Here is a 106748-nt window from a genome sequence, read left to right on the forward strand (position 1 = left end):
CGCGGTGGCGTCCGGGGCGCTCGTGGTGCTCAGCACGGGACGTGGTTGGCACGCCGTGCGGGACGTGTTCGACGCGCTCGGACTGCCGCCCGGGCCGGCGGTGGTCTCCAACGGCGCGGTCGTCGTCCGGTACCCGCCGCTTCGCCTCGATCGGGTGGTCACGTTCGACCCGCGCCCGGCGCTGGAGCACATCGCGGCCGAGTACCCCGAGTACCTCCTCGGCGTGGAGGTCATCGGAAAGGGCTACCTGGTCAACCGGCCGTTCCCGGACGGGGAGCTCTTGGGCGACATCGTGGTCGCCGATCTGGAGCGGCTCGCCGCCGAGCCGGCGACGCGGGTCATCGTCCGCGACCCGAACTCGACGGTGGACGATTTCGTCGAGCTCGCCGAGAAGCTCGGCCTCGGCGGGGTGACCTACGCGGTCGGCTACACGGCGTGGCTGGACATCGCGCCCGACGGCGTCGACAAGGCCAGCGGGCTCGCGCAGGTGTGCGCGGACGCCGGCATCTCCGCGGCGGACGTCCTGGCCATCGGGGACGGACGCAACGACATCGAGATGTTGCGGTTCGCGGGCCGAGGCGTCGCGGTGGGGGACGCGCCCGCCGTCGTGCAGGAGGCCGCCGACCACGTCACCGGGACGTTCGCCGACGGCGGGACGACCGCCGAACTGCGCCGCTGGTTCCCGGCGCGCTGAGCGAGCGTCCTCGGGGCCGGACGGTCCCGTCGGGGCTCAGGCGACGTGGAGGTCGCGCTCGGAAGGCCGGCGTCCGGTGACGGCCAGGGCCGTCAGCCACACCTGCTCGACGGAGACGGACGGCCGCGCCGCCTGCTGGTTCTCGGGTGCCGGGCTGCTGTTGCGCACCTTGCGCAGGTGACGCTTGACGGTCGAGGTGGAGCACCCCAGCCGCATCGCGATCTGCTCGAGCGTCTCATCCGGGTTCGCGCGGCGCAGCCGGACGACCTCGTCGCGGTCGACCGGGTGGTTGGCCTGGGCGGTGCCGGCGATGCTGTCGAGGTTCTCCTGCTTGACGCGGATGCTGAGCCGGGCGCGGATCTGGCGGCGCTGGTGAGCGGTCGTGCCCGCCACAAATCCGGCGACATCGTGGTGCAGCACAGCGTCGTACAGGCAGCGCGCGGCCAGCGGGCACTGCCCGCACACCGCCGCGGCCCGCGCGAGGAGGGTCGATTCGTAGCCGCCTGTGGGCGACACCCCGTCCTCCACCACGGGATGCTGAAACAGGTCGGCGTGCGTCACACAGCCAGTGGGAGACTGGCTGAGAGCGGTCGTCATCGGGACTCTTCCCCTTCCTAGTTCGCAAGCGCTTCATCGCTGGTCCGCCGTGGCGAGGATGACGGTGGGGTGAGCCCGGGCCCGCTAGCCTGTGGTCAGCAGGCCCTCCAGGAGTCCGGATGATGCAGCCGTTCGACCACACCCCCCACTACGTCACCAATCTCGCCGATGGCACGGTGAAGCAGATCAACCCTTTCAGTGGTACGGAAGTCTGGACAGTCCCCGGGCGGGGGAATCGACCCCTCGGAATTGAGACGGCGGACCCCCGTCGATTGGACGAAAGTGCCAAAGGTGCCTATTGTGCGTTCTGCGAAAAGCGCTACGTCGAGACCCCGCCCGAAAAGTCGCGCGTTGTGCGCCGGGGTGACGGCAGTTTCGAGACGCTGTATCGCCTCCCAGCCGAGCGCCTCTTCGACACCGTCGCAGAATTCCGGCGCATTCCGAATCTGTTCGAGATTCTGTCTTACGACTACTGGCACAAGAACTACGGCTACGAACTGCCGGCCAGGGTCGCCGAACGGCGCCAGGACTATCTGGCCTCGCAGGCGGGGTTGGCCCACGTCCTTTCGGTGATCGACATGAAGCTCCGCGCCTCCGGGCGCAGCCAGGAGCAGATCGACGCGCTGAGCGTCGAGGAGAAGGTCGCGGCGGCGTCCGGCTTCTTCGGGGGCAGCCACGATGTGGTCGTCGCCCGGCGGCACTTCCTCGACGGCGCGACCCACGAGGATCAGGTGGCCAGCTCCGGCACCCTCACCCCCGACGAGCACGCCGAGTTCATCCGCTACACCGTCGAATGCACCCGCGCGCTGTACGACCTGAACCGGTACGCCCGCTACGTGGCGGTGTTCCAGAACTGGCTCAAGCCCGCCGGGGCGTCCTTCGATCATCTGCATAAGCAACTGGTGGCCATCGACGAGCGCGGCGTCCAGCATGAGACGACGCTGGAGCGGCTGCGCCGCAACCCCAACATCTTCAACGAGGGCGCCGCCAACTACGCCTCTTACAAGAACCTGGTGATCGCCGAGAACGACCACGCGCTGATGTTCGCCGGCTTCGGGCACCGCTACCCGACCATCGAGGTCTACTCCAAGAGCGAGCATTCCGACCCGTGGGACCAGTCGCCCGACGAGATCCGGGCGATGTCCGACCTGCTGCACGCTGCGCACGCGGCCACCGGGAGCTCCGTCCCGTGCAACGAGGAGTGGCACTACCGTCCCATCGATGTCGACCTGGCGATGCCGTGGCGCGTCATGGTGAAGTGGCGGGTGTCCACGTTGGCCGGCTTTGAGGGCGCGACGAGGGTCTACGTCAACACCATCGGCCCCGAGGGCGTCCGCGATCGCGTCGTCGACAAACTGTTCCGGCTGCGGGACGAGGGGCTGATCTCGGCGAACATGCGCATCGCGTTCGAGGCCGAGTGCCGCCCGAATCCGCTGCGTTACAACCGCGTCGCGCGCTGATTCTCCGGACGCCGCTTAGCCGCGGCCGGGGCCCCAGGCAGCGGGCTCGGCGCCGAGGCGAATGGGGCCCGTCGTGAAAGCGGACGCCGCGGGGTCGGGTTGCGGCAATCGCGACATTCCACGGCTCTGCCAGAGCGGAGTTCGTGTTTCCCTTTCACTCGGCGGCTATTTCACTTTGCCTGAATGAACGTTCTGGGATCGCTCAGAATGGCGCCGTTTCCTCACAAAGTACCGGTCCCGCGAGCCGGGGACGCGCGCTCGCCGGCGCGAGCGGGGAGGGCGACCCTGGTCGGCCACCCAAGCCCTGGCTACCCTTTAGGGCGCCACGAAGGAGGCCGACCATGAGCGACCAGCCGTTACCCGCGCAGCGCCCCGCCGGCGGCGACCTATGGTCGCGCTTCACCGCCGACCCGCGCACTGCCACCACCGTGCGGGCCAGCTACGCCGACCGTGACGTCGCGAGCGAGGTGATCAACCAGGCCTACGCCGACGGACGCCTCGACCAGACAGAGCACGGGGAGCGGCTCGAACGAGCGCTCGCCGTCCGCCAGCTCGGTGAGTTCCCGCCGCTGCTGGAGGACATTCTCCCGGCCCGCACCTCGTCCGCCGTCGTCCCGACTCCCGAGGCGGAGCCCGAGCCGGCGCGCCGCTGGTCGTTGCGGGACGGCGCCGTGCGCAGCTGGATCGCGTTGGCGATCCTGTTCAACCTGATCTGGCTCGCGAGCTGGGCTTTCAGCGGGCACGCCCCCTACTACTACTGGCCGATCTGGCCGATGATCGGCACGGCGATCCCCGTGGTGCTGGCGTGGGCGTCCGGGGTCAGCTCCGAGCAGCGGGACGCCGACCGGCGCGAGAGGCGAGAGTTGCGCCGGGGCCGCTAGGTCAGAAGCCGGGGCGCGCCCCATCGTGCCTGTTTTTTCCGACCCCCCTCAGCCGCTAGGGTCCTGCGCGTGCCAGTGATCGAAGCGCGCGACCTCACCAAGGCCTACGGCGACTTCCTCGCGGTCGACCACATCTCGTTCGAGGTCGCGCCGGGGGAGTCGTTCGGCCTGCTCGGACCCAACGGCGCCGGCAAGTCCACGACGATGCGGATGATCAGCGGGTCGACCCTCCGGAGCTCCGGCGAGTTGAGCGTCCTCGCGATGGATCCCGAGCGACGCGGGCCCGAGGTGCGCGCGCACCTGGGCATCATTCCGCAGGCGGACAACCTCGACGAGGAGCTGCGCACCCGCGACAACCTGATCGTCTACGGGCGCTACTTCGGGCTGCCGCTGTCGTACCTGCGTCCCAAGGCGGACGAGCTCCTTGAGTTCGCCCAGCTCACCGACAAGGCGGGCGAGAAGGTGCAGGCGCTCTCGGGCGGCATGAAGCGCCGCCTCACGATCGCGCGCGGCCTCGTCAACGAGCCGAAGATGCTGCTGCTCGACGAGCCGACGACCGGCCTCGACCCGCAGGCCCGGCACATCCTGTGGGACCGGCTGTTCAGGCTCAAGGAGCAGGGCGTCACCCTGGTCGTCACGACGCACTTCATGGACGAGGCCGAGCAGCTGTGCGACCGGCTCATCGTCATCGACCACGGCCAGATCGTGGCCGAAGGGTCGCCGTCCGCGCTGATCCGGCAGTACTCCACCCGCGAGGTCGTCGAGGTGCGCTTCGGCTCGGAGCGCAACGCCGCGATGGAACCCGAGCTGCGCCGGCTGTGCGACCGGCTCGAGGTGCTGCCCGATCGCATCCTGCTCTACGCGGACGACGGGGAGGCGCTGCTGGAGGCGATCAACAACCGCAATCTCGCGCCGGTGACCCAGCTGGTGCGCCGGTCCTCGCTCGAGGACGTCTTCCTGCGCCTGACGGGACGGTCCCTCATTGACTGAGCCCATCGTCTCCGATCACGGCCTCGACCACTTCGCGCTGGCCGCCCGCACCCGCCGCTTCGGCGCGGTGCAGTTCCTCGACTATCGCCTCAGGGCCGAGCGGCCGTTCCTCATCACGTTCCTGACGACCGCGCTCGGCAACCCGCTGCTCTACCTCGCCGCCATGGGGCTCGGGCTGGGCGCGGTCGTGCAGCGGCCGGTGGGCGGCGTCCCTTATCTGCTGTTCGTCGCGCCCGGACTGCTGATCTCGACCGTGGTGACCACCGCCGCGAACTGGGGGACGTGGCCGATCTTCAGCGGCTTCAAGTGGGAGAAGACCTATTTCTCGGCCGGGGCCAGCCCGCTCGGGGCTCGGCAGCTGGTGCTGGGCGAGACCCTGGGCATGGTGGTGCGCCTGCTTCTGCAGGGCCTGATCTTCTGGCTGATCGGGCTGGCCTTCGGCGCGTGGGGCTCGCCCGCGTCCGTGCTGGCTGTGCCGATCGGGATCGTCGCCGGCCTGGCCATGTTCACCCCGCTGATGGCCTACTCCGCGACCTTGGAGTCGGAGGGGCTGCAGTTCAACTTCATCACCCGGCTGATCGTGATGCCCATGTTCTTGTTCGCGGGGACGTTCTTCCCACTCGAGGCGATGCCGGTGTATCTGCGCTGGATCGGCTGGGTCTCCCCGATGTGGCACGGCACCCAGCTGAGCCGGGTGGCCAGCTTCGGGCTGGACGTCCCGGGCTGGCTCATCGGCGTCCACGTGGCGTTCCTGGTCGGCTGCGCGGCCGCGGGCCTGTGGTGCGCCGACCGGACGTTCGCCCGGAGGTTGGTGAAGTGAGCGGCGACGTCCGGGTGCCCGGCCACGACGAGGCGATCGCCCCCACGCTGCGCCGCCTGCGGTCGCGGCCGAGGTGGCTGGCCGGGCTCTACGCCGGTAACGCGCGGGCCGTCATCGGGCGCGGCTTCCGGGTGATCCGCGCGCAGAACTGGGGCGTGATCGCGACCGGGTTCTTCGAGCCGGTGTTCTACCTGCTCGCCATGGGGTTGGGGATGGGGCAACTCGTCGGTGAGCTTCCCGGGCCGGACGGACGTCCCATCCCGTACGCCATGTTCATCGCCCCGGCGTTGCTCGCCACGTCCGCGATGAACGGCGCGATCTACGACTCCGTCAACAACGTCTTCTTCAAGTTGCGCTACGCGAAGCTCTACGAGGGAATGCTCGCGACGTCGCTCGGTCCCATGGACGTCGCCCTCGGCGAGATCTTCATGGCGCTGTTCCGGGGGCTGCTGTACTCGATCGGGTTCCTCGGCGTCATCACGGTGATGGGCCTGGTGACGTCGTGGTGGGCGCTGGCGATGATTCCCGTGGCGCTGCTGATCGCGCTGGGGTTCGCCTCGATCGGGATGGCGGTGACGAGCTTCATCACCGGTTTCCAGCAGCTCGACCTGGTGCCGGTGGTGCTGCTGCCGATGTTCCTGTGCTCCGCGACGCTGTACCCGATCACGGTCTATCCCGAGGCGGTGCAGTGGTTCGTGAAGGCGCTCCCCCTGTGGCACGGGGTGGAGTTGATGCGGCAGCTGTCCGTGGGGGTGTTCACGTCGATGACCGGCGTGCACGTGGCGTACTTCCTCGTGATGAGCGTCATCGGCATCGCCGTGGCGAGCCTGCGGCTGCGGCGGCTGTTCCTGCGCTGAGTCCTCCGAGCCGGGATCAGTCGGCGCCGGGGCTGGTTTCGCCGCCGGGCACCTTGGTGTAACCGCGGTCGTGATCGAGGTGCTCCGCGACGTCGGCGGCCAGCCGGTTGAGCAACTCCGCGTCCCCGGACGGGTCGTAGAGCACGAAGCCGTTGTCGTCCGTGCCGTGGAAGGTGAGCCGGCCCGGACCCTGGGTGACGCGCGTGATGCCGGCCCAGGTTCCCTCGCGCTGACCCGACCGGTCGCGGATCGAGTAGCCGCGCTCGTCGAGGGCCAGGCTCACCTGCATGCGCTTGCCGGCGACGTAGCCGAGACCGACGAGGGCGACGCCCAGCACCAGCAGGACGACGCCGATGACCGTGACGGCCACGGACCAGGCGTTCAGGTTCGCGAGGACGATCAACAGGGCGCCGACGATCGCGAGGACGGCGGCGAGCGCGTAGGCGCGAACGGCGGGACGCGCCTTGATGCGGTACGTGGTGGTCACGCGGCAAGGGTGGGATTCGAACCCACGGAGCGTTTCCGCTCGGCCGCTTTCAAGGCGGCTGCACTAGTCCACTATGCGACCTTGCCCAGTCCGCTCAGCTTACCGTCACGCCACGCCTTCCTCGCGCGACAACGCCCCGGGCACCGGACAGGTGCTGCGCCCCTGGCCCGGAGGGTGCGTGCACATCGGGACAGGAGGGTGCGTGCGCACCCGGGCACCGGACAGGTGTGCGCACCGGCACTGGAGGGTGCAGGCGCATCGGGACAGGAGGGTGCGTGCGCACCGGACAGCGGACCGGCGTGCGCCCGCGACGGGAGGGTGCCTGCGCCCGTGGATCGCCCTCCGGCGCGAGCGTGCCCGGCGGGTCTCGGGGCGCCGATGGAAGGCATAACGGGATTATCCTGCCAGTCCCTGGCGCAGCATCTTCTTTATATGGCGGTGGTAAGGGGTTTTGTCGCACAAGGGCGGGTGACGCGAAATCTAGCGGCAGGATAATCCCGTTATGAACCGGCGCCCGGGGCGGCGGGGCTCACCGGCGACGGTCTTCATCCTCCGTTGCACGGCCTTCGCCGGCTCAGCGATGCAGGTTCGGTGCGGAAGTCGCCTCCGGCGCAGGTCGCGGACGTCTGGCAGGCTGGGGCCATGCGAGCGATCACGACCGCCGACGCCGGCGGGCCAGAGGTACTGACCGTGTCCGATGTTCCGTCCCCCCAGGTGAACCGAGGGGAGCTGCTGATCGAGGTGACGGCCGCCGGGGTGAACCGCGCGGACGTCCTGCAGCGGCAGGGCCACTACCCGCCGCCGCCCGGCATCAGTGAGGTGATCGGGCTGGAGGTGTCCGGCACCGTGGCCGAGGTCGGCGAGGGCGTCGACGGCTGGAGCGTCGGCGACCCGTGCGTGGCGCTGCTCGCCGGTGGCGGCTACGCCGAATACGTCGTGGCGCCCGCGGGGCAGGTCATCCCGCCGCCCGAGGGCGTCGATCTCGTCACCGCGGCGGGGATCGTCGAGGTGGCGGCCACCGTCGTATCGAACATGGCCCACGTCAACCTGGCGGACGGCGAGACGTTCCTGGTGCACGGGGGCACGGGCGGCATCGGCAGCTTCGCCATCCAGTACGCGAAGGCCCGCGGCTGCCGCGTCGCCACCACCGCGGGCTCGCCCGACAAGGTCGAGCTCTGCCGCGAGCTCGGCGCCGACATCGCCCTCGATTACCACGACGACTGGGTCTCTGCGCTCAAGCAGGCCACGGACGGCTACGGCGCCGACGTCATCTTGGACGTCATGGGCGCGAAGTACCTGTCCGCCAACGTGAAGGCGCTGGCCCGTCTCGGACGCCTCGTCGTCATCGGCATGCAGGGCGGTGTGAAGGGCGAGCTGAACCTCAACGCCCTGCTGACCAAGTGCGCCACGGTCACCGCGACGTCGCTCCGGTTCCGTCCCCTGGACGAGAAGGCGGCCATCTGCGCTCGCGTCCGCGACGAGGTGTGGCCGCTGATCGAGCAGGGCAAGATCCGCCTCGCCGGAGAGACCCACTTCCCGATCGAGGACGTCCGCCGGGCCCACGAGCAACTCGAAGGCGGCGACAACCGGGGCAAGATCATCCTCACCCTCTGAGGAAAGAAGCGGGCCCGGGCATCAGAGGCGTCCGGGCACGCTGCCCGCGCGGTGCCGGGGCGTCGGGATGCGCGTGAACAGCCTCGCGGAACTGCTAAGGGGTGCTGCGGGCGTCCGCTACTGGGTCGGATGGTAGGCGCAGACGTCCTGGACGTCCGTGGCGGCGCTCGTCGTCGGGGACGCAGAGCCGCTCGGCGAGGCGCTCTTCGGCGCGCTGCTGGACGCCGCGGCGGACGACGGCGAGGGGGCTGCTGGCCGCGCGGGGTTCAGGGTGTCCTGGACGCGCTGGCGCACGACGTCCCAGTTCGGGTTGGTCGTCGAGAAGCCCTGCTGGTTGTTGATGAACGCGACCGACCGCATCTGCTGCCCTCGCACCTTCATCGCGAGCGGCACCAGCGACGACAGCTGTGCGCTCGGGATGTCGGTCTTGATGATCTGGCGCCCGGCCTGGGTGATCCGCTCGTAGTTCGCGATCACCGTGCCGGGATTCGCCTGTTGCACCACGGCGTTGATCACGCAGCGCTGGCGGATGCCCCGCTCGTAGTCGGTGACGCCGTAGCGTCCGCGGGCGTACCAGAGGGCGTCCATGCCGTTGAGGTGCTGGTTGGGGCCAGGGGCGAGCCAGCGGTCGGGCGGGTGGTTGATGCCCTTCTGCTTGTTGATCTCGCCGCCCATCGGCACGGGCTGGTTGACGTTCACGGTGACGCCGCCGAGGGCGTCGATGAACTGGACGAAACCGTCCATGTTGATCATCGCGTAGTAGTCGACGTCCAGGCCGAGCGCCTCCCCGACGGAGATCTTCAGTGCCTCGGCGCCCAGGTCGTCGACGCGGTGCCCGAGGATGTCGGGGCCGGTGATCTTGGGCAGGTTGTCGTACATCGAGTTGAGGAAGTAGTCGGCGTTCAGCGGGTGGCCGTCGGTGAATCCGTTCGGGAACTTCTGGTGCAGCGCGGTGCCCTCGGGGAACGGCATGCGCGCCGTCTGCCGCGGGATCTGGTACAGCACCGTGTCGCCGGTCCGCGTATTGACGGAGGCCAGGATCACCGTGTCGGTGCGGGCCCCAAGATCGATGGAACGCCCCTTACCCGAGTCGCCGCCGAGGATCAGGATGTTCAGGCGCGGCTTGTTCGCCCAGGGGTCGCGCAGCCCATCGAACGGCCCGGAGCCCGGGTTGCCCGAGGCCGGCGACGAGAAGACGTCCGAGACGAAGGACGCCTGGTCGTAGGCGCGGCGCGCGACGAAGAGCATGGGGGCCGCGATGAGAAACGACAGCAGCGCGATGACCAGGGCGCCGACGATGCGCTGCCACGCCTTGGCCGGGCGCGGACGCAGCGCCAAGTGCGTGACGATCAGCGACAGGATCCACACCACGGTCAGCACGATCAGCGCGATCCAGGCGAACGTCAGCGAGGACGGCGTCACAGCCTGGGCGATGAGCCAGTCGCGTCCGGACGTCGCCACCCACACGGCGCCCGCGATCAGCAGGATCACCCCGCCGACCATCAGGGCGCCCCACCAGCGGTAGCGGGTGCGCAGCAGCCCGGCCCCGGGAATGAGGGCACCGAGAAGGGGGTAGCCGAGGGACGCGGTGAAGTTCCGGCCCGGATCGGCGGCGTGCTGGGGCGCTTGGGCCGCCAGGTAGCTGCCGGTCGAACCCGAGCGATAAGGGAGAGAGTCCCCGTCGTCCGGCGTGCGCGCACGGCGCGGCCGCTGGGCGCGATACCCGGGACGCTCGGGGTTCATCTAGGCTTCCTCACCTGTTCGTTGATTCCGTGAGCATAGTGGCCATGAAGACACCTGTTCGTCGCCCGAGGCTACTTCGACACGCCGAGTTTTCAACTGGCGAAAGGCAGCTCCACCCGTGGCGTGCTTTTGCCGTCTCCCGACCGCACCGGTAGGGTGTCACCTTGGTAAGGAGGCGTCGCCTAGTCCGGTCTATGGCGCCCGCCTGCTAAGCGGGTTTGGGACTTAAATCCCATCGCGGGTTCAAATCCCGCCGCCTCCGCCACCGATGTCCATGGACGTCACGAACGGCCCGGCCCCCTTGGGGGAGCCGGGCCGTTCGTCGCATCGGTGTCCGGGCGTCCGGCCGGGTTCCGGCCGGACGGCGACGGGTCAGGCGTTCGCCGAGGTCGCCTGCTTCGTGGAGGCCTGATCGTTCTCCGCCGCAAGGATGCGGTCGCGCAGGGCCGCCAACTCGACCGTCATCTGCTCGGGCAGGGTCTCGCCGAAGCGCTCGAAGAAGTCCTCGGTGAGGTCAGCTTCGACGCCCCAGGCGTGCGGGTCGAGGTGGAAGATCTTCTCCATCGTCTCGTCGGACAGGTCCAGGCCGGACAGGTCGAGGTCGCCCTTCTTCGGCAGCCGGCCCGACAGGGCGTCCTCGGCGTCCAGCTCGCCCGCGACGCGCTGCAGCGCCCACTTGATCGGACGCGAGTTGTCGCCGAAGCCCGGCCACATGAACTTGCCGTTCTCGTCCTTGCGGAACCAGTTGACCTGGAAGATCTTCGGCGCCTTGTCGCCGAGGTCCTTGCCGACCTCCAGCCAGTGCGCCCAGTACTCGGCCATGTTGTAACCGCAGAACGGCAGCATGGCGAAGGGATCACGCCGCAGGGCGCCCACGGCGCCCTCGGCCGCCGCGGTCTGCTCGGAGGAGACGGTCGCGCCGACGAAGACGCCCTGCTCCCAGTTGTACGACTCGGAGATCAGCGGGACGTTGGTGGCGCGGCGTCCGCCGAACAGGATGACGTCGACGGGGACGCCGTGCGGGTCGTCCCAGTCGTCCGAGATGGACTCGGCCTGGTCGGCCGCGACCGTGAAGCGGCTGTTCGGGTGCGCCGCCGGGGTCTCGGACTCAGGCGTCCAGTCGTTGCCCTGCCAGTCGATCAGGTGCGCCGGCTTCTCGTCCGTGAGGCCCTCCCACCACACGTCGCCGTCGTCGGTGAGTGCCACGTTGGTGAAGATGACGTTCTTGTCGAGCGCGTGGAGCGCCGTCGGGTTGGTCGCCTCCGAGGTGCCGGGGGCGACGCCGAAGAATCCGGCCTCGGGGTTGATGGCGTAGAGGCGGCCGTCCTTGCCCTTGCGCATCCAGGCGATGTCGTCGCCGATGGTCTCGACCTTCATGCCCTCGATCGTCGGGCGCAGCATGGCCAGGTTGGTCTTGCCGCAGGCGGACGGGAAGGCCGCGGTCAGGTGGAAGACGCGGTCCTTGTCGTCGGTGATCTTGAGGATGAGCATGTGTTCGGCCAGCCAGCCCTCGTCGTGGGCCAGGGCGGACGCGATGCGCAGCGCGTAGCACTTCTTGCCCAGCAGCGCGTTGCCGCCGTAGCCGGAGCCGTAGGACCAAATCTCGCGGGTCTCCGGGAAGTGCGTGATGTACTTCTCGTCGTTGCACGGCCACGCGACGTCCTCGCGCGTGTTGCCGTCGGCGTCCACGAGCGGGTAGCCGACGCTGTGGACGCCCGGCACCCAGAACTCGCCCGTGGCGATCTGCTTGAGCGCGGGATCGCCCATGCGGGTCATGATGCGCATGCTGATGACGACGTAGGGGGAGTCGGTGATCTCGACGCCCAGGCGGGAGATGTCGCCACCCACCGGGCCCATCGAGAACGGGATGACGTACATCGTGCGTCCCCGCATGCAGCCGTCGAAGAGGCCCTTGAGGGTCTCCTTCATCTCCTTGGGGTCGGCCCAGTTGTTGGTGGGGCCGGCGTCCTCAGCCTTCTCGGTGCAGATGTAGGTGCGCGACTCGACGCGAGCCACGTCGGACGCGGAGGAGCGGGCCAGGTAGGAGTTGGGACGCTTCTCCTCGTTGAGCTTGATGAGGGTGCCCTGAGCGACCATCTCTTCGCAGATTCGGTCGTACTCCTCCTGCGAGCCGTCGGCCCAGTAGACGTCGGCTGGCTTCGTCAGTTGTGCGATCTCGCTGACCCAGGCGATCAGATCCTCGGGGGCGTCGGCCGGGGCACCGGCCTTGATCTGGTTGGCATCGACGGGCATGCTTCTCCTCTTTTCGCCCGCCACTGCGCTGCGGTGAGAAGCGGCGAGCATCGTTGACCCTTTAACAGAACCGCTGTACCCATCTTGCCCCATGAGACGACGGAGTGCACATCGTCCCGGGCTGAACCGCGGGCCCAGCAAATTATCTCTCGATATCAAGGTATCGCGGATCCTCCTGGCTGGCTAGGGTCGGTCCGTCCGGTGGGGCGCCCGACGCGCTCTGTCGGAGCGCTGCGGTTTTGCGCTGGGAGACCGAAGGGGTAAAGTGTCCTAACGGTTGCTGATCAGCCAAGCGCTCGTGGCTCAACGGATAGAGCATCTGACTACGGATCAGAAGGTTGGGGGTTCGAATCCCTCCGAGCGCGCCACACGCCCCGCATCGATCATTCGGTGCGGGGCATCGTGTTTCTTCTTGGGCGCTCCGCGTCGGTGGGGATCCCACGCCCGCGACCGCGGAAAAAGCTGCTGACAAGGTCAAACCGAACTCGGGGCGGCGCAGCCGAGCCCACTGGCCGGGTGCTGAGCAAACGCTTTACGCGGCATCCCTCCGGCGGTAGCGTGCACACGCTGCGCACCACCTGGGTGCTCACGGTCGCCGCCGAACCTCGGCATCGGGCTGCCGACGCTGATCCCGAACTTCCTCCCCGACGGGGTGCACGTGATCATGCACTCGGAGAACGGCATCCTCGGTACCGGGCGTTACCCGTACGAGGAGGAGGTGGACCCCGACCTGGTGAACGCCGGCAAGGAGACCGTCACGATGAACCCGGGCGGGTCGTACTTCGACTCGGCGCTGAGCTTCGCGATGATCCGCGGGGCGCACCTGGACGTCGCGGTACTCGGCGGCATGGAGGTGGCCTGCAACGGCGACCTCGCCAACTGGATGGTGCCCGGCAAGCTCGTGAAGGGCATGGGCGGCGCCATAGACCTGGTCCACGGCGCCCAGAAAGTCATCGTGCTGATGGATCACCAGAACAAGCGCGGCGAGTCGAAGGTGCTCGCGTCCTGCACGCTCCCGTTGACCGGCGAGGCCGTGGTGAAGCGGGTGATCACCAACCTGGGCGTCCTGGACTGCGCGGGCACCCACTATGTCCTGCGCGAGCTCGCTCCCGGGGTCAGCGTGGACGACATCGTGGCCGCGACGGACGCCCGGGTGGAGACCTCCCACCTGGTCGGCTCGGCCGAGGGAGAGTAGGAACTCGCGCGGCTGGGCGCTTCCGGACCCGGCGCCGGCGCCATCAAGCCCACCCGACGCCCACGCTTCCCGTGCCGCGGGAGGGTAGGGTGGCGCTGTTTGCGACTAGTGTCCCAGATGAACGGCAACGGCGCCTGGGAGGTCGCGGGATGAAGAGGCAGACGGTCCGGTGGGCAGTGCTGGGGGCAGGCCTGACGATGATGCTGGCCGGCTGCGCCGGGACCACGGCATCACCACGCGAGCAGCCCACGGTCACGGTGACCGTCGAGTCGTCGCCTAGTCCGACGATGACCGCCGGGAGGACGTCCGAGCCGGCGGCGTCGGGCTCGGCCACGAAGAGGGCCAGCAGGGCGGAGGCGGGGACGACGGTCCCCATAGGGACGGAAGAAGAGGCCGACTTCGTGAGCCCGTCGGGCCGCATCTGGTGTGGGATCACCAGGAACCGTGGGTGGTGCATGTTCCCCGACGGGATGGACCGCACCGGCATGCCGTCCGGCAAGCAGGAGTGTCGGGAAAGCTTCGGCGACTACCAGATCGTGGAGGTCTCGCCCGAGGGAGTGACCTTCCAGTGCGGCGGGGACCCGGGGTATTGGGCGGAACCGGGAGGCGTGGGCACGAGGTGGGCCGAGGGTCGTGACGTGCCCATCGTGGACAGCATGGTGAGCCTGCCCTACGGCTGGACGCTGGCCAGTCCGCGGGTCCTCTGCACGAGCGCCCGCAACGGCGTGACTGCCCGCTGGGGAAGCTGTCCGGCTTGGTCTCGCTGAGCAGCGCGTGCACGGCGAGGTACGGCGGGCGCGGACGCTGGAAGATCAGCTTCGCGGCGCCGACCGAGAGCCAGCCGATGATCGTGGCCCCCACCAGCGCGGCGGCGCAGGCGCGGTTGCGCGTCCAGACGACGAGGCCGGCCACCGCCAGCAGCACCGGCCCGACGATCGGGCCCAGGACGAACTGGATGGCCAGCGACAAGGAGACGAGCGCAGCGACACGGGAGGAGGAGATCTGCTCGTCCAGGGCCAGTTCGCCGGTGCACGGTGAGCCGAGGCGCAGCAGGACGAATCCGAGGACCAATCCGGCCGCGATCCCCAAGGTCCCCGTGACCCACCAGGGCCACGGGGACCGCCCGGCGTGCCGGACGTCCTCTCTCGTCTTCGGACGTTCGGCCAACGACGCGGACATGGGACCCCTCTCCACCTCGGGGCGGGTTCTCGCGGGTCTCGCCCGGCGACCACCCACCGTCCGCAGACACCAGGGTGGCCGCCCGCCATAAGAGGACGCTGAGTCCTGATCCGTCACCCGGGTGGCCGTCCTCAGCCTCCTCTTCGGGTGCCGCGGCACCATCGTGCGGAGAGCGGTTCTCGACGGCGCCGCGGCCCAGCGCCTCCGGATCTGGAGGGGGTGACGGTTCTGCCGGGGCCGAGAACGGAGGGGAGCATCGTGCTGGATTCCTGGCTGAGCGCCCTTCCCGCCGCGGCCGTCTACCTCGTCGTGGGACTCATGGTGGGGGCCGAAAGCCTCGGCGTGCCTCTGCCGGGCGAGACGGCGATCGTGGTCGCGGCGCTGATCACCGCCCAGCCGAACTCGTCCGTCTCGGTGACGTGGGTCGCCGTTGCCGCCATGGCCGGGGCGATCTGCGGCAACTCCGTGGGCTACGCCGTCGGGCGGCGCTTCGGGCCGCGCCTGCTGACGTTCCTGGGACGCCGGTTCCCCGCCCACTGGTCGCCCGACCACGTGGCCTACGCCGAGCACCTCTTCGGCCACTACGGCATGCGCACGGTGTTCGCGGCGCGGTTCACCGCCCTGTTGCGGATGACCGCCGGGCCCCTGGCCGGGACGCTGAAGATGCCGTACTGGCGGTTCCTGCTGGCCAACGCCTCCAGGGCGATCTGTTGGGCCGGCGGCATCACCTACCTGGTGCACCTGCTGGGAACCGCCGCGCACCGATGGATCTCCGGCGCCAGCTGGGTGCTGTTGGCCGTCATCGTTCTCGCCGTCCTCGGGTTCGGGAGGCTGGCCGCGCGCGCGTTCCAGCACGGGCTGAAGCGCTTCCTGGCCGAGCGCGCCGAGGCGTAAGGCGAGCCGCCGCGGCGATGCTCGACCGTCGGCCGGTTCAGTCGGCGGTGACCTCGACGGTCTCGCCGGCGAAGAAGTGCTCCACGGCGATGAGCGGACGGCCGCCGGCGCGGTCGGCGTCCACACCCCGAACGCGCAGTGCGGGGTCCCCGGGGTTGACCGGCAAGACGTCGGCGACCCGGGCGTCCGCGCAGACGGCCGCGAAACTGCGGGGTCCCTGCAGCGTCTCCAGTCCGTAGCGTTCGCGCAGCACGCTCTCCAGCCGACCCGAGGACGGCCACCAGTCGGCGATGTCGCCCAGGACATCCGAACGGAACCAAGCGAACGTGAGCCCCCAGGGTGCCCCGTCGACGAGCAGGACGGTGGTGAGCAGGACGGCGGCGTCCTCGGTGCCGAAACCGGCGTGCGGGGGAGCGATCTCCTGGCGCACGTCCAGAAGCCTCAGGGTGACGGGGACTCCGCCGTCCCGCAGCTGGGCGTCGAGGCCGACGCTGTGGTCGAGACGTACCAGGCGCCGCGGTGGCTGCTCGCGCAGGAACGTCCCCTTGCCCTGGTGGGCGTAGATCAAGCCGCGGCGGGTCAGGGAGCCCAGCGCCTCGCGGACCGTCAGCCGGTTCACCCCGAACCGCTCGGCGAGGGACGCCGTGCTGGGCAGTCGGCCGCCGGGTTCGAGGTGGGTCAGGATCGTCGCCTCGATCGCCGCCGCGATCTGGAGGTAGCGGGGCTCGGAGGCGGTCATGCGGGTTCCTTGCGGGGAGGGGCTGTCCCGGTGGGCTGGTTCCCTGTGTAGGCACCGGAGGTGTGGTCGATGCGACGCCTGGGCGAGGGGCCGGTGAACGCTGGGTGACGGGTCGGGGCCCGGGCTAGGTTGGCGGGGTGATCATCGTGCTGCCGCCGTCGGAGGGCAAGGCCCGCAGATCTCGGGGACGCCCCATGGCGCCGGATGCCCTGTCCTTCCCCGAGCTCGCGGACGCCCGCGCGCGCGTCGCCGACGCCCTCTCCGAGGCAAGCGCGGCCCCGGACGCCGCCCGGCGGCTGAAGGTCGGGCCCGCGGTCGAGCACGAGCTCGTCGACAACCTCAACCAGCGCACCCTGCCCGCGCTGCCCGGGTCGCGGCTGTTCACCGGCGTCCTGTTCGACGCGCTCGATTTCGCCTCGCTCACGCCCGGGCAGAAGCGGCGGGCGCACGCGTCCGTGCTGGTCGTGACCGCGTTGCATGGGGCGCTCCGGCTGGGCGACGCGGTGGCGCCGTTCCGGGTGTCGATGGGCGTCGATCTGCCCGGCATCGGTGGGCTGGCGGCGTTCTGGCGTCCGCTGCTGGCCGAGGCGCTGGCCCCGGTCGTCGCCGGGCAGCTCGTCGTCGACTGCCGCTCCACGGACTACCGAGCCGCCTGGCGTGCCACCGCCGATCAGGCGGAGCACTGGGTGCAGGTCGACGTGCCGGGGGCGTCCCATGGGGCCAAGCACACCCGGGGGCTGGTGGCGCGGCGGCTGTTGCAGGCGGGCCCGGTGCGCCGTCCCGAGGCCCTCCCGGACGCCCTCGGCGCCGGCTTCCGCGTGGACCTGGCGGCGCCGGGGCGTCCGGCCCAACCGTGGCGGGCGCTCGTCACTCGCGTCGCGGATCCGGACGCTGTGGGCGCTTGAGCGGCAGCCCAGGCCGGGTCACGGACTGCTCGTCCTCGTCGGCGTTGATCATGAAGTGCGCGGCCCGGGTGAGGTAGTCACGCAGCTCGAACTCGTCCTCGGGGTCGAGGCCGAGCGAGTCCACCGCCGCGTTCATGTGCGTCAGCCAGCGGTCGCGCTGGGCCGGGGTGACCTTGAACGGCATGTGCCGCATGCGCAGCCGGGGATGCCCGCGCCGCTCGGAGTAGGTCTTGGGGCCGCCCCAGTACTGCTCGAGGAACATCCGCAGCCGCTCCTCGGCCGGCCCCAAGTCGTCCTCGGGGTACAGCGCGCGCAGCGGCGGATCCTGCGCGACCCCCTCGTAGAAGCGCTTGGTCAGCCGAGCGAACGTCTCGGCGCCGCCGACCCGGTCGTAGAAACTCTCCTGCGTCACCGTGCCAGTCTTCCAGACCGGCGTGAGCCGGTCCGGCCGGTGCGGGACGGCGTCCCAGTGGCCGCCGCGTGCGGCGTCCTGAGACGATGTCCCTATGGAGGACATTCCCGAGGAGATGCGGTTCCACACGCGCAAGTGGGTGCGGCCGGAGGATCTGAACGCCAACGGCACGCTGTTCGGCGGCTCGCTGCTGAGGTGGATCGACGAGGAAGCGACGATCTACACGATCGTCCAGCTCGGCAACAACCGGGTCGTCACGAAGCTGATGAGCGAGATCAACTTCGTCTCGTCGGCTTGGGAGGGCGACCTCATCGAGATGGGCCTCTACCCGACGGACTTCGGCCGCAGTTCGCTGACCCTTCGCTGTGTGGTGCGCAACATGTTCACCAAGCAGGTCATCCTTGACGTGGCGCGCATCGTGTTCGTGTCGCTGGACGAGGACGGCCGCCCCGCGCCGCACGGCTACACCACGATCACCTACGACCGCGATCGCATCCCGCAGCGGATGCGTCCGATCCCGAAGCCGCACCCCTGAGGGCCCCGTCCCCGGCTGGAGGGGGGCCAGCCTTGTATACAAGCCTGTCACCCATGCGGGTCCTGTAATCGTCGGCCCCCGCCGTGAAAGAGTGAGGAGCGACCAAGAAGGACCATTCGGGGGGCAGTAAAAAATGACTACGCTGGGCGTGTTCGGCGCGGGCGCAATGGGAGCGAACCACGTTCGGGCGGCGCGTGCGCTGCGTGAATGGGATGACGTGATCGTCGTCGACGTGGACGAGGACAAGAGCCGGGCCGTCGCGGAACGCAACGGTTTCCGGGCCGGAGAAGACATGGACGACGTGCTGACGTCGATCGACGCCGCGATCGTCGCGGTGCCCAGCGACGTGCACGAACAGGTCGTCGTGCCGCTGCTGCGGCAGAACATCGACGTGCTGCTGGAGAAGCCGGTGGCCGCCGAGCTGGACGCGGCCGAGCGCATCGCCGAGGTGGCCGCCACGAGCCGCTCGAAGGTGCTCGTCGGGCACGTCGAGCGCTTCAACTCCGCGGTGTCGGAGTTGCTGAGCTGGGCGCCGGGAGCCCAGCACGTCGAGTTCCGCCGGGTGTCGCCGGCTGGGGGCCGCGCGCTGGGCGACGTCGTGAGCGACCTGATGGTGCACGACCTCGACCTGCTGCTGGCGATCGCGCGGAGCCGTGACGGGCACGACGGCATCAAGAACCTGTGCGCTCAGTGGAGCGCCAATTCCGAGGAGATGTGCTCGACGCTGATCGAGACCGACGGCGGGCTGACGTCCACGGTCGTGGCGAGCCGCATGCACCAGATGAAGGACCGCAAGATCATCCTGACGTGCTCGGACGCCGTGATCGTCGCCGACATGGTGCGCCAGCAGGTGTCGGTGCACCGCATGGACCGGGTGGAGTTCACCGACGAGGGGGGCTTCGTCCGCTACCGGCAGACGGGCTCGACCGAGATCCCGTTCCTCGACAACGGCGAGCCGTTGCAGCGCGAGCAGCGCCACTTCTACCAGGTCGTGTCGGGCGAGGCCGAGCCGATCGTGTCGCTGGCGGACGGCCTGGCCGCCATGCGCCTCGTGGAGCAGGTGCGCTGCGCGGCGTCCCACTGCGCGAAGGCGCCGGCGCTGGCGTCCTGACCCGACGACGGACAGCGAAGCGGGGCACCCTCAGTGGGTGCCCCGCTCGTCGTTGTCGGGGACCGAGTCGACCGCCCGGGCGGCCTCACTCGCGGAGGTCGTCGACGTTCTCGCGGTACCAGGCGACGGTGTCGGTGATGCCCTGCTCGAGGGAGATCTTGGGCGACCAGCCGGCGTCGCGCAGCGTGCTGACGTCCAGCAACTTGCGCGGGGTGCCGTCGGGCTTCGAGGTGTCCCACTCCAGCTCGCCCTCGTAGCCGACGATGCGCGCGACCAGCTCGGAGAGCTTCTTGATGGTGATGTCCTCGCCGGTCCCGACGTTGACCTGCTGTGGGCCGTCGTAGTGGTCCATCAGGTAGAGGCAGGCGTCCGCCATGTCGTCGACGTGCAGGAACTCGCGGCGCGGCGAGCCGGTGCCCCAGTTCGTCACGCTGGACGCCCCGTCCCGAGCCGCCTCGTCGAAGCGGCGGATCAGCGCCGGCAGCACGTGCGAGCCGGTGCGCGAGAAGTTGTCGCCGGGGCCGTACAGATTGGTCGGCATCGCCGAGATCCACGGCAGTCCGTACTGCTTACGCACCGACTGCACCTGCATGATGCCGGCGATCTTCGCGACCGCGTAGGCGTCGTTGGTGGGCTCGAGGTGGCCGGTCATCAGGCTGTCCTCGCGGATGGGCTGCTCGGCGAACTTCGGGTAGATGCAGGACGAGCCGAGGAACAGCACGCGCTCGACGCCCTGCTCGAGGGCGGCGTCCATGACGTTGACCTGGATGCGCAGGTTCTCGCTGAGGAAATCGACGGGGTAGGTGTCGTTCGCCATGATGCCGCCGACCTTCGCCGCGGCCAGGAACACGCTGCGCGGCTTGGTCTCGGCGAAGAACCGGCGGACGGCGTCGCGGTCGCGCAGGTCGAGCTCGGACGAGGTCCGCGTGACGAGGTCGGTGAAACCGTCGGCTTCGAGCCGCCGCAGGATCGCCGATCCGACGAGGCCGCGGTGGCCGGCGACGTAGGTGCGGGCCGTCCGGTCGAGGGGCTCGTTGGTGTAGGTGACGTCCACGATCAACGCTCCACGGCGTGGGTGGAGGTCGCCGCGATGTCGTCGGCGGGGACGTCGACGTAGTGCTGACCGTTCATCGTCTGCTGCTTCAGGTCGGCGTTCACCATGATGCGGGCGAGCTGCGGGGCGAGCACCTTGGCCTGCCAGCCGAGTTTCTCATGCGCCTTCGTCGGGTCGCCCATGAGGGCGTCCACCTCCGTGGGGCGCAGGTAGCGCTCGTCGAACTCGACGTACTTCTCCCACTCGAGGCCGGCAGCCTCGAACGAGAACTGCAGGAAGTCGCGGACGCTGTAGCCGACGCCGGTGGCCAAAACGAAGTCTTCGGGCTCGTCGGCCTGCAACATGCGCCACATGCCTTCGGCGTACTCGGGCGCGTAGCCCCAGTCGCGGATGGCGTCGATGTTGCCCATGTAGAGCTTGTCCTGCTGACCCGCCTTGATGGCCGCGACCGCGCGGGTGATCTTGCGCGTCACGAAGGTCTCGCCGCGGCGCGGGGACTCGTGGTTGAACAGGATGCCGTTGACCGCGAACATGTCGTACGCCTCGCGGTAGTTCTTGGTGATCCAGTAGGCGTACATCTTGGCCGCGCCGTAGGGGGAGCGGGGGTACATCGGGGTGTCCTCGCCCTGCGGCGGCGGGGTTGCGCCGAAGAGTTCGGACGTGGACGCCTGGTAGAACCGCGGCATGACGCCGGCCTGGCGGACGGCCTCGAGCAGGCGGATGGTGCCGACGCCGGTGGTGTTGGCCGTGTGGACGGGCTCGTCGAACGAGACGCGCACGTGCGACTGCGCGGCCAGGTTGTAGATCTCGTCGGGGTTGATCTCCGAGAGCAGCGTCACCAACCGGGCGCCGTCGGACAGATCGCCGTAGTGCAGGGTGAGGCGCGCGCCCTTCTCGTGCGGGTCCTCGTAGAGATGGTCGATGCGCTTGGTGTTGAACGTTGACGCGCGACGGATCAGCCCGTGCACCTCGTAGCCCTTGTCGAGGAGCAACTCCGCCAGGTACGAACCATCCTGGCCGGTGATACCCGTAATAAATGCTGTCTTACTCACGTTTCCCCCACTGCGGAATGTTGAGTCCCGCCTGCATATGTTGGTGTCCCCGGTCCTGGGCCACTTCGTTTCCCCGAGGTGACTCCTACATATGCTAGTGCGTTAAATCGACTGAGTAGGAGTTACCCGGGCAGGAGACCCCTGTGCGAAAGGGTACCTGACAGCGAGGCGATGGGTGGCCAAGGACGACACCCGCGCACTACCTGAGCAATGGCTCAGGGCTTACCGTAATCCATGGGAAGTGCCTGCAAGCGCTCCCACGGGAAGCCCACCATCCAGAGGTGTTCGGGCGTATCAAAGATCTGGGCGTAGGGGTCGGTGCCGGTCGCCCTGACGAATGGGTCTTTGTCCTCCGCATAGACGACCACGCGACCGAGCGTGTTGTCGCGGACGACGAACCCGTAGCGCTGCGCTGCCTTGGCGATGATCCGCGCCGCCGGACTCATGTCCATCGAGTCGACGTCCAGAGTGGGGTCGAGTCTAAAACGCTGACCCTCTGGAATCGCGTCTGTGCTGTCCCAGGTGCCGTCGGTGCGGTTGGCCGGCCATGAATAGACTCCCTTACGCGGCCTGTTGATGCCAATCTCGATTGCGTGGTTGATCACTCCGGAGCGGAACTCGTCGATACGGACTGTGCCGCCGAGGAGTGAGAGCCCGCTGGCGGCGACGCCGAACGGGGAGGTATGGACGCCGCCGTGACTGCTGGCGGAGGAGATTTTTCCTCCCCAGCAAGCGGCGTAGCCGGTCGATGTTTGCTGGAACTGCCACATCTCCCACACCTCATCCGTCGAGGGCGACCAGATAACGATCTCGTGGTCGCTCCCGGACGCCGGTTTCGCCCCAGCTGGGATCGGGACAAGGGAGAACTGCGCGCTCCAATTGCGTGCCAGCCACGCTGGATCTGAGCTGGCCCCCGTGCAGGCTGTGTTCCTCACCGAAACGCGTGGGGTAGAGGGGGTCGCCCGGTAGATGGGCGGGGAATAGGCCGACGTGTTCACCGACGCGACTCCATCGGTCGCTTTGATGTCGGCGAGCAGATTGCGCACGTAGACCGCCGTCTTCGGGTTGATCGGGGCGTCGCGCGGGATCGGCTTATACCAGAAGGACTGGGGGGAGAAGGGGCGCGAAGTCTCGGGAACTGATGTGGGAATGCGCTGCCTGGCCGCTTCGCGGCCGGTCCAGATCAGGCGCAACGCTCCGCTCCACGGCATGGTCGCTTGCCCAGGGAGAATGTCCTTACCGTCGGTTGCTTCCTGCCACGACCAGCCCCGATCGTACATTGCTCCCGGGGAGGCGGCCTTCATCGTGGTGCCGCCATTGGTGACGCTCATGATGTAGAGGTTGCGGTCGCCCCCCGCCGCGTCGCCGTCATTGGTGAAGCGCAGATCGACCCTGTCGCCCTTCTTCAGGACGCTACTGAGATTCAAAGAATGGGGGGTTTCGTGGAAGCTGCTGACGGTGAGCGTACCCACCTGTACGCCGTTCACTCGAATCTCGACGATGGCGCCTTTTCCGTTCGCAACGTCTGCTTTGGCGCGAACGATGAGCTGCCCACCGCCGGCTGCTGCTGCCGGAGCCGGGAACAGGCCGGCTGCCAGGAGACTGATGATCAGCCCAAGTGATGCGAAGAGCGACCGGCCGTATCGACGCTTGGATGACCTTGCCACGTGATGAACCCCTCACTGGTGTGTGCTTCAGGGACGAGGTCGCTGGGCGAACCCGGTTGCGAAGCTAGCCAGGTGAGGGGTTGATGATGAGGTTATTTAAGGGCCAAGTGTCGCTAACTCTTCAGTTGGGCCTCTCTTGTTGGAGCGGGACCGTCGCTCCAACAAGAGAGGCCAGTGATCAGGGCTTGCCGTAGTCCATGGGGAGCGCCTGCAACCGATCCCAGGGGAACCCGTTCATCCACAGGTGTTGCTGGCTTCCGAACATTTCCGTGTAGGGGTTCCCCTTGCCGGCTCTCACGTAGGGATCCGCGTCCTCCGCGTAGACCACGACGGGACCAGTGGTGTTGTCACGAACGACAAACCCGTACTCCTGGGCGGCCCGCGCGATGATCATGCCGATCGGGCTCAGGTTGAGGGATTGCACGTCGACGGACGGATCTAGGCGGAACCTCTGTCCCTCGGGGATGGCATCGACGCTGTCCCATGTTCCATCGTCCCGGTTGGCGGGCCAGGAGTGGACTCCCTTGCGCGGACGGTTCACGCCGATTGCTACTGCGTGATTGATGCGCCCTGCGCGGAGTTCAGCGACCCGGACGGTTCCGCCCAGGAGCGAGAGTCCCGAAGCGGTGACGCCGAAGGGGTAAGGGTGAACTCCGTTGCTGGTGTTCGTGGCGGAGAACTTTCCTCCCCAGCAGGCCTGGTAGGCCCCGGAGTTGCTCTCAAAGCGCCACATCTCCCAGACCTCGTTGGTGGACGGCGACCAGATGACAATCTCTTGATCCGCGCCGCTGGCCGCCTTGGCCTCCGCCGGGATCGGCACGCTGTCGAACTGTGGGGCCCACATGCGTTCGAGCCACGCAGGGTCGCCGTTCGGGCCGGTGCATTGGTTGTTGCGAACCTTTACGCGTGGAGTGCTGGCATTCACGCGGTAGACGGGGGGCGCATAGCCCGAAGTATTGATCGTCGCTGTCCTGTCATGGCTGGCGATGTCCTCTGCCAGAACACGTCGGTAGGTGGCTCCTCGCTCACTCAGGGCGACGTTCGTGGGAATCCGCTGGTACCAGAAGGAACTGGACGCGAAGGGTTGTTGCGCTGACGTGTCGACGGGATCCTCGACGCTCACGGCCTTCGCTGTGGAGGATCGCCACGTGAACCGAAGCGCGCCATCCCAGGGCATGAGCTTTTGGCCCGGAACGACTGATGCGCCGTCAGTGGCGGCGGCCCACCCAGCCCCGCGGTCATACGTGACATCGGCATCCGTGGGGGAGAGACGCTGCGTGCCGACGGCAACGGAGTCGACCCACAGATTGCGGTCGCCGCCCGTGGGGTCGCCGTCATTGGCGAACCGGATGTCGATCCGATCCCCATCCTTGGGGCCTGAGGAGGGGAGGAGGGTGTAGTCAGTCCAAACGGTGGAGTTGACGGTGAACCGGCCAACATCGGCGCCGTTGAGGCGGACCTCGACCTCGGCGCCCTTGTTGTTGGCTAGGTCGGCCTTGGCGCGGATGACGAGAGGATCAGCTGCCTGAGCGGGAGTGACCCCCGCGAGTGAACTCGCAGCCAGGAGGGGCGCGACGGTGAATACGGCCAAACGGCCACGACGGTAGGGCATAGGTACCTCGGGGTAGTGGGAGGGATCGGCGACGCCGCCTCCCAGAGGTTAGACCGGTACCTGTGGATTTAGCGAGATAACCTCAGGATCTGTTCAGTCAACGTTGGTTCGCTTGTGCGGTTCGAGTCGCTGGCTTGAGGCGCTGCTTCCTTCGCCAGTTGCTCTCCACCAACACGGCCAGGACCATACCGAGGAAGAACCCGATCGCCGCACCAAGCGCGAGGTCAAGCGGGAGGCTGGGTGCGGAGGGGCTCGCCGGCTCGACCGCTGGAGAGATGACTTGCGGAACAACCTTGACGGTATTGGATGTGCCCGCCGAGGGGCCGGCGACTTGGCGCGAGAGGTTATCGCCGATTCCTCGGGCGATGCCGGCGGCCTCCGCGGCACTCCCCGCCTTGGTCGTGATCGTGACGATGACCGTCTCGGGCTCCTGCGTCACGGTGACCCGCTTGGCCAGCTGCTCCGGGGTCGTGTCGAGGTTGAGCGACTTGATGACCGGATCAAGAACGAGGGGGGCCGTCGCCAGCCCCACATAGGTCGGAACCTGTGCCTTGAGGTAGGCCGATGCATCGTTCATGTCCCCGACGGATCGCGCGCCCTGCACTGAGAAGAGAACTTGGGTCGACGCGCGATACTCCCGGGGCAGGACGGACGTCAGCAGTCCTGCAATCAGCATGCCGATGAGCACGGGCGCTAGGACGTACTGCCAACGCCTTCTCAAGACCACCAGATACTCGTTGATTTCCATTTCGTCCCTCGAATCAGTCAGTCTTGCCTGCTCGGACGCATCGTGCCCGAACGAGTCTAGTCTCGCGGAAGGGTGATACAGCCAATTGTTTTTGCTGAGCGCTTGTTCCCGCCCGGTACGGGATAGGGCGAGGCCGATCGCCATTCCCGCCGGAAGCATTACGAATGGGTAGATGATCACATTATCAGTGATCGAGGCCAGGCTGATCCCGATGGTTGCGATCAGGCCCGTCCAGTCGACAGAGCGATCAAATTTCGTTGCTCGTGCCGTAAGAATACGAAGTAGTGCCACGATCCCGACGACCCACAGCAATTCGCCGAGGATTCCGAAATCGTGGAACAGTCGTAAGTACTCATTGTGAGGATGCCCGATGTTCGCGAAATGGGCGTCGATCAGGTCGCTGGCAGTGCCTGGTCCGTGTCCGAGCAGGGGTGACTCCATCGCGGAGTTCCACGTCACGTCCCAAAGTTGCGTTCGTCCAGAAGTATTGAGAGTGGTGCCACCCAAAGAAACGGCGTTGTCGCCGCTAAAGAATCGGTCGCGAAATGGGGGGTACCAGAGAAAGAGTCCGACGGCCGCCATCGCCATCAGGATCAGCATGAAGAGGATTCGTCCCACTCGCTTGCTCTTGGGGCCGCGGACGACAATGAAGACGTATGCCAGCAGGCAGATCAGCGTCGCGGTGCGAGACAGGCTCAGGACGGTAGCGATCAGGACGAGATAGGGAAGGTACCTGACCCAGGTAGGCCAACGTCGTGGGACTGAGATCGCCATGAAGATGATGGCGCTCAGCGCGTAGGAACGATCCCCGATAATGTCAAGCCCGGCGGCGCGCTGGACCAGAAACACCACGGTCGCGATTCCTGAGCAGGCTGCGAGGATGAGCGACCAGCGTTCTCGGTCACGCTGTTCAGCGCTCACGGCGGTGATCGCAATGGTGAGGACGAACGCCGCATACACGCAGACGTTCTGCAGGCCGGCCGGGTTCGGCGCCGAGATGAGGCGGATCACAGCGTAGACCAGGAAGCCCAGCAGGCTCATAGGGAGCAGCGCGGGGGCCCCTGTGTAGCGCCAGGAAGGACGAGCAAGGTAAGCCCGCACGCTGGGTACGACCGAGGGAAATAGCGCCACCAGTATCAGTGCGCTCCCAAGCGTGGCGAGGCCGGAAAGGCTCTGGGAGCCGAAGTTGAACTTCGTGAGCCCGTCGACGCAGAGAGTCCAGAGGGCCGCGAGAACGCCCACAACATCAATACGACGGAGTGAAGGGAGTTGTCGCCATCGCGCCGCGCGAGATGAGCCGGTGGAAACCTGCGATGAGAAGGTCAACGATCCTGACCTAACGCCGCCACCTCTTCGTAGAGCCGGACGATCCGCTCGAGCCAAATATCCGGAGAGTAGTCAAGCCGGTATCGGCTCTCCGCGCCTCGCTGGTACTCGGCCGATGAAGCAGCGATAGCCCGGACCGCGACGGCGAGCGACCTTCCCTCGTACGGGTCGTAGACCCGACCGGCGCCCCCGCTCGTGAGTTGCTCCGCGGACAGACACTTGTTCGAGATGATGAGTGGTGCACTTGCGGAGAGCGCTTCGAGCGCAACGGTCGGAATGCCCTCAGCCCACAGGCTTGGAATGATGACGCCCGACGAACTCGCCATCTCGACGGCGACCTCTTCGGGACTGAGTCGGCCGACGAACGTCACGTTGGCGGAGTTCTCGGCTCGATCGCGAACGCGGGCGGCCAGTGGGCCCTCCCCGGCAATCGTGAGGTGGTGCTCCGCCGGGAATGATTCAATGAGTTCTAGGACACCCTTCTCGGGGGTCAGACGGCCCACATACAGCCAGCCCTCTCGGGAGTCGGCGGGCGCGGACCGGGGCTGGACGAAGTTTGGGATGGTCAGTACGTGGCCTCGAGCCAAACCATCGTAGGTGGCCCGTGCGTGATCGTTCAGGGTGATGAGCCTGCGCGCGAACCGCAGCACCGGCTGGTGTCTTCCTCGACCCCTGCTTGCGAAGGCCAACGGTGCGGTGGCTATCACGCTGTCGCGATAGCAGCGGTGCTTCAAGGCGGAGTGCGACCCAGCATCGAGGCATTCCGTGCAGTCGTCGCCGTCGCGCCACAAGGTCGCGGCGCTACACAAGGGACGAAAATTATGGACGGTCGCCACGAGCCGGCCCTGCCACTTCTTCAACCACTGCGTTCCCCAATTGGGGAAGAGGTTGTGAACGTGAACGATGTCCGGTTGAAACTCCGACAGGGTCGCGTCCGGGCTTGGGCCTGGACCGTTGGCCGCATTGACTGCGCTCGTCAGCTTGTAGAACGGGCGGGTCGACTCCTCGTCAGTGTGGCGGGCCACCAACCGAACGTCATGGCCGGCCTCAGCCAGCGCCTGCACTTGGTCGCGCACCACGGCGTTCTCCCCGGAAGGAGAAGCGCTTGAGTAGAAGCTGTGCACGACTGCAATCTTCATCGCTTGTGCCTACTGCGTGATGAGACAATCTCCCGCGCGACCACGGCCAAGAAGCGCGAGTTCCCCCACAGGTATCGCCGCCAGAGGCGACGCGGTTCCGTCGATAGGCGGTGCAGCCACTCGAGGCCCATTTTTCGAACGAGGGGGTGGGCCTCCGGCTGCGTCCCGGCCGCGAAGTCAAACGCGGCGCCTACGCCCACGCACGGGACTCCGATTTCGTCAGCCAAGCGGCGCGCCACGAAGTCCTGCTTGGGCGTTCCGAGGCCGACCCAGACAATGTCGGGGTCGGCGCCCGTGATCGATTCGATGACGTCCGCCTGCAGAATCTGATCGACCGAGCCGAATGGCGCCTCGCTTGTGCCGGCGATGACGAGGCCGGGGTAGGCCTTTTCCAATCGGCTCCGCATGAGCGCCAGCGTCTCGTTCGTCGTCCCGAAGAAATAGTGGCGGACGTTGCTGGCGAGGCCTTCCTCGAGGGTCCGAAGGAAGAAGCTCGGTCCTCGCACCTGCTTGGAGTCATGAGCAGTGCGTCGCATGGTCCAGGCGACGGGTGCCCCATCGGGGTAGTTGATCCCGGGCCCTTCGACGAGTTGCAGGTAGGACGGGTCCTTAGACGCGAGCGCAACGCAGTACGCATTCATCAGGCGGATCGGAAGCGCTGCCTGGTCGGGATGTTCTCCTGCCGCCGTCGCAATGGTCCAGCGGGCAGCCGAATCCAAGTCGGTCGACACGAACGGGACGCCCGCTACGCGTACCCGTTGACGCGTGTCTGTTGTCATCGAGCAATAACCCCCGAGGTATGTCTGAACCGGTCACACTTTAGCTGACCCTTGCACACTCCCCGGCATCGCAGCCGCCGGGACGCAGGGAAACAGGGTGAAGGGGGAGCCGTACGGCTACGCTGTGATCGTGTCGGCCAGTGCACTGAGTTTCGTGATGCCTGCGTACAACGCGGAAAAGACCATCACCTCCAGCATCCTGAGCGCTCAGCGGGTGGCTCCCGGTGAGGTCATCGTCGTCGACGACGGGTCGCAAGACGAGACAGCCCGCGTCGCCCGATCCTTGGGAGCGCGCGTCGTGAGCCAGGCCAACGCCGGGCCTGCCGAGGCGCGAAAACGTGGCGTCGAGTTGGCCAGCGGTGAGTTCATCGTCCTGTTGGACGCAGACGACGAGGTGGTTGCAGCGGGAATCAGCCGTAGCTTGGAGATGCTGGAGCGGGCACCCGAGGCCGCCGCGGTCGTGGCACAGACGATGACGACCCCGAAACACGGCGCCCCCTACCGAATGCCGGTGTGGCCAGAGGGAATCACCGCGGATTCGTTGGTCCGACGCGGACACGCGCCCGCGCCGCCCGCGGCCATCGTGTTTCGAGGGGCGAACTTGAAGCGGGCATTGAGCGACAACCCTCGCGGAGTCTGGCCTCGCCTGGCCGAGGACTACGAACTCCTGTTGCGGGTCGCCCTGACCGGTCCCGTGCTGTACAACCCTGACGTCGCAGCTACGTATGTCTGGGGTGCGGGCCGTTCGAGTGCGGGCATCGCCCAAGAGATCCGCGATGCCCAGTCGATCCGGCGCCACTACGCGGCGATGGCCGGTGTGCCGGAATCGGAGCTTCCGAAACAGTCTCGCCGCGGAGACACTGCGTCCATCGCACTGCGCCGAGCTGGGGAGGCGTCCGGGCGTTGGTACGACCCCCGGCGACTTGGTTGGACCGCGGTTGCGGCGATGCTCCACCCCGAGCGATTCGTTGAGGCCCTCGTTCGGAGGATTCGCAAAAAAGATGGTTCAACCCACGCAGGGTAGTGTGACCGGCGGGGCTGCGGACCGACGGCGCCTGTTGGTCGTGCGAAAAGGGGGCTTGGGCAAGTGGGGGATAGGAAGGCGCTGATCCTGGGAGCCGCGCCGCCTCTCGTCTCGCAATTGGCCTTCAGCGTCGTGTCGTTCTTTTCGGTGGCCGGTCTGTCCAGGAATTCGTCGGCAGTCGAGTTGGCGTCGGTCATCGCGGCCTACTCTCTTGAGTCCATCGCAGTTTCCTTCGCCAACGCGCGTTGGGCGAGCCTCCTCGTCTTTCGGGAAGCGGAGGAACCTAAGCAGGGCGACATCACGCACATGACGCGAGCCTTCCTCGTGACGGCCGCCGTGGGGTTGCCGGTCTTCTTCTTGGGTGCATTCCTTGTCGAACGCTCGTGGTGGATGGGGCTGTGGGCGGCGGTCTGGTCGACCAGCATGCTGTTCGGCGACATGCTCCGCTATGCCGGATCGCGTTTCCTCGGTGCGCGGGTCATCAGCGCCATCGGCTTGGCGCATGTGCTGGCAGCCGTCGGCTTCACCTTCATCATTCCTCCCAATGTGGCGACGTACCTGGCAGTTCTCTCATTGATCAGCCTCCTCGCGGGTGTGGCGTACCTCGTTGCGCTTCGAAGGCATCGGCGGCCTGGCCGGTCTCAGGCATGGGCGCGCCATGCGGGATTCGGCCGTTCAATGGCGAGTGAGGCCGTGATGACTTCCGCGGCGACCGGGCTCGGCGGTGCCGCCGTCACGTGGTTGAATCCCTTTCTCGCGGTCGGCCTCCAGTTGGGCAACCAAGTGTTGGGCATGCCCGCCACGGTGTTGGCGCAGTCGTTCGCGCTCCCGCTATCACGCCGACTGCGGGAGCGGATGGACAGCGGACGGTACCCGACGAAGCTGCTGACTTACTGGGCGGTCTTCGCCTTGGCGGTGCCCGTGCTAGGGGTGATCGCTCTGCTGGTCCTGAGACCGCTGATCTACCTGCTTCTGGGTGAGCGCGCTGACCTCGCCTACTACTTCCTCCCGGTGGTTTTCCTTCAAGCGGCGATGACGCTGGCGTGGCAGCCGTTCACCTCCGCTCGTCGGTGGACGCATGGGCCTGACAACCCTCGGCGTCACGTCGTCGTCACGGTTGCCGTCTACTACGTGCTTCTGGTTGGAGTCGCCGCCTTGGTGCATGACCAGGGACAGATCCTGCTGCTCCTCGTGGTCGGTGGAAGCGTGATCACGCTGTCGACCTTCGTGCGGGCTGTCGTTTGGGGACGCGATGGGCGAAACTGGTCAGGAGTCGACGCTTCGGTCAAGCCAATGAGCAAAAGGACTCCTGGGGCACCGCGCGGCCAGGCTCTACCTGACAACTCAGTGGAGAGGATGGCTGATGACGAATATTGAGCGGACCCAGTGCCCGTACGGCCCAATAGCACTCAAGGATGTCATCCGGGCCGATCTAGCCGCTAACAAGCGGGATCCTGGATCTCAGATCCTCTTAGTCGGTCTTCGGATCGCTCAGGCGTCCATCGGCCGGTTCGGGCCGAGGCACCCTGTGTCGCTGGTCACGATCGTCGCCTCGCGACTGGTGAGCGAGCTCCTCTTCAATGTGGAATTGCGGCCGAAGACCCGCGTTGGTCCGGGGCTTGCGATCTATCACCGAACTGGATTGGTTGTGAACGACCATGCGGTGATCGGCCAAGATGTGAAGCTCCGACACGGCGTGACTATCGGTCACAAGACGGCCGGCGGCGCCTCGCCTCTGATCGGTGATCGCGTCGAGATCGGTGCGGGAGCCATCATCCTCGGCGACATCACCGTCGGTGATGATGCCCAGATCGCGGCAGGGTCGGTCGTTGTCAAGGACGTGGAACCGGGAGCCGTGGTTGCAGGGAATCCCGCGGTACGGATCCGCTAAGGGGGAATTGATGGGGCAGCCTCGAGAGCGGCCCGACCGCCGACGACTCTCAAGGCGCACCTTTGTGGCGGGCGCGGCTCTGTCGGGGCTGGCGGCATTCGTTGGTTGCGACGTCGTTCAGCGGCGCAGGGTCGTGCTCGTGGACCCTGCCCGCGGATCCGATGGTGGCGACGGCTCGACCGCGCGTCCGCTCGCAACCTTGCCGGCCGCTCTGACCTTCGTGCGCCAGCTCAGCGATGACCATGTCGAGGTTCAACTCGCCCCCGGCCCCCACCGCCTCACGACGACCCTGCGGATCGATGACTTGAGCAAGGATGTCGTGTGGCGAGCCGCTGGCGAGCGCGCCATGATCACCGGCGCGACACCCATCGACGGGTGGGCTGAGGTGACCACAGCTGGCAGGCGGGAATGGCGGACCCGATTTCCGGGTCGGACGGCGCTTCGAAGCCTCTTGGTCGGCGGGCGGCCGCGGCCAAGGCCGACCTTTCCCGCTGGAGTCGGCGCTCAGGTCCAAGGCAAGGACTCGCTGGGTGATGACAGTTTTCTGAAGATGTCCGGCCCGACGACTTCACCGATGACGCGGACCTTCACACTGCCCGCTGAGGCCCCGAGCGGTGGTTGGGTCAACGTGACGGACATCGAACTCGTCGCGATCACCCAGTGGCGTTTCGAGCGGGTACCCCTGGCCGGCGTCAATGGACGGAAGGCGACAGCAGCCTTCCGGGGGGACGCCTCCGTTTCATGGGGCCCCGAGACGCGCTTCTACCTGGACAATGTCGGCACGGAGTTGAGGAACCCGGGTGAGTGGTACCAAGACCGCTCGCGCGGGTTGATCACCTATTTGCCCTTGGACGGCGAAACCTTGGACTCGGTCCGGTTGGAGGCACCGCTAAGCGAGTCTTTGGTGACCATCGACAACGTCGAGCACCAACAGTTCGAGAACGTGACATTCACCGGTTCGAGCTGGTCCCCCATCGACATCAAGGACCACGACGGCCAGATCCCCCAAGGAGGGGCACTCGTGCCTGCCGCAGTGTCCCTCCGGCGGTCGCGCGATATCGGCTTCGCTGGATGCTCCTGGACCGGAACTGGCGGCTCCGCGCTCTTCATCGGCGAGGGAACCGTGGACGTGCGGGTGCAGAAGTGTCAGTTTGAATCGGTGGGCGGCGTGGGAATCACGGCGTCCAGTGAGTCGGGGCTCGCAAGAGAGGGCTCCCGGACGGGGATCTCCACCAGCCGGATCTCGGTGGCCGACAGCACCTTCGACGGTGGCGGTCGAATCTTTCACGACTCGTGCGCGATTCTGGCGATGGATGTTCGTGACTGTGAGTTCGTTCGGAACGAGATTATCGGCTCTTTTTACACGGGGATCTCGCTCGGTTGGTCCTGGGTGTTATCGGAGACCGGTTTCGGAGGCTTCGTCGTGGAAAAAAACCACATCCACGACATCGGGCGGGGCGTCATGGCGGATCTGGGTGGGGTCTACACTCTTGGCCACATGCCGCAGTCGCGCATTATCAATAATCACGTGCACCACGTGTTGGGGAGCGACTCTCCAAGCGTTGGAATCTATTTCGACCAGGGCAGCTCGGAGATCGAGTGTGTCGACAATCTGGTGCATGATTGCGTGGAAGGTATCTGGGCGCCCAGCGCGACCTCGGGGATCTCGGTGATGAACAACATCGCATCCCAGAACGTCCGCTTCCAGGTGGGGGTTGGCGGGGGGCCTGGGGATGCCAGCCAGGGATCGAGCCCGGTCGTCGAGCGGAACATCATCCTCTCTTCCGGTGCGCGCCTCTTTCGCCTTCCCAGTTCTCCGATTGGGAGTAACCGAAATCTGCTGTGGGATTATCGTGGCCCCATCGAGTCCGCTGGGGACCGGCAGATTCGTGTCAGCCTCCGCTCGGCCGACGATGGTCGTGAAATCGCATCGGTGACCGGGAACTTCTTGGGTGAGGAAGGATTCAAGTTCGCGCGTCTTCTGAAGCCTTTGGCCCTGAACGCTCAACGGTCCTACCTTCTGACCATGTCGATCGAGGCGGGCAGCCCTTCGTGGGTCGGCGAGGCGCCGCTTCGTCCACTCGGGCCCGTCCGGCTCGAAGGGGACGTTTTCCGCGGCGTCGAAGGCCGGTTCCAGCGTTCGGCCGCGCCGGGTGCCGGTCTCGGGCCCGTGAATCTCCTGTATCGCGAAGGGGACATGGAACGGAGCCTCATTGGTCTCGCCGGCTCGAACAACTTGCCACGACGGACCGATCATTCGGGTGACGTGGGGTTCCGCTTCCACACGGCGCGGCCGTTGGAGGTCGTGGCCCTGGGTGTCTGGGCCCTCCGTCCGGTCTGGTGGGCCGAGTGGCGGGGGGCGGGACGTGATCGCGATTCCGTGATCACTGACCCAGGTTTCGTGGACGCCCCCGGGGGACGCTATCAACTGCCCAGGGGCCTCCCTTCGTCTGCGAGCGCACTTGGAATCCGCGAAGTGGGAACGAATTTCGGGCCGGAATGAGCCGATCCCGCCCTGTGAGAGAGTGAGGTCATGGCCTCCACAGTCTCGACCGGACACCCTCGGGGTCGCCAGTTCCAGCAGTGCCTCCGCCCGGCAGCCGCTGTGGTGTGGGCGCTCGGGCTCGCCTTCGCGGGATTCCAGATCAGCCGCTGGGTGCCGCGGCACTATCCCTGGGGGATGGATTGGCGGGTCCAGGGAAACCTCCTCCTTGATTACCGCGACCTCGTCGTGGTCCCCGGTCGCTACCTGTGGAGCGGCGGCAATCCCTATGATCCTCTTCCCTATCTCGCCGCCCATCCCTGGGCGCAGGAATTTGACCCCTATACGCCGTCGTGGTTGCTCATTTCCTTGGCGCTGGGTCCGCTCCCGATTGAGGTGGGCGCGACCATCTACCTTGTCGTGTGCACCGCACTGCTTGCCCTCCTGTCGGTTTGGCTTGTCCAATGGGCGTGGAGGCGCAGCTACCTTATTTCCGGGTTGCTCTTCCTCTGGCTTCTCGTCTGGAGCCCGACGCGGTGGTTGACGTCGTCGTTCATCGTGTTCTTCGGGTTCGCTCTGGCGGTTCGTGAGATGCGTAAACCGGGCGGCGGAAATCCATGGATGGCGGCTGTGGGGCTGTCGATCGCGATGTTCAAACCACAGTTTGGTGTGCCGATCGTTGTCGTCGTGCTCATGATGCGTCGGTGGGACGCGGTGTGGCGAACGGTCGTCATGACGGTCGTCGCCTCGGCTGCGCCTCTCGGCATGTGTATCAAGGCGGCTGGAGGGGTGGTCGGGTTCATCGATTCCATCGTCCGAGTGATCCAGCATGCGACCTCGCCGGCGGCCCCCACGGGTCTCTTGAGCCCGTACATGTTTAGAACCGACGCGGCGGGCCTGTTCACGCGCGTCACCGGCACGGAACCACCGACCGCCCTGACGCTTGGGGCAGCGGCAATCTTCCTGGGTGTCTGCGTCTTCATATGGAGAGGAAGACCATCCTGGGATCTGGTGTGCGGCCTGATGGTTCCGCCGATCCTCTTGCTGCCAGTGCACTTGGATTACGACATGGTCTTTTTGCTGGCTCCTGCGGCGGGGGCGTTGGCGTGGTGGAGAGGCCATCGGAGTCCCGCCACCCTGGCCTTCGCGACCGCGTCCCTACTTCCGATTCTGCACCTGCACAAGGTTTCGATGGATCTGCTGGGCGTCTCTCGCTTGGCCGCGGACTTGATCGATATGGCCCTAGCGGTGGTGGTTCTCCTGCTGGCGATTACCGTCACGCTGATGGCACCCAAGAGACAAATTCAGATTGGGAATGGTGTGCGGGGTCTTGCGGGTGGAGCTTCTGGCTAGCCGAGGTCAGCAGACGGCTCACACCTCGTCGCACATCTCACGAACGTCGGTTTCATCGGGAGCGCCTTACACAATGTTCATCGCTCCATTGGCGCGGCCGGGGTTGCCTGGCCGCGCCCTGTCCTCCGCGACGCAGGCATCACACACGCAGTCGCGGGGGTTGTCGGACGAGACAGCGGGACGCATGCGCATGCGATGCTGTTTCCGCGTTGCATCGCTGGCTCAATATAGTCAGGGGAGGCAGAGACTGACTCTGATCGCGGCCAGACGGGAGACGAAGACGTGGCAGACGCGGGGCGTGAGCTCGTTGTGGTCGGCGCAGGTGTCAGCGGTCTCAGAGTGGCGCTGAACGCGCTCGACAGGGGCCAGAAGGTCACCCTCGTCGAGGGTCGAAGTGAGGTCGGCGGTCTTACCAGCACGCAGACGCTCGAGTCGCCCGAGGGCCCGGTCGAGGTCGACCGGTTCTACCACGTGATCATGGAGTCGGACGCCACCGTCCGCGCGCTCCTGGACGACCTCGGGCTCGGGGGCCGCGTCATCTTTACGTCCGCTCCCGCGGAACTCGTCAGCGACGGCCAGCAGTACCCGGCGTCCAGCATCGTCCAGATGGCCATGCTGCCCGCACTGAAGCTGGCCGATCGGCTGCGCATCGGCTTTTCGGGGGCGGCGTCCCTGGCCCTGCCCCTCAGGCTCGCCGACACGATGACCTCGGCGTCCCTGTTGCGTCGGCTGGCGGGCAAGAGCGCGTACAAGAACTTCTGGGGCCCCATCCTGCGGGCCAAGCTCGGTACCCAGGCCGACCAGGTCTCGGCGACGCTCATCGTCTCCACGTTCCGCCGGCTCATCCAGGCCCGGCTGAAGGGCGCGGGGGACCGCTTCGGCGTCCTCCCGCGGGGCTACGCGCCGATCGTCTCCGCGATGCGCGCCCGTGTCGAGGCCCGTGGAGGGGAGTTCCGCACGGGCACGGCCGTCACGAACGTGCGCTCCGAGGGGACGGGCGAGGCCACCACCGTCACGGTGACGCTCGAGGACGGCTCCGAGCTCACGGCCGACCAGGTCGTCCTCACCACCCCGGGCCCGGTCACCACCAAGCTCGTCCCGCAGCTGACCCCGCGCGAGAGGGCGCAGCTGACGTCCTCGCCGTACCTCGGGGTCGTGTGCGGGGTCTACCTGCTCGACACCCCGCCGAACGACTCCTACATCACCTACCTGACCGACGACGTCGGGCTGACCGGCGTCATCGGCATGCACGCCCTGCTGGGGCCGCGATACACCGGCGGCGGCTACCTGGTCTACCTGCCGCACTACTGCGCGTCCGACGACCCGTGGTTCGACGAGGACGACGACGTCCTGGCCGACCGGCTGTTCGCCGCGATGCAGGAGTGCTTCCCGCACTACACCGGACGCGTGCTCGCCCGGGCCGTCAACAAGGCCCGCTACGTCGTCCCGCTGCCGCTGCCCAAGGCCGACCCGCCGCTGCCGTTCGTCACGAGCGTGCCCGGCGTCGTCGTCGTGAGCACGGCGCAGAACCGGACGGGAACACTCAACGTCGAGGGTTCCCTCAGCATGGCCGACGAGGCGAGCGCCGCCATGGCCGGCGCCCACGATCCGAGCAACACCAACAAATGAGAACACACCCTGGGGGGCAGTGGTGAAGAACCGTCAAGCGGTCGCGAGCGTTTCGCTCGACGCCGACAACCTGTGGTCGTACAAGCGCACGCACGGAGACGCCGACTGGGTGGACCGTCCGTCCTACCTGATGGCGCTGGCCGGGCGCATGCAGGAGTTCTTCTCCGCCCACCAGATCAAGCCCAGCGTCATGGTCGTCGGTTCGGACGCCGCCGCGGCGGACGGCCCCGACTTCGTCTCCGCGCTGCTCGAGATGGGCTGCGAGGTCGGCAACCACTCCTTCGAACACGAGCCCTGGCTGCACCTGTACAGCCCGCAGCAGCTGCGCGACGAGCTCAAGCGCACCGAGGACGCCATCGTCGCGGCCGGCGCGCCCAAGCCCCGCGGCTTCCGGGCGCCGGGATTCTCGATGTCGCCCGACCTGATGCGCGCGCTCGTCGAGCTCGACTACGACTACGACGCGTCGGTGCTGGCCACCTGGATCGGCCCGCTGGCCCGCCAGTACTACCTGCGCACCAACAAGGACCTCACCGCCGAGGAGCGTGAGCAGCGCAAGGGCCTGTTCGGCGCGCTGTCCGACGTCGCGCTGCCGAACAAGGGCTTCGCCTGGAAGGCGGCCGGCAACGACGGGCGTCCGATCATGCTGACCGAGATCCCCGTCACGGTGTTCCCGATGGCGCGCGTCCCGATGCACGCCAGCTACGTCATCTACCTGTCCGGGTACTCGATGCCTGTGGCGAAGGCCTACGTGAAGGCCTCGCTGACCGCCTGCCGCCTGACCGGGACCGAGCCGAGCCTGCTGCTGCACCCGCTCGACCTGCTGGACGCCGGCGACGCGCCGGGCCTGCAGTTCTTCCCGGGCATGAACCTGTCGCTGGCGCGCAAGCGCGAGGTGCTCGACCTGATCCTCACCGAGATGAAGGCGCACTACACCGTGCTGAACCTCGCCGAGCACGCCCGGGCGACCGCGCTGCGGGCCACCGCCGAGCGGCACATCGACGTCCTCAACCGCGGCCGTGAGTGAGCCCAGGGACGCCGAGCAGATCGCGCTGATCGTCGGCACCAGGCCCGAGGCGATCAAGCTCGCGGGTCTCATCCGCGAACTCGGCGACGCGGGCCGCGTGATCCACACCGGTCAGCACTACGACAAGGAGATGTGGCACAACGTGCTGGCCGACCTGGCCGGGGTCGACGTCGACGCGCACATCAGCGTCGGCGGACGCAGCCGCGGCGAGCAGATCGGGGTGGCCACCACCGAGATCACCCGCTACCTCACCGAGCACCCGGCGCGTGCCGTGGTCGTGCAGGGCGACACCAACTCGACGCTGGCGGGCGCCCTCGCCGCGACCTCGCTGAACACCCCGCTGGTGCACGTCGAGGCTGGACTGCGCAGCCACGACCGCCGCATGCCCGAGGAGATCAACCGCATCCTCACCGACGCCGTCGCCGACCTGTGCTGCGCGCCGCTGGAGGCCAACGCTTCCCAGCTCGCGAGCGAGGGCGTGGCGCCCGGCCGCGTCCTGGTCACGGGCAACACCCTCGCCGACGCGATGGCGACGCTCGCGGCCACCCCACAGGAGGCGGCCGCGACCCTGGCCGAGCACGACGTCGAGAAGGGCCGCTACGTCTTGGCGACGCTGCACCGTGCCGGCACCGTGGACGACGAGGCCGCGCTGACGCGCATCGTCGTCGCCCTCGGCGCTCTGGCGGGGCGGACGACCGTCCTGCTGCCGCTGCACCCGCACACCGCCAAGAATGTCGAGCGCTGGGGTCTCGGGGAGCGGCTCGGGGACGTCCGCGTCATCGCGCCCCTGCCGCCCAAGGCGTTCATCGCGCTCGAGGCGTCCGCGGGGCTGATCGTGTCCGACTCCGGCGGCGTCCAGGAGGAAGCCTGCCTGTTCCGGCGTCCGCTGATGGTGGTGCGCGACAGCACCGAACGTCCCGAACTGCTGGACGGGTGGTGCCGCCTGCTCGGGGACGCCGACCCGACCGCCGCGTTCCTGCAGGCCTGGGACGACGCCGACGCCTGGGCCGCCGACCTGGCGAGCCGCCCGTTGCCCTACGGTGACGGGAGCGCGAGCGCCGCGATCGCCGCCGAGATCAACCGCCGCTGGCCGCCGGCGACGGCGTCGTGATCTGGTTCAGCGCCGCGCTGTTGGTCGCGGGCGTCCTCGCCTACGGCATCGCCGGCGGCAAGCTGCACAGCGGCTCCAGCGACGAGGGCGGCGCGCTGCGTTCCCGCGACTGGTGGACCGGGACCGTCCTGCAGGCCGCCGGCTTCCTGTTCACGCTCTTCGCCCGGCGCTCCCTGCCGCTGCTCATCGTGCAGGCGGTCTCGGCGGCCAGCCTTGTCGTCACCGTCGTCTACCAGCACGTCACCGGCGCCCGGAAGATGACCGCCCGCATGGTCGGCCAGATCGCGCTCGTCGTGGTGTGCCTCGGTCTCATCGCCTCCGCGACCCTGCCCGGTCCGTCGGTGGCCTTGGCGCCAGCGCACCTGTGGTTGCTCGGCATCGGGGTCGTGGTGTCCGGCGCGCTGTGGGCCGTGCGGATGCCTGCGATCGTCTCCGGGGCGGTGGCCGGCTGGGGGTACTCGATCGGCGCTATCGGCGCCCGCCTGGTGATGGGCGACGCCGCGCACCCGCCGTGGATCTTCTGGGAACTGCCGTGGCAGTCGTGGCTCGCCGGCGTCCTCACCGTCGGGTCGATCGTGCTGGGACAGGCCCACGTCACCCGCGCGCTCGGGCACGCGGAGGCGGCGCCGGTGCTGGCGGCCATGTACCTCGTGGAGATCTGCGTCCCGGCTGCGGTCGGCATCGCGCTGCTCGGCGAGTCCCCGCGTCCGGGCTTCGGTTGGGCGATGGTCGTCGGCGGCGCCGGTGCGCTGATCGGCACCTTCGGGCTGGCCTTCTCCATGCACGACCCCGCGACGAAGGACGCCGACGCTGAGGCGCCGCCCGCGGTGCGGGTGGATCACGGGTAGCGCCGGCTGCCCCGGGCTCGGCGATACTGAGCCGGTGAACGAAGCGAGGGACCCCGTCCGATGACCTTCACCCTGAGCGTGGTGTTGCTGGCCATCGGCATCCTGTCCTACGGCATGGCCGGCGTCCGGCTGTCGGTCGGATCGGCGTCCGAGGAGGGCGCGCTGCGCTCGTCCGCGTGGTGGTGGGGGACCGCGCTGCAGGGCTGCGGCTTCATCCTGACCTTCTTCGCGCGGCAGGAGTTGCCGCTGCTCTTCGTGCAGTCGTGCGTCATCGCCGCGCTCGCCGTGACCGCCGTGCTCGGCCAGATCCTGGGCGTGCACCGGCTGACCGTGCTGGACGCCGTCGCCATCGGCGCGATGATCGCGGGGCTCATCCTGCTGTCGTTGGCGACCGAGCCGGGGCCGACGGCGTTCGTGCATCCCGCGACGGTGCCGTTGCTGGTGGTGCTCCTCGTGCTCGGCGGGGCCGCGGCGTTGGCGACGTGGTCGGCGGCCGTCTCGGGGCTGTTCTCCGGGTTGGGCTTCGGGGTGGGCGCGGTCGCCGCCCGGCTGCTCGCGGCGCGTCCGGACGGGGCGTTCTGGCAGTTCTGGACCTGGTCGGGCGCGGACTGGCTGCACGCCGCGTTGATCCCGCTGGGGCTGGCGGTGGGGCAGGTGCACCTCACGAAGGGTCTGGCCACCGGGCACAACGTCACCGCGCTCGGGGCGATGTACCTGATGAGCACGGTGGCGCCCACGATCATCGGCCTGGCCCTGCTCGGCGAGACGCCCAAGCCCGGTACCGGCCCGCTGGTGGTGGCCGGCATCTGCCTGACGCTGCTCGGGGCCTGGCGGCTCGTCCGGCTGGAGGCTGCCGCACACGACGCGGCGTGACGCGGGGCGTCCGTTGCGAGCAACCGTCCGCGCCGAACCACCCGGGTACCTCCGCCGGCGTCACCCACGGGAGGACGGTGCCCCCTCCCCCCGGTGACCTCGCGCGCACTACCCTTTCGGGCAATGGGAGGGGGACCCATGACCATCGACGTTGCCTGTACGGCCTGCCACCGCGCGGGCTACACCGTGCTCACGCCCGCCGGCGAGGACGGCTACCGCTACCTGATGTGCAGCCAGTGCGGCAACGGCCGCATCGATCCTGCGCCGATCGCCGCCGAGCCCTACGACCGGGGTTACTTCGTCGACGGAGGCGCGCGCGCCGGCTACACCGACTACGAGGCCGACGAGCCGTGGCACCGGCGCACCGCCCGCACGCGCCTCGGGCGGGTGGCCGACGCGCTGCACCGCACCGGGACGCCGGCGGCCCAGCGAGGCCGCATCGTCGACGTCGGCGCCGCCACCGGGTTCTTCCTCGACGAGGCCGCCAAGCGCGGCTGGGACGCCTCCGCGGTCGAGCTGTCGTCCTGGGCGGCCGAGCGCGCCCGCGCCCGCGGCTTCCGCGTCGAGAGCGACCTCGCCGCCTACGCCGTGGACGACCCCTTCGACGCGGTCTGCTTCTTCCAGGTGCTCGAACACGTCCCGGACGCCGCGGACGCGCTCGCGCGGGCGTCCGCCCTGCTGCGGCCCGGCGGGGTCGTGGTGTGCGAGACGTGGGACGCCGCGTCCCGGACGGCGCGGATCGCGGGGCGCCGCTGGCAGCAACTCAGCCCGCCGTCCGTGCTCTGGCTGTTCACCGAGGCCGGCATCAGGCCCTGGCTGCAGGACGCCGGCCTGCGGCTGGTGTCGTGGCGCCGCAGCCCCAAGATCGTGAGCCTCGCGACCGTCGCCGGGCAGGCGCTCCCGGACGGACGCCTCGGCGACGCCCTGCGCCGCGTGGGGTCGCGCGTCGGCGTCCCGTACCCGTTGGACGACCTCGTCACCTTCGTCGCGGTCAAGCCCCGCTGAGGACGCCCGATCGACTGGGCGTCAGGTCTCGGTCGCGGGGCTTCAGCCGCGCGGCGCCTCGTCCGGGCCGCGGCCGGCGGTGCCGATGGCGTCGTCGATGTCCCGGCGCTCGTCGGCGGACAGGCCGTTGGTCGGCGCGGGATCGATGACCTCCGCCTGCACATGCTGGGCGGAGCCCTGCTTCGCCCCCGTCCACTCGGGACGTCCGGGATGCACCACGCGCGGCTGGTCGACGTCCTCGGCGACGACCGGCGTGCGCACCGGCTCGACGCCCGCGACACGCTTCAGCCCGAACCCGAGGTTGTACAGCTCCTCGAAGTAGCGCTTGTTCTGCAGGCTCATCAGCGACATCGTGATCAGGCACACGAACAGCACCGCGGACGCCACCGTCAGCCCGTGCCAGCCCAGGTGCCCGCCGAGCGTCAGGATGAGCGCGAGCAGCCCGAAGAAGAGCCCCGGGATCAGCGGCACCCAGTAGGCGCGCCACAGGTAGCCGTTGATCAGCTGGCGGTACGTCGTCAGCCGGCTCGTCGTGCTGGTCAGCGACCCGCGGGTCACCCGCGTCTCCAGGCCCGCCCACGACAGCGTCGCCGGGATCTCCTCGATGCGGGCCCGCAGGATCTGCGCCTTGTAGATGATCTCGACCATCACGTCGGCGCCCTCGGCCTTCAGCGACAGCGACCGGATGAACGGCCCGTCGTAGGCGCGCACCATACCGGTGAGCGTCTTCACGTCGTGGTAGGCGGCGAAGTTGAGGAACCGGTTCGCCGCGCGGCTGCGCACCTCGAGGGCGTGCGGCACGCGTTCGGTGGCGCCGCCGTCCATGTAGGGCGAGGCGATGACGATGTGCGGCCGGCTGACCAGCCAGGCGTCGATGAGGCGTCCGATGTCGTCGACGCCGTAGCTCAGATCGCAGTCGACCGCCAACACCACGTCGCCCAGGGACGCCTGGATGCCGGTGCGCATCCCCGCGCCCAGGCCCGCGTTGCGGCGGTGCCGGAGCAGCCGCACGGGCGTGCAGATCTCAGCGGCCGCCCGGGTGGTCCCGCCCGACGTGTCGTCGTCGGAGCCGTCGTCGATGACGATGATCTCCCAGTCCAGCTGCGACTTCTGCTGCGCCAGCTCGTCCAGGACGCGCAGCGTGCGCCCCACCGTCGCCTCCTCGCGGAAGCAGGGCACGACGAACGTGCCCAGCAGCCGCTCCCCGGACGCCCGGCTCAGCGAGTCCCCCGCGTTCGGAACCATCGTGTCCCCCTTGGTCCTGTTCCGCGTCTCTCAGGCGCCCGCTGCCGCGAGCGCGTTGACGGCCTCGACGATGCGCTCCAGCTCGGGACGCCCCACGCTCGGGTGCACCGGCAGCGACAGGCACTCGGCGGCGGCCTTCTCGGTCTCCGGCAGCGCGGTGTCGTCGGCGAACGGCGCGAGCTGGTGCACCGGCACGGGGTAGAACGCGCCCGAGCCGATCTGGTACTGGTCCTTCAACGCGGCGGCGAGCCCGTCCCGGTCGTCGGCGACGCGGATCGTGTACTGGTGGAACACGTGGACGGCGCCCGGCTTGGTCTGGGGCGTTCCGACGCCCTCCAGGTGCTCGCTGAGGAACGCGGCGTTCTCACGGCGCCGCTCGTTCCAGCCGAGGACCTTCGTGAGCTGGACGCGTCCGATCGCCGCGTGGACGTTCGTCATACGGCAATTGAAGCCGATCATCTCGTTGTGGTACTGCCGCAACATGCCCTGGTTGCGCAGCAACTGCAGGGTGCGCTCGATGTCGCCGTCGGCGCAGGAGACCATGCCGCCCTCGCCCGCGGTCATGTTCTTGGTGGGGTAGAGCGAGAACATCGCGAACGTGCCCCACGTGCCCACCGGGCGGCCGTCCAGCGTCGCGCCGTGGGCCTGCGCGGCGTCCTCGAACAGCTGCAGTCCGTGCTCGTCGGCGATCGCCTCCAGCTCGGGCATCGCCGCGGGGTGGCCGTAGAGGTGGACGGGCATGATGCCGACGGTCTTGTCGGTGACGCGCTCGGCGACGGACGCCGGGTCGAGGTTGAAGCTCACCGGGTCGATGTCGGCGAACACCGGCTTGGCCCCGGTGAGCGCGACGGCGTTGGCGGTGGCGGCGAAGGTGAAGCTCGGGACGATGACCTCCTGGCCCGGGCCGACGCCCGCCGCGAGCAACCCCAGGTGCAGGCCGCTCGTTCCGGAGTTGACGGCCACGCAGGGTCGGTTCAGCGCGAACGTCTGGGCGAACTCGCGCTCGAAGTCGGCGACCTCGGTGCCCTGGGCGAGCATGCCGGAGCGCAGCACGGCCGAGACGGCGTCCACCTCCTCATCGCCGATCAGCGGCTTTGCCGGGGGGATGAAGTCGGTCATGATGCGGTCTCCTCAAGGTGGTCGTCAGCTTCGCGGTAGCGGTCGCCCGTCTCGGGGCACACCCACTGGCCGTCGCCGTCCGGCTGTAGGCGGACGCCCGTGCGGCCCACCCACCCGATGCGGCGTGCCGGGACGCCCGCGACGAGCGCGAAGTCGGGCACGTCCTTGGTCACGACGGCCCCCGCCGCGACCATGGCCCAGCGCCCGATGGTGACGGGCGCGACGCACACGGCGCGCGCCCCGATGGAGGACCCCTCGCGGCACGTGACGCCGACGGCCTCCCAGTCGTCGCCGCGCTTCAGCTGCGCGTCCGGGGTCACGGAGCGGGGGTTGTGGTCGTTGGTGAACACCGCGGCGGGGCCGACGAAGACGCCGTCCTCCAGCACGGCGGGCTCGTAGACGAGCGCGTAGTTCTGCAGCTTGCAGTTGCGCCCCATCGTGACGCCGGAGCCCACATAGGCGCCGCGTCCGATGATGCAGTTCTCGCCGAGCCGCGCGCCGTCGCGGATCTGCGCGAGGTGCCAGACGGTGACCCCCTCGGCCAGGACGGCGGTCTCGTCCACGTCGGCGCTTGCCTGGATACGCACTGTCATGTGGCCCCCCTGACCGGATGTCTCGCTTCGGTAACCCTATGGCTCCGAGGGTCTTAACGTGGCAATCGTTGCGCCCCTGCGGCCTGTAGGTGCACGATCAGTCACCCCTGCGGGGGACAGCGGTGTCCCCGATCGGACGCCCGCGGGTCGCAGAGCGGGGCAAGGCGGCGTGGAACGCCCGGGGAGGTCGGGATCTCCGGCTCAGCGCTTCGGGAGAAGCCCGTCGAGGATGGGGCCGAAGCGCCCGGTCAGATCGTGGCTGACGCCCGCGGGGGACTCGGCCCTCGTCCGCGCGGCGTGCGCCTCGTACCAACGCCGTCCGCGGACCGCGTCGTCTCGGGCGTCGTAGCCGTCCTCGCTCTTCGTGCCGTCGTCCTCGGCGCCGGTGTACCAGGTCATCGGGTAGCCCTTGGCGGCGTCCGCGGGCAGGGTGATGTCGCGCCGGGGGGCACCCCCGCCGCCGAACATGACCGCGCCGCCCGAGGCCATCAGCTCCGGGTGCGTGGGGAGCAGGTACTGGGTGATGAACTGGCTGCCGCCGGAGTATCCGACCAGCCACGTCTCGGTGAGACCGAGGTCCTTCTTCGTGCGGTTGATCAGGTCCATCGCCACCGGGACGTTCGCCCGGCCTTTCTTCCACCAGGTGTCCGTGTCGTCGTCCGGCGTGCGGATCACCAGCGTCGCGTAGCCGTGGCTACGGGCGACGGCGACGATGCCCCGGGGCCCGCCGAGGCTGTAGTCCGACTGGGGGTGGTCGAACTCGTAGGCCCCGTCGCCGTGGAACTGGACGATCAGCCCGCGCGCGTTGGCGGCGGGGAACAGGTGGTAGCGGACCTGGCCGGAATCCGAACGGAATGCCTGGTTGAGCCGGTCGGCGTACTGCGACGCCGCCTGCGTCCGGACCGGGAAAAGGGCGCCCGTCGTGCAACCGTTCAGCAGCCCGACGCCGACGGCGGCGGCCGCGAGAGCTCGGGCGAGCGTGCAGGGCATGGCAAGACTCCTCGTGCAACGATGGCGGATGGCGACCCCACGGGACCCGGCCGCCGTGGCGATTCCGGGCGGAACGTGTGAGAAGTTATGGGGCAGTGGGGCCGCGACACCGGCCGGCGTGCGAACCCGGGGGTGATGGTAGCCCGCGTAGGTAACCTCCACGCACATCGAAATCGAAGGAGGAGGGACCGTGCCGATCGTGAACAGCGCCGTGGACGCCGACGGCTGTCGCGTCCGCTGGCGGTTCGGCGCCCCGGCCGACCTGGTGTGGGACGGGCTCACCGACCGCGTTTGGCTGCGCCGGTGGCTCGGTGCCGTCGTCAGCGGCGAGGTCGCCCTGGGGGAGACCGTCGTCATCGACCACGGGGACGGCCAGCGCAGTGAGAGCCGGGTGCTGACCGCGGAGCCCGGCTCGGCGCTGGAGCTGACGTGGTCCTTCCCGGACGAGCCGATGTCCCGCGTCGAGGTCACCCTGGACGCCGAGGGCGAGGGCGGCACGACGCTCACGCTCACCCACCGGGGCCTGGGTGAGCTCGCGTCCGGCTATCGGGTGGGCTGGCACGTGCACCTGCTGTACCTGTCGGCGGCCCTGCGCGCGTCCCCGATGGCCCTCGATCGTTTCTGGGAAGTTCATGAAAAAGTCGCGCGGGCCTATCCCTAGTCGACGCGCAGTTGCTGGCGATCGGGCCACCGCAGATGATCTTTTTTGTCAATCCCGTGAATGGGTGACGCTTGAGCCCTCCGTAGTGTTGGCTTGTCTCGCCGGTGACCAGGCTGGACGATCGTGGACAAAAGCAACGTGAGGGGGGAGTCTCGATGGTGCGCGAGATCGATCTCGTGGAACTGATGCACGGTTTCCCCGTTTTCGGCCTGCGCCGCGAGACGAACGCCAAGCTCGCGCGTCGCGACGTCACCGCGATGGAGGACCTCTACGCCGACATGCTCGGCGAGCCGCTCGACGAGACGTCCGCCAGGAGCTACGTCGTCACCGAAGGCGACACCCACTGCCCCGACGACGAGTTCCGCGTCTTCGTCGGCGGGGAGGCCATGATCCCCGACCTCGAGCGGGTGTGGATCGAGTCGGGGCTGTTCGCCCATCTGGTCGTGCGGCCCAAGCTGGGCCGCGCCTGGCCGCCCGCGATCCGCGAGGCCCGCGACTACTTCTTCGAGCAGTGGCTGCCGGTCAGCGGACACCGGTTCCGCGGGATCGACTTCGAGGTGCATTCCAAGGAGAGCCGCGGCAAGACGCCCCGCCTCCACCTGTACTTCGGCGTCGAACCTGTCCACGCCGCCGGCACGCCGGTCAGCCACGACACCGCGGCGAGCTTCTGACCCGTGGGAGTCCGGCCCGCTCTGGACGCGGTGGCCCGCCGGCTGGCCGGCACCGACGGCGTCCAGGTCTACCCGGCCACCGACGGCCTGAGCGTCCGGCGCGTCGACGGAGCGATCATGCACCTGGACGTGCTGCCCGGTGGGATGCTTCGCTGGTCGATGCCGCCCGATCCGGACGTGGCCGTCGACCTCGACTCCTGCGACGCTTCCCTGCTGGAAGCCCTGTGCGCCGGATTCGTCGCCAACGCGCTGAGGATCGCCGGGGGCGTCCTGACGGTGGAGGGTTCCGAGCGCCTTGTGGTACGCCTTACGGGACGCCGCTGAGGCTCCGGCGGTCAGCGACGACGCGCCCACCCTTCGGCCAGGGACCGCGGGGACCGCCGCCGGGCCGTATAAAGGACCCCATGACCTCTTCGACCTTGTCATCGCCCGTTCGCGAGTGGCTCACGAAGCTGATCGCCATCGACTCCACCAGCCGCGACTCGAACCGGGGGGTGATCGACCTCGTCGCCGACCATGCTCGTTCGCTCGGTCTTGAGCCGCTGATCTTCCCCACCGAGGACGGGCAGCGGTCGAACATGATCGTCAGCGTCCCCGACAAGTCGGGGTCGACCGACGGGGGCGTCATGCTGGCCGGGCACACCGATTGCGTCCCGGTCGACGGCCAGGACTGGGCGTCCGACCCCTTCACCGTCGAGGAGCGCGACGGCCTGCTGTACGGCCGCGGCACCGCCGACATGAAGGGCTTCCTCGCGGTGATCACCGCCGCCATGGAGCAGGCGACCCGGGCGGAACTGAGCCGGCCGCTGCACTTCGGCTACACCTACGACGAAGAGTTGGGTTGTCGGGGCGCCCAGCCGTTCGTCGACTCCCTGACCGCCGCCGGACGCGTCCCCAGCGTCGGCTTCGTGGGCGAGCCCAGCTCGATGCGGATGATCCGCGGGCACAAGTCCGTCAACGTCATCGAGGTGACGCTCACCGGCGTGCCCGCGCACTCGTCCTTGACCGCCGAGGGCGTCAACGCGATCGAGTACGGCGCCGAGGTCGTCCGGTACTGGCGCGAGCGGGCGGACCGCTGGCGCGACGAGGGGCCCTACGATGAGGCCTACCCGATCACCTACACCACCGGCTCGGTGAACCGCATCGACGGCGGCACCGCGCAGAACATCGTCGCCGGCCGTTGTGTCGTCACGATGGAGTTCCGGGCGATCGGAGCCACCGACGACGCCGCCGAGATCGAGGCCCTGCGCGGTGTCTGCGCAGACATCGAGAAGCGGATGAAGGCCGAGAACGAGGCGGCCTCCGTCGACGTGGTGGTGTTGTCGTCCAGCATCGGTCTCGATCAGAGCGTGGACGCCGACATCGTCGAGCTCGGGCAGGAACTGGGCCTGGCCGTCAGCGACGACAAGGTCACCTACGGCACCGAGGCCGGCATCTACACCCGCGGCGGCATCAACTGCGTCGTCTGCGGCCCCGGTGACATCGCCCAGGCGCACAAGCCCGACGAGTTCGTGGCGGTCGATCAGCTGGCGGCGTGCGAGGAGTTCGTCGGACGCCTCATCTCCCATCTCAGCGAAGGCTGACCGCATGGCCACCACCGACACGGCTCACCACCTGACGCCGGAGCAGCGCGGCCGGGCCCGCAAGGCGGTCGTCGCGACGTCCTTGGGCAACGCCCTGGAATGGTTCGACGTCATCGTCTTCGGCTTCTTCGCCGTGCCGATCAGCCAGAACTTCTTTCCGGCGCAGAGCAAGGAGGGGGCACTTGGCCTCATCCTGGTCTTCCTGACGTTCTTCGTCACGTACCTCGTGCGGCCGGTGGGCGCGCTGATCATCGGCAGCTACGGCGACACCCACGGCCGCAAGGCCGCGATGACGCTGACGATCGCCCTGATGACGATCGGCCTGCTCGTCCTGGCGGCCGCACCGCCGGCCGCGGTGGTGGGCCCCATCGTGGCGCCGCTGGTGCTGATGGTCGCCCGCATCCTGCAGGGCCTCTCCGCCGGCGGCGAGTTCGGCTCCTCGACGGCCTTCCTCACCGAGAACGCCGCCGACCGCAAGTCCTTCTACGCCAGCTGGCAGGTCGCCACCCAGGGCATCTCGATGTTCCTGGCCGCAGCCTTCGGCTACACGCTGAACACGCTGCTGCCGGCCGCCGACCTGCTCGCCTGGGGGTGGCGCGTCCCGTTCTTCTTCGGGCTGCTGATCGCGCCGGTCGGCTGGTACATCCGCCAGCACATGGACGACACCCCCGAGTACCAGGCCGCCGAGAACGCGCACGAGACCGAGTCGGCGCCCCTGGGCGAGACGTTCAAGCACCACTTCCCGCGGGTGCTGGCTGCAGTCGCCTGCGTGGGGGTCGCCACGATCTCGGTGTACTTCCTGAGCTACATGCCGTCGTTCGCCATGACGCACCTGCACCTGCCGAGCTGGTCGGGCTATCTGGGCTCGTTCATCAGCGGCGTCATCATGTTCGGGTTGTCGCCGTTCGTCGGGAAGCTCGCCGACCGGGTGGGGCGCATCCCGATCATGCTGCCCGCCGCGATCGTCGGCCTGCTGGTGATCTACCCGATGTTCAGCTTCCTGGTGGCGAACCCGTCGGTGCCGACGCTGACGATCGTGCAGGTGGTCGTGGGCCTGGTGATGACGGCCTACTTCGCGCCGCTGCCCAGCCTGATGTCGTCGTTCTTCCCGGTCAGCATCCGCACCACCGGCATGTCGCTGTCGTACAACATCGCGGTGACCCTGTTCGGTGGCCTTGCTCCGCTCGCATTGGAGACGCTGATCGCGCTCACCGGAAGCAACCTGGCGCCGTCGTTCTGGTACATGATCGTCGCCGTGCTCTCGATCATCGGCCTGGTCGTGGCCCGCAAGGTCTACCAGCAGGACTGACCCCCGGGCGACGGCCTGCTCGGGGCAGTCCTGGCCGTCGACGCTCCCCGGACGCCCGCGCGGAGCCGTCACCGCAGCGGCCGGCCGCCCCGGGTGCGAGGTCGGACGCTCAGGCCGACCGCGCCGCCGAACGGGAGCCGCGGTAGCGCCCGCCGCGCACCGGCAGGTGCGTGCGCGGGGCCATGCGGGCGCCGTGGCGCGGGTGGTTCTGGCCCGTGAGTTCGAGGAGTCTCTGCACGCGGTAGCGGTGCCCGCGGTAGGGCTCGAGCAGCTCGGCCAGCCCGTCGTCGTCGAGCTCGACGCCGATGAGCGCCCAGCCGATGTTGCGGGCGACGTGATAGTCGCCGAACGCGACCGCGTCGGGGTCGCCGTGGGCGCGGCAGCGCGTCTCGGCCGATGTCCAGATGCCGATGCCGGGCAGGGAGCGCAGGCGGCGATCCGCCTCGTCGTGGGGCAGCCCGATGGTGCGGTCGAGCGCGTCGGCCACCCGAGCCGCGCGCAGCACCGTCGCCGAGCGGGCGCCGTCGATGCCGAGCTGGAGCCAATCCCAGGAGGCGATGCGGCGTAGCGCCGCGGCGTCCGGCTGCACGAACAGGCGCACCTGCTCGGTCGGGCCGGGCGCGGGCTCGCCGAACCGGTAGACCAAGCGCCGGAAGCCGCTGAACGCCTCCTGGCCCGTGACCTTCTGCTCGATGATCGCCGGGACGAGCGCGTCGAGGACGCAGCCCCCGGTGCCGACGCGCCAGTGCGGCTTGCGGTGCGCCGCCTGGGCGAGCGCCGCGTGACGCGGCTCGAACCCGGTGAGGTCGTCGCCGGCGCCGAGCATCGCGGGCAGGTTCTCCAGCGCCCAGGCCGCCCCCTCGCCCCACGCCTTCGCCCGGACGAGGCCCTCCGCGGGCCGTTCGTGCACGAGCAGCGTCGCCGGTCCGCACGGGGTGCGCAGGCCGCGCCAGTGGCGTCCGGCGTCGTCGACGCGGTAGGTGGGGTCGCCGGAACCGCGGCGCCAGTGCGCCCAGACCTGACCGACCGGGCACGGCCACGTGGGCCGCCAATCGCGGGCCTGAGCATTCATCACGTCCGGAACCCTAGCCCCGGCCACCGACAAAACCCGCGCGCGTCTGCCGGGGCGGCGAACCTCGGGCTGCGCTTAGCCGACGAGGAACGCACAAAACCCGCGCGCGTCTGCCGGGGCGGCGAACACCCTCGGCGGCCGCGTCGCGTCTGCCACGATGGGGCCATGCTGCTGAACGATCTCGCGACGGCCTCGGCGGAGGTCACCAAGACCGCGTCCCGGTTGCGCAAGACATCCGCGATGGCGACCGCGCTGCGTCAGGCCGGACCGGGCGAGATCGAGTTGGCGGCCCACTACCTCGGCGGCACCCTGCGGCAGCGACGCACCGGGGTGGGCTGGCGCTCGCTGCAGGTGCTCCCCCCGGCGGCGGCCGAGCCTTCGCTGACGATCGGTGAGGTGGACGCCGCCCTGCAGGCCATGGCCGAGGCGTCCGGCGCGGGGTCGCAGAAGCGCCGCAGCGAACTGCTCGAGGGCCTGCTGAGCCGTGCCACGCCCGGCGAGCAGCGCTACCTGGTCGGCCTGTTGACCGGGGAGCTGCGTCAGGGCGCGCTCGATGGCGTCCTGCTGGACGCGGTGGCCGAGGCGGCCGGCGTCCCCGGCCCCCTGGTGCGGCGCGCCGCGATGATGGCCGGCTCCACGCCGCTGATCGCCGAGGCCGCGCTCACCGGCGGCGCCGACGCGCTGAGCCGTTACGACCTCAAGGTGGGCGCGGGGGTGCGGCCCATGCTGGCGTCCTCGGCGAAGACCGTCGGGGAGGCGATGGCGAAGGTCGCGCCCCGCGGCGGGGACGTGGCGGTCGAGGCCAAGCTGGACGGCATCCGGGTGCAGGCGCACAAGGACGGCGACGACGTTCGGGTGTTCAGCCGCTCCCTGGACGACCTCACTGCGCGGCTGCCCGGGGTGGTGGACGCCGTCCGCGCCATCGACGCGACCACGGCGATCCTGGACGGCGAGGCGCTGCTGCTCGAGGGATCCGGACGTCCGGCCGCCTTCCAGGACACGGCGTCCCGCGGCGCGACCCGGACGGCCGCCCCGCCCGAGGTGAGCGACGTCGACGAGGGCGCCCTGACGCCGTGGTTCTTCGACCTGCTCTACCTCGACGGTCGCTCGCTGGTCGACCTGCCGTTGCGCGAACGGTCCGCGCTGCTGGCCGAGCGCACCCCCGCACGGTTCATGATCGAGCGCACCGTCACCGACCTGTCGGCCGTCGCCGAGGCGTTCAACGAGCACGTCCTGGCCCAGGGCCACGAGGGTGTCGTCGTGAAGAACCTCGACGCCCCCTACGACGCCGGACGCCGCGGCGCAGGCTGGGTGAAGGTCAAGCCGGTGCACACGCTCGACCTGATCGTTCTCGCCGTGGAGTGGGGCGGCGGACGCCGGCGCGGGAAGCTGTCGAACATCCACCTGGGCGCGCGCGACGACGAGACCGGCGCCTGGGTGATGCTCGGCAAGACGTTCAAGGGCATGACCGACGAGATGCTGGCCTGGCAGACCGAACGGTTCCTCGAGCTGGAGGAGCGCCGCGACGGCTACACCGTCTACCTGCGTCCCGAGCAGGTCGTCGAGATCGCCTTCGACGGGCTGCAGCGCTCGACGCGGTACCCGGGCGGCCTGGCGCTGCGGTTCGCGCGCCTGCTGCGCTATCGCGACGATCTGGGACCCGACGACGTGGACACCATGGCGACCGTGCGCCAGTTCGCGCTGCGTTCGGGGGAGGGTCCCGAAGCATAACGGGATTATCCTGCCACTAGATTTTCGGCCACCCGAGACAAATCGCTCTGACAAGCGCATTCGTGGCCGGCTGGCGGGAGGGCCCGAAGCTGGTGGCAGGATAATCCCGTTATGCCCGCGATCAGTGCTCGGTCGGCGTTGGTTGGCTACAGCGCGCGGGGTCGGTGCCCTCAGGCGGCGACGCGTTCGATGAACGAGTCGAGGTTCGTGCGCAGGCGCCCGACGCGGCGCTCCTCGTCGATGGTCTCGGGCATGAACCCGCCTCCGGTGGCCCGGCGCAGCCGGCGGATGTACAGCGAGCACGCCAGGTCGGCGCAGATGTACGTCCCGACCGTGTTGTAGTTCCGGCCGGCCTCACCGGCGCGGGGTGCGACCATCATCACGGCGTCCACCCCGCGGTGCTGGGTGCGGCACAGATTGCACAGCCCGCGCCGGCCCCGTAGCGGACGCGACTTCGGCAGCCGCAGGGCGACGCCGGCCAGGTCACCGGGGCGGCCCTTGTCGCCGGAGAGGATCTGGGCCAGGCCCGGGTGCGATTCGGCGACGATGTAGGCGTTCGTCGGGGACGCCGGGTCGATCCAGCCCAGGTAGTCGAGGGTGTCCCACAGCGTCGCGTCGAGCCACCACGGCATGGGGATGCGCTCGGGGTGGTCGTGGTTGATGAAGCTCGCCCGGATCTCGTCCTCGGTGAGTGCGCGCATGGTGCGACCTCCTCGTCTGGCCGGCCGGGGGCCACCCGCGCCGGGGCCGGCGGCCGGGTCGGCCTAGTTCTGGATGTCGGAGTTCGCGTAGTCGGCGTCGACGTCGTCGTCGTTGCCGGAGGCGTCGTCGTCGAACTCCAGGTCGGGGTTGCCCTCGGTTTCGGGGTCGCCCAACAGCGGGTTGTTGGCGTCGTGGAACTCCTGGAGGGGCTGCTCGCCGTTGGCGATCGCCGCTGCGAAATCTTCGCTCATGGGGGCAGCTTAGTCAGCCGAGCGCGCGGTGGCCCCGTGCGTCGCGACACGGTTCGCGACACCGGACCGTAGGCTGCCGCTCAGTCGACGACCGCGCACCCTCCGCGCGGGGGCCGAGCCGAAGGGAGAACGACGATGGCCACCGAGACTTCGACGCCCCAGGCGCGCGACGGCGTCCCCGATCGGGCGGACGCCCGCGGCGCCCTCGTGTGCGCGGTGCTCGTCCCGCTGGGCACGGCCGCCTTCGTCCTGCTGACCGTCGCGGACGGCAACCTGTCGTTCCTCGGCGTCGCCGCGCTCGCGACGGCGGCGCTGGCCTGGCGCGCGTCGAGGCGCTTCGTGGACGCCGTCACCGTCCTCGACGGCGAACGCGGACGCCGCCGGCACGGCCCGCTCGCCACCGCGTCCCCGCGCTACCTGCGGCTCTACGCCCACGCGCTCGGCTGGCCGGCCCGCTGGCCCGGCGTGGCGGTTTGGGTGCTGTGGCTCGTCTCGGTGGGGGCGGTGGTCTACTTCCTGATCAGCTTCGCCGTCCGCGTGATCAGCGCAGCCGTAGCCTGACCTGCTGCCCCGGACGCGCCTGCGCGAGCCGGTCGGTATCCGCGTCGGCGACGACGGCCGCGACCGGGTAGCCGCCCGTCACGGGGTGGTCGGCGAGGAAGATCACCGGCTGCCCGTTGCTCGGCACTTGGATCGAGCCGCGCACCACGCCCTCGCTCTGCAGCTCGCGGCCCTCGTGCTCCGGAGCGCGCTGCAGGGGCTCGCCCTCCAGCCGGACGCCGACGCGGTCGCTGCGCTGCGACACCGTCCAGGTCGTCTCGGCGAGGCGGTGGAGGTCGGCCAGCCAGGCGTCCCGCGGGCCGGGGACCACGTCGAGCACGAGCGGTTCGTTCGTCGGGGCGCTGGCCGGCGCGGAGTCCACCGAGGTCGGGTCGAGCGGGCCGTCCCCGATCGGCAGGAGGGCTCCGACCGTCAGCTTCGCCGGCCCGAGCCCTGACATCGTGTCCGTGCTGCGCGACCCCAGCACCTGCGGCACGTCGAACCCGCCGGCCACGGCGAGGTAGCTGCGCAGCCCGGCGGCCGGGAGCCCCAGCTTGAGCGTCGCGCCGGGGGGCAGGTAGAACGGCGCGTTGACCGGGGCCGGGACGCCGTCGACGCTCACCGGGGATGGCGCGCCCGTCACCGCGACGTGCAGGTGCCCGGACGCGCGCAGCGTCAGTCCGCCGAACGTGCCCTCGATCGTCGCCCGGTCGTCGGGGTTGCCGACCAGCCGGTTCGCCAGCGCATGCGCGGCGCGGTCCGCGGCGCCGGAGCGCGTGACGCCCACGGCGCCGTAGCCCGGACGCCCGAGGTCCTGCAGGAGCGCCAGCGGTCCGGTGGCGACGACCTCGACTGCGCGGCCGGTCACGAGGGGCGCATCGGGGTGGGGTCGTGCGGGTCCGCCGCGGACGGCGGGGTCGGCAGAGGGTGCGCGGTCGTCGGGGGAGTCCGCGCGGACGAAGCGGACGTGCGCGCCCGGTTGGAGCAGCGCCGGGGGCTCGCGGTCGGCGTCCCACAGCACGGTGTCGGTGTGGCCGAGTAGCTGCCACCCGCCGGGGGAGGAGCGGGGGTAGATGCCGCTGAACGCGCCCGCCAGCCCGACCGCGCCGGCCGGGACGGTCGTGCGCGGCTCGTCGCGGCGGGGCACCTGCAGGCGCGGGTCCCCGTCGACCAAGTAGGAGAAGCCCGGGGCGAAGCCGCCGAACGCGACACGCCAGGGGCGAGACGTGTGCGCGGCGATGACGTCGTCGACGCTCAGCCGCGTGAGCCGCGCGACCTCGTCGAGGTCGGGCCCGTCGTAGACGACCGGGATCTCGATGGCGTCCGTCTCGGCGGCGCGGCGGGTCGACGGCAGGAGCGCGCGCTGCAGGGCCTGGGCGCCGAGCAGGGACGCGAGGCCCTCCCGCACCCCGGGCAGCGCGGCCGCCGACCGGACGGTGACCAGCACGGTGAGCGCGGCGGGGACGACGTCCTCGATCGCCGACCACGGCGCCGACCCCTCCTCGGCCAGGGCGCGGATGATCCCGTCGAGGGCGAGCACCTCGTCGAGGTCGGCCAGTTCGATCAGCACCGCCCGCTCCCCGCAGGGCAGCAGCGCGCTCATCCCGCGAACGGCGCGAGCCGGACGCCGGCGTCCACCAGCGTGGCCCGCACCTCCCGCGCCATGGCGACCGCGCCGGGCGAATCGCCGTGGATGCACAAGGAATCGGCGCCGAGCTCGATGTCGGTGCCGTCCGCGGCGGTCAGGAGCCCGGTCCGCGCCAGCCGAAGAACCCGGGCGGCGACGGCGTCCGGCTCGTGGAGAACCGCGCCGGGCAGCCGCCGCGACACGAGCGTCCCGTCGGGGTTGTAGGCCCGGTCGACGAAGGCCTCGCGCACCGGACGCAGGCCCGCCTCGGCGGCCACCTCAAGGAACGCCGAGCCGGGCAGGCCCAGCACCGCCAGCCCCGGCTTGAACGCGACGACCGCTTCGACGACGGCGGCTGCCTGCGCCCGGTCGGCCACGATGCGGTTGTAGAGGGCGCCGTGCGGCTTGACGTAGGCCACCTCGGTGCCGGCGGCCCGGCAGATGCCTTCGAGCGCGCCGAGTTGGTACAGCACGTCGGCGGCGAGTTCGTCGGGGGCGTAGTCCATGACGCGGCGTCCGAAGCCGACGAGGTCGCGGTAGGACGGGTGGGCGCCGACGGCGATGCCGCGGGCGGCCGCGTCGGCGACCGTGCGACGGGTGGTGAGGGGGTCGCCCGCGTGGAAGCCGCAGGCGATGTTGGCGCTCGTGACGACGTCGAGCATCGCCGCGTCGTCGCCCATCGTCCACGTGCCCAGGGATTCGCCGAGGTCAGCGTTGAGGTCGACCGTGCCAGCAGCGTGCGTGGATGCGCTCATTGTTTCCTCCCACCGGACGATCGGCGCTGTCAGGGCTGCAGCCTAAGGCCCCGTGACCCGGGAAGGAACGCCGCCGGTCGAGTTCGCGGTGGGGAGGACGACTCCCCCCATCGGCTATCCTTCAGGGGTGAATCAAATGGCTCCCAAGGGTGTATCGCTGCAGCCTAAGAGGTTAAACCCGATCTCGGTCGCCGCCGTGGACGAATCCCCCCTCGTTCTCGCGGGGCTGCGGGCACTGTGCGCCAACGACAGCTTGGGGCTCATCATGGCGGAGTACGCGCCGGGGGTCGCCGTCGACATCGTGCTCTACGACCCGTTGGACGAGCGCGGGAACCCGCGGCACCGGGTGCCGCAGCTGGCGGCCGACCGGGGCGTCCGGCGCGTCGCTGCCTACTCCTGGTCGGCGTCGCCCGCGTTCGTCGAGTCGGTGCTGCTGCAGGGGGCCAACGGCTACCTGTCGAAGAAGGTGGCCGGGGTGGAGCTGGCGTCCTCGATGCGCAGCATCGTTGCCGGGGAGCGCGTCGTCGATCGCTCCCTGTTCGGTTCCGAGGACGCCGTGCAGGTCCCGTTCGTCGAGAGGCTGACGCCGCGCGAGGCGTCCATCGTGACCGCGATCGCGCGCGGGTGGTCGAACCAGGAGATCGCCGACCGGCTGAATCTGTCGATCAACTCGGTGAAGTCGTACATCCGTGCGGCCTACCGCAAGATCGGGGTGTCCCGCCGCAGCCAGGCCGTGGCCTGGGCCGTCAACAACGGGCTGGGAGCCGCCCCGGAGGAGGACGCCCTCGCGCCAGCGCCGCAGCACTGACCCGGGCCGCGTGACAGCTCGTCGTATACCGATAGCATGCAGCCCATGTCCCCTGCTCGTGGTGGAACCGACGTCACGCCGTCCGGTGCGGCTCCGGCGGTCGTGCGTGCCGTCGGGGTGCTCGACGCTCTGGCGGACGCCCCCGACGGGGTGATGACGCTCAGCGACCTCAGCCGCGCTCTGGGTGTCCCGAAGTCGTCCACGAGCTCCATCTGTTCCGCGCTCGAACTCGGTGGGTTGATCGCGCGCGAAGGCGCGGGCTATACGCTCGGGCGCCGGCTCGTCGAGTTGGGCGGCTCCTACCTGGCGAGCGTCGATCAGGTGCGCGAGTTCTACGATCTGTGCGCGGCGTCCGAGGTGCTGAAGTCCGAGACCGTCCGGTTGTCCGTGCTCGCCGGCATCGACACCCTGGTGCTGGCCCGGTACGAGGGACGCCCCGCCATCCGGTTCACCGCCAGCATCGGCGACCGGCTCCCCGCCTCGACCACCGCGCAGGGCAAGGTGCTGCTGTCCCGGTTCGAGGATCACGAGGTCAAGCGGCTCTACCACGGCATCGGCGAGCTGCCCCAGCTGGCCAAGAACAGCCTGCGCACCGTGGACGACCTGCTCGCCGACCTCGAGATCATTCGCGCACAGGACTACGGCTTCGACAACGAGGAGATCTCCGAGCGCGTCTGCGGGCTGGCCGTGAACGTGCCCACCCGCGGCGTCCGCGCCCCGCACCTGGCGGTGAGCGTGACGAAGCTCCGCTCGGATCTGTCCGACGACGAGGCGCGCGTCCTCGTCGCTGCACTGCGTGAGGTCGCCCGTTCCCTGGGCAACCCGCTGAATCTGTCCCTGTAGCGCCCCTGGACGCCGCGGCCGGCCTTCGATCTGTTCGTCCTCAGGGCGTCCGCGATCGGTTCGACCCTGGACGCCCCGCGGCCGCCGGTGGGACGCCGCGTCCGTCGCTCGGACGCCGTCGCCGATCGGGCGCGTGCCCTGCGTCATGCGCGGCCTCCTTCGTCCTGCGCGAGCGCCTCTGAATTGACGCTGCCAGCGGGTTCCGTGTGATGAAACCGAGACTTTTTGTTCAATCTATTGAACTCTGTTCGATCTGAGGTTCATACTGAGGGGAACCACTTCAATGACGAAACAGGGATTGCACCATGTCCGCTCCACAGCAGGCTCCAGAGCAGCCGTCCGTCGATCCGGAACAACTCAAGCGCGCGACGCTCGCGTCATCGGTCGGATCCGCGCTCGAGTACTACGACTTCTACATCTACAGTCTCGCCAGCGCGCTGATCTTCTCCCACCTCTTCTTCGGGCCGCTGGGTGAGGCCGGGGGGCTCATCGCCTCGCTCGGCACCATCACCGTCGGCTTCGCGGCGCGGCCCATCGGCGGCCTCGTCTTCGGCCACCTCGGCGACCGCTTCGGTCGCAAGATCGTCCTCATCGTCACCATCGCGCTGATGGGCGGCTCCAGCTTCCTGATCGGCCTGCTGCCGACGTATGAGACCGCGGGCGTGCTGGCGCCGATCCTGTTGATCGTGCTCCGCATCCTGCAGGGGCTCGGCGCGGGCGCCGAGCAGGCGGGCGCCACCGTCATGATCTCGGAGTTCGCCCCTGCCCCGCGCCGCGGCTTCTTCGCCGCGCTGCCGTTCGTCGGCATCCAACTCGGAACGCTGCTCGGCGCCGGCACGTTCGCCCTTCTGGGGCTGGCCCACACCGACCTGCTGCACAGCTGGCTGTGGCGCCTGCCGTTCCTGCTGGGCGCGGTTCTCGTCCTCGTCGCCGTCTACATCCGTCGTCGGCTGAAGGAGTCCCCGACGTTCGAGGTGCTCAACGAGCAGGGGGTCGAGCCCGAGAAGATCTCGCTGGGCCAGGCCATCCACTCCTCGCGCAAGAACATCCTCATCGGCATCGGCCTGCGCATGGCCGAGAACGGCAACTCCTCGATCTACACCTCGCTGCTGATCGCGTTCGTCGGGTCGCTGGCGGTCTTCAAGGGCCAAGCCAACCCCGGGCCGATCGGCGCCGTCGTCGCGGCGGCGCTCTCGATGGTCACCGTCGTCAGCTTCGGCGCCCTCTCCGACCGGTTCGGCCGCGTGCGGGTGTACCGCTTCGGCGCCCTGTTCTCCGCGATCGTGGCGATGCCCGCGTTCTACCTGCTGACGCTGGGGAACCCGTGGCTGGTGATCCTGGTCATGGCGGTCGGCATCGGCATCGGCGTCCAGGGCATGCTCGGCCCGCAGTGCTCGATGCTGCCCGAGCTGTTCGGCAACTCCCACCGCTACACCGGCGTCGCGATGGCCCGCGAGATCTCCGCGGTGCTGGCCGGTGGCCTCGCCCCGATGCTGGGCGCCGCGTTCCTCGCGATGACGGGCAACGCCTGGTGGACGATCGGCCTGTACTCGTTGGTGCTCTCGCTGATCACGTTCGCCACCACCTTCGTCACCCCCGAGACCGCCGGCCGCTCGTTGACGTCGCTCGAGGACGCGGTGAAGGGGGAGGTCGTCCGTCATGGCTGAGCCGATCGCTCCGAACCAGACCGTGCGGGTGGTGGTCGCCGCCCCGCTCGCGCCCGAGCTCGTGGAACGGATCGCCGCCGTCGACCCCCGGGTGGACGTCGTCGCCGATCAAGACCTGCTGCCCCCGATGCGGCATCCGGCCGACTTCGACGGCGACCCGTCGTGGTCGCGGACGCCCGAACAGGAGGCCCGCTTCGAGCAGCTGATCGACACCGCGGACGTCCTCTACGGCATCCCGGACGTCACGCCATCGAAGCTGGCTCGCACCGTCGCGGCGAACCCGAAGCTCCGCTGGGTGCAGACGATGGCGGCCGGCGGTGGAAGCCAGGTTGTCGCCGCGCAACTCCCGGACGAGGCCTACGAACGCATCACGTTCACGACGTCCGCGGGTGTCCACGGCGTCCCGCTGGCCGAATGGGCGATCTTCGGGATGTTCTGCGGCGCCAAGGAGCTTCCCCGGCTGCAGCGCCAGCAGCGCGCCCATGCGTGGCCGGACCGGGTCGTCGGGCACCCGATCGAGGGCAGCACCGCCCTCGTCGTCGGGCTCGGCGGCATCGGCCAGCAGGTGGCGAAACGCTGCAAGGCGCTCGGGATGACCGTCCTGGGGGTCAAGCGGCGGGTCAGTGACGTGGAGAACGTCGACGAGGTGCATGCGCTCGACGACCTGCGCTCGATCGTCGGCCGCGCCGACCACATCCTGCTGACGCTGCCGGGCACCCCGCAGACCACCCACCTGATCGACGCCGCGATGCTGGCGGCGGCCAAGCGCGGCGTCACGGTCGTCAACGTCGGGCGCGGCACCGTCATCGACGAGGCGGCCCTGGCCGACGCACTGGGCTCCGGGCAGGTGGGCTTCGCCGCTCTGGACGTCTTCGAGGTCGAGCCGCTGCCCGCCGAATCCCCGCTGTGGGACCTCGAGAACCTGCTCGTCAGCCCGCACTCGGGCGGCCTCGATCACCGTGAGGACGAGCGCATCTGCGAACTGTTCTGCGACAACCTGCGGGCGTTCCTCGACGGACGCGAGCTGCGCAACGTCGTCGACCCTGCGCAGGGGTATTAGGCCTGCGTCCCGCACGGAGCGAGGGCCGGGCCGCGCGTCCGGCCCTCGCCGTTGGCGCTACTTCTTCGACCGGCGCTCGTAGGGGACGACCTGCCGGCCGCCCTCGGACCACGCCGTGAATCCGCCCTCGAGGTGGCTGACGTTGGGCAGGCCCATGTCCTGCAGCGTCGCCGCGGACAGCGCCGAGCGCCAGCCGGAGCCGCAGTAGAGCACCAGCTTCTGGCCGGTGTCGAGCGCGGGCTTGTAGTACGGGCTCTCTGGGTCGACCCAGAACTCGAGCATGCCGCGCGGGGCGTGGAAGGCGCCGGGGATCATGCCGGTGCGCTCGAGCTCACGGGGGTCGCGGATGTCGACGAACAAGACGTCGGGATCGTTGAGCATGCCCTCGGCCTCGTCCTGGCCGACGGTCTGGACGCGGGCCTCCGCCTCGCGGATGAGTTGCTGCGAGCTCTTCGTGAGCGGCTCGCCGGGGTGTCGGTCGGTCACGGGTCCCTCCGTTCGTTCGCGCGGTTTGGATGGTGCGGCGTCAGCCTAGACCTTTCGCCTGACGCGCCGGCGACGCCTCCGATCACGGACGGACGCCTCACGCCCCCGTGCGCAGCCAGGCGTCCCCGCGGGCTCGCACCACCAGCGTCAGCATGCGGGCCAGCAGGTAGCCGCTGTAGGCGACCCACAGCCAGGTCAGGCCGTCCGGTCCGGGGCGCACCAGCAGCGCCAGCGGCACGAAGCAGGCCGTCGCCAGCGAGTTCGCGAAGGCGAGGTAGCGGGCGTCGCCGGCGCCGATGAGCACGCCGTCGAGGACGAAGACGATGGCTCCCAGCGGCACCATCGCGGCCAGCACGAGCACCGACCCGAGCAGCGGCCCTCGGACGTCCGGGTCCGGGGTGAACACCCCGATCAGCAGCGGACGCGCCAGCGCCAGCAGCGCCGCGACGCCGAGCCCGAACGCGACGCCCCAGCCCAGCGAACGCCGGGTGATGGCACGCGTCTCCTCGACCTCGCCGGCGCCCAGCCGGTTGCCGATCAGCGCCTGGCAGGCGATCGCGATGGCGTCCAGCACGTAACACAGGAACGACCACAGCGCGTTCGTCACCTGGTGGGCCGCGAGTTGGGCTGCGCCGAGCCGCGTCGCCACCGCCGTCGAGAGCAGCATCGTGACCTGCAGCGCCGCGGACCGGATCACGAGCCACCCGCCGGACGCCGCCGCGGCGAGCACCGCGGCCGGGCGGACCCGGCGAGGCGCTCCGGCCGCCCGCGCCGTCCGGACGACCGTGGCGGCGAGCACGACGCCCGCCGCGGTCTGCGCGAGCGTGGTGCCGAGCGCCGCCCCCGCGATGCCCAGCCCGGCGACGAAGATCAGCGTCGCGTTCAGCGCGACGTTCAGGACGTTGGCGCTGACCGCGACGACCAGGGGCGTCCGGGTGTCCTGCAGCCCGCGCAGCACGCCCGTCGCCGCGAGGACGCCCAGGGCGCCGGGGAGCGAGAACGCGACGATCCGCAGGTAGGCGCTCGCCGCGTCCGCCACCGGTCCGGTGGCGCCGTACCAGCCCGGGACGAACGGCGAGGCCAGCGACAGCGCGACCGCGAGCACCAGCCCCAGCCCGGCGCCGAGGACGATGCCGTCCACCCCGGCGGCCAGCGCGCCGGGGCGGTCGCCGGCGCCGAGCAGGCGTCCGACGCGGGAGGTGGTGCCGTAGGCGAGGAACACCGACAGGCCCAGCAGCAGGCCGAGCGCGCTGCCGCCGATACCCAGGCCGGCCAGGGCCGGCGTCCCCAGGTGCCCGACGAACGCCGTGTCGGCCAGCACCATCAGCGGCTCGGAGATGAGCGTCGCGAAGGTCGGCAGCGTCAGCGCCCAGAGGCGACGGTCGATTTCGCGGCGGTTCACCCGGCCATGATCGCGGGGCGTCCCGGGGTTGTCACGCCGGGACCAGCGCCGGGAGCGTCGGCGGTCGCGCGTAGCATGGCGGGCATGCCCCAGCCCTCCTCGGCGCCCCCCGATGCGCTCATGAGCCGGGCGCACGACGCCCTGCAGAGGGTCTTCGGCTACGACGCCTTCCGCGGCGATCAGGCAGCGATCATCGAGCACGTCCTGCGCGGCGGGGACGCCCTCGTCCTGATGCCGACCGGCGGCGGGAAGAGCCTGTGCTACCAGATCCCCGCGATCGTGAGCCAGGGCACCTGCGTGGTCATCTCGCCGCTGATCGCGCTCATGCAAGACCAGGTGGATGCCCTTGAGCAACTCGGCGTGCGGGCGGCGTTCCTGAACTCGAGCCAGTCGCTCGACCAGCGCCGGTCGGTCGAGGCGGCGCTGCTGGCCGGCGAACTCGACCTGGTCTATCTCGCGCCCGAGCGGCTGCAGGGGGCCGCCGGGCTCCTCGACCGGGCCCCGATCAGCCTGTTCGCCATCGACGAGGCGCACTGCGTGGCCCAGTGGGGGCACGACTTCCGGCCCGACTACCTCGGGCTGACGCTGCTGCACGAGCGGTGGCCGTCCGTGCCGCGTATCGCGCTCACCGCGACGGCCACCGAGGAGACCCGCCGCGAGATCGTCGCCAACCTGCACCTTGAGGACGCCGCCGTCTACGTGTCGAGCTTCGACCGGCCGAACATCCAGTACCGCATCGCCCCCAAGCAGGACGCCCGCGGGCAGTTGCTCGCGCTCATCCGCGACGAGCACCCCGGCGAGGCCGGCATCGTCTACTGCCTCAGCCGTCGCTCGGTCGAGCAGACCGCTCAATGGCTGTGCGACCGCGGGGTCGACGCGCTGCCGTACCACGCTGGGTTGGACGCCGCGATCCGCGCTGAGCATCAGGCCCGGTTCCTGCGGGAGGACGGTCTCGTCATGGTCGCGACCATCGCGTTCGGTATGGGCATCGACAAGCCGGACGTCCGCTTCGTCGCCCACCTCGACCTGCCCAAGTCGATCGAGGGGTACTACCAGGAGACCGGACGCGCCGGGCGCGATGGGCTGCCGTCCACGGCCTGGCTGGCCTACGGGCTGAACGACGTCGTGCAGCAGCGCCGCATGATCGAGGACGGCGAGGGCGACCGGCAGCGCAAGCGCGCCCAAACGCTGCACCTGGACGCCATGCTCGCCCTCTGCGAGACCGTCGACTGCCGCCGCCGGCAGTTGCTCGCGTACTTCGGCCAGCACAGCGAGCCGTGCGGGAACTGCGACACCTGCCTGTCCCCGCCGACGTCCTGGGACGGCACCGTCGCCGCGCAGAAACTACTGTCGACCGTGGTGCGGCTGCGCACCGAGCGGAACCAGTCGTTCGGCGCGGGGCAGATCATCGACATCCTGCTCGGCCGCGAAACCGAGCGGGTGCGGCAGTGGCACCACGATCAGCTGTCCACCTACGGCATCGGCCACGACCTCACCGAGCAGCAGTGGCGCGGCGTCGTGCGGCAACTGCTCGCGCAGCGCAAGCTGCACGTCCGCGGCGAGTACGGCGTCCTCGACCTCACCGAGGACAGCAACGCGGTGCTGCGCGGGGAAGTATCCGTCCCGCTGCGCACCGAGCCCGAGCGTGTCGGACGCTCCCGGCGCAAGACGACCTCCGCCGCGGCCGAGCTCGACGCGCCGCAGCAGGACCTGTTCGAGAAGCTGCGCGCCTGGCGCAAACAGACGGCGTCCGAGCAGGGCGTGCCCGCCTACGTCGTGTTCCCCGACGCGACGCTGGCCGCGATCGCCACGGCGCGACCGGCCGACCTCGAGGAGCTGTCGGGCATCTCCGGCGTCGGCCAGGCGAAGCTGTCCCGATACGGCGACGCCGTGCTCGCGGTGGTCGCCGAGGGCTGACGCCGGCCCCTTCCGATCCAGCCCCGTCCGGTTCCGGGCAGGGCTCTTTCGTCGCGGATGGCGTCACAGACGTCACACTCACGCACCGAGGACGCCGCCGCTGAGCGTGCGCATGGGCCCGGCCCGGCAACGAGTGTGACGTTTGTGACGTGGCAGCGAGGTGTGCTACCACGTGGGGCCCCCGGTCACCGTCGCTGAATGGGTATGCCGCTACGCGCTAACGAGATGTGGGCGGATAACCGCAAATAGCGGTAAAGGGCTGGAGAAAACTCGTCACGAGCGAAGGGCCGCTGGGTGGCACTCTATTGGTGCACAATGTCGCATGTGCAGCGATGAGCGCTGCTCGACTGGAAGGCAAGGGCGCCACCGTGGCAGATATCGAAGACACTTTGGCCGATGTGGCACGTCGCGCGAACGAGTACGGGACTTCTCTGGCCACCGAAGAGGCGACCAAGAATGCGATCGTGATGCCGTTCATCTCCCAGGTGCTCGGCTACGACGTCTTCAACCCGGCCGAAGTGGTTCCGGAGTTCATCGCCGACGTGGGCCTGAAGAAGGGCGAAAAGATCGACTACGCGATCATGCGGGACGGCAAGGTGAATATCCTCATCGAGGCCAAGAAGGTGGGGGAGGACCTGTCCCTTGCGCACGCCAGCCAGTTGGTGCGCTACTTCCACGTCTCCGACGCACGTATCGGCGTCCTGACGAATGGCCGAACGTGGAACTTCTATACGGATCTGGACCGGGCCAACATCATGGATGAGCGGCCGCTCCTCGTGCTGGACCTACTTGACATCGATCCGGTGGCCATTCCGCATCTGCGCAAGATGGCGAAGGAATCCTTCGATCTGGACTCGGTCATCGCGTCCGCCGAGGAACTCAAGTACGTCTCGGCCATGAAGAGGGAGATCGCCAAGGAGATGGCTGAGCCCAGCGAGGACTTCGTCCGGCTCTTCGCGAAGCGTGTCTACACCGGTTTTCTCACCGCGCGCGTCCTGGAGACGTTCTCGGATCTGACGGCGAAGGCGGCCGCACAGCACATCAACGATCGGCTCAATTCGCGGCTCAAGACAGCGCTGGCCGACCAGGCTCCGTCCATCGGTGCGGCACCGCACGAGCAGCCGTCGGCGAGGGAACCAGCGCCCCAATCGGTCGCGGAGGAGGTGGCGTCGGCGCCCATCGCCTCTGACGGCAAGAGCAACGTCCACACCACGGAGGACGAACGCGAAGGCTTCCGGATCATCAGAGCCATCGTGGCCGGCCAGGTGCCCATCGCGCGGGTGGCCATGCGAGACGCCGCCTCGTACTGCGCGATTCTGCTGGACGACAACAACCGCAAACCGATCGCCCGCCTCTACTTCGACGGCAGGGTGAAGCGGCTGGGGTACTTCGACGCTGAGAAAAACGTGACCCGCGTCGATCTCGAGGGCCTGGAGAGCATCTACGAGTACGCAGAACAGCTTCGGGCGACGGTCGACCGGTATCTCGCGCCGGAGGCGAGCGCCTCCTAGCTTCGATCGCGCGCGTCGCGGGTGCGGCGAGTGCGATGAGGTCATCCGGAGCGCACGTCGGCACGCCTGGGACACGCGAGCTCAGGCGATGCCGACTAGCGTGAGCCGTCATGAGCACCCTGCGAACCGACCGGCTGTTCCTGCGGCCCTTCGAGGACGGCGATGTCGACTTCCTGCTCGACCTGTACTCGCGGCCCGAGGTGATGCGGTTCATCGGGGACGGCTCGGTGCAGACCACCCGGGCGCAGGCGGAGCAGCGGCTCGTCCGTTACCGCGCGGTGGACGATCCGGTGCAAGGGATCTGGGCCATCACGGACGCCGGGTCCGGCGACCGCTACGGGACGCTGCTGCTCAAGGGCCTGCCGGCGTCGGCCCCGGACCGGCGACCGGGGGCTCCGCGGCCCGAGTCGGGGCACATCGAGATCGGGTGGCACCTGCACCCGGACGCCTGGGGCCGCGGCGTCGCCACCGAGGCTGCGGCCGCCGTCCTCGGTCACGCCTGGTCGGGCGGGCTCAGCCACGTGTTAGCCGTCACGCACCCGGACAACGTCGCCTCCCAGGCGGTGGCCCGCCGCATCGGCATGCGGGACCTGGGCCTGACCGATGCGTTCTACGACACCGGCACGGCGCTGTTCCGGGTCGACCGGCCGGGTTCGGCCGACTGACCCACCCCGACGCGCCGCCTCAACGGCAGCCCTTGCTCGCCAGCCACGCCTTGGCCGCGGTGACGGCGTCCTGGGCGGGGGTGTCGGGGGCGATACGGTCGCCGTAGGTGCGTCCCGCGCGGTCGGCGTAGACGCTCGTGGTGAGCTGCATCACGGCGCCGTCGGCCAGAGGCATGCCCTGGTTGGCGGAGCTGTAGCCGGCGCTGGGCGTCCCGAAGGTGCGGGTGTTCGGAAGGCCGCGGAACGACACCAGCACGGCCTCGCCGGAGGACGCGGTGTCGGCGTCCTGCAGCACGGCGACGGGCTGGGTGATCTTGGCGCCCGGCTCGACCTTCGCCATCGCGTTGCCGCCGATACCGACCTCGTTGCCCTTGACGGTGACGGCCGTCTGCTGGCCCACGCGGGGCTTGAAGTACATCGCGTCGCCGTCGGGCAACAACTGCCCGACGCCGGCGAGCATCGGCCACATGGTGCCGCCGCGGTTGCCGCGCAGGTCGATGATCCACCCGCACGTCTGGGCGGCGTTGGCGCGGATACCGTCCGCCTCGGTCTGCGCGAATCGCTGGCTGAACTCCTGGTCCTCGGCGCCGAGCTCGGGGATGCGGATGGTCGTGACGCCGCCTTCGCGGGAGACGGACGGCTGCTCGCGGGACGGGTCGGGCCCGGCGGCCCGCTTGGCCGGGGTGACGAAGAAGCTGTGCTTGCCGCCGGCGACCTTGAGCGCTCGCTCGATCGCGGGATACGTCTGCTCGTAGCTGGTGGCGTCGCGGGTCTCGGCGATCAGGCGCTCGCGGGCGGCCGTCCACTGGGGGCCGTCGGCGAAAAGGCCAGCTTCCATGCGGTCGGCGGCCTGCTCGGCGTAGTCCGGTGCGCTCGGCTTGATGAGGTAGAAGCCGAGGTACGGGCCGATGAACAGCGCCGCCGCGATCAACGCGATCAGCAGGAGAGCGACGATGCCCAGCAGGATCCAGAGCCACAGGCGGCGTCGACGGCGGGGGCGAGGGGCGGCAGAGTCGGCCATAGGTCTCCTTCGGGGGTGGATCCCGCGGCCGGGTGAGGACGGGGGACAGCGAGGTCGGCGAAGAGGGCTGGCAGGTCGGCGATGGGCAGGTGGACGCTGGCCAGCATAGGCGAACGGCGTTGCCAGCGGCCCGGGAGTGCCTGTCCTCGTCGCCTCGTCGCGAATGGTGACGATCGTGCCGGACGATTCCGGCATCGCCGGTCCTCCTCGTGCGGTCACACGAGCTGATTCGGTGCGAGTAGCGTTCGTTCGGAAGAGGGGAATCAGCTCCTCGTCCCTCGGCCGGGCCTGCGGGCCCCGGTGGAGGGACTGATAAGGAGAATCCAGTGTTCGTCGCAACACCGCACCTGCCGCGTCATCCTGAGGCGGACGGCACCAAGAGCATCGTCGGGGCTACCGTCATCGACGGCACCGGCGCCGATCCCCTCATCGACGGAGATCGTCATCGAGGGCGGCACCATCGACTACGTCGGCGAGCGCCGTCCAGGGGCCCGCTCGGGCGACGAGGTGATCGACGCGTCCGGGTACACCATCCTTCCGGGCTTCATCGACGTGCACACGCACCTCGGCGCGGGTCTTGAGGGGGGCCTGGACCCCAACGCCGCTTTTGCCAGCGAGAAGGTGATGGCCGTCGCACGCAACGCGCGCCTCACGCTCATGGCTGGTGTCACGACCGTCCGCGATCTGGGCGGTTTGGACTACGGCTTTGCACGGAACGTGTTCGAGCGCGGAGACGTCGCTGCGCCTCGCACACACACCGCGATCACCATCCTCTCGCCGACCGGCGGACACGCCGACTTCCATCTGCGCAATGGCAATCCTGTGAGCACCGTCGACTTCCCGGAGATCGAGGGCGGTAACCTCATCGACTCCGACGACCAGACGCGAAAGGCGATCCACGTGCTCATCCGCTCGGGTGCCGACTGCGTCAAGGTCGCGACGACCGGCGGAGTTTCCTCCCCTTCCGACACCCCCGATGATGTCGGCATCACCGCGCACCAGTTGGAGTTGATGCGCGAGGAACTCAGCAAGCGAGGGGGACGCCCGATCGCCGCCCATGCGCAGGGCATCGACGGCATCTGGCAGGCCATCGAGGGCGGCGTCGATTCCGTGGAACACGGCTACGGCATCACCGATGAGGCGGTTGACGCACTGCTCGAGAAGGACATCTGGTTGGTTCCCACGCTGGCGTCGGCGCTGCGCGTTCCCGACCCCGCCAAGGTTCCGGCCTATCTGTACGAGAAGAAGGTGAAGTGGTCGTCCTTGGCGCGCGAGAACATCACGAACGCCATCAAGCGCGGGGTCCGGGTCGCAGCCGGCACGGACGCCGCGATCGTCCCGCACGGCCTGAACCTCCGCGAGATCGGCCACCTCGTGGAGTTGGGCATGGAGCCAATGCAAGCGATCGTCTCCGGCACGAAGAACGGCGCCACATTGATGGGCCTCGACGAGCACCTCGGCACCCTCGAGGAGGGGAAGCTCGCGGACCTGGTGGCCGTGAAGTTCAACCCGCTCGACCCGAACGAGACCAAGAAGCTCGGCCTGCTGGACAACGTCCGGGTGGTCATGCAGGGCGGCCTGGTGCACAAGGATCTCGACCATGCGTTCGGGGACCTGTACTTGCCGCCGCTGGTCGCGCAGACCTTCGCCCAGCCCGAATGATCCCCCCACACGTACCGAAGAGAACGTGACTCACGTCTCCTTCGCTGTTGCTCCTGGTGGAGACCGCCGTCCTGGTCGCCCTCGTCCTGAAGTGAACGGCGTTGCCAGCCGCCCGGTTGTGGTGGCCCGCCGCTCGTTGGTACAACAAGCGGGTGAACAGCGGAGTGCGCATCGACCCCGAGGCGGAGGCGGCGCCCTACGAACAGATTCGCGACCAGATCGCCGCGCTGCGCGCGTCGGGACGGTGGCCGACGAACTTCCGCCTGCCGACCGTGCGCGGGCTGGCCGACGAGCTGGGTCTGGCGCCCAACACCGTCGCCCGGGCGTACCGGGAGCTGGAGGCGTCCGGGCAGATCGAGACCCGAGGACGCCGCGGGTCGTTCATCGCCGGGTCCGACGAGGCGCGGGTGAAGGCCGCGGCGCAGGCGGCGCGGGACTACGCCACGCTGGTCCGCGAGTTGCACCTCGAACCCGCCCACGCGCTGGGGATCGTCCGCGCCGAGCTCGGGCTGGCGACCGACGAGTGAGGCCGTCCGCGGACGCGTGAGAGCCGATCCCGGACGCCCGAGCCGGACGGGTCCGCGGGACCATGAGCCACCGCCCGTCGCCGAATCTGGGACGATGAACAGAACCTCACCCGACTCACCGCAAGGAACCGCCGTGCCGACCAACCCGCTCGAGGCTTTTGCCACCGTTCTGTTCGTCCACGCGCACCCCGACGACGAGACGCTCGCGACGGGCGTCGTGCTGGCCGAACTCGCCGAGCGCGGCGTCCGGACGGCCGTGCTGACCGCCTCCCGGGGCGAGGCCGGCGAGGTCGCCGCCGGAGACGTCGCCCCCGGCAGTCCCGAGCTGGCCGCTGCCCGCGAGCGCGAGCTCGCCTGCGCGGCCGCCGAGCTCGGGGTCAGCGAGCTGTGTTTCCTGGGCCGGCCGCCGGCGTCGGCGTCCGGGGTGGAGCACCGCTACACCGATTCGGGCATGCGCTGGGTGGACGACGCCGAGACCCTCGCCGGGCCGGGCGACGACGCGGCCGAGGACGCCCTCAGCCTCGCGGACCCCTCGGCCGTCACCGCCGACATCGTCGCGTACGCCTCCGCGGTCGGCGCGGACGTCATCGTCGGCTACGACCCGCGCGGCGGCTACGGCCACCCCGACCACATCGCCCTGCACTCCACCTCGGCGGCCGCGGCGTCCGAACTCGGCATCCCGTTCGTCGAGGTGGTGTCCTGGTCGCGCTCGGACGCCGGACGCCCGCCCGCCGACGACGCCTTCTGGGTCGAGCGGCCCGACCTCCTGGACACCCTGGTGCGCGCCCTGCGGTGCTACCGGACGCAGGTCACCGTCGACGGGACGAACGTGGTCCACGTGGGCGGGCAGGTGGAGCCGATCCCGACGTCCGTGGGCCTGCGCCGCGCCTGAGGCCAGCAGACACCGCAGCTCGGGGTCAGCGGTACATCTCGTCGGCGAGCAGGTCGTCGGTGACGGTGTCGGTGTCGACCCAGTCGATGCTGTGCTCGACGGCCTTGTTCCACACCCGCAGGCGACGGGCGCGCTCCTCGTCCGAGATCTGCGGGTCCCAGCGCTTCTCGATGCGCCAGTGCTCGGCGAGCTCGTCCAGGCCCTGCCACATGTCGACGGCGAGCCCGGCAGCGTACGCGGCGCCCAGCGCGGTGGTCTCGGGGACCTCGGGCCGCACGACGGGGACGTTCAGTAGGTCGGATTGCAGCTGCATCAGCGAATCGTTGCCGACCATGCCGCCGTCCACCCGCAGCCCGCGCAGCCCCGTGCCGAGCCCGGACGCCTCGACGTCGTTGTTCATCGCGTTGACGACCTCCCAGGTGGAGAACGCCGTGCACTCCAGCGCAGCGCGCGCCAGGTGCGCCTTCGTCACGAACCGGGTCAGGCCGACGATGGTGCCCCGCGCGTCCGGACGCCAGCGTGGCGCGTACAGCCCGGAGAACGCCGGGACGATGTAGGCGCCGCCGGTATTACGCACGGTGGACGCGAGCCGGTCGACGTCCGCGGACTTCGAGATCATCCCGATCTCGTCGCGCAGCCACTGCACGACCGAGCCGGCGTCGGCGACCGGGCCTTCCAGCGCGAAGACGGGAGGCTTGTTGCCGAGCTGGTAGAGGACCGTGGTGAGCAGGCCGTGCTGGCTGGGCACGGGGACGACCCCGGTGTTCATCAGCAGGAACGAGCCGGTTCCGTAGGTGTTCTTCGCCGAGCCCGGCTCGAAGCAGGTCTGGCCGAACGCCGCGGCCTGCTGGTCGCCGAGGATGCCCGCGATCGGGACGCCCGCGAGCGACGAGCGCCGGGTGGCCTCGCCGATGACCTCGGAGGACGACACGATCGTCGGCAGCATCGCCATCGGGACGCCCACGAGCTCGCACAGCTCGGGGTCCCAGTCGCAGGTGGTCAGGTTCATCAGCAGCGTGCGCGACGCGTTGGTGACGTCCGTGACGTGGACGCCGCCGCGCGGCCCTCCGGTCAGGTTCCAGACCAACCAGGAGTCCATGGTGCCGAACGCGAGGTCGCCGCGCTCGGCCTTGGCGCGCGCCCCGCGGACGTGGTCGAGGATCCAGGCGGCTTTCGGGCCCGCGAAGTACGACGACAGCGTCAGGCCGGTCTTGGCGCGGAACCGGTCGGGGTCGCCGTCGGCCAAGGCGTCCACCTCGGGCTGGGTGCGGGTGTCCTGCCAGACGATCGCGCGGTGGATCGGACGCCCCGTGCGCCGGTCCCACACCACGACGGTCTCGCGCTGGTTGGCGATGCCCACGGCGGCGAGGTCGCTGGTGCGGATGCGTAGCCTGCGCATCGCGTCCCGGACGACGCGGTCGAGGTTGTCCATGATCTCGCGGGGATCGTGCTCGATCCAGCCCGCCCGCGGGTAGTGCTGCTTGTGCTCGCGGTTACCGACGCCGACGACGCGGCCGTCCCCGTCGAAGACGATCGCGCGCGTGCTGGTCGTGCCCTGGTCGATCGCCAGCACGTAGGACTGCTTACCCACCGGTTGCCCCCTTCATCGGTCGGTGCCTCACTCTATCGAGGGCCCCGGGGCATTCGGTGCGGGTGTCTCAGCGCGTCATCTCGGCGCGCAGGACGTCCAGCGGGAGCGCGCCGAGGTTCAGCGCGCGGGTGTGGAACTCCTTCAACGAGAACTCCTCGCCGCGCCCCTCCGCGACCTGCCGGGCCTCCTCGCGGACCTGCTCCCAGACCCGCTGGCCGAGCCGGTAGCTCGGCGCCTGGCCCGCCCAGCCGAGGTAGCGGTGCAGTTCGAAGCGCAACGCCTTCTCCTCCATCAGGACGTTGCTGCGCAGCAGGTTCCAGGCCTTGTCGTAGTCCCAGACGCCGCCGCCGTACTCGGCCGGCGCCTCCTTCTTCAGGTGGAAGCCGATGTCGAGGACGACGCGGGTCGCGCGCAGCCGCTGGCTGTCGAGCATGCCGAAGCGGTCGCCGTCGTCGCTGAGGTGGCCGAACTCGTCCATCAGGCGCTCCGCGTACAGCGCCCAGCCCTCGCCGTGCCCGGAGATCCAGCAGGCCAGCCGGCGCCACAGGTTCAGCTCGGCGGAGTTCTGCACCGCCTGGGCGATCTGCAGGTGGTGGCCCGGGACGCCCTCGTGGTAGACGGTTGTCTTCTCGGCCCAGGTGGTGAACTCGGTGACGCCCGGCGGCACGGACCACCACATGCGTCCCGGACGGCTGAAGTCGTCGCTGGGGCCGGTGTAGTAGATGCCGCCGTTCTGGGTCGGTGCGATGCAGCACTCGAGCGAGTGCATCTTCTCGGAGATGTCGAAGTGGGTGCCGTCGAGATCGGCGATGGCCTGGTCGGACGTCCGCTGCATCCACCGCTGCAGCTCGTCGGTGCCGTGCAGGATGCGGTCGGGGTCGGCGTTGAGCGTGGCGACCGCGTCGGCCACGGACGCCCCCGGCCCGGCGATCTTCTCGGCGAGAGCCTCCATTTCCGCGGCGATCTCGGCGAGCGTGGCCAGGCCCCACTCGTAGGTCTCGTCGAGGTCCACCTCGGCGCCGACGAACAGCCGGGACGCCAAGCGGTAACGCTCGCGTCCGAAAGCCGGGTCCTCGACGGCGTCCGGCAGGACGGTGTCGCGCAGGTAGGCCGCGAGCCTGCCGTAGGCGGCGGCCGCGGCGTCCCCGGCGGAGGTCAGGCGCTGCGCGAGGTCCGCACCGGGCTCGGCGCCGTCGGGGCGGGCGCCGCGCGTGAACGCGACGAAGAACGAGGACGCCGGGTCGGCCAGCGTCTCGGCCTGGCCGAGCGCGTCGGTCGTCTGCAGGCGGCTGGGGCGCAGCCCGCGCGAGCGGCCCTCCTCGAGGCACGCGAGGAAGCCGTCCACTGCCTCGGGCAGCCCGCCCAGCCGCTCGGCGACGGTCGTCCAGTCGGCGGTGGTGGACGTCGGCATCTGGTCGAAGATGTCCCGGAACGACTGCACGGGGCACTCGATGTTGTTCAGGTTGCGCAGGTGCTCCCCGGCCTCGTGTCGCTCCAGGTCGAGACCGAGGCGGTCGCGCATGGCCGCCACGGTGACGCGGTCGGTGTCGTCGGCGACGTCCGCCTCGTCCAGTGCGGCGAGGGTGCGGCGGTTCAGGTCGGCGACGGCGTCGTGGCTCGCGGGGGAGTGGTCGCCCATGAGGTGGTCGTAGCCGGGCAGGCCCATCGCGGTGGCCTCCAGCGGGCGCAGGGCGGCGTAGGCGTGCGTGTAGTCGTCGGCGATGCGGTCGATGGCGCTGGGAGTCCTCATCTGTGGAACCTATCGCCGCCCGCCCTGCCGTGACGAGGTGGGGGGCGCCACCCCGACGCTGCGGCTGTTCAGTCTTCACTTGACGGCGGGGTCGTCGGTGAGCCGCCGGTGTCCCACGGGCGACCTGATGGGTCCGCCCGGGTGAACCCTCGGGGACGCGCTGCCCGGCGCCCACAGGAAGGCCACCCGGCTTTGGCACACTCGGCCCGTGACGAAGATCTGGGGGCACCGCGGAGCCAGCGCCTACGCCCCGGAGAACTCGCTGCCCGCGTTCGAGCTCGCCCTCGAGCAGGGCGCCGACGGGGTGGAATGCGACGTCCAGCTCACCCGCGACGACCAGGTGGTCGTCATCCACGACGAGACGCTGGAGCGGACGACCGACGGCCACGGCTGGGTCGCCGACCACACCGCCGCCCAGCTGCGGCGGCTGGACGCCTCGGGCGGGCGCGACGGATTCGCGGGGACGAAGGTCCCGCTGCTGGCCGAGGTGCTGGCGCTGATCGCGGACTCCGGCAAGGACATCAACATCGAACTCAAGAACAACCGCATGGCCTACAAGGGGCTCGAGGAGCGGGTGCAGGAGCTCGTGGACGCCGCCGGCGTCGCGTCCCAGGTGGTGCTGTCGTCCTTCAACCACTACTCGCTCAAGCGGCTGCAGGGCCTGAGCCGGCTGCCGCTCGGCGCGCTCTACACCGACCCGCTGTTCAAGCCGTGGAAGTACGTCGAGAAACTCAAGGTCGGCGCGATCCACCCGCCGATGCGCTGGACGACGAGGAAGGTCGTCGAGAAGAGCCACGAGCACGGGCTGAAGGTGCACGCCTGGACGGTGAACGACGCTAAGGACGTCGGCAAGCTGCTGCGCCGCGGCGCGGACGCCGTGATCACCGACCGCCCGGACGTCGCGCGCGAGGTGCGGGACGCCGAGGGCTGAGGCCCAGCGCGAAGTCGGGGGCGTCCGGTGCCGCCCAGATGAAGAAATGGTGACTGTGGCTTTCGGCGCTGGTGTCGCGGTTTCGGCGGACGTAGCGTCTGCGCTGCTGCGTTCCGAACGGCCGCAGCAGTCACGAAAGGGCCCTCAGATGAAGCGCGTCGCCACGGTTGCAGCCCTGCTGCTGCTCACCGGTCCGCTCGCCGCCTGCGCCGGCGTCAACTCCCAGACGACCTCCGCCTCGACCCCGACGGCGGCCTCATCTCCGCAGCAGACCGCCGCGTCGACGGCCGGGTCGTCGCCCAGGGCGTCGGCCACGGCGTCCGCCGCGTCGACCTACACGATGGCCGACGTCGGCAAGCACAACAACGAGCAGTCCTGCTGGACGGTCGTCGACGGCAAGGTCTACGACGTGACGCAGTGGATCGGCCAGCACCCCGGCGGCCGCCAGCGCATCCTGAACCTCTGCGGCAAGGACGGCTCGGCCGACTTCACCGGCCAGCACGGCAACGACGACACCGCCAGGGGCCGCCTCGCCTCCTTCGAGATCGGCACCCTGGGCTGATCGGCTGACCGGACGCCCCCGAGGACGCCCCGGCTCAGCCTGCCGGGGCGTCCTCGGGGGCGATCACGGTCGCGGCGCGCTCCGGCACCAGGGCGGGCAGCGCGCGCCGCAGGATCTTGCCCGCGGCTGAGCGCGGCACCTGCTCGACGAACGCGAGGCCGCCCAACCGCTTGTGCGGGGACACCTGGTCAGCCACCAGACGCCGCAGCTCGGACGCCTCCACCGTCGCGCCCGGCGCGAGTTGGACCAGCCCGAAGGGCACCTCCTCGCCGGACCTGGTGCGCACACCCAGCACGGCGGCGTCCGCGACGGCAGGGTGCGCCTGCAGGATCGCCTCCAGCTCGGCCGGGGCGATCTGCATGCCGCGTCGCTTGATGAGTTCCTTGATGCGGTCGACGATGCGGACGACGCCGCGGGCGTCCACCACGACGAGGTCGCCGGTGTGCACCCAGCCGTCGGCGTCCAGCACCGCGTCCGTGTCGGCCGGTTCGCCGAGGTAGCCCAGCATCGCGTTCGGCCCCGTGCACCACAGCTCGCCTGGCGCGCTCTCGCCCTCGGTGGGGACGTCCACGTCGCGCCCGGTCTCGGGGTCGACGACGCGGAACCGGACGTTCGGCACCGCCGGCCCGATCGTGTCGAGCGAGACGTCCGTCCAGTCCAGGGGGATGACGTGGGTGACCGGAGACAGCTCCGTCATGCCGTAGCCCTGAATCACCCGGACGCCGAGCCGGGACGCCAGCGCCTCGCCGACCGCGCCGTCCAGCGGGGCCGCGCCCGACACGGCCAGCGCGACCGAGGAGAAGTCCGCCTGCGCGACGGCCGGGTGCTTGGCCAGGAAGTTCGCGACCGGCGGCACCAGGAACAGCACCCGAGGCCGCCGGACGCTCACGATCTGCAGGAACAGCGCCGGGTCGAACGCCGCCATCGTGTACTGCGGGAAGCGCCGGAACAACCCGTAGTTGAGGTTCGTCGTGAGCGCGTAGATGTGGCTGAAGGGCAGGAACGCGATCCACGACACGTCGTCCCCGAGGGGGCGCAGCACCTCGTTGAACTGCAGCATGTTCGCCACCAGGTTGCGGTGGCTGAGGCGGACGGCCTTCGGCATCCCGGACGTCCCGGACGAGAACGGAAGGCAGGCGACGTGGGTGGCGGGGTCGATCGCGAGCTGGGGCGGAGCCGGGGGCGTGGCGAGGGCGTCCGCGTACGACACGTGCCCGGCCGCGTCGCCGCCCACCACCAGGACGTCCTCGGCGGCAAGCCCGGCGCGCGCGCAGGCGTCCGCGACCTGGGGCAGCAGGGCGGGCGACGTGATGACCTTCTGGGCGCCTGTCACCTGCAGCTGCCGCGCGATCTCGGGGGCCGTATAGGCCGCGTTGATCGGCGTCACCGCCGCTCCGGCGCGCAGGATGCCGTGGAACGCGCTGAGGTACTCAGGTTGGTTCGGCAGGTCGATCGCCACGGCGTCCCCCGGAGCGACGCCGTGACCGGCGAGCCAGGTGGCCAGGGCGTCCGCGTCGTGCTTGACCTGGCCCATCGTGAGCGAGGTGCCGGTGACGTGGTCGAGGGCGGCGAGTCGGCCGGCGTCGGCGTCGGTGAGGCCCTCGAAGATCAGCCCATAGAGGCTGACGTCCGGGACGTCGATGTCGGGCAGGGGGCCGTGTAGTTCCATGGGGCTCCTTCGTCGGGGCGGCGGAACGGTCCCCACACCCTCATGACGTGGGGACGCGGGGGGTCAGAGGAAGAGCGAGAGCAGCAGCACCACGGCCAGGCCGACGAGCGAGTTGCTCAGCTGGAGCAGGATGGAGACGCCGAAGCTCGGGCGCTTGTCGAGCGGCACCTCGTCGTCGGCCTGCAGGAGGGCCGGGGACGCGTAGTCGAGGTTGCCGAGAAAGCGCGGCAGGATCCAGCCGGTGACGAACACGGTCGGGATGGCCACGACGAGCCCCAACACGTACGACATGCCGACGTCCGCGCCGTAGGCGTTGGCCAGCGCGACGGGGCCGGGCTGGGGCACGAACAGCGAGTGCGCGGTGGTGGTGGCCGCGACCGCGGGGATCGCGAGCTTCATGAACGGCATCTTCGCCTCGTGCGCGACCGCCACGATCAGCGGGGCCAGGATGATGAACGCGACCTCGTAGAACATCGCCAGGCCGAACACCATGCCGGCGATGACCATGGCGATCTTGACGTAGCGGATGCCGAACTTGGCGATCAGCGTCTCGGCGATCTGGCTGGCCGCGCCGGAGTCGACCATCAGCTTCCCGATGACAGCCCCGAACACGACGATCATGGCCAGCGAGCCCAGCGTCGACCCGAAGCCCGTCTGGATCGTCTTCAGCAACGTCTGCGGGTTGAGCACCGCGTTGTCGCCGAGCGGCGGTAGCCAGCCGAGGTTGATGCCGGCCATCTCCAGGAACCCGATCAGCAGCGCCGCGATCAGCAGGGCCAGCATGGCGTTGAGTTTGAACTTGATGTTGAGGAACAGCATCGCCCCGATGCCGAGGACGACGAACAGGATGTGCAGCCACGTCATGAGGGCAATTTCTCTCTGGTCGAAGGAGGGGTAAGCCTTTATAACAGACGGGTTACGTCGTTGACAGCTGGCGCGTCCACGGTGGCCCCGAGCGCGGCGCGGACGGTCGCGGGGGACTTGGCGCGCGGTGCCAGGATGGACGCCGTGAAGACGACATTCGACATGGGTGGTTTCCAAGTGGACCGTGTGGGCTTCGGCGCCATGCAGTTCCCCGGGCCGGGCGTCATGGGCCCGCCGCAGGACAAGGACGCCGCGCTCGCCCTGCTGCGCCGCGTCCTCGAGTTGGGCATCAACCACATCGATACCGCGCAGTTCTACGGGCCCAAGGTCTCCAACGAGCTCATCCGCGAGGCGCTGGCGCCGTATCCGTCCGACCTGGTGATCGTCTCCAAGACGGGCGCGACGCGCTCGGCCGACGGCGCCTGGGTGCCGCAGCAGCGTCCCGAGGAACTCATCGCGGACACCAAGGCCAACGTCGAGACCCTCGGGCTCGACCGGCTGCCCGTGATGAACCTGCGCTACATGCCGCCCGAGGAGACCGGCGCGGCCGATGTGGTGCCGTTCGACGAGCAGCTCGACGCCATGCGGCGGCTCGTCGACGACGGCGTCATCACGCGTTTCGGGGTCAGCACCGTGGACGCCGCCCGGGCGGCGCAGGCCATCGACGCCGGCGCCGTCTGCGTGCAGAACGCGTACAACCTGCTCGCCCGTCACGACGAGCCGGTGCTCGAGCTGTGCCGGGAGCGCGGCGTCGCCTACGTCCCGTACTTCCCGCTGGGCTCGGCCTTCGGCGCCACCCCGCGCGTGGACGCCGACCCGCGCGTCATCGCCGTCGCCGAGCGCAACGGCATCACGCCCGCGCAGGTCGGGCTGGCCTGGCTGCTGCAGCACAGCGAGAACATCCTGCTGATCCCGGGGACGAGCTCGGTGCAGCACCTGGAGGAGAACACCGCCGTGCGCGACATCACGCTCAGCCAGGACGACGTCGACGAGCTGGAGTCTCCCGCCCGCTGACCGTCGAGTCAGGACGCCCCGCCCCGGTGCTGCACCGGGGCGGGGCTTCTGTCGTTCTGGGCCCGCGCGCCGGGGATGGTGCGCCGGCCGCCCGCGGTGCCGCCGGTCCTGCGGCGACCGTGGCAGGGTGGAGCGCATGATCGATCGCACGCACCCCGTCTTCGGACGCCTCGAGCCCCTGCCCGCCGCCGAGCACCCGGAGCTGCTGGCTCCGAGCGTCGCCGAGGCCGTGCAGGATCCTGAGTTGCAGGCCTACGTCGCCGAGATCGACCCCCAGTACGCCGACACCGAGCAGCTGTGCGCGCACTACGACGTGCCGCTGGACGCCAGCATCAACGCGGTCATCGTCCGCGGCACCCGCGCCGGCACGGAGAAGTTCGCCGTCTGCATGACCCCGGCAGATCGTCGCGTCGACGTGAACGGCCTGGTCCGCAAGAAGCTGGACGCCCGCAAGGCGTCCTTCGCGCCGATGGACGTCGCCGTCGAGGCCACCGGCATGGAGTACGGCGGCATCACGCCCGTGGGCGCGCCCGCCGAATGGCCGATCTGGGTCGATCCCTTGGCCGTCGAGCACGACTGGGTGTGCGTGGGCTCCGGCGTCCGGGGATCGAAGCTGTTCCTCCCCGGTTCCTCGCTGCTGACGCTGCCGAACTCCGAGGCCGTGGAGGGGCTGACGCGTCCGGCGTCGTAGGCGCTTCCGGGCGAGGAAGGCCCCGCGGCGTGGGGAAGCTTGCGTGTCCGGAGTGTCAGCGCCGAGCGCTATCGTGCGGAGATGAGGGTCGGGGTCTATGTAGACGGTTTCAATCTCTACTACGGCGGGAAGTCTCAGCTTAGAAACGCGGCTGGGTGGAAGTGGTTGGATCTTCGCGCCATGGCCGGGCGCTACGCGAAGTGGCAGGGTTCCGTCGTTGCCCGGGTGGTGTACTGCACCGCGCGCGTGAATGATGCATCGGACCCTGGGCAGACTCAACGGCAAGGGTTTTATCTTCGAGCGCTGTTGGAGGCCGGATCCGTTGATGTCCTTGAGGAGGGGTACTACTCGTCATGGGCTGCAGAGTCGGCGATGGTCAACGAGCGAGCGGGTACGCGATCTCCCACGGTGCTGGCTGATCCTCAGCGACATCTTTCCTGGCACTCTCGTCTTCCAGTCCGTCGGGCATCCAATGGCGGGGCACTTCTGGCCACTGTCCGGAAGCGTGAAGAGAAGGGATCCGATGTGAATGTCGCGACGCACCTCCTGGTTGATGTGCTGACGAGGGCGGTCGACGCCGCGATCGTCATTTCCAACGATTCGGATCTGGCTCTACCCATCCGCATCGCTCGCGAACATGTCCCGGTCGGGGTGCTGAACCCGTCCAGCAAGCCGCTGGCAGGGGCGCTCAAGGGCCAACCAGATGACGGCGTTGGGCGCCACTGGTGGAAGCGATTGTCGTCTGATGACTGGCTTGAGTGCCAGCTGCCGGATCGGGTCCGGGGAATATCGAAGCCAGCCGGTTGGTAATCGTCTCAGACTCACCCGGACTCTTGTGTCGATGGAGAGGCCTGTGTAGTGTTCTAGCTACCAACCCGTTCCTCCACGTGAGGGCGGGTCTTTTCTTGTCCGCGAGGGCCCGGCATCCGCCGGGCCCTCGCGTCATGGTGGGGAACTACAGCTCCGACTCGATCGCCTGGAAGTCGAGCCCGCTGGGCGCCAGCTCGCGTACAGACCGCAGCAGCCCCAGACGGGCGGCCTTCACGTCCGGATCGGGATCGTTGACCAGCACGTCGTCGAAGAACGTGTTGATGGCCCCGACCAGCGGCTCGGACGCCGCGGTGAACTCCGCCAGGCCCTCGCTGGCCGCCTCGCGGCTGCGCTCGACCTCGGCGACGAGTTTCTTCTCGGCGGGACCGGTGAGGCGCTCGGCGTCCAGGGTGGCCGGCGTCCCGGCGGGGACGATGCGGTCGATGCGCACCAGGGCCGTGACCAGCGGGGGCAGCCGCTCATCGCCGCGCGCGGCGTCCAGGTCGGCCAGGATCGCCGCGACCGCGCCCGGCTTGTCGGCGCTGGGCTCCACGGCCTGCACCTGACCGGCGCTGACGCCCTCGTCTCGCATCAGCTGCCCGAAGCGTCCGATCGTGAACTCCTGGGCGGCGGCGACGGTCTCCTCGGAGACGTCCACTCCCTCGGCGCGGTAGCGCTCGGCAGCGGCGGCCAGCACCGCGCCGATCGACAGCCCGGCCAGGGCCGGCACCTCACGCAGGATGCGCACCAGGCCTAGCGCCGCGCGCCTCAGCCCGAACTGATCGGACGAGCCTGTCGGCCGCGCGCCGACGGAGAACATGCCCACCAGCAGGTCGACCCGGTCGGCGGCCGCCAGCAGCGCGCCCACGGTCGTCGTCGGCACCTCGTCGGACGCCGTGCGCGGCAACTCCGTCTCGGCCAGCGCGAGCGCGACCTCGGGGGTCTCGCCCGTCCGCTCGGCGTACTCCTTGGCCACGAACCCGGCCAGCGACGACATCTCGACGACGAGCTGGGTGGCGAGGTCGAACTTGGTGATCTCGCCGGCGCGCTTCAGCGTCGCCGCCTCGTCGCTGCCGAGGCCCAGCGTGTCGCCCAGGGCGGCCGCGACGTCCGCGATGCGGCGGGCGCGCTTGCCGACGGAGCCCAGCTTGTCCTCGAACATCAGGTTCTCCAGGCCGGGGACGAACTCGTCGACCTTGTCGACCTTCAGGTCGGTGTTCCAGAAGAACAGCGCGTCCTCGAAGCGGGCCCGGACGACCGCCTCGTTGCCCTTCGCGACGAGCGCGTCGTCGCAGGGACCGTTGGCGATGGTCACGAAGTGGTTGGTCAGCCTGCCGTCCGCGTTGCGCACGGGCAGGTAGCGCTGCGCCTTGCGCATGACGGTGGCCAGGATGCGGTCGGGCAGCTCAAGGTAGCGCTCCTCGAAACCGCCGAGGACGCCGTGCGGCTCCTCGACGAGGTTCGTCACCTCGTCGATGACGCCGGCCTCGGCGTCCAGGTCGATGACCCCGCCGACGGACGCCGCCAGCTGGTTCGCCTGCTCGATGATCTGCTCGCGCCGCTGCTGGGACGACACGACGAGCCCGCGGGCGGCCAGCGTCGGTAGCAGGTCGTCGGCGCTCGCCAGCTCGACGAACGGGTCGGGATCGTTGCGGTGGACGTAGGTGGTGCGGCCGGAACCGACGTGCCCGGCGTCCACGGGGATCACGGTCTGGCCGAGCAGCGCGACGGTCCAGCGGATCGGCCGGCTGAACGACAGCGACGGGTCGCCCCAGCGCATGTTCTTCTCGGCGCGCAGCCCCTCGACCACCCCGGTGAGGATCTCGCCGAGCACGGTGGTGGCGTCGCGCCCCACGACGGTCTTGACGACGCTCGCGTGCTCGGCGCCCTTGAACTCGGCCTTGGCGACGTCCTCGAGCGCCGCGTCCTGGCCGCGCAGGAAGCCCTGCAGCGCCTTGGTCGGCTCGCCGGCATCGTCGAACGCCTGCGTCCAGCGCGGACCCTTCGAGACGCGCTCGCTGTCGGGCTCTCGCGCGGCGACCGCCTCGACGACCGCGACGATGCGCCGCGGCGTCCCGTCGACGGTGATCGCCCCGTGGCTCAGCTTCGTGCCGGCGAGCGCGGTGGTGAGCGCCGTGCGGACCTGCTCGATCGTGGCCGTGGTGACGTGCGGCGGCAGCTCCTCGACGCCGATCTCGAAGGCGAGCGTCTGGGGCTCGGTCGAGGGGGCGTCCGGGGCGGCGACGACGGTGGACGTCGGCACCAGCGGCGGCATCGGCGCGGGGTCGTCCTTGACCAGCGGGAAGCCAAGCTCCTCGCGGCGGGCGATCCACAGCTTGCAGACCTCGCGGGTGAGGTTGCGCATGGTCGAGAACGCCCGGGCGCGCTCGGTGGTGCTGATCGCGCCGCGGGAGTCGAGGACGTTGAACGCGTGCGACGACTTGAGCACGTAGGTGTGCGCGGGCACAGGCAGGCGCGCCTCGATGAGGCGTCCGGCTTCGGCCACGTAGGTCTCGTACAGCTCGCGGTTGGCCTCGACGTCGGCCTCGTCGAGGTAGTAACGGCTCATCTCGTACTCGGACTGCCCGAAGGCCTCGCCGTAGGAGATGCCGGGCGCGTAGGCGATCTGCTTGAAGTGGTTCACGCCCTGCATCGCCATGACGATGCGCTCCATGCCGTACGTGAGCTCGACGGCCACCGGGTCGAGGTTGAGGCCGCCGACCTGCTGGAAGTAGGTGAACTGGGTGATCTCCATGCCGTCCAGCCAGACCTCCCAGCCCAGGCCCCAGGCGCCGATGGCGGGCTGGGCCCAGTTGTCCTCGACGAACCGCACATCATGGGCGGACAGGTCGATGCCGAGCGCCTCGAGGCTGCCGAGGTAGAGCTCTTGGGGGTTGCCCGGGTCGGGCTTGAGGATCACCTGGAACTGCGTGTGCGTCTGCAGACGGTTCGGGTTGTCGCCGTAGCGCGAGTCATCGGGCCGGACGGACGGTTCCACGTACGCGGCGCGCCACGGCTCGGGACCGAGCGAGCGCAGGATGGTCGCCGGGTTCATCGTCCCGGCGCCGACCTCGGTGTTGAAAGGCTGGACGACCATGCAGCCACGGTCGGTCCAGTACTCGTTCAGGCGTTTCAGAGCGTCTTGCATCGTCAGCACCACGGCAGTCTATCCGCCGCTGACCGGCGCTCCGGTCCGGGCCCGAAGCCGGTGCGTTTGGGCGGGGTCGCCAGGCGGCTGGCGAAGCACACACGGCCCCGCCGGGCGAACCGGGCGGGGCCGTGTGTGGCCCGGCTTCAGCGGCCGGGCCGGGCGGTGTTGCGGGGGACGATCACTTGCCCACGTCGTCCTTGGGCTCGCCCTTGTCCTTGTTGAGCATGCCCTCGGCCTTCTCATCGCTGGTCTTGCCGGGAGCGTCCGTGTTGCCGTGACCCGAGCTGATGTCGTCGTCGCGGTCGGCGTCCTGGTCGAGCTTCTCGTCAGCCATCGTTCCTCCTCAGTGCGGTTGAGGCGACCTTAGTCGCGCCGTCCGGCGGACGGAACGGCCTGGGCCAACCGCTGACCTTTCCGTGACGCGGGACGCCCCTTTCAGGCGGACGCCTACTGCGCCAGGCCGTACAGGCGGTCGCCGGCGTCGCCGAGGCCCGGGATGATGTAGCCGTGCTCGTCGAGGTGGTCGTCGATGGCCGCGACGACAAGCGTGGTGGGGACGTTCAGGGAGTCGACCAGTTCGCTCATGCGCTCGATGCCCTCGGGGGCGGCCAGCAGGCAGATGCACGTGATGTCGTCCGCGCCGCGGTCGACCAGGAACTGCACCGTCCCGCCCAGCGAGCCGCCGGTGGCGAGCATCGGGTCGAGCACGTAGCACTGGCGTCCCGACAGGTCACCGGGGAGGCGCTCGGCGTACGTGACCGGCTCGAGCGTCTCCTCGTTGCGGGCCATGCCGACGAAGCCCACCTCGGCGCTCGGCATGAGCCGCATCATGCCCTCGAGCATCCCCAGCCCGGCACGCAGGATCGGGACGACCAGGGGGCGCGGCTCCGACAGGTGGACGCCTTCGGTGCGGGCGACCGGGGTCTCGATCTCGTTCTTCTCCACGCGGACGGTGCGCGTCGCCTCGTAGGCCAACAGCGTGACCAGCTCAGCGACCAGATCGCGGAACGTCGGCGACGGGGTGTCCCGGTCGCGGAGGAGGGCGATCTTATGGGCCACCAGGGGGTGATCGACATCAATGACATCCACGGTCGCCAGCCTCCCACAAGCCGGTGAACTTTCGCATCGGAGAGTAGGTGTTCTGGCCGATAACCTGCGACGATGGAGCCCGAGCCAAGGAGGAGCGATGAGCCGACAAGACGACGAATTGGACGTTGAGCTGGCCGATCATGGCGACGACCGTCCCGGGATCGACGATCTCGAGGGCGACGACTACAGCGCGCTCCTCGGCGACCTCGACGACTCCGATGCGGACGACGACCTCGACGATGAGGACCTCGACGACGATGCGGACGAGGACGACGACGATGACGAGGATGAGGACGACTATCCCGACGACGCCACCGAGGAGGACATCGACCTCGTCGTGGCGATGTATCGGGAGGACGGGAAGCCGGCCGCCTCGGCGTTGAGCCTCGACCTCGCCAACGACCTGGACGAGCTGATCAAGCAGTTGCGTCGCGTGCCCGGCGAGGCCGGCGCCCTCGGCGCGGTCTCGATCACGGGTGACTTCTTCGTGCTCGTGCGCGTCCGCGGCCGCAAGATCCAGGTGCTGCTCAGCGACGCCGTGGCGGCCAACGACTGGCCGATCGCCCGCGACGTCGCCGACTTCCTCGGCGCCGAGATCCCCGAGGACGACGACGACTCGGGGCCCATCGGCGACCTGGACATGTTCGCCGACGCCGGCGTCAGCGAGCTGGAGCTCGAGGCGCTGGGCAACGACCTCGACTCCGACTCCGACGAGATCGTGGAGAAGGTCGCGAAGCGCCTGGGCTTCGGCGCGGCCTACGCCAAGGTCGCCGCGACGTTCGATCTGTGAGGACGCTCCGGTGACGCCCGCCGGGCCGTCCGCGTGGGACGCCCCGCGTCCGGCGTCCCCGGCCGGCGGACTGGAGGACGAGTCGTCCCCCGCGAGGATTTCCGGCGGGACGCGCTGGCACCCTGCGATGCGGACGGCGCTGGCGGAGGCCGTCCGGGTGGCCGAGCTGGGAGACGTCCCGATCGGCGCCGTCGTGCTCGACCCGTCGGGCGTCGTCATCGCCCGAGCGGGCAACGAGCGCGAGCACACGGGCGACCCCACCGCCCACGCCGAGATCGTGGCCCTGCGCCAGGCCGCTGCGGCTGCCCGGCGCCAGGACGGCTGGCGCCTGGAGGAGTGCACGCTGGTGGTCACGCTCGAGCCCTGCACGATGTGCGCCGGCGCGATCGTGAACGCCCGCATCGCCCGGCTGGTGTTCGGCGCCTTCGACCCCAAGGCGGGCGCGGTCTCCTCGCTGCGCGACGTCGTGCGCGACCCCCGGCTGAACCACCGCGTCGAGGTGACGTCCGGCGTCCTGGCGGGCGAGAGCGCGGACCTGCTGCGTGACTTCTTCGCCGCCCATCGGTGAACGGAGGGCGACGCTCGGGCTGCCGCCGATTGGCGAAGAACGCGGCCGGGTGTCTAGAATCGCCGGCGGTGGTGTGTCCGAGCGGCCGAAGGAGCGCGCCTCGAAAGCGCGTGAAGGGTATCCCCCTTCCGTGGGTTCAAATCCCACCGCCACCGCCAGGGGCTGGCGAAGAAAGTCGGCGGCCTAGGCGACGAAAGTCGCCCCAGACGCAGAAGCGCCGGTTTCACAAGGTTTTGGCCGTGTGAAACCGGCGCTTCTGCGTTGGTTTGGGGAGCGCGGAGGTTGTGAGCGCTGGCGTACGTGTCGTCGTTTCAGGGTGCAGCGCCTGCGCGGGGCAGGTGTCTGGTGTGCAGCGCCTAGTCGGTCACCGTCTCGGTGCCTGGTGACACAGGTGTCCGCTGCCGTGTGTTCGGGACCGGCTTGTAGAGGATGCCCTTGGCGTCGGGGACGGCCTCGTTGAGAAAGCTGCGCACCTTGCGGATGCCGCTGCAGGCGAGGAGGAATGCGGCCTGGATGGAGTTTTGCGCCAGGCCGTGTGCCCGGCGCCTCCCCTTGGCATGGAGTGCCTCTGCAGCATCGTTCTTTGCGTAGCCGTGCATGCCCTCTTGGGCTTCGCGCAGTGAGTAGTAGATCGTTGTGTGTTCCTCGCCGCCGAAGGGGAGCTCCTGGCGATACTTGGCCCCCTCGGTGGCCTTGATGGTGATGGTCTGTTGACGGCATACCATCGGCGGCGCGGCGATCAGTTCGTTGTCGGGCGAGATGCGGGGGCGCAGGTCGGCCTGCGACGTGCCGACGTGGTGAATCAAGCGCGGAGTCGTGGAGTGGGGCTTGAGCAGGCACTTTGCTGTGGGACTGGCGCCTGCGGCCGGGCACATGAACCGTTGTGCGCGGCCTGGGTCCGCGGATTCTTTGGCACGCAGGAAGTAGTCGTTCCGCTTCTTGATCCGTGCCCGGTAGGTTGCGAGGTCGATGCGCTTGGCGCGGAAGTCTTCGGTCGCGGCGACCAGGCTCTCGGGCATGGCTGGGCAGCACCACTGCCCTTCAACCAAGGGTGCGCCGCCAGATGATCCTTGCTTTCCGGTGTGGCCTTGAGGATAGGGGAGCACCAGTGACCAGCCCATTTCCTTGGCGGGCTGTTGGAAGGCGACTGGGTTCGCGAGCGTGTACAGGTTGTCGCCGGCGAGGTAGCCGGGGGCGTGGCCGAACAGGGCGAGGGCGGCGAGCATGCGCCGCGCTGCGCCTGCAGGGTCAGCGCCAGGGCGGGAGGCAGTCATCGCGATGGGGAGTGCCGGGATGTACTGACGCCCGGTGTTTGTGGGGACTGGTGCAGGGATAGGTGACAGTTTGTCTCACGCCGCGTGTGCGGTCGTGGGGTCCATGATCATCTCGTACTCGACCGGGGTCAACCGACCCAGCCGGTCCTGCCGGCGCCGCCGGTGATACGTCTTCTCGATCCACGTCATGATCGCCGTGCGTAACTCCTCCCGTGTGGCCCATTGCCGTCGATCGAGCACCAGTCCCTGTCTGGCCGGTGAAGTCGTAGGTGACGGTCATGATGGTGGTTCTCCTGCTTCGTGGGGGTGCGGCGGTGGTGCGGGCGTCAGTCGACGGCTTCGACGGTGGTCTGCTGGCCTTCGAACTCGGCGAGTTCGGCTTCGGTCGCGTCGTAGGTGCCGAGGTGGAGAACCTGGTCGGAGTAGCCCATGCCGGTGGCGTCGTAGAAGAAACCGATGTTGCCCCAGGGCGTGTAGTAGATGAGGTCGCCGTCCTCGGGGTCGGAGCCGGGGGTGCCGTCCCAGTCGAGTTCGCGGGGCAGGTAGGCGATCTTCTCGCTGGCGTCGAAGTCCTCGAGCTCGAGGTTCATCGGCAGCAGGGAGACGAAGTCGCGGGTGGCGGGGGTGTCTTCATCGATGGTGACGTCGACGGAGGCATCGCCGGCGGTGAAGCGGACGACGGTGCCGACGACGCTTTGCCCACTCGAGTCCGGGGACATGCTCGGGGTGGGACTCGTCGAGGTCGTGCTCGGGGAGCCGGAGGCTGTGCCACCGGATCGGTCGTCGGAGGAGGGCGCGCTGCAGCCGGTGAGAGTGAGCGCGAGCACTGCAGCGGCGAGGGCCAGCGGTCGCATTTTCGCTCGGGCTCGGTCGGAGGTGCTGGTCACGGCGTTTCCTCGATGGTCACCGTCGGCTCGCCGTCGCCATGTGTGAGCGCGTCGAGGGGGCCGTTGATGTGGCCGAGGATGACGAGCCCGGGCGAGCGGGGGAAGTCGCGGTAGAAGATGGCGAGGTTGCCCCAGGGCGCGTAGTAGGCGATGTCCCCGGCACGGGCCGCAGCGGCCTTCGGAGAGCCGTCTGTGTTCAGCCGACTGGGAAGATCGGCGACCTTCTCGGTGGCGTTGAAGTCCGAGAGCGTGAGCGCCAGCGGCAGCAGGGCGGCGAAGTCGCGGGCGGCTGCGGTGTCGTCCAGCGTTCCGGTCAGGGTGTGGGTGTCGGTGGTGATGCGGATGTCCATGGATTGGTCCTTTCGTCTCGATGGGTCAGCGGGTGCTGGTGCCGGCGGTCACGGTGCGTCCCCGGCCGGAGGCCAGGAGGACGACGAGCGCGGCGAGGACGGCCAGGGCGGCATAACCGAGGGAGATGGTCTGCAGGGTCATCCCGGCGGCGGTGAGGCGACCGGAGATCAGGCTGGGCACGGCGGCCCCACCATAGGAGAAGAGGTAGACCGTCGACATGAGCCCTGCCCGCTCGGCGGGGCCGATGCGCTGCAGGAGCCCGCGCATGGACCCGGTGAACGCCGCGCCCTGGGCGGCCCCGGCGATGATCCCGCAGACGATGACCATCACCGCCGAACCGGTGCCTATCCCGGCGACGACGCCGACGACGGCCAGGGCGAAGGCGATGATCCCGACCCGTTGTGCGGCGACCGGGGTCAGCCTGCCGGTCAGGGGCCCGCCGAGGGCGTAGGGGGCCATGAAGGAGGCGAAGACGACGCCGGCGATCAGGGTGTTGGTGGTGCCGAGGTTCTGGGCGGAGATGGTGGGGCTGAACGCCTGGTAGAAGCCGCCGAGAGCCCAGGTGCCGCAGAACACCGCGATCGCCGCCGGCAGCATGGGCCGGATCGTGCGCGGCAAGTGCACGTGCGGGCGCAGGGAGGCCAGTGCCCCGGGCCGGTGCTCGATGGGCTCGGGACTCAGAGCCAGGAGCACGGCGCACACGGCGAGCAGTCCGGCGACAGCGAGGTAGGGGGTCTGCTCGGGGGCGGGACCGTACTCGCCCAGGGCCCCGGCCCCGAGCGCGCCGAGCGTGAGGCCGATGAGCGGGGACCCGGCGACGGCGGTCGCGGCCAGCCAGCGGGGCCTTGCCGGGGCGAGGTCGACGATGCCAGCGGCGATCGCCGAGGAGCCGAGTCCGCAAGCCAGTCCCTGGAGGGCGCGCCCCGTCATGAGCACGCCGAGGCCGGTGACGTCGAGCAGCGACAGCGATCCGGCGGCGGCGAGAGCGACCGCGAGGAGCGCGACGGCCTTGCGGCCGATATGGTCCGAGAGCCGCCCGAGGATGACGAGGGCGACCATGACGGCGACGAAGTAGGTCACCGCGGCGATGGACAGGTCCCCCGGTGGTCAGCCCGTCGGCGGCGCGGTAGCGCTCGTAGAGCGGGATCGGGGCACCGGAGGCGGCGAAGACGACCACCAGCGACGCCACGACCGCAGTGAACCCGAGCCGTCTGCGCGGCAGGGGCCGCTCCTCGGCTGCGCTGGTGGTCGGCTCGCTCATCTCGGGGTCCTTCTTGTCGGTCGTGATCGTCTCGTGCTGTGTTGCGGTGTCCGGCGCGTCAGGGGCGCAGGAGGACCTTGGTGGCGCGACGCTCGTCCATGGCCCGGTAGGCCTCGGCCGCCTCGTCCAGGGGCAGGTCGAGGTCGAACACGCGGCCCGGGTCGATCCGGCGGTTCCAGATCCGCTCGATCAGATCCGGCAGGAAGGCGCGCACGGGGGCGGGGCCGCCGTGGAGGTGGCTGAGGGTGAAGAACAGCGGCTCCCCGGGGATCGCGATGCCGTGGGGGACGCCGACGTAGCCGACGTGTCCTCCGGGGCGCACGGACCCGAGGGCCTGCATCATCGCCTCCTGGGTGCCCACGGCCTCCACGACGCTGTGCGCGCCGTAGCCGTTGGTGAGCTCCTTGATCTTCGCGATGCCGGCGTCGCCGCGCTCGGTGACGATGTCGGTCGCACCGAACTCGCGGGCGAGGGCCTGCCGGTCGGCGTGGCGGGACATGGCGATGACGCGGTCCGCGCCGAGCTGGCTGGCGGCGAGCACCGCCGAGAGGCCGACCGCGCCGTCGCCGACGACGGCGACAGTCTTGCCGGGGCCGGCCTCGGCAGCCGAGGCCCCGAACCAGCCGGTGCCGAGCACGTCGGAGGCGGCCAGCAACGACGGAACCAGGTCCGCATCGGGCTCGCCGGGCGTGGCGACGAGGGTGCCGTCGGCCTGCGGGACGCGCAGGCGCTCGGCCTGGGCTCCGCCGAGACCGACGTACTCGGCATGCGGGCAGCCGGGCTGGTAGCCGGCCTGGCAGATCTCGCAGGTGTTGTCCGAGGCCCAGAACGAGCCGACGACGAAGTCGCCGGGCTTCAGACTCGTCACCTGCTCGCCGATCTGCTCAACGACGCCGATGTACTCATGCCCCATGGGGGTGGGCTGCTCCACGGTGTTGATGCCGCGGTAGTCCCACAGGTCCGACCCGCACACGCAGGCGGCCGTGACGCGGATGACCGCGTCGGTGGGCTTCAGGATCTGCGGATCCTCGCGGTGCTCGACCCGGACGTCGCCGGGGGCGTGGAGGACGACTCCTCGCATGATGGTGCTTCTCCTTGCTGCAGTGGCTGCTGGTGTCTTGTGGTCAGTCGTCGTTCTCGACGATGTTCTTCAGCACGGTGGTCGCGCCCATGCCGTTGGGCCAGCCGGAGTAGAACGCCAGCTGGAGCAGGGCTTCCTTGAGCTCGTCGTCGGTGACGCCGTTCTGCCGGGCGTAGGCGAGGTGGAACTGCAGTTGGTCCATCTTCCCCAGCGCCGTCAGCGCGGAGATCGTCACCAGGCTGCGGTCGCGCTTGGACAGGCCCTCGCGTTCCCAGACCTCGTCGAAGAGGACCTTGTCGGTGTAGTGGACCATCCCGGGTGCGAAGTCCCCGAAGGCGTTCTTCCCGCCGGTCCAGCCGGTGCTCTGCTGCTCGTCGCTCATGATCGCTCCATCTCTCGTGGTCGGTTCTTCTTCGTCTTCCATGCAACCCCTGGCGTGACGCGGGTGCCAGGCCCGGTGGTGAGGGGGTACTGGCAGGGGCAGGCACGCCCCCGCAGGCTCCGGTGATCGGGCCGTGGTGTGCTCGTTCAGCCTCGGTCGGGGGCTTCCAGCGCCCAGCTGGCAAGGATTCCCAGCCGCTCGGCCGAGGCCGTGCCCGGCTCGGCCGTGGCGATCCGCAGCGTCAGCTCCCGGTCCGTCGCAGGGGCGAGGTCCTCGCGGGTCAGGTCCAGTCGTCCGACGACCGGGTGGTCGATGACCACCCGGGGCGGGCGGGTGCCGCAGAGCCTCTTGGCCGACCAGCGGGAGCGGAACGGGCCGCTGAGGGTGGAGAGCTGCCCGATGAGCCGGTGCAGCGCCCGATCATGCGAGTCGCGTGCTGCCGCGCTCCGCAGTCGGTGCACGTGCTCGTCGGCGACCTGGTCCCAGTCCGGGTAGAACGCCGTCGAGGCGTCCTCGTCCAGGAACAGGAATCGGGCCAGGTTCGGCCGGTCCTCGGCCAGCACAGGTGTCAGGAGGGCGCGGCCGAGCCCGTTGGCCGCGACGACGTCCAGCCGGTCGGTCAGGATGGCCGCGGGCGCGTCGGTAACCGCGTCGAGGGCAGCCCGGAGCCCGGAGCGCAGCCTCACGGGCCGCGCCCGGTCGGCGCATCTGCTGGTCCGCTGGGTAGTCATGATCTCGAGTCAAGGCGGAAGCTGGGCCGTGTGCCAGTCCCTGCCAGTACCCCTACACAGCAGGGTCTGCCACCAGTGCCGGGCCTCTGGTGATCTGGATGGGCCACTGCATCCGACCCCCGATTGGGAGCCATCATGACGACGACCATCCGCAGGACCGTCCCTGGCCTGGCCGCCGCGACCCTGGCAGGCGCGCTGCTGCTCACCGGCTGCTCGGCCGAGGACGAGCCCGCCGCCGCGCCGGAAACGACCGAGACCACCGCCTCGCCCGCGCCCGGCGAGGCGGGCATTGACGTGTCTTCCGCCGACGAGCGCGAGGCCACCGCCGGCGACCCGGAGACCTTCACCGGGGACGTGGCGATCCAGCCCCTGTACGACCCGAACGACGCATCCACCGGCGGTGCCGGCCAGGTGACGTTCCAGCCCGGCGCGCGCACCGCCTGGCACTCTCACCCCGCCGGCCAGCGGCTGATCGTCACCGACGGCACCGGCTGGGTCCAAGAGGAGGGCGAGGACCGGATCACCGTCTCCGCCGGCGACGTCGTGTGGTTCGCGCCCGGCGTCAAGCACTGGCACGGGGCCACCGACGGCGAGGCGATGACCCACATCGCCGTCCAGGACACCATCGACGGCTCCAACGCCGAATGGATGGAGCACGTGAGCGACGAGCAGTACCTCGACCAGGCATGACCAGGAGGAGACCGACGATGACACACCGACACCCCCGCCGCCTCGCGCTCTCGGCCGCCGCGCTGACCGCCGGTGCCGCCTTGCTGGCCGGATGCACCGGCGGACAGGCAACCAAGGACGCCGACCCGACCGCCCGCACCGGCAACGTCGGGTCCGTCGCTCCGGCACTGGAGCAGTACGACGCCGAGCAGGTGCAGGCTCTGTGGGACGACGAGAGCCTCTCGGCCCGCGACCGCGGACTGGTCACCATCGCCGTGCACGTGGCCAGCGGGAGCACCGACGACCTCGGCTTCTACGTCGACAAGGCCCTCGACGACGGCGCGAGGCCTGCCGAGGTGTCTGAGACCATCACCCACCTCGGCTTCTACGCCGGCTGGCCCAATGCCGTGGCCGCGGTCGACCCGGTCGCAGCCGTGTACGAGGAGCGCGGCATCGATGCCTCCGAGCTGCCCGAGACCGACCCAGAGCTGCTCGACCAGGACGCCGACGCCGAGTCCGCCCGGGAGACCGATGTGCAGGACCAGCACGGCGACACCTCGCAGCGCCTGGTCGACGCCACCGATCAGACCGTCTTCGACGACCTGTGGCTGCGACCCGGCCTCGAGCCGCGCGACCGCAGCCTCGTCACCGTCGTCGCCCTGGTGACGACCGGCCAGGCCGACCAGATCCCGTACCACCTGGGCCGGGCCATGGACAGCGGCCTGACCGCCGAGGAGGTCGACCCGCTCATGGAGCACCTCGCCTACTTCACCGGCTGGCCCAAGGTGTTCACCGCCATGCCCGTCGTCACCGAGACCCTCGAGTCGCGATGACCCACTCAGCATCCGCAACACCAGCACCCGCAAGACCAGCACGCGAACGAGAAGAAGCATCATGTCGCGGATCGTCGTGATCGGAGCCGCCGGCGGGCTCGGTTCCCTGCTCGTCGGCGAGCTGATCACCCGCGGCGACGACGTCGCCGCGGTCCACCGCCGCCCCGAGCAGGCCGAGCAACTTCGCACCCTCGGCGCGGAGCCCCTGCTGCTCGACATCGCCGACGAGGTCCGCTCCGGGGCACCGGACCGGCTGGGCCAGGCGCTGCGGGGCGCGGACGCGCTCGTGTACGCGGCCGGGGCCAGCAATGCGCCCATCGACGTCGCCCGGGTCGTCGACGGCGACGGGGTCGCCTTCGCGGCCCGGGCGGCCGAGATCGCCGGCCCCGACCGGTTCCTGCTCGTCTCGGCGTTCCCCGACGCGTGGCGCGGTCAGGGCATGCCGGCCGCGTTCGAGGAGTACATGCGCATCAAGAAGGCCGCCGACGTCGCCCTCGCAGCCACCGGCCTCGACTGGGTCATCGTCCGCCCCGGCACCCTCACGACCGGGCCCCGCACCGGGCGCGTCGCGCTGGGCCCGGCCATCGCCTACGGCGACGTGTCCCGGGCCGACGTCGCCGCCGTCCTGGCCGAACTCGTCCACAGTCCCGAAGTGTCCCGGCAGGTCCTGGAACTGACCGAGGGCACTGCCCCGATCACCGACGCGGTCGACGCCGTCGCCCGCCTGTAGGAAGGAATGACTCCGATGACCGACACGATGCGCGCACTGATCGCCGGACGGGGACCCGACTGGGTCCTCGCCCAGGTTCCGATCCCCGAGCCGGGCCCCGGGCAGGTCCTCATCCGCAACCGGGCTGCCGCGGTGAACAACGCCGACCTTCCTATGCTCGACGAGGCCGACCCCACCGCGGGCGGGCACGGCGAGGAGTCCGTCACCGGGTTCGAGTACGCCGGCGAGATCGCCGCCGTCGGCGACGACACCGGTCACTGGAGGGTCGGAGACCCGGTGATGGGGTCGATCCCGGCCTCCTTCGCCGAGTACGTCGTCGCCGACCACCGGTTCGTCATGCCCCGACCCGCTTCCCTCGCGCCCGAGATCGCAGCGGCCCTGCCGACGGGACTGCTGACCGAGCACGGTGCGCTCACGGTCGCCGGGTTCGAGGCCGGCCAGAGCGTGCTGATCACCGGGGCCTCGACCGGAATCGGCCTCATCGGCGTCCAGATCGCCAAGACCCTCGGCGCTTCGCGGGTGATCGGAACGACCCGCAGCCCGGGCAAGCGGGAGCTGCTGGCCTCGGCCGGCGCGGACGAGGTCATCGTGACGAGCGAGCAGGACCTGGCCGGGGCGGTCCTGGCCGCCACCGGCGGCGAGGGCGTCGACGTCGTCCTCGACCACGTCGCCGGGCAGGTCTTCGCCGAGACCCTGCCCGCCACCGCCCACGACGGTCACGTCGTCAACATCGGCCGGCTCGCCGGCCCGGCGTCCACCATCGACATCGACGCCCTGTCCTACCGGCACCTGAGCATCCACGGCGTCTCCTTCGGCTTCACCCGCGACTGGGAGACCGCAGGCATCATCGCCGGCCTCCTGCCCGAGGTGATCCCCGCCGTCGAGCGGGGGCAGATCCGTCCGGTCATCGACAGCACCCTGCCGCTGAGCCGCCCCGACGAGATCGCGGCTCGCCTGCGCTCGGGCCAGGCGGCCGGGAAGGTCGTCGTCGCCATCGACGACTGATCCCGGCCGTCGCCGGGGAGCCTGAGCCAGGGGTGGTACCAGCAGGGTCTGCCACCGGCGCGGGCACCGGCCTAGCGTGGAATCACAAGCGATGAACAGGCACGAGGAGGGAACGAGAAGAGCCATGGAATACGCGCATCTGGGCCGGTCCGGCCTGCAGGTCTCGAGGATCGCGCTGGGCGCGATGAACTTCGGAGACGCCACCGGCAAGGACGAGGCCTTCGAGGTCCTGGACAGGGCGGTGGAACTCGGCGTCAACCACGTCGACACCGCCGACGTCTACGGCGGTCCGCAGACACCGGACATGAACCAGGGCTTCGGCACCTCCGAGGAGATCATCGGGGATTGGCTCCAGGCCTCGGGCCGACGCGACGAGATCGTGCTGGCCACCAAGGCCTACCAGCCCATGGGGCTGGGCCCAAACGATCGCCGCCTGTCGGCGTACCACCTCAAGCGGGCCTGCGAGGCGAGCCTGCGCCGGCTGAAGACTGACCACATCGACCTCTACCAGATGCACCACGTCGACCGGGCCACCCCGTTCGAGGAGATCTGGCAGGCCATGGAGCAGCTCGTGGCCGAGGGCAAGATCACCTACGTCGGCTCCTCGAACTTCGCCGGCTGGGACGTCGCCACCGCCCAGCTGACCGCCCAGCAGCGCGGCTTCCTCGGCCTGGTGTCGGAGCAGAGCCTCTACAACCTCGCCAGCAGAGCGATCGAGCAGGAGATGATCCCCGCGCTGGAGCACTTCGGCGTCGGCCTCCTGCCCTGGAGCCCGCTGGCCCGCGGCGTGCTCGCCGGGCGTCACCCCGGCCCCGACGCCGTGCGCCGCGCCAGCGACGGCGCGCAGCAGCAGCGCCAGCAGCTCGCCAGCCAGCTCACCGAGTACGAAGCCCTGTGCGACCGGATCGGGCACGCCCCGGCCGAGGTCGCGCAGGCCTGGCTGCTGCACCAGCCCGCCGTCACGGCCGTCATCGCCGGCCCCCGGACGACGGCGCAGCTGGAGGCCACGGTCTCCGCCTCGGAGATCGTGCTGGACGCCGAGACGCTGGCGGAGCTGGACCGCATCTGGCCCGGACCCGGGACCGCCCCGCAGTCCTACGCCTGGTGACCCCAACAACCACAATCCAATTCAACGCAACCAAGGAGAGACACGTGAGTGACAACGGATTCGACCAGGACTTCCCGACCGGGGAGCCCAACGACGCCTTCGCCCAGTACTTCATCGGCCAGAGCTACAACGCCCCGGTCGTCGACGGCAGCGTCCCCGTCAACAACATCACCTTCGAGCCCGCGTGCCGCAACAACTGGCACATCCACCACGGCGAGAACGGCGGCGGCGACCAGGTCCTGATCTGCACCGCCGGGTCCGGCTGGTACCAGGCCGAGGGCGAAGAACCGGTCAGCATGGTCCCGGGCACCGCGATCCGCGTCCCGGCCGGCACCAAGCACTGGCACGGCGCGAAAGCCGACTCCTGGTTCTCCCACCTGGCCTTCATCACCCCCGGCGAGGGTGTCAGCAACGAATGGCTCGAGCCGGTCACCGACGAGGTGTACGGCCAGCTGCCCACCCACGACGGAAAGTGACCATCATGAGCATCCTGAACGAGACCTACACGCTGACCGGCGGTACCGAGATCCCCAAGCTGGGACTGGGCACCTGGTTCATCGACGACGACAAGGCCGCCGAGGCGGTGCGGTCGGCGGTCGAGATCGGCTACCGCAACATCGACACCGCCCAGGCCTACGGCAATGAGCGCGGCGTCGGCGAAGGCGTCCGCACCTCCAGCGTCGCCCGCGAGGACCTGTTCGTGTCGACGAAGCTGGCCGCCGAGATCAAGGACTACGACGGCGCGGTCGCCGCCATCGACGGCTCGCTTTCCACCATGGGACTGGACTACATCGACCTGATGCTCATCCACGCCCCGCAGCCGTGGGAGGACTTCCGCGGCGGCGACTACGCCGACGGCAACCGGCAGGCCTGGAAGGCGCTCGAAGAGGCGCACCAGGCGGGCAAGCTCCGCGCCATCGGAGTGTCGAACTTCCTGCAATCCGACCTCGACAGCCTCCTGGAGACCGCGACCGTGACACCGCACGTGAACCAGCTGCTCGTGCACGCCGGCAACACGCCGACCGAGCTGCTGGACTACTGCGAGTCCAAGGGCATCCTCGTCGAGGCGTACTCGCCCATCGCGCACGGGGAGATCCTCGACAACGCCGACGTGCAGGCGATGGCCGCCAAGTACGGAGTGAGCGTTCCGCAGCTGTGCATCCGCTACACGATCCAGCTCGGCACGGTGTCGCTGCCGAAGACGGCGAACCCCGACCACATGCGCTCCAACGCGCAGGTCGACTTCGAGATCAACGACGAGGACATGGCGACGCTGAAGGACCTGCACGCCCAGGACTACGGCGAATCCAGCGCCTTCCCGGTCTACAGCGTGGCTATGTCAACTTCATTTGGCCCCGGGTTGTCGGTCTGGCTGGGCCCCGGTTGGGTGCGAGAAGCCAACCCATAGTGAACTCCGGGCAGCTTATGGGGGGCGGTTCATGTCAGTGGTGTCGGCGCAGGCGCAGGGAGTTGGTGATGACGCTCACCGAACTGAGGGCCATGGCGGCTGCGGCGATCATCGGGGACAACAGCCAGCCGAAGGCGGGGTAGAGCACTCCCGCGGCGATCGGAATGCCGATGACGTTGTAGATGAATGCGAACAGCAGGTTCTGCTTGATGTTGCGCATAGTGTCGACGGACAGGTCGCGCGCCTTGACCAGGGCTGCGAGGTCGCCGCCGAGGAGGGTCACGTCTGCGCTCTCGATGGCGACGTCGGTCCCGGTGCCCATGGCGACGCCAACGTCCGCCCCGGCCAGGGCAGGGGCGTCGTTGACGCCGTCACCGGCCATCGCGACCGTGTGACCTTGCTCCTGGAACCGCTGGACGTGCCCATGCTTCTGATCCGGAAGCACGTCCGCGATCACCTCGTCGATGTGGAGTTCGTCGGCGATGGCGTGGGCGGTGGTGGCGTTGTCCCCGGTCAGCATCACGATCCGCATGCCACGGTGACGTAGGTCGTCGATGGCCTGGGCGGTGGTGGGCTTGAGTGGGTCGGCGATGGCCAGGATGCTTGCAGGCTGACCATCGACAGTCACGATGACGGCAGTGGCTCCTTGGCGACGGAAGGCGTCGATGTCGTCGGTCAGGGGGGTCGTGTCGGCATGCTGGGTCGTGAGGAAGGCAGGGCTGCCGACCATGACCTGGTGACCGTCGACCAATGCTTCGACGCCGCCACCCGGGTGGGCGGTGAATGCAGTGGCGGTCGGTACGGTGACGTCGCGTTCTCGCGCCGCGTCAACGATCGCGCGGGCCAAGGGATGTTCGGACCCGGACTCGACAGCGGCCGCCATGGCCAGCACGATCTCGGCGTGGTGGCCGGCGACGACCTTCTGGTCGACGAGGCTGGGATGGCCCTGGGTCAGGGTCCCGGTCTTGTCGACCACCAGGGTGTCGATCTTCTGCAGTCGTTCGAGTGCTTCGGCGTTCTTGACCAGGACGCCATCGCGGGCTCCGCGACCAACCCCGACCATGATGGACATGGGTGTGGCAAGGCCAAGCGCGCAAGGGCAGGCGATGATGAGCACGGACACTGCAGCAACGATCGCGAACGGTAGCCGGGGCTGTGGCCCGACCGTGGCCCAGACGGCGAAGGTGATCAGTGCGATGCCGATCACGACCGGCACGAACACAGCGGAGATCTTGTCGACGAGCCCTTGGATGGGGGCTTGGGAACGTTGCGCCTGGGACACGAGGTCGACGATGCGGGCCAGGGTCGAGTCGGCGCCCAGGCCGGTGGCCTCGATGACCAGGCTGCCGCCGCTGGTGATGGTGCCGCCGATCACACGGTCGCCGGGGTTCTTGTCAACAGGTACCGGCTCGCCGGTGATCATGGATTCGTCGACGTAGGCGTGGCCGTCGACCACGATGCCGTCTGCTGGGATCTTCTCACCGGGGCGGACCCGGCAATGGTCGCCGACCTGCAGGTCCGCGGATGGCACTTCCTCTTCTTCTCCGTCGGGGTTGATGCGGTGCGCGGTGGCTGGCGACAGGTCCAGCAGGGCGCGGATGGCACCCGAGGTCTGGTCGCGTGCCCGCAGTTCGAGTACCTGCCCCAGCAGCACCAGGGTGATGATCACGGCGGCGGCCTCGAAGTAGACGCCGACCCGGCCACCGTCATCACGCATGATGGCCGGGAAGATCCCCGGGGCCAGGACGGCGACCACACTGTAGAACCACGCGGCACCCACACCGAGGCTGACGAGGGTGAACATGTTGAGGTGCCGGCTGGCCACTGATCGGGCGCCACGTGCGAAGAATGGCCACCCGGCCCACCACACCACGGGGGTGGACAGCGCGAGTTCGACCCAGGGCACCCACGCCCCGACGGCCAGGGCCGGGACCATCGCCAGCACCACCAGGGGCAGGCTGAGCACGGCTGCCACGCGGAGACGGCGGCGCATGTCTGCCAGCTCTGGGTTGGGTCCGTCGTGGGCGCCCACCGAGACCGGTTCGAGCGCCATGCCACAGATCGGGCACTCGCCCGGCCCATCCTGCCGGATCTCGGGGTGCATGGGGCAGGTCCATTCGCCATCGCGTGGGCCGGTGTCGGCCTGTGGTGGCGGGGCGCTTTGCCCGCCGTGCTCTTGGTGGGCAGCAGTCTGCCCGGGGTGGGTGTGCTGGTGTGCTGCTGGCGCGGGGGGCTGTCCGTCCGGTTGGAGGAACATGCCGCACTTGGGGCAGCGGCCAGGGTGGTCACTGGTGACCTCGGGGTGCATGGGGCAGGTGAAGGAGTCCCCTCCAGCCGTGATGGGCTCGTCGGGTGGGGTAAGGCTGGTCATGGTCTTCCTCGTCCGTTGAGTGGTGGTGCTCTGTGGTGCTGGTGGGCGCGTGGTGCGAGGTTCTTGGCTCAGTGGTGATCGGCCCCGTGGTTCATCATCCGCATCATGAGCCACATCATCACTACGCAGCCGAGGGCGGGGATGACGGCGGCCATGACGCCGCCTGCGGCGAGGCTGGCACGACCTGTCCACAGGTATCCGGCCACGATGAGCAGCATCGGGGCACACATCAGCAGGTGCATCCAGTGGTGGCTCTTGCCGTGGCCTGTCATCTTCGGGTCGTGCCGGTGCTGCACGGGCTCGAGTACCGGGTCGGCGGCGGGGCGGGGAGCGTCGCTGTCACTGCGGTTGAGCTGGGTGGGGCTTGTGTACATGGTGGTCTCCTTCGTCGTGTGTGGCTGGCTGCCGTCACCATCCAGACTGTCGAGCGTCCATGAAGCTGGACCGGGGCAAATGATGAAGGTTTGACCAAGACGTCGGAGGCATGTGCGGGCATGCGGCGGTGCGGTTCCCGGGGTGACCCGGGAACCGCATCGGCGTGGGCTGGGGTCAGTAGCGCAGGCTGGTCATCATGCCGATCTCGGCGTGGTAGATGTTGTGGCAGTGCAGCATCCAGGCTCCGGGGTTGTCGGCCTGCAGGTCGGCCTCGATGGTCTGCATGGGCAGCAGCAGCACGGTGTCCTTGCGTAGTCCGTTGCTGCCCGGCAGGGACCAGGTGTGGCCGTGGATGTGCATCGGGTGGGCCATCATCGTCATGTTCGTCATCCGCATCCGGACCCGCTGTCCCGGGCTGATCGACAGGGGTGTGTCCTCACCGAACTTCTTGCCGTTGATGCCCCAGGCGTAGGGCTTCATCTGGCCGTTGAGCTGGACCTCGAGGGTCTGCTCCGGTTCCTTGTCGGGCAGCTTGGCTGCGTCGGCGGCGCGCAGGGCGGTGCCCAGGGCAGCCTTTCCTCCGAGTTCGGGGATTCGGGTGGTGGCCGGCGGAATGCTGCCGGCGCCGGTCTTGACGATGGCGCGGGCGGGAGTACCGGTCTTGCCCTCGGGGGCGGCCTGCAGCACGAAGACGCCGTCGCCGACGGTGACGGTGGCGTCGATCCTTTCTCCCATGGCGAGGTAGATGGCCGTCGCCTCGACCGGCTGCACGGCGAAACCGTCGGCGTGGGTGATGGTGAGTCGGTGCCCGGACAGGCCGACCTTGAAGATCGTGTCGGCTCCGGCATTGATGAGCCGTAGCCGGACCTTGTCCCCGGGGCGTGCCGTGAGGGTGCGCGGTGCGGCCGGGATCCGGCCGTTGACGACGTAGTGCGGGTAGCTCACGTCTCCGGCATCGCCCAAGGGGGAACTGCCGTGGTCCATGCCTCCCATGTCGTGGTTCATTCCTTGGGACAGGGGTCCGCTGTTGGCCTTGAAGTCGGCGAAGATCGCATCCGGTGACTTGCCAACCCCATCGGTCCAGTCATCCAGGACCAGGACCCATTCCGCGTCGTGGTCGCCCGGATCGCGTGGGTCGTCCAGCACGAGGGGAGCGTACAGCCCCCGGTCGATCTGGACTCCGCTGTGGGGATGGAAGAAGTAGGTTCCGGCATGGGGTGCGACGAACTCGTAGGTGAAGGCACTCTTGGCGGCGATGGGGTCCTGAGTGACACCAGGCACACCGTCGGAGGCGTTGCGCAGGGCAATGCCGTGCCAGTGCACCGAGGTGGCTGTGGGGAGCTGGTTGTCGACCGTGACCCGGAACAGGTCGCCCGCCTTGCCGCGCAGGACGTTCCCGTCGAGTTCGTCGGTGTAGGCCCAGGTCTTGGCCAGGACACCGCCCAGGTCCAAGGTGACAGGGCGCGGGGTCAGGGTGTGGGTGACGGTCGTCGCCCCGGCCGGGGTGGCGAGTGGTGTCTGGGTCGGGATGGCCCATGTGGCCGGGGTGGTGCTGGCCGGGGAGGGCTGCTTGGCGCCGCATGCAGCCAGGGCGCTGGTGGATGCCAGGCCGAGGCCGGCGAGCAAGGCCTGTCGGCGAGTGATCGTGTTCATGCCCACGACTCTTCCCGCCCCGCATTGTGACCGGGTCAGGGAAGTGCGGAGATTCGATCAAGACTTCGTGGCAGCACCAGGGTGAACGACGCACCGCAGCCCACCCCCGGACTGGCCGCCAGCACGTCGCCCCCATGTGCCCGGGCGACGGCTCTGGCGATGGTCAGGCCGACTCCGGTTCCGCCGTCGACGTCACGGACCCTGCGTGATCCTTGGTGGAAGAAGCGTTCGAAGACGTGGGGCACCTCACCGGCGGGTATGCCTGCGCCGGTGTCGCTGACCTGGATGGACACCGAGTCCGTGTCAGACCAGCTCGTCACACATACCTCACCCCCGCGTGGCGTGTGCTGGACGGCGTTGCGCAGCAGGTTGTCCAGGACCTGGCCGATGCGTGCAGGGTCGACATCCACCTCCACGGGGCAGTTGCCACGGGTCACCAGCTGGATACCTGCCTCGGCACAGGCTTTCGCACACGAGGTGACCGCCGATTCCACCAGGTCATCGATGCGGGTCAGCCGTAGTTCCAAGGGGATCCGCCCCTCCTCTGCCCTGGAGACCTCGGAGATGTCGGCCGCCAGCGCCGTGATGCGCTCGTTCTGGCGTTGGAGGACCTCAAGGACCTCCGGCCCATACACGGCGACTCCGTCCTCGAGGCTCTCGAGCGTCACCCGCGTCACGGACAGGGGCGTGCGCAGCTCATGGCCAAGATCGGTCAACATGCGTCGTCGGGTGGCCTCCGTGGCCGCGATCTGGGCCGCCATCCGGTTGAACTCATGGGCCACGGATTCGAGTTCGCGCCCCAGCGGCGGCATGCGCACGGGATCGTCGTAGTTGCCGTGCGCGACCCTCTCAGCCCCCTCGGCCAGGGCATCCAGCCCTCGGATGAGGCTGCGGTTCAGCACCCATGACGTCACCGCCGCGATCATCATCGCGGCGGCAAGTCCCAATCCCAGGGAGGCCGCACCGGCGTCATGGAAGGCACGCTCGGCATGGTCCAGCACCATGGGCTGGGTGTGCCCGGCCTCGGCCATGTGCTTCTTGAACAACGGCGGGCCCATCTCCAGGGCGGTCAGGACCAGCGTGACGCTCATGGTGACCAGGACGGCGAACTGGGTCCACACCAGCCGTCGTCCCCACGACAACCCGGGCCACAGCTCTGATGGCCGTCCTCCCATCAGCCTCGGCCCATCCGGTAGCCCACGCCCCGCACAGTCAGCACGTAGCGGGGATCGGCGGCCTCCTCACCCAGCTTCTTGCGAAGGTGTGCCACGTGGACATCGACCAGATGGTCGTCGCCGACCCAGTCCTCGCCCCAGACCATGTCCGTGAGCTGACGCCGACTCAACACACGTCCGGGATGCGCGGACAGGGCCTTCAGCAGGTCGAACTCGGTGCGTGTCAGGTCCACCGCCACACCATCCATGGAAGCCTCGCGCGAGTCGGGATGCACCACCAGTTCCCCGATCCTGCGGGCGACGGATGCCGAAGCCGTGGATCTCGGGCGACGCAGCATCACCTGGACACGTGCGACGAGTTCGCGCGGGCTGAAGGGCTTGGTGAGGTAGTCATCCGCGCCCACGGACAACCCGATGAGCATGTCCACCTCGTCAGCTCGCGCGGTCAGCATCAGGACGTAGCAGTCGCTGAAGGTGCGCACCTTGCGACAGACCTCCACTCCGTCGAGGCCCGGAAGGCCGAGGTCGAGGATGACGACATCTGGCTGCTCCTCCCGGATCCGCGACACCGCCCCGTTCCCGTCTGCACAGGTGTCTGCGGCCATGCCGACCCGTTCCAGGTAGTTCTTCACCGTGCCGGCCAGCACCGGTTCGTCGTCGACCACCAGCACCGAAGTGCGCGCCACATCGCTCATGGCTCCACCTCACCACGAGACCCAGCAGGCGTCACCTCGTCGGTTGCGAGGACGGGGACATGTTGTGGTTCATGCTGCCCATGTCGTGGTTCATGCCGGACATGCCACCCATGTCATGGGTCATGACGCTCGACGACGTGTCACCTCCCAGGACTGCCGGATCGACCATCCCGAAGATCATCGCCACGTGAGCCACCACGAGGAAGGCCGCCACCATCGCCACGTGCAACCGCAGACGGTTCTCACTACTGCGGCCCAGGACCCCCGCCTCGAGGAGACTGATCACGAGCATGGGCAGGCCACCGACCAGGTAGCTGAGGACCGCGATGACATCAGCCGGGCCGCGCCATCCCCCATTCATGGTCAAGGGCACCACCGCGTGGACCATCAGGTGCGTCCCGATGAAGACCCACACGGGACCGGCGAGCAGGCCAGCAGCCCGACTGAGCCTCGCCACCCACGGGGCTGCGGGCCGGTCATTGCGGCGCCCCAGCAGCATGACCAGTTCCGTGATCGCCAAGGTCTCGGCCAGGATGACCGGGAGGGCCATGAACAACAGCAGGTTCCACGGTTGCCGCACCGCGAGGAGTTCCATGTAGTGGGTCATCGCCATGCTAGCCATGCCCGAGCCAGCAGTCAGGTCGGGCACGGCCAGGGCCAGCCCGACCGCGGCCACGCTGGCAATTCCCAGGAATGCGAGGGACCCACGAGCCAGGGATGAGGATTCATTCGTCGTCATGCCGCCAAGCCTCCAGGCGGCATGTCGAGCCACGAGCGAGACAGTGTGAAGAAATGATCAAGATCCACCGCGAACACCGGCTGTCACCCACCTCCCCCGTCCGGACCATCGATGCCCCGGACCTGTGCAGTACCCGCTGTGGCACAGAAACCCACCAGAAGTCGACCGGCACTCGGTTCGGCCGCCTCTCTGCCGTGCACTGCTCTCGATGGCCACGCCATGACCCGTCGAGTCACAGAGTCTGGCGAGCTCGCGTGTGGGCGAGGCGATAGGAGTTGGTTCCGGTTTCGATGATGGTGGCGTTGTAGGTGAGGCGGTCGACGATCGCTGCACAGAGCCTGGGGTCAGTGAAGGTGTCGGTCCAGGCGGAGAAGGACTGGTTGGACGCGATCGCGATGGCGTTCTTCTCCTCCCGCTCTGTGAGGACTTGGAACAGCAGTTCGGCCCCGCGCCGGTCGAGCTCCATGTATCCAAGCTCGTCAATGACCAGGAGGTCGACGCGACCGTAGCGGTTGATGGTCTTGGTGAGTTGTTTCTCGTCGGCGGCTTCGACGAGCTCGTTCACGAGCCGGGTTGCGAGGGTGTAGCGGACGCGGTAGCCCTGTTCTGCGGCGGCGGTGCCGAGTGCGATGAGCAGGTGGGATTTGCCGGTGCCGGAGTCCCCGATGAGGCACAGGGGGTCGCCGCGGCGGAGCCAGTCGCCGGTGGCGAGCTCGTTGATGGTGGCGGGGTTGATGTTGGGGTTCGCGGTGAAGTCGAAGTCGGTGAGCCATTTCTCGCGGGGGAATCCGGCGCTCTTGATGCGGCGCAGGGTGGAGCGGCGGTCGCGGTCGTCGACCTCGGCGAGCAGGAGTTCGGCGAGGAAGCCTTGGTAGGTGAGTTGTTCCTTGGTGGCGGCCTCGACGGCGTCATCGACCACGGCGCGGATGGTTGGCAGCCGGAGCCGGCGGCAGGCCTGGTCGATCGCGGCCTGCGCGGCGTGCTCGGTGAGGCTGTGGCGGCGGCGAAGACTGCCCTGGCGGTTGCTGGTGTTCGTGGTCATGGGGTTCCTGTCTGGGTGTGGTGATGGGCCGGGGCAGGGTTGGGTTGGCGGCGGCGCAGGAGTTCGTCGTAGGCGGTGACGGTGGGCAGGGGGCGGGTGTCCTCGGGCAGGTGCGCGATGACCTGGTGTGGGTCGGTGGGGCGTCGTGGTGGCAGGTTCACGACCGTCCCCCGCCTGGTCGGGCTGGCTGGGGCGGGTGTGTGGC

101 protein-coding genes, 4 tRNA genes and 2 pseudogenes (1 of these 107 running past the window's edge) are annotated in these 106748 nt (G+C 69.4%); 58 read left to right on the plus strand and 49 right to left on the minus strand.

All coding sequences use genetic code 11. From position 1 onward, the window contains the following. Nucleotides 1-694, plus strand: partial view of an HAD family hydrolase gene (locus tag BN1187_RS05910; RefSeq protein ID WP_040160161.1) — the 3' portion only. It extends 80 nt beyond the left edge of the window; the window shows 694 of its 774 coding nt (coding positions 81-774); the start codon falls outside the window, past its left edge; its stop codon occupies nucleotides 692-694. A 36-nt stretch (nucleotides 695-730) separates the two neighbouring features. On the opposite strand, the gene BN1187_RS05915 is transcribed toward BN1187_RS05910, so the two are convergent. Next, nucleotides 731-1291, minus strand: a complete 561-nt coding sequence (locus BN1187_RS05915; RefSeq protein WP_072041967.1) for a WhiB family transcriptional regulator — start codon at nucleotides 1289-1291, stop codon at nucleotides 731-733. A 122-nt stretch (nucleotides 1292-1413) separates the two neighbouring features. Here BN1187_RS05915 and BN1187_RS05920 point away from each other — a divergent pair, with 122 nt between their 5' ends. From BN1187_RS05920 to BN1187_RS05940, 5 genes are all read left to right on the plus strand, one after another. Next, the gene (locus BN1187_RS05920; protein ID WP_173424971.1) at nucleotides 1414-2751 is read left to right on the plus strand and encodes a DUF4921 family protein; all 1338 of its coding nucleotides are present in this window, start codon (nucleotides 1414-1416) and stop codon (nucleotides 2749-2751) included. A gap of 341 nt (nucleotides 2752-3092) precedes the next feature. Further along, nucleotides 3093-3632 carry a DUF1707 SHOCT-like domain-containing protein gene (locus tag BN1187_RS05925; RefSeq protein WP_040159498.1) on the plus strand — a complete coding sequence of 180 codons (540 nt, stop codon included), beginning with the start codon at nucleotides 3093-3095 and terminating at the stop codon, nucleotides 3630-3632. Between the two features lie 69 nt (nucleotides 3633-3701). Next, entirely contained in the window at nucleotides 3702-4622 is a 921-nt protein-coding gene (locus BN1187_RS05930) for an ABC transporter ATP-binding protein (protein WP_052462352.1), read from the plus strand. Next, nucleotides 4615-5442 (plus strand): ABC transporter permease, encoded by an 828-nt coding sequence (locus tag BN1187_RS05935; protein ID WP_052462353.1) that lies wholly within the window; start codon nucleotides 4615-4617, stop codon nucleotides 5440-5442. Before BN1187_RS05930 ends, BN1187_RS05935 begins: the two co-directional genes overlap by 8 nt. Further along, complete coding sequence (locus BN1187_RS05940; protein ID WP_082034521.1) at nucleotides 5439-6299, plus strand: ABC transporter permease; 861 nt, start codon at nucleotides 5439-5441, stop codon at nucleotides 6297-6299. Before BN1187_RS05935 ends, BN1187_RS05940 begins: the two co-directional genes overlap by 4 nt. Nucleotides 6300-6315: 16 nt before the next feature. On the opposite strand, the gene BN1187_RS05945 is transcribed toward BN1187_RS05940, so the two are convergent. After that, nucleotides 6316-6786 carry a hypothetical protein gene (locus BN1187_RS05945; RefSeq protein ID WP_072041968.1) on the minus strand — a complete coding sequence of 157 codons (471 nt, stop codon included), beginning with the start codon at nucleotides 6784-6786 and terminating at the stop codon, nucleotides 6316-6318. 1 nt (nucleotide 6787) lies between these two features. Further along, nucleotides 6788-6872: transfer RNA gene (locus BN1187_RS05950), tRNA-Ser, on the minus strand. A gap of 556 nt (nucleotides 6873-7428) precedes the next feature. On the opposite strand from BN1187_RS05950, the gene BN1187_RS05955 reads away from it, so the two are divergent. Beyond that, the gene (locus BN1187_RS05955; RefSeq protein WP_040159504.1) at nucleotides 7429-8400 is read left to right on the plus strand and encodes an NAD(P)H-quinone oxidoreductase; all 972 of its coding nucleotides are present in this window, start codon (nucleotides 7429-7431) and stop codon (nucleotides 8398-8400) included. Between the two features lie 117 nt (nucleotides 8401-8517). Here the strand turns inward: BN1187_RS05955 and BN1187_RS05960 are convergent, their stop codons facing one another. Next, a complete protein-coding gene (locus BN1187_RS05960; RefSeq protein ID WP_082034522.1) occupies nucleotides 8518-10143 on the minus strand; it encodes an LCP family glycopolymer transferase in 1626 nt (541 codons plus the stop codon). Nucleotides 10144-10314: 171 nt separating this feature from the next. Here BN1187_RS05960 and BN1187_RS05965 point away from each other — a divergent pair. After that, nucleotides 10315-10408 (plus strand) — tRNA-Ser (locus BN1187_RS05965). A gap of 107 nt (nucleotides 10409-10515) precedes the next feature. Here BN1187_RS05965 and BN1187_RS05970 read toward each other — a convergent pair. Then, nucleotides 10516-12396, minus strand: coding sequence for a phosphoenolpyruvate carboxykinase (GTP) (locus BN1187_RS05970; protein ID WP_052462354.1), 1881 nt, complete (start codon nucleotides 12394-12396; stop codon nucleotides 10516-10518). A gap of 292 nt (nucleotides 12397-12688) precedes the next feature. Between BN1187_RS05970 and BN1187_RS05975 the strand changes: the two genes are divergently transcribed. The 4 genes from BN1187_RS05975 to BN1187_RS05995 all read left to right on the plus strand — a co-directional run bounded on the left by BN1187_RS05975 (nucleotide 12689) and on the right by BN1187_RS05995 (nucleotide 15664). Beyond that, nucleotides 12689-12764 (plus strand) — tRNA-Arg (locus tag BN1187_RS05975). A gap of 242 nt (nucleotides 12765-13006) precedes the next feature. Continuing rightward, nucleotides 13007-13591 (plus strand): 3-oxoacid CoA-transferase subunit B, encoded by a 585-nt coding sequence (locus BN1187_RS05980; RefSeq protein WP_261795276.1) that lies wholly within the window; start codon nucleotides 13007-13009, stop codon nucleotides 13589-13591. 149 nt (nucleotides 13592-13740) lie between these two features. Beyond that, nucleotides 13741-14358: a hypothetical protein gene (locus BN1187_RS05985; protein WP_040159505.1), complete on the plus strand. Its 618-nt coding sequence runs from the start codon at nucleotides 13741-13743 to the stop codon at nucleotides 14356-14358. Between the two features lie 670 nt (nucleotides 14359-15028). Beyond that, nucleotides 15029-15664, plus strand: coding sequence for a DedA family protein (locus BN1187_RS05995; protein ID WP_097677308.1), 636 nt, complete (start codon nucleotides 15029-15031; stop codon nucleotides 15662-15664). Between the two features lie 37 nt (nucleotides 15665-15701). On the opposite strand, the gene BN1187_RS06000 is transcribed toward BN1187_RS05995, so the two are convergent. Continuing rightward, a complete protein-coding gene (locus tag BN1187_RS06000; protein WP_040159509.1) occupies nucleotides 15702-16403 on the minus strand; it encodes a GntR family transcriptional regulator in 702 nt (233 codons plus the stop codon). A gap of 137 nt (nucleotides 16404-16540) precedes the next feature. Between BN1187_RS06000 and BN1187_RS06005 the strand changes: the two genes are divergently transcribed. Beyond that, on the plus strand, nucleotides 16541-17308 hold the full coding sequence (locus BN1187_RS06005; protein WP_040159511.1) for a YaaA family protein: 768 nt from the start codon (nucleotides 16541-16543) through the stop codon (nucleotides 17306-17308). On the opposite strand, the gene BN1187_RS06010 is transcribed toward BN1187_RS06005, so the two are convergent. Further along, a complete protein-coding gene (locus BN1187_RS06010; protein ID WP_052462356.1) occupies nucleotides 17271-17720 on the minus strand; it encodes a globin in 450 nt (149 codons plus the stop codon). The two genes, BN1187_RS06005 and BN1187_RS06010, sit on opposite strands and share 38 nt — an antisense overlap. 94 nt (nucleotides 17721-17814) lie before the next feature. Between BN1187_RS06010 and BN1187_RS06015 the strand changes: the two genes are divergently transcribed. Then, nucleotides 17815-18255 (plus strand): acyl-CoA thioesterase, encoded by a 441-nt coding sequence (locus BN1187_RS06015; RefSeq protein ID WP_082034523.1) that lies wholly within the window; start codon nucleotides 17815-17817, stop codon nucleotides 18253-18255. Nucleotides 18256-18388: 133 nt separating this feature from the next. After that, nucleotides 18389-19366, plus strand: a complete 978-nt coding sequence (locus BN1187_RS06020; protein ID WP_082034524.1) for a Gfo/Idh/MocA family protein — start codon at nucleotides 18389-18391, stop codon at nucleotides 19364-19366. Between the two features lie 85 nt (nucleotides 19367-19451). Here BN1187_RS06020 and BN1187_RS06025 read toward each other — a convergent pair whose 3' ends face one another. The 7 genes from BN1187_RS06025 to BN1187_RS06055 form a co-directional block, all read right to left on the minus strand. Then, nucleotides 19452-20420 carry a GDP-L-fucose synthase family protein gene (locus BN1187_RS06025; protein WP_218184573.1) on the minus strand — a complete coding sequence of 323 codons (969 nt, stop codon included), beginning with the start codon at nucleotides 20418-20420 and terminating at the stop codon, nucleotides 19452-19454. Nucleotides 20421-20422: 2 nt separating this feature from the next. Beyond that, entirely contained in the window at nucleotides 20423-21472 is a 1050-nt protein-coding gene (gene gmd, locus BN1187_RS06030; RefSeq protein ID WP_040159515.1) for a GDP-mannose 4,6-dehydratase, read from the minus strand. Between the two features lie 215 nt (nucleotides 21473-21687). Continuing rightward, nucleotides 21688-23139: a carbohydrate-binding domain-containing protein gene (locus tag BN1187_RS06035; protein WP_072041970.1), complete on the minus strand. Its 1452-nt coding sequence runs from the start codon at nucleotides 23137-23139 to the stop codon at nucleotides 21688-21690. 178 nt (nucleotides 23140-23317) lie between these two features. After that, on the minus strand, nucleotides 23318-24730 hold the full coding sequence (locus tag BN1187_RS06040) for a carbohydrate-binding domain-containing protein (protein ID WP_157754748.1): 1413 nt from the start codon (nucleotides 24728-24730) through the stop codon (nucleotides 23318-23320). 118 nt (nucleotides 24731-24848) lie between these two features. Next, nucleotides 24849-26825 (minus strand): O-antigen ligase family protein, encoded by a 1977-nt coding sequence (locus tag BN1187_RS06045; RefSeq protein WP_147675079.1) that lies wholly within the window; start codon nucleotides 26823-26825, stop codon nucleotides 24849-24851. Next, complete coding sequence (locus tag BN1187_RS06050) at nucleotides 26822-27964, minus strand: glycosyltransferase family 4 protein (RefSeq protein WP_052462359.1); 1143 nt, start codon at nucleotides 27962-27964, stop codon at nucleotides 26822-26824. Before BN1187_RS06050 ends, BN1187_RS06045 begins: the two co-directional genes overlap by 4 nt. After that, the gene (locus tag BN1187_RS06055; protein WP_157754749.1) at nucleotides 27961-28695 is read right to left on the minus strand and encodes a WecB/TagA/CpsF family glycosyltransferase; all 735 of its coding nucleotides are present in this window, start codon (nucleotides 28693-28695) and stop codon (nucleotides 27961-27963) included. Before BN1187_RS06055 ends, BN1187_RS06050 begins: the two co-directional genes overlap by 4 nt. Nucleotides 28696-28840: 145 nt before the next feature. Between BN1187_RS06055 and BN1187_RS06060 the strand changes: the two genes are divergently transcribed. From BN1187_RS06060 to BN1187_RS06110, 11 genes are all read left to right on the plus strand, one after another. Next, nucleotides 28841-29767, plus strand: a complete 927-nt coding sequence (locus BN1187_RS06060; RefSeq protein WP_052462361.1) for a glycosyltransferase family 2 protein — start codon at nucleotides 28841-28843, stop codon at nucleotides 29765-29767. Between the two features lie 117 nt (nucleotides 29768-29884). Next, entirely contained in the window at nucleotides 29885-31144 is a 1260-nt protein-coding gene (locus tag BN1187_RS06065; RefSeq protein WP_147675080.1) for a hypothetical protein, read from the plus strand. Further along, nucleotides 31131-31658, plus strand: coding sequence for a serine O-acetyltransferase (locus tag BN1187_RS15090; RefSeq protein ID WP_082034525.1), 528 nt, complete (start codon nucleotides 31131-31133; stop codon nucleotides 31656-31658). The genes BN1187_RS06065 and BN1187_RS15090 overlap by 14 nt, the downstream gene beginning before the upstream one ends. 64 nt (nucleotides 31659-31722) lie before the next feature. Continuing rightward, nucleotides 31723-34161 (plus strand): right-handed parallel beta-helix repeat-containing protein, encoded by a 2439-nt coding sequence (locus BN1187_RS06075; protein WP_040159522.1) that lies wholly within the window; start codon nucleotides 31723-31725, stop codon nucleotides 34159-34161. Between the two features lie 30 nt (nucleotides 34162-34191). Next, on the plus strand, nucleotides 34192-35493 hold the full coding sequence (locus tag BN1187_RS06080) for a DUF2029 domain-containing protein (protein ID WP_040159525.1): 1302 nt from the start codon (nucleotides 34192-34194) through the stop codon (nucleotides 35491-35493). Nucleotides 35494-35802: 309 nt separating this feature from the next. Beyond that, nucleotides 35803-37122 carry an FAD-dependent oxidoreductase gene (locus tag BN1187_RS06085; protein ID WP_072041971.1) on the plus strand — a complete coding sequence of 440 codons (1320 nt, stop codon included), beginning with the start codon at nucleotides 35803-35805 and terminating at the stop codon, nucleotides 37120-37122. Between the two features lie 22 nt (nucleotides 37123-37144). Then, nucleotides 37145-38146 carry a polysaccharide deacetylase family protein gene (locus BN1187_RS06090; protein ID WP_040160193.1) on the plus strand — a complete coding sequence of 334 codons (1002 nt, stop codon included), beginning with the start codon at nucleotides 37145-37147 and terminating at the stop codon, nucleotides 38144-38146. Next, the gene (wecB, locus tag BN1187_RS06095; RefSeq protein WP_052462364.1) at nucleotides 38139-39257 is read left to right on the plus strand and encodes a non-hydrolyzing UDP-N-acetylglucosamine 2-epimerase; all 1119 of its coding nucleotides are present in this window, start codon (nucleotides 38139-38141) and stop codon (nucleotides 39255-39257) included. The genes BN1187_RS06090 and wecB overlap by 8 nt, the downstream gene beginning before the upstream one ends. Then, the gene (locus tag BN1187_RS06100; RefSeq protein ID WP_052462365.1) at nucleotides 39254-40105 is read left to right on the plus strand and encodes a hypothetical protein; all 852 of its coding nucleotides are present in this window, start codon (nucleotides 39254-39256) and stop codon (nucleotides 40103-40105) included. The genes wecB and BN1187_RS06100 overlap by 4 nt, the downstream gene beginning before the upstream one ends. Nucleotides 40106-40165: 60 nt before the next feature. Beyond that, nucleotides 40166-40978: a hypothetical protein gene (locus tag BN1187_RS06105; RefSeq protein ID WP_040159529.1), complete on the plus strand. Its 813-nt coding sequence runs from the start codon at nucleotides 40166-40168 to the stop codon at nucleotides 40976-40978. A 138-nt stretch (nucleotides 40979-41116) separates the two neighbouring features. Next, a complete protein-coding gene (locus tag BN1187_RS06110; protein WP_040159531.1) occupies nucleotides 41117-41983 on the plus strand; it encodes a class I SAM-dependent methyltransferase in 867 nt (288 codons plus the stop codon). Nucleotides 41984-42025: 42 nt separating this feature from the next. On the opposite strand, the gene BN1187_RS06115 is transcribed toward BN1187_RS06110, so the two are convergent. The 4 genes from BN1187_RS06115 to BN1187_RS06130 all read right to left on the minus strand — a co-directional run bounded on the left by BN1187_RS06115 (nucleotide 42026) and on the right by BN1187_RS06130 (nucleotide 45930). Continuing rightward, nucleotides 42026-43228, minus strand: coding sequence for a glycosyltransferase family 2 protein (locus BN1187_RS06115; RefSeq protein ID WP_040159533.1), 1203 nt, complete (start codon nucleotides 43226-43228; stop codon nucleotides 42026-42028). A 30-nt stretch (nucleotides 43229-43258) separates the two neighbouring features. Beyond that, nucleotides 43259-44350, minus strand: a complete 1092-nt coding sequence (locus tag BN1187_RS06120) for a DegT/DnrJ/EryC1/StrS family aminotransferase (protein ID WP_218184598.1) — start codon at nucleotides 44348-44350, stop codon at nucleotides 43259-43261. Next, on the minus strand, nucleotides 44344-44940 hold the full coding sequence (locus BN1187_RS06125) for an acyltransferase (RefSeq protein ID WP_040159537.1): 597 nt from the start codon (nucleotides 44938-44940) through the stop codon (nucleotides 44344-44346). The genes BN1187_RS06120 and BN1187_RS06125 overlap by 7 nt, the downstream gene beginning before the upstream one ends. A 201-nt stretch (nucleotides 44941-45141) precedes the next feature. Continuing rightward, entirely contained in the window at nucleotides 45142-45930 is a 789-nt protein-coding gene (locus BN1187_RS06130; protein ID WP_052462366.1) for a hypothetical protein, read from the minus strand. 190 nt (nucleotides 45931-46120) lie between these two features. Between BN1187_RS06130 and BN1187_RS06135 the strand changes: the two genes are divergently transcribed. From BN1187_RS06135 to BN1187_RS06155, 5 genes are all read left to right on the plus strand, one after another. Then, on the plus strand, nucleotides 46121-46591 hold the full coding sequence (locus tag BN1187_RS06135) for an SRPBCC domain-containing protein (protein WP_052462367.1): 471 nt from the start codon (nucleotides 46121-46123) through the stop codon (nucleotides 46589-46591). A 155-nt stretch (nucleotides 46592-46746) separates the two neighbouring features. Then, complete coding sequence (locus tag BN1187_RS06140) at nucleotides 46747-47262, plus strand: GyrI-like domain-containing protein (protein WP_040159539.1); 516 nt, start codon at nucleotides 46747-46749, stop codon at nucleotides 47260-47262. Between the two features lie 3 nt (nucleotides 47263-47265). Continuing rightward, nucleotides 47266-47586: a hypothetical protein gene (locus tag BN1187_RS06145; RefSeq protein WP_147675082.1), complete on the plus strand. Its 321-nt coding sequence runs from the start codon at nucleotides 47266-47268 to the stop codon at nucleotides 47584-47586. Nucleotides 47587-47666: 80 nt separating this feature from the next. Beyond that, on the plus strand, nucleotides 47667-48845 hold the full coding sequence (gene argE / locus BN1187_RS06150; protein WP_040159543.1) for an acetylornithine deacetylase: 1179 nt from the start codon (nucleotides 47667-47669) through the stop codon (nucleotides 48843-48845). 4 nt (nucleotides 48846-48849) lie between these two features. Continuing rightward, nucleotides 48850-50154: an MFS transporter gene (locus BN1187_RS06155; RefSeq protein WP_040159545.1), complete on the plus strand. Its 1305-nt coding sequence runs from the start codon at nucleotides 48850-48852 to the stop codon at nucleotides 50152-50154. Nucleotides 50155-50263: 109 nt separating this feature from the next. Here BN1187_RS06155 and BN1187_RS14605 read toward each other — a convergent pair whose 3' ends face one another. Next, a complete protein-coding gene (locus tag BN1187_RS14605) occupies nucleotides 50264-51226 on the minus strand; it encodes a DNA-3-methyladenine glycosylase family protein (protein ID WP_040160205.1) in 963 nt (320 codons plus the stop codon). A 165-nt stretch (nucleotides 51227-51391) separates the two neighbouring features. Between BN1187_RS14605 and BN1187_RS06165 the strand changes: the two genes are divergently transcribed. Next, complete coding sequence (locus BN1187_RS06165) at nucleotides 51392-52957, plus strand: ATP-dependent DNA ligase (RefSeq protein ID WP_040159548.1); 1566 nt, start codon at nucleotides 51392-51394, stop codon at nucleotides 52955-52957. Between the two features lie 170 nt (nucleotides 52958-53127). Here the strand turns inward: BN1187_RS06165 and BN1187_RS06170 are convergent, their stop codons facing one another. Then, complete coding sequence (locus BN1187_RS06170; protein WP_040159550.1) at nucleotides 53128-53658, minus strand: FBP domain-containing protein; 531 nt, start codon at nucleotides 53656-53658, stop codon at nucleotides 53128-53130. A gap of 63 nt (nucleotides 53659-53721) precedes the next feature. Beyond that, a complete protein-coding gene (locus BN1187_RS06175; protein ID WP_040159551.1) occupies nucleotides 53722-53910 on the minus strand; it encodes a hypothetical protein in 189 nt (62 codons plus the stop codon). A gap of 135 nt (nucleotides 53911-54045) precedes the next feature. On the opposite strand from BN1187_RS06175, the gene BN1187_RS06180 reads away from it, so the two are divergent. Next, nucleotides 54046-54471, plus strand: coding sequence for a hypothetical protein (locus BN1187_RS06180; RefSeq protein WP_040159553.1), 426 nt, complete (start codon nucleotides 54046-54048; stop codon nucleotides 54469-54471). Here the strand turns inward: BN1187_RS06180 and BN1187_RS06185 are convergent. Together BN1187_RS06185 and BN1187_RS06190 are read right to left on the minus strand one after the other, a co-directional pair. Beyond that, nucleotides 54452-56053, minus strand: a complete 1602-nt coding sequence (locus BN1187_RS06185; RefSeq protein ID WP_052462368.1) for a 5-oxoprolinase subunit B/C family protein — start codon at nucleotides 56051-56053, stop codon at nucleotides 54452-54454. The two genes, BN1187_RS06180 and BN1187_RS06185, sit on opposite strands and share 20 nt — an antisense overlap. Then, nucleotides 56050-56832 carry a LamB/YcsF family protein gene (locus tag BN1187_RS06190; RefSeq protein ID WP_040159555.1) on the minus strand — a complete coding sequence of 261 codons (783 nt, stop codon included), beginning with the start codon at nucleotides 56830-56832 and terminating at the stop codon, nucleotides 56050-56052. The genes BN1187_RS06185 and BN1187_RS06190 overlap by 4 nt, the downstream gene beginning before the upstream one ends. Nucleotides 56833-57028: 196 nt before the next feature. Here BN1187_RS06190 and BN1187_RS06195 point away from each other — a divergent pair, with 196 nt between their 5' ends. The 4 genes from BN1187_RS06195 (at nucleotide 57029) to BN1187_RS06210 (ending at nucleotide 61210) form a co-directional block, all read left to right on the plus strand. Further along, the gene (locus tag BN1187_RS06195; protein ID WP_052462369.1) at nucleotides 57029-57640 is read left to right on the plus strand and encodes a response regulator transcription factor; all 612 of its coding nucleotides are present in this window, start codon (nucleotides 57029-57031) and stop codon (nucleotides 57638-57640) included. Nucleotides 57641-57685: 45 nt separating this feature from the next. After that, nucleotides 57686-58483, plus strand: a complete 798-nt coding sequence (locus BN1187_RS06200; RefSeq protein ID WP_072041973.1) for an IclR family transcriptional regulator — start codon at nucleotides 57686-57688, stop codon at nucleotides 58481-58483. A gap of 305 nt (nucleotides 58484-58788) precedes the next feature. Next, nucleotides 58789-60150, plus strand: a complete 1362-nt coding sequence (locus tag BN1187_RS06205) for an MFS transporter (protein ID WP_040159559.1) — start codon at nucleotides 58789-58791, stop codon at nucleotides 60148-60150. Further along, nucleotides 60143-61210, plus strand: coding sequence for a D-2-hydroxyacid dehydrogenase (locus tag BN1187_RS06210; RefSeq protein WP_040159560.1), 1068 nt, complete (start codon nucleotides 60143-60145; stop codon nucleotides 61208-61210). The genes BN1187_RS06205 and BN1187_RS06210 overlap by 8 nt, the downstream gene beginning before the upstream one ends. 57 nt (nucleotides 61211-61267) lie before the next feature. Here the strand turns inward: BN1187_RS06210 and BN1187_RS06215 are convergent, their stop codons facing one another. Beyond that, complete coding sequence (locus tag BN1187_RS06215; RefSeq protein ID WP_040159562.1) at nucleotides 61268-61696, minus strand: rhodanese-like domain-containing protein; 429 nt, start codon at nucleotides 61694-61696, stop codon at nucleotides 61268-61270. Nucleotides 61697-61793: 97 nt separating this feature from the next. Then, nucleotides 61794-63098 carry an MATE family efflux transporter gene (locus BN1187_RS06220; protein ID WP_040159565.1) on the minus strand — a complete coding sequence of 435 codons (1305 nt, stop codon included), beginning with the start codon at nucleotides 63096-63098 and terminating at the stop codon, nucleotides 61794-61796. A gap of 84 nt (nucleotides 63099-63182) precedes the next feature. Here BN1187_RS06220 and recQ point away from each other — a divergent pair, with 84 nt between their 5' ends. From recQ to BN1187_RS06235, 3 genes are all read left to right on the plus strand, one after another. Beyond that, entirely contained in the window at nucleotides 63183-65015 is a 1833-nt protein-coding gene (gene recQ / locus BN1187_RS06225) for a DNA helicase RecQ (RefSeq protein ID WP_052462371.1), read from the plus strand. 332 nt (nucleotides 65016-65347) lie between these two features. Then, a complete protein-coding gene (locus tag BN1187_RS06230) occupies nucleotides 65348-66526 on the plus strand; it encodes a type I restriction endonuclease (protein ID WP_072041974.1) in 1179 nt (392 codons plus the stop codon). 110 nt (nucleotides 66527-66636) lie between these two features. Further along, nucleotides 66637-67191 (plus strand): GNAT family N-acetyltransferase, encoded by a 555-nt coding sequence (locus tag BN1187_RS06235; protein WP_040159571.1) that lies wholly within the window; start codon nucleotides 66637-66639, stop codon nucleotides 67189-67191. Nucleotides 67192-67210: 19 nt separating this feature from the next. Here the strand turns inward: BN1187_RS06235 and BN1187_RS06240 are convergent, their stop codons facing one another. After that, the gene (locus BN1187_RS06240; RefSeq protein ID WP_052462372.1) at nucleotides 67211-68212 is read right to left on the minus strand and encodes a S41 family peptidase; all 1002 of its coding nucleotides are present in this window, start codon (nucleotides 68210-68212) and stop codon (nucleotides 67211-67213) included. 507 nt (nucleotides 68213-68719) lie between these two features. On the opposite strand from BN1187_RS06240, the gene BN1187_RS06245 reads away from it, so the two are divergent. The 3 genes from BN1187_RS06245 to BN1187_RS06255 all read left to right on the plus strand — a co-directional run bounded on the left by BN1187_RS06245 (nucleotide 68720) and on the right by BN1187_RS06255 (nucleotide 71293). Beyond that, nucleotides 68720-69874, plus strand: coding sequence for a metal-dependent hydrolase family protein (locus tag BN1187_RS06245; protein ID WP_218184574.1), 1155 nt, complete (start codon nucleotides 68720-68722; stop codon nucleotides 69872-69874). Between the two features lie 152 nt (nucleotides 69875-70026). Further along, nucleotides 70027-70401, plus strand: a complete 375-nt coding sequence (locus BN1187_RS06250) for a GntR family transcriptional regulator (protein ID WP_040159573.1) — start codon at nucleotides 70027-70029, stop codon at nucleotides 70399-70401. Nucleotides 70402-70534: 133 nt separating this feature from the next. Beyond that, the gene (locus BN1187_RS06255; protein WP_040159575.1) at nucleotides 70535-71293 is read left to right on the plus strand and encodes a PIG-L deacetylase family protein; all 759 of its coding nucleotides are present in this window, start codon (nucleotides 70535-70537) and stop codon (nucleotides 71291-71293) included. Between the two features lie 25 nt (nucleotides 71294-71318). On the opposite strand, the gene glpK is transcribed toward BN1187_RS06255, so the two are convergent. Continuing rightward, nucleotides 71319-72884 carry a glycerol kinase GlpK gene (gene glpK, locus BN1187_RS06260; RefSeq protein ID WP_052462373.1) on the minus strand — a complete coding sequence of 522 codons (1566 nt, stop codon included), beginning with the start codon at nucleotides 72882-72884 and terminating at the stop codon, nucleotides 71319-71321. A gap of 67 nt (nucleotides 72885-72951) precedes the next feature. Further along, a complete protein-coding gene (locus tag BN1187_RS06265) occupies nucleotides 72952-74634 on the minus strand; it encodes a DUF885 domain-containing protein (RefSeq protein ID WP_040159577.1) in 1683 nt (560 codons plus the stop codon). Nucleotides 74635-74842: 208 nt separating this feature from the next. On the opposite strand from BN1187_RS06265, the gene BN1187_RS06270 reads away from it, so the two are divergent. Further along, nucleotides 74843-75565, plus strand: coding sequence for a glycerophosphodiester phosphodiesterase (locus tag BN1187_RS06270; RefSeq protein ID WP_040159579.1), 723 nt, complete (start codon nucleotides 74843-74845; stop codon nucleotides 75563-75565). Nucleotides 75566-75713: 148 nt separating this feature from the next. After that, a complete protein-coding gene (locus BN1187_RS06275; protein ID WP_052462374.1) occupies nucleotides 75714-76127 on the plus strand; it encodes a cytochrome b5 domain-containing protein in 414 nt (137 codons plus the stop codon). 34 nt (nucleotides 76128-76161) lie between these two features. On the opposite strand, the gene BN1187_RS06280 is transcribed toward BN1187_RS06275, so the two are convergent. Together BN1187_RS06280 and BN1187_RS06285 are read right to left on the minus strand one after the other, a co-directional pair. Continuing rightward, on the minus strand, nucleotides 76162-77796 hold the full coding sequence (locus BN1187_RS06280) for an AMP-binding protein (RefSeq protein ID WP_040159580.1): 1635 nt from the start codon (nucleotides 77794-77796) through the stop codon (nucleotides 76162-76164). A 63-nt stretch (nucleotides 77797-77859) separates the two neighbouring features. Next, a complete protein-coding gene (locus BN1187_RS06285; RefSeq protein ID WP_040160217.1) occupies nucleotides 77860-78660 on the minus strand; it encodes a GntT/GntP/DsdX family permease in 801 nt (266 codons plus the stop codon). A 135-nt stretch (nucleotides 78661-78795) separates the two neighbouring features. Between BN1187_RS06285 and BN1187_RS06290 the strand changes: the two genes are divergently transcribed. The 3 genes from BN1187_RS06290 (at nucleotide 78796) to BN1187_RS06300 (ending at nucleotide 81175) form a co-directional block, all read left to right on the plus strand. After that, nucleotides 78796-79674 carry an aldo/keto reductase gene (locus BN1187_RS06290; RefSeq protein ID WP_040159582.1) on the plus strand — a complete coding sequence of 293 codons (879 nt, stop codon included), beginning with the start codon at nucleotides 78796-78798 and terminating at the stop codon, nucleotides 79672-79674. 136 nt (nucleotides 79675-79810) lie between these two features. After that, the gene (locus BN1187_RS06295) at nucleotides 79811-80365 is read left to right on the plus strand and encodes a YbaK/EbsC family protein (RefSeq protein WP_040159584.1); all 555 of its coding nucleotides are present in this window, start codon (nucleotides 79811-79813) and stop codon (nucleotides 80363-80365) included. An 81-nt stretch (nucleotides 80366-80446) separates the two neighbouring features. Continuing rightward, on the plus strand, nucleotides 80447-81175 hold the full coding sequence (locus BN1187_RS06300; protein ID WP_072042002.1) for an NYN domain-containing protein: 729 nt from the start codon (nucleotides 80447-80449) through the stop codon (nucleotides 81173-81175). 145 nt (nucleotides 81176-81320) lie between these two features. Here BN1187_RS06300 and BN1187_RS06305 read toward each other — a convergent pair whose 3' ends face one another. From BN1187_RS06305 to upp, 3 genes are all read right to left on the minus strand, one after another. Next, nucleotides 81321-84323: a glycine--tRNA ligase gene (locus tag BN1187_RS06305; RefSeq protein WP_040160218.1), complete on the minus strand. Its 3003-nt coding sequence runs from the start codon at nucleotides 84321-84323 to the stop codon at nucleotides 81321-81323. Nucleotides 84324-84504: 181 nt separating this feature from the next. After that, nucleotides 84505-84660, minus strand: a complete 156-nt coding sequence (locus tag BN1187_RS14245) for a hypothetical protein (protein ID WP_157754750.1) — start codon at nucleotides 84658-84660, stop codon at nucleotides 84505-84507. 113 nt (nucleotides 84661-84773) lie between these two features. After that, nucleotides 84774-85415, minus strand: coding sequence for a uracil phosphoribosyltransferase (gene upp, locus BN1187_RS06310; RefSeq protein ID WP_040159586.1), 642 nt, complete (start codon nucleotides 85413-85415; stop codon nucleotides 84774-84776). A 97-nt stretch (nucleotides 85416-85512) separates the two neighbouring features. Here upp and BN1187_RS06315 point away from each other — a divergent pair, with 97 nt between their 5' ends. From BN1187_RS06315 to BN1187_RS06325, 3 genes are all read left to right on the plus strand, one after another. Continuing rightward, on the plus strand, nucleotides 85513-86205 hold the full coding sequence (locus BN1187_RS06315; RefSeq protein WP_040159588.1) for a tRNA adenosine deaminase-associated protein: 693 nt from the start codon (nucleotides 85513-85515) through the stop codon (nucleotides 86203-86205). 127 nt (nucleotides 86206-86332) lie between these two features. Continuing rightward, a complete protein-coding gene (gene tadA / locus BN1187_RS06320; RefSeq protein WP_040159590.1) occupies nucleotides 86333-86773 on the plus strand; it encodes a tRNA adenosine(34) deaminase TadA in 441 nt (146 codons plus the stop codon). 67 nt (nucleotides 86774-86840) lie between these two features. Further along, a tRNA-Ser gene (locus BN1187_RS06325) sits at nucleotides 86841-86931 on the plus strand. A 198-nt stretch (nucleotides 86932-87129) separates the two neighbouring features. Here the strand turns inward: BN1187_RS06325 and BN1187_RS06330 are convergent. From BN1187_RS06330 to BN1187_RS06365, 8 genes and pseudogenes are all read right to left on the minus strand, one after another. Continuing rightward, nucleotides 87130-87999: a hypothetical protein gene (locus tag BN1187_RS06330; RefSeq protein ID WP_147675083.1), complete on the minus strand. Its 870-nt coding sequence runs from the start codon at nucleotides 87997-87999 to the stop codon at nucleotides 87130-87132. A gap of 123 nt (nucleotides 88000-88122) precedes the next feature. Continuing rightward, a pseudogene (locus BN1187_RS14610) lies at nucleotides 88123-88287 on the minus strand (IS3 family transposase); the annotation flags it as partial. Nucleotides 88288-88373: 86 nt separating this feature from the next. Further along, nucleotides 88374-88766: a cyclophilin-like fold protein gene (locus BN1187_RS06340; protein WP_218184576.1), complete on the minus strand. Its 393-nt coding sequence runs from the start codon at nucleotides 88764-88766 to the stop codon at nucleotides 88374-88376. Nucleotides 88767-88930: 164 nt separating this feature from the next. Continuing rightward, on the minus strand, nucleotides 88931-89284 hold the full coding sequence (locus BN1187_RS06345) for a cyclophilin-like fold protein (protein ID WP_040159592.1): 354 nt from the start codon (nucleotides 89282-89284) through the stop codon (nucleotides 88931-88933). 25 nt (nucleotides 89285-89309) lie between these two features. Next, nucleotides 89310-90380, minus strand: coding sequence for an MFS transporter (locus tag BN1187_RS06350; RefSeq protein WP_315969065.1), 1071 nt, complete (start codon nucleotides 90378-90380; stop codon nucleotides 89310-89312). 224 nt (nucleotides 90381-90604) lie between these two features. Beyond that, a complete protein-coding gene (locus tag BN1187_RS06355; protein ID WP_040159594.1) occupies nucleotides 90605-91627 on the minus strand; it encodes a zinc-dependent alcohol dehydrogenase family protein in 1023 nt (340 codons plus the stop codon). Between the two features lie 43 nt (nucleotides 91628-91670). Further along, on the minus strand, nucleotides 91671-92009 hold the full coding sequence (locus BN1187_RS06360; protein WP_040159596.1) for a carboxymuconolactone decarboxylase family protein: 339 nt from the start codon (nucleotides 92007-92009) through the stop codon (nucleotides 91671-91673). A gap of 146 nt (nucleotides 92010-92155) precedes the next feature. After that, entirely contained in the window at nucleotides 92156-92740 is a 585-nt protein-coding gene (locus BN1187_RS06365; RefSeq protein ID WP_147675084.1) for an MmyB family transcriptional regulator, read from the minus strand. A gap of 135 nt (nucleotides 92741-92875) precedes the next feature. On the opposite strand from BN1187_RS06365, the gene BN1187_RS06370 reads away from it, so the two are divergent. The 7 genes from BN1187_RS06370 (at nucleotide 92876) to BN1187_RS06400 (ending at nucleotide 98493) form a co-directional block, all read left to right on the plus strand. Continuing rightward, nucleotides 92876-93430, plus strand: coding sequence for a (R)-mandelonitrile lyase (locus tag BN1187_RS06370; RefSeq protein ID WP_072041976.1), 555 nt, complete (start codon nucleotides 92876-92878; stop codon nucleotides 93428-93430). A gap of 17 nt (nucleotides 93431-93447) precedes the next feature. After that, nucleotides 93448-94242 carry a carboxymuconolactone decarboxylase family protein gene (locus BN1187_RS06375; RefSeq protein ID WP_040159598.1) on the plus strand — a complete coding sequence of 265 codons (795 nt, stop codon included), beginning with the start codon at nucleotides 93448-93450 and terminating at the stop codon, nucleotides 94240-94242. A gap of 61 nt (nucleotides 94243-94303) precedes the next feature. Then, entirely contained in the window at nucleotides 94304-94972 is a 669-nt protein-coding gene (locus BN1187_RS06380; protein WP_040159600.1) for an NAD(P)H-binding protein, read from the plus strand. A gap of 15 nt (nucleotides 94973-94987) precedes the next feature. Next, on the plus strand, nucleotides 94988-95977 hold the full coding sequence (locus tag BN1187_RS06385) for a quinone oxidoreductase family protein (RefSeq protein ID WP_040159602.1): 990 nt from the start codon (nucleotides 94988-94990) through the stop codon (nucleotides 95975-95977). Nucleotides 95978-96101: 124 nt separating this feature from the next. Further along, nucleotides 96102-97085, plus strand: a complete 984-nt coding sequence (locus BN1187_RS06390; RefSeq protein ID WP_040159604.1) for an aldo/keto reductase — start codon at nucleotides 96102-96104, stop codon at nucleotides 97083-97085. Between the two features lie 44 nt (nucleotides 97086-97129). Further along, nucleotides 97130-97561 carry a cupin domain-containing protein gene (locus BN1187_RS06395; protein ID WP_040159606.1) on the plus strand — a complete coding sequence of 144 codons (432 nt, stop codon included), beginning with the start codon at nucleotides 97130-97132 and terminating at the stop codon, nucleotides 97559-97561. A gap of 5 nt (nucleotides 97562-97566) precedes the next feature. Then, nucleotides 97567-98493: an aldo/keto reductase gene (locus BN1187_RS06400; RefSeq protein WP_082034572.1), complete on the plus strand. Its 927-nt coding sequence runs from the start codon at nucleotides 97567-97569 to the stop codon at nucleotides 98491-98493. 34 nt (nucleotides 98494-98527) lie between these two features. On the opposite strand, the gene BN1187_RS06405 is transcribed toward BN1187_RS06400, so the two are convergent. From BN1187_RS06405 to BN1187_RS06440, 8 genes and pseudogenes are all read right to left on the minus strand, one after another. Next, complete coding sequence (locus BN1187_RS06405; RefSeq protein WP_052462379.1) at nucleotides 98528-100864, minus strand: copper-transporting P-type ATPase; 2337 nt, start codon at nucleotides 100862-100864, stop codon at nucleotides 98528-98530. Between the two features lie 68 nt (nucleotides 100865-100932). Beyond that, nucleotides 100933-101238, minus strand: coding sequence for a hypothetical protein (locus tag BN1187_RS06410; protein ID WP_040159608.1), 306 nt, complete (start codon nucleotides 101236-101238; stop codon nucleotides 100933-100935). Between the two features lie 175 nt (nucleotides 101239-101413). Further along, nucleotides 101414-102892, minus strand: coding sequence for a multicopper oxidase family protein (locus BN1187_RS06415; RefSeq protein ID WP_028703847.1), 1479 nt, complete (start codon nucleotides 102890-102892; stop codon nucleotides 101414-101416). Between the two features lie 35 nt (nucleotides 102893-102927). Next, nucleotides 102928-103983 carry a HAMP domain-containing sensor histidine kinase gene (locus tag BN1187_RS06420; protein ID WP_040160231.1) on the minus strand — a complete coding sequence of 352 codons (1056 nt, stop codon included), beginning with the start codon at nucleotides 103981-103983 and terminating at the stop codon, nucleotides 102928-102930. An 83-nt stretch (nucleotides 103984-104066) separates the two neighbouring features. Next, nucleotides 104067-104762 (minus strand): response regulator transcription factor, encoded by a 696-nt coding sequence (locus BN1187_RS06425; protein WP_040159612.1) that lies wholly within the window; start codon nucleotides 104760-104762, stop codon nucleotides 104067-104069. Nucleotides 104763-104793: 31 nt separating this feature from the next. Beyond that, nucleotides 104794-105534 carry a DUF6803 family protein gene (locus tag BN1187_RS06430; RefSeq protein ID WP_235750603.1) on the minus strand — a complete coding sequence of 247 codons (741 nt, stop codon included), beginning with the start codon at nucleotides 105532-105534 and terminating at the stop codon, nucleotides 104794-104796. 199 nt (nucleotides 105535-105733) lie between these two features. Beyond that, entirely contained in the window at nucleotides 105734-106543 is an 810-nt protein-coding gene (gene istB, locus BN1187_RS06435; RefSeq protein ID WP_040159616.1) for an IS21-like element helper ATPase IstB, read from the minus strand. Beyond that, nucleotides 106540-106748, minus strand: a pseudogene (locus BN1187_RS06440) (IS21 family transposase); the annotation flags it as partial. The gene istB and the pseudogene BN1187_RS06440, both read right to left, overlap by 4 nt.

This window comes from Nigerium massiliense (genome assembly GCF_000826085.1).
Lineage (GTDB): Bacteria > Actinomycetota > Actinomycetes > Propionibacteriales > Propionibacteriaceae > Propioniciclava > Propioniciclava massiliense.

Coding starts and splice junctions, on each gene's coding strand:
- BN1187_RS05915 (WP_072041967.1), bottom strand. CDS start 1,291: ATGACGACCGCTCTCAGCCAGTCTCCCACTGGCTGTGTGACGCACGCC.
- BN1187_RS05920 (WP_173424971.1), top strand. CDS start 1,414: ATGCAGCCGTTCGACCACACCCCCCACTACGTCACCAATCTCGCCGAT.
- BN1187_RS05925 (WP_040159498.1), top strand. CDS start 3,093: ATGAGCGACCAGCCGTTACCCGCGCAGCGCCCCGCCGGCGGCGACCTA.
- BN1187_RS05955 (WP_040159504.1), top strand. CDS start 7,429: ATGCGAGCGATCACGACCGCCGACGCCGGCGGGCCAGAGGTACTGACC.
- BN1187_RS05960 (WP_082034522.1), bottom strand. CDS start 10,143: ATGAACCCCGAGCGTCCCGGGTATCGCGCCCAGCGGCCGCGCCGTGCG.
- BN1187_RS05970 (WP_052462354.1), bottom strand. CDS start 12,396: ATGCCCGTCGATGCCAACCAGATCAAGGCCGGTGCCCCGGCCGACGCC.
- BN1187_RS05985 (WP_040159505.1), top strand. CDS start 13,741: ATGAAGAGGCAGACGGTCCGGTGGGCAGTGCTGGGGGCAGGCCTGACG.
- BN1187_RS06000 (WP_040159509.1), bottom strand. CDS start 16,403: ATGACCGCCTCCGAGCCCCGCTACCTCCAGATCGCGGCGGCGATCGAG.
- BN1187_RS06015 (WP_082034523.1), top strand. CDS start 17,815: ATGGAGGACATTCCCGAGGAGATGCGGTTCCACACGCGCAAGTGGGTG.
- BN1187_RS06020 (WP_082034524.1), top strand. CDS start 18,389: ATGACTACGCTGGGCGTGTTCGGCGCGGGCGCAATGGGAGCGAACCAC.
- BN1187_RS06050 (WP_052462359.1), bottom strand. CDS start 27,964: ATGAAGATTGCAGTCGTGCACAGCTTCTACTCAAGCGCTTCTCCTTCC.
- BN1187_RS15090 (WP_082034525.1), top strand. CDS start 31,131: ATGACGAATATTGAGCGGACCCAGTGCCCGTACGGCCCAATAGCACTC.
- BN1187_RS06080 (WP_040159525.1), top strand. CDS start 34,192: ATGGCCTCCACAGTCTCGACCGGACACCCTCGGGGTCGCCAGTTCCAG.
- BN1187_RS06105 (WP_040159529.1), top strand. CDS start 40,166: ATGACCTTCACCCTGAGCGTGGTGTTGCTGGCCATCGGCATCCTGTCC.
- BN1187_RS06110 (WP_040159531.1), top strand. CDS start 41,117: ATGACCATCGACGTTGCCTGTACGGCCTGCCACCGCGCGGGCTACACC.
- BN1187_RS06115 (WP_040159533.1), bottom strand. CDS start 43,228: ATGGTTCCGAACGCGGGGGACTCGCTGAGCCGGGCGTCCGGGGAGCGG.
- BN1187_RS06125 (WP_040159537.1), bottom strand. CDS start 44,940: ATGACAGTGCGTATCCAGGCAAGCGCCGACGTGGACGAGACCGCCGTC.
- BN1187_RS06130 (WP_052462366.1), bottom strand. CDS start 45,930: ATGCCCTGCACGCTCGCCCGAGCTCTCGCGGCCGCCGCCGTCGGCGTC.
- BN1187_RS06140 (WP_040159539.1), top strand. CDS start 46,747: ATGGTGCGCGAGATCGATCTCGTGGAACTGATGCACGGTTTCCCCGTT.
- argE (WP_040159543.1), top strand. CDS start 47,667: ATGACCTCTTCGACCTTGTCATCGCCCGTTCGCGAGTGGCTCACGAAG.
- BN1187_RS06155 (WP_040159545.1), top strand. CDS start 48,850: ATGGCCACCACCGACACGGCTCACCACCTGACGCCGGAGCAGCGCGGC.
- BN1187_RS14605 (WP_040160205.1), bottom strand. CDS start 51,226: ATGAATGCTCAGGCCCGCGATTGGCGGCCCACGTGGCCGTGCCCGGTC.
- BN1187_RS06165 (WP_040159548.1), top strand. CDS start 51,392: ATGCTGCTGAACGATCTCGCGACGGCCTCGGCGGAGGTCACCAAGACC.
- BN1187_RS06170 (WP_040159550.1), bottom strand. CDS start 53,658: ATGCGCGCACTCACCGAGGACGAGATCCGGGCGAGCTTCATCAACCAC.
- BN1187_RS06175 (WP_040159551.1), bottom strand. CDS start 53,910: ATGAGCGAAGATTTCGCAGCGGCGATCGCCAACGGCGAGCAGCCCCTC.
- BN1187_RS06180 (WP_040159553.1), top strand. CDS start 54,046: ATGGCCACCGAGACTTCGACGCCCCAGGCGCGCGACGGCGTCCCCGAT.
- BN1187_RS06185 (WP_052462368.1), bottom strand. CDS start 56,053: ATGAGCGCGCTGCTGCCCTGCGGGGAGCGGGCGGTGCTGATCGAACTG.
- BN1187_RS06190 (WP_040159555.1), bottom strand. CDS start 56,832: ATGAGCGCATCCACGCACGCTGCTGGCACGGTCGACCTCAACGCTGAC.
- BN1187_RS06200 (WP_072041973.1), top strand. CDS start 57,686: ATGTCCCCTGCTCGTGGTGGAACCGACGTCACGCCGTCCGGTGCGGCT.
- BN1187_RS06205 (WP_040159559.1), top strand. CDS start 58,789: ATGTCCGCTCCACAGCAGGCTCCAGAGCAGCCGTCCGTCGATCCGGAA.
- BN1187_RS06210 (WP_040159560.1), top strand. CDS start 60,143: ATGGCTGAGCCGATCGCTCCGAACCAGACCGTGCGGGTGGTGGTCGCC.
- recQ (WP_052462371.1), top strand. CDS start 63,183: ATGCCCCAGCCCTCCTCGGCGCCCCCCGATGCGCTCATGAGCCGGGCG.
- BN1187_RS06230 (WP_072041974.1), top strand. CDS start 65,348: ATGAGCGCTGCTCGACTGGAAGGCAAGGGCGCCACCGTGGCAGATATC.
- BN1187_RS06235 (WP_040159571.1), top strand. CDS start 66,637: ATGAGCACCCTGCGAACCGACCGGCTGTTCCTGCGGCCCTTCGAGGAC.
- BN1187_RS06240 (WP_052462372.1), bottom strand. CDS start 68,212: ATGGCCGACTCTGCCGCCCCTCGCCCCCGCCGTCGACGCCGCCTGTGG.
- BN1187_RS06265 (WP_040159577.1), bottom strand. CDS start 74,634: ATGAGGACTCCCAGCGCCATCGACCGCATCGCCGACGACTACACGCAC.
- BN1187_RS06275 (WP_052462374.1), top strand. CDS start 75,714: ATGAAGCGCGTCGCCACGGTTGCAGCCCTGCTGCTGCTCACCGGTCCG.
- BN1187_RS06280 (WP_040159580.1), bottom strand. CDS start 77,796: ATGGAACTACACGGCCCCCTGCCCGACATCGACGTCCCGGACGTCAGC.
- BN1187_RS06285 (WP_040160217.1), bottom strand. CDS start 78,660: ATGACGTGGCTGCACATCCTGTTCGTCGTCCTCGGCATCGGGGCGATG.
- BN1187_RS06290 (WP_040159582.1), top strand. CDS start 78,796: ATGGACGCCGTGAAGACGACATTCGACATGGGTGGTTTCCAAGTGGAC.
- BN1187_RS06295 (WP_040159584.1), top strand. CDS start 79,811: ATGATCGATCGCACGCACCCCGTCTTCGGACGCCTCGAGCCCCTGCCC.
- BN1187_RS06300 (WP_072042002.1), top strand. CDS start 80,447: ATGAGGGTCGGGGTCTATGTAGACGGTTTCAATCTCTACTACGGCGGG.
- BN1187_RS06305 (WP_040160218.1), bottom strand. CDS start 84,323: ATGCAAGACGCTCTGAAACGCCTGAACGAGTACTGGACCGACCGTGGC.
- BN1187_RS14245 (WP_157754750.1), bottom strand. CDS start 84,660: ATGGCTGACGAGAAGCTCGACCAGGACGCCGACCGCGACGACGACATC.
- BN1187_RS06315 (WP_040159588.1), top strand. CDS start 85,513: ATGAGCCGACAAGACGACGAATTGGACGTTGAGCTGGCCGATCATGGC.
- tadA (WP_040159590.1), top strand. CDS start 86,333: ATGCGGACGGCGCTGGCGGAGGCCGTCCGGGTGGCCGAGCTGGGAGAC.
- BN1187_RS06330 (WP_147675083.1), bottom strand. CDS start 87,999: ATGCTCGCCGCCCTCGCCCTGTTCGGCCACGCCCCCGGCTACCTCGCC.
- BN1187_RS06340 (WP_218184576.1), bottom strand. CDS start 88,766: ATGTCCCCGGACTCGAGTGGGCAAAGCGTCGTCGGCACCGTCGTCCGC.
- BN1187_RS06345 (WP_040159592.1), bottom strand. CDS start 89,284: ATGGACATCCGCATCACCACCGACACCCACACCCTGACCGGAACGCTG.
- BN1187_RS06355 (WP_040159594.1), bottom strand. CDS start 91,627: ATGCGAGGAGTCGTCCTCCACGCCCCCGGCGACGTCCGGGTCGAGCAC.
- BN1187_RS06360 (WP_040159596.1), bottom strand. CDS start 92,009: ATGAGCGACGAGCAGCAGAGCACCGGCTGGACCGGCGGGAAGAACGCC.
- BN1187_RS06365 (WP_147675084.1), bottom strand. CDS start 92,740: ATGACTACCCAGCGGACCAGCAGATGCGCCGACCGGGCGCGGCCCGTG.
- BN1187_RS06370 (WP_072041976.1), top strand. CDS start 92,876: ATGACGACGACCATCCGCAGGACCGTCCCTGGCCTGGCCGCCGCGACC.
- BN1187_RS06375 (WP_040159598.1), top strand. CDS start 93,448: ATGACACACCGACACCCCCGCCGCCTCGCGCTCTCGGCCGCCGCGCTG.
- BN1187_RS06380 (WP_040159600.1), top strand. CDS start 94,304: ATGTCGCGGATCGTCGTGATCGGAGCCGCCGGCGGGCTCGGTTCCCTG.
- BN1187_RS06385 (WP_040159602.1), top strand. CDS start 94,988: ATGACCGACACGATGCGCGCACTGATCGCCGGACGGGGACCCGACTGG.
- BN1187_RS06390 (WP_040159604.1), top strand. CDS start 96,102: ATGGAATACGCGCATCTGGGCCGGTCCGGCCTGCAGGTCTCGAGGATC.
- BN1187_RS06400 (WP_082034572.1), top strand. CDS start 97,567: ATGAGCATCCTGAACGAGACCTACACGCTGACCGGCGGTACCGAGATC.
- BN1187_RS06405 (WP_052462379.1), bottom strand. CDS start 100,864: ATGACCAGCCTTACCCCACCCGACGAGCCCATCACGGCTGGAGGGGAC.
- BN1187_RS06410 (WP_040159608.1), bottom strand. CDS start 101,238: ATGTACACAAGCCCCACCCAGCTCAACCGCAGTGACAGCGACGCTCCC.
- BN1187_RS06415 (WP_028703847.1), bottom strand. CDS start 102,892: ATGAACACGATCACTCGCCGACAGGCCTTGCTCGCCGGCCTCGGCCTG.
- BN1187_RS06420 (WP_040160231.1), bottom strand. CDS start 103,983: ATGAGCGTCACGCTGGTCCTGACCGCCCTGGAGATGGGCCCGCCGTTG.
- BN1187_RS06425 (WP_040159612.1), bottom strand. CDS start 104,762: ATGAGCGATGTGGCGCGCACTTCGGTGCTGGTGGTCGACGACGAACCG.
- istB (WP_040159616.1), bottom strand. CDS start 106,543: ATGACCACGAACACCAGCAACCGCCAGGGCAGTCTTCGCCGCCGCCAC.